General features: G+C 69.5%; 81 protein-coding genes, 1 tRNA gene and 1 pseudogene (2 of these 83 running past the window's edge). 42 read left to right on the top strand and 41 right to left on the bottom strand.

Annotated elements, in window-relative coordinates:
• Together HPY32_RS12825 and HPY32_RS12820 are read left to right on the top strand one after the other, a co-directional pair.
• On the top strand, positions 1-920 hold the 3' portion of the coding sequence (locus tag HPY32_RS12825; RefSeq protein ID WP_067581145.1) for a PEP/pyruvate-binding domain-containing protein. 469 nt of this gene lie to the left of the window's left edge; only the last 920 of its 1,389 coding nucleotides appear in the window; its start codon lies beyond the left edge, outside the window; its stop codon occupies positions 918-920.
• 158 nt (positions 921-1,078) lie between these two features.
• Positions 1,079-1,651, top strand: coding sequence for a hypothetical protein (locus HPY32_RS12820; RefSeq protein WP_156674116.1), 573 nt, complete (start codon positions 1,079-1,081; stop codon positions 1,649-1,651).
• A gap of 91 nt (positions 1,652-1,742) precedes the next feature.
• Here the strand turns inward: HPY32_RS12820 and HPY32_RS12815 are convergent, their stop codons facing one another.
• Positions 1,743-2,519, bottom strand: coding sequence for a hypothetical protein (locus HPY32_RS12815; protein ID WP_156674117.1), 777 nt, complete (start codon positions 2,517-2,519; stop codon positions 1,743-1,745).
• Positions 2,520-2,679: 160 nt separating this feature from the next.
• Positions 2,680-3,762, bottom strand: coding sequence for a LysR family transcriptional regulator (locus HPY32_RS12810; RefSeq protein WP_067581151.1), 1,083 nt, complete (start codon positions 3,760-3,762; stop codon positions 2,680-2,682).
• 136 nt (positions 3,763-3,898) lie between these two features.
• Here HPY32_RS12810 and HPY32_RS12805 point away from each other — a divergent pair, with 136 nt between their 5' ends.
• From HPY32_RS12805 to HPY32_RS12795, 3 genes are all read left to right on the top strand, one after another.
• Positions 3,899-5,005 (top strand): radical SAM protein, encoded by a 1,107-nt coding sequence (locus HPY32_RS12805; protein ID WP_082870838.1) that lies wholly within the window; start codon positions 3,899-3,901, stop codon positions 5,003-5,005.
• Between the two features lie 99 nt (positions 5,006-5,104).
• The gene (locus tag HPY32_RS12800) at positions 5,105-5,914 is read left to right on the top strand and encodes an endonuclease/exonuclease/phosphatase family protein (protein ID WP_067581153.1); all 810 of its coding nucleotides are present in this window, start codon (positions 5,105-5,107) and stop codon (positions 5,912-5,914) included.
• Between the two features lie 66 nt (positions 5,915-5,980).
• A complete protein-coding gene (locus HPY32_RS12795) occupies positions 5,981-6,475 on the top strand; it encodes an NUDIX hydrolase (protein ID WP_067581156.1) in 495 nt (164 codons plus the stop codon).
• 31 nt (positions 6,476-6,506) lie between these two features.
• On the opposite strand, the gene HPY32_RS12790 is transcribed toward HPY32_RS12795, so the two are convergent.
• Together HPY32_RS12790 and HPY32_RS12785 are read right to left on the bottom strand one after the other, a co-directional pair.
• Positions 6,507-6,743, bottom strand: a complete 237-nt coding sequence (locus HPY32_RS12790; RefSeq protein WP_067581158.1) for a hypothetical protein — start codon at positions 6,741-6,743, stop codon at positions 6,507-6,509.
• On the bottom strand, positions 6,743-6,979 hold the full coding sequence (locus HPY32_RS12785; protein WP_156674118.1) for a hypothetical protein: 237 nt from the start codon (positions 6,977-6,979) through the stop codon (positions 6,743-6,745). The genes HPY32_RS12790 and HPY32_RS12785 overlap by 1 nt, the downstream gene beginning before the upstream one ends.
• 253 nt (positions 6,980-7,232) lie before the next feature.
• Between HPY32_RS12785 and HPY32_RS12780 the strand changes: the two genes are divergently transcribed.
• From HPY32_RS12780 to HPY32_RS12770, 3 genes are read left to right on the top strand one after another with little or no spacing between them, the layout of a single operon-like run.
• Positions 7,233-8,156: a helix-turn-helix domain-containing protein gene (locus HPY32_RS12780; RefSeq protein WP_067581160.1), complete on the top strand. Its 924-nt coding sequence runs from the start codon at positions 7,233-7,235 to the stop codon at positions 8,154-8,156.
• Positions 8,153-8,371: a DUF397 domain-containing protein gene (locus tag HPY32_RS12775; protein ID WP_082870839.1), complete on the top strand. Its 219-nt coding sequence runs from the start codon at positions 8,153-8,155 to the stop codon at positions 8,369-8,371. Before HPY32_RS12780 ends, HPY32_RS12775 begins: the two co-directional genes overlap by 4 nt.
• Positions 8,368-8,586, top strand: a complete 219-nt coding sequence (locus HPY32_RS12770; RefSeq protein ID WP_067581162.1) for a DUF397 domain-containing protein — start codon at positions 8,368-8,370, stop codon at positions 8,584-8,586. The genes HPY32_RS12775 and HPY32_RS12770 overlap by 4 nt, the downstream gene beginning before the upstream one ends.
• 50 nt (positions 8,587-8,636) lie before the next feature.
• Here the strand turns inward: HPY32_RS12770 and HPY32_RS12765 are convergent, their stop codons facing one another.
• From HPY32_RS12765 to HPY32_RS12730, 8 genes are all read right to left on the bottom strand, one after another.
• Positions 8,637-10,025 (bottom strand): benzoate/H(+) symporter BenE family transporter, encoded by a 1,389-nt coding sequence (locus HPY32_RS12765; RefSeq protein ID WP_082870840.1) that lies wholly within the window; start codon positions 10,023-10,025, stop codon positions 8,637-8,639.
• Positions 10,022-10,336 carry a hypothetical protein gene (locus tag HPY32_RS44580; RefSeq protein ID WP_253949729.1) on the bottom strand — a complete coding sequence of 105 codons (315 nt, stop codon included), beginning with the start codon at positions 10,334-10,336 and terminating at the stop codon, positions 10,022-10,024. Before HPY32_RS44580 ends, HPY32_RS12765 begins: the two co-directional genes overlap by 4 nt.
• Positions 10,333-10,758 carry a DUF6917 domain-containing protein gene (locus tag HPY32_RS12755; protein ID WP_067581164.1) on the bottom strand — a complete coding sequence of 142 codons (426 nt, stop codon included), beginning with the start codon at positions 10,756-10,758 and terminating at the stop codon, positions 10,333-10,335. The genes HPY32_RS44580 and HPY32_RS12755 overlap by 4 nt, the downstream gene beginning before the upstream one ends.
• Positions 10,755-11,681 carry a Gfo/Idh/MocA family protein gene (locus HPY32_RS12750; RefSeq protein ID WP_067581166.1) on the bottom strand — a complete coding sequence of 309 codons (927 nt, stop codon included), beginning with the start codon at positions 11,679-11,681 and terminating at the stop codon, positions 10,755-10,757. The genes HPY32_RS12755 and HPY32_RS12750 overlap by 4 nt, the downstream gene beginning before the upstream one ends.
• Positions 11,678-12,823: an Ldh family oxidoreductase gene (locus HPY32_RS12745; protein WP_067581168.1), complete on the bottom strand. Its 1,146-nt coding sequence runs from the start codon at positions 12,821-12,823 to the stop codon at positions 11,678-11,680. Before HPY32_RS12745 ends, HPY32_RS12750 begins: the two co-directional genes overlap by 4 nt.
• 2 nt (positions 12,824-12,825) lie before the next feature.
• Positions 12,826-14,001 carry a M20/M25/M40 family metallo-hydrolase gene (locus HPY32_RS12740; protein ID WP_082870841.1) on the bottom strand — a complete coding sequence of 392 codons (1,176 nt, stop codon included), beginning with the start codon at positions 13,999-14,001 and terminating at the stop codon, positions 12,826-12,828.
• Positions 14,002-14,261: 260 nt separating this feature from the next.
• Positions 14,262-15,122, bottom strand: a complete 861-nt coding sequence (locus HPY32_RS12735; protein WP_197696376.1) for a sugar phosphate isomerase/epimerase family protein — start codon at positions 15,120-15,122, stop codon at positions 14,262-14,264.
• Positions 15,109-16,122 (bottom strand): Gfo/Idh/MocA family oxidoreductase, encoded by a 1,014-nt coding sequence (locus HPY32_RS12730; RefSeq protein WP_067581170.1) that lies wholly within the window; start codon positions 16,120-16,122, stop codon positions 15,109-15,111. Before HPY32_RS12730 ends, HPY32_RS12735 begins: the two co-directional genes overlap by 14 nt.
• 176 nt (positions 16,123-16,298) lie before the next feature.
• On the opposite strand from HPY32_RS12730, the gene HPY32_RS12725 reads away from it, so the two are divergent.
• Positions 16,299-17,915 carry an acyl-CoA synthetase gene (locus tag HPY32_RS12725; protein WP_171982848.1) on the top strand — a complete coding sequence of 539 codons (1,617 nt, stop codon included), beginning with the start codon at positions 16,299-16,301 and terminating at the stop codon, positions 17,913-17,915.
• Here the strand turns inward: HPY32_RS12725 and HPY32_RS12720 are convergent.
• Together HPY32_RS12720 and HPY32_RS12715 are read right to left on the bottom strand one after the other, a co-directional pair.
• On the bottom strand, positions 17,912-18,181 hold the full coding sequence (locus HPY32_RS12720) for a hypothetical protein (RefSeq protein WP_067581174.1): 270 nt from the start codon (positions 18,179-18,181) through the stop codon (positions 17,912-17,914). The genes HPY32_RS12725 and HPY32_RS12720 overlap by 4 nt on opposite strands.
• Positions 18,178-18,528 (bottom strand): hypothetical protein, encoded by a 351-nt coding sequence (locus tag HPY32_RS12715; protein ID WP_156674121.1) that lies wholly within the window; start codon positions 18,526-18,528, stop codon positions 18,178-18,180. Before HPY32_RS12715 ends, HPY32_RS12720 begins: the two co-directional genes overlap by 4 nt.
• A gap of 683 nt (positions 18,529-19,211) precedes the next feature.
• On the opposite strand from HPY32_RS12715, the gene HPY32_RS12710 reads away from it, so the two are divergent.
• From HPY32_RS12710 to HPY32_RS12700, 3 genes are all read left to right on the top strand, one after another.
• Complete coding sequence (locus tag HPY32_RS12710; RefSeq protein ID WP_156674122.1) at positions 19,212-19,358, top strand: hypothetical protein; 147 nt, start codon at positions 19,212-19,214, stop codon at positions 19,356-19,358.
• A gap of 102 nt (positions 19,359-19,460) precedes the next feature.
• Positions 19,461-20,546 (top strand): PLP-dependent cysteine synthase family protein, encoded by a 1,086-nt coding sequence (locus HPY32_RS12705; protein WP_197696377.1) that lies wholly within the window; start codon positions 19,461-19,463, stop codon positions 20,544-20,546.
• Positions 20,547-20,911: 365 nt separating this feature from the next.
• Positions 20,912-21,928 carry a ParB/RepB/Spo0J family partition protein gene (locus HPY32_RS12700; protein WP_067585279.1) on the top strand — a complete coding sequence of 339 codons (1,017 nt, stop codon included), beginning with the start codon at positions 20,912-20,914 and terminating at the stop codon, positions 21,926-21,928.
• Between the two features lie 11 nt (positions 21,929-21,939).
• Here the strand turns inward: HPY32_RS12700 and HPY32_RS12695 are convergent, their stop codons facing one another.
• Positions 21,940-22,860, bottom strand: a complete 921-nt coding sequence (locus HPY32_RS12695) for a UbiA family prenyltransferase (protein WP_253949749.1) — start codon at positions 22,858-22,860, stop codon at positions 21,940-21,942.
• Positions 22,861-23,095: 235 nt separating this feature from the next.
• Here HPY32_RS12695 and HPY32_RS12690 point away from each other — a divergent pair, with 235 nt between their 5' ends.
• The gene (locus HPY32_RS12690) at positions 23,096-23,860 is read left to right on the top strand and encodes an SDR family NAD(P)-dependent oxidoreductase (protein ID WP_067581178.1); all 765 of its coding nucleotides are present in this window, start codon (positions 23,096-23,098) and stop codon (positions 23,858-23,860) included.
• On the opposite strand, the gene HPY32_RS12685 is transcribed toward HPY32_RS12690, so the two are convergent.
• Both HPY32_RS12685 and HPY32_RS12680 read right to left on the bottom strand, forming a co-directional pair.
• A complete protein-coding gene (locus HPY32_RS12685; protein ID WP_067581180.1) occupies positions 23,831-24,514 on the bottom strand; it encodes a response regulator in 684 nt (227 codons plus the stop codon). The two genes, HPY32_RS12690 and HPY32_RS12685, sit on opposite strands and share 30 nt — an antisense overlap.
• Positions 24,511-25,605: a sensor histidine kinase gene (locus tag HPY32_RS12680; protein WP_231951433.1), complete on the bottom strand. Its 1,095-nt coding sequence runs from the start codon at positions 25,603-25,605 to the stop codon at positions 24,511-24,513. The genes HPY32_RS12685 and HPY32_RS12680 overlap by 4 nt, the downstream gene beginning before the upstream one ends.
• A 663-nt stretch (positions 25,606-26,268) precedes the next feature.
• On the opposite strand from HPY32_RS12680, the gene HPY32_RS12675 reads away from it, so the two are divergent.
• A complete protein-coding gene (locus HPY32_RS12675; RefSeq protein ID WP_067581184.1) occupies positions 26,269-27,072 on the top strand; it encodes an AfsR/SARP family transcriptional regulator in 804 nt (267 codons plus the stop codon).
• A gap of 110 nt (positions 27,073-27,182) precedes the next feature.
• Here HPY32_RS12675 and HPY32_RS12670 read toward each other — a convergent pair whose 3' ends face one another.
• The 9 genes from HPY32_RS12670 to HPY32_RS12630 form a co-directional block, all read right to left on the bottom strand.
• Positions 27,183-28,010, bottom strand: a complete 828-nt coding sequence (locus HPY32_RS12670; protein WP_067581187.1) for an LLM class F420-dependent oxidoreductase — start codon at positions 28,008-28,010, stop codon at positions 27,183-27,185.
• Positions 28,011-28,018: 8 nt separating this feature from the next.
• Complete coding sequence (locus tag HPY32_RS12665; RefSeq protein ID WP_067581189.1) at positions 28,019-28,870, bottom strand: oxidoreductase; 852 nt, start codon at positions 28,868-28,870, stop codon at positions 28,019-28,021.
• Positions 28,867-30,399 (bottom strand): MFS transporter, encoded by a 1,533-nt coding sequence (locus HPY32_RS12660; RefSeq protein ID WP_197696378.1) that lies wholly within the window; start codon positions 30,397-30,399, stop codon positions 28,867-28,869. Before HPY32_RS12660 ends, HPY32_RS12665 begins: the two co-directional genes overlap by 4 nt.
• Before the next feature lie 429 nt (positions 30,400-30,828).
• On the bottom strand, positions 30,829-32,400 hold the full coding sequence (locus tag HPY32_RS12655; RefSeq protein ID WP_067581193.1) for an FAD-dependent monooxygenase: 1,572 nt from the start codon (positions 32,398-32,400) through the stop codon (positions 30,829-30,831).
• Between the two features lie 17 nt (positions 32,401-32,417).
• A complete protein-coding gene (locus tag HPY32_RS12650) occupies positions 32,418-33,077 on the bottom strand; it encodes an HAD family hydrolase (RefSeq protein WP_197696379.1) in 660 nt (219 codons plus the stop codon).
• A gap of 70 nt (positions 33,078-33,147) precedes the next feature.
• A complete protein-coding gene (locus HPY32_RS12645; protein ID WP_067581197.1) occupies positions 33,148-34,092 on the bottom strand; it encodes an AfsA-related hotdog domain-containing protein in 945 nt (314 codons plus the stop codon).
• Between the two features lie 13 nt (positions 34,093-34,105).
• Positions 34,106-35,260 (bottom strand): beta-ketoacyl synthase N-terminal-like domain-containing protein, encoded by a 1,155-nt coding sequence (locus HPY32_RS12640; RefSeq protein WP_067581199.1) that lies wholly within the window; start codon positions 35,258-35,260, stop codon positions 34,106-34,108.
• The gene (locus HPY32_RS12635) at positions 35,257-36,486 is read right to left on the bottom strand and encodes a beta-ketoacyl-[acyl-carrier-protein] synthase family protein (protein ID WP_067581201.1); all 1,230 of its coding nucleotides are present in this window, start codon (positions 36,484-36,486) and stop codon (positions 35,257-35,259) included. Before HPY32_RS12635 ends, HPY32_RS12640 begins: the two co-directional genes overlap by 4 nt.
• Complete coding sequence (locus HPY32_RS12630) at positions 36,479-36,745, bottom strand: acyl carrier protein (protein ID WP_067581203.1); 267 nt, start codon at positions 36,743-36,745, stop codon at positions 36,479-36,481. The genes HPY32_RS12635 and HPY32_RS12630 overlap by 8 nt, the downstream gene beginning before the upstream one ends.
• A 231-nt stretch (positions 36,746-36,976) precedes the next feature.
• Between HPY32_RS12630 and HPY32_RS12625 the strand changes: the two genes are divergently transcribed.
• On the top strand, positions 36,977-38,044 hold the full coding sequence (locus HPY32_RS12625; RefSeq protein WP_067581205.1) for a 3-oxoacyl-[acyl-carrier-protein] synthase III C-terminal domain-containing protein: 1,068 nt from the start codon (positions 36,977-36,979) through the stop codon (positions 38,042-38,044).
• 1 nt (position 38,045) lies between these two features.
• The gene (locus tag HPY32_RS12620; RefSeq protein ID WP_067581207.1) at positions 38,046-38,372 is read left to right on the top strand and encodes a cupin domain-containing protein; all 327 of its coding nucleotides are present in this window, start codon (positions 38,046-38,048) and stop codon (positions 38,370-38,372) included.
• A 242-nt stretch (positions 38,373-38,614) separates the two neighbouring features.
• Here HPY32_RS12620 and HPY32_RS12615 read toward each other — a convergent pair whose 3' ends face one another.
• Positions 38,615-39,787, bottom strand: coding sequence for an epoxide hydrolase family protein (locus HPY32_RS12615; protein WP_067581209.1), 1,173 nt, complete (start codon positions 39,785-39,787; stop codon positions 38,615-38,617).
• A gap of 19 nt (positions 39,788-39,806) precedes the next feature.
• Positions 39,807-40,298, bottom strand: a complete 492-nt coding sequence (locus HPY32_RS12610; protein WP_231951434.1) for a winged helix-turn-helix transcriptional regulator — start codon at positions 40,296-40,298, stop codon at positions 39,807-39,809.
• 123 nt (positions 40,299-40,421) lie between these two features.
• Here HPY32_RS12610 and HPY32_RS12605 point away from each other — a divergent pair, with 123 nt between their 5' ends.
• The 3 genes and pseudogenes from HPY32_RS12605 to HPY32_RS12595 all read left to right on the top strand — a co-directional run bounded on the left by HPY32_RS12605 (position 40,422) and on the right by HPY32_RS12595 (position 42,423).
• Entirely contained in the window at positions 40,422-41,066 is a 645-nt protein-coding gene (locus HPY32_RS12605; protein WP_067581213.1) for a dihydrofolate reductase family protein, read from the top strand.
• Positions 41,067-41,204: 138 nt separating this feature from the next.
• A pseudogene (locus HPY32_RS12600) lies at positions 41,205-41,798 on the top strand (alpha/beta fold hydrolase); the annotation flags it as partial.
• A gap of 82 nt (positions 41,799-41,880) precedes the next feature.
• Positions 41,881-42,423, top strand: a complete 543-nt coding sequence (locus HPY32_RS12595; protein WP_197696380.1) for a GyrI-like domain-containing protein — start codon at positions 41,881-41,883, stop codon at positions 42,421-42,423.
• 146 nt (positions 42,424-42,569) lie between these two features.
• Here HPY32_RS12595 and HPY32_RS12590 read toward each other — a convergent pair whose 3' ends face one another.
• Positions 42,570-43,430: an alpha/beta fold hydrolase gene (locus HPY32_RS12590; RefSeq protein ID WP_067581217.1), complete on the bottom strand. Its 861-nt coding sequence runs from the start codon at positions 43,428-43,430 to the stop codon at positions 42,570-42,572.
• A gap of 117 nt (positions 43,431-43,547) precedes the next feature.
• Between HPY32_RS12590 and HPY32_RS12585 the strand changes: the two genes are divergently transcribed.
• Positions 43,548-44,498: a LysR family transcriptional regulator gene (locus HPY32_RS12585; RefSeq protein ID WP_067585284.1), complete on the top strand. Its 951-nt coding sequence runs from the start codon at positions 43,548-43,550 to the stop codon at positions 44,496-44,498.
• A gap of 44 nt (positions 44,499-44,542) precedes the next feature.
• Here HPY32_RS12585 and HPY32_RS12580 read toward each other — a convergent pair whose 3' ends face one another.
• The 5 genes from HPY32_RS12580 to HPY32_RS12560 form a co-directional block, all read right to left on the bottom strand.
• Positions 44,543-45,421 carry a sigma-70 family RNA polymerase sigma factor gene (locus HPY32_RS12580; protein ID WP_067581219.1) on the bottom strand — a complete coding sequence of 293 codons (879 nt, stop codon included), beginning with the start codon at positions 45,419-45,421 and terminating at the stop codon, positions 44,543-44,545.
• On the bottom strand, positions 45,418-45,810 hold the full coding sequence (locus HPY32_RS12575) for a VOC family protein (protein ID WP_067581221.1): 393 nt from the start codon (positions 45,808-45,810) through the stop codon (positions 45,418-45,420). The genes HPY32_RS12580 and HPY32_RS12575 overlap by 4 nt, the downstream gene beginning before the upstream one ends.
• 267 nt (positions 45,811-46,077) lie before the next feature.
• Positions 46,078-46,150, bottom strand: a tRNA-Arg gene (locus tag HPY32_RS12570).
• 80 nt (positions 46,151-46,230) lie between these two features.
• Positions 46,231-47,691 (bottom strand): flavin-containing monooxygenase, encoded by a 1,461-nt coding sequence (locus HPY32_RS12565; protein ID WP_067581223.1) that lies wholly within the window; start codon positions 47,689-47,691, stop codon positions 46,231-46,233.
• 86 nt (positions 47,692-47,777) lie between these two features.
• Entirely contained in the window at positions 47,778-48,917 is a 1,140-nt protein-coding gene (locus HPY32_RS12560; RefSeq protein ID WP_067581225.1) for an acyl-CoA dehydrogenase family protein, read from the bottom strand.
• A 412-nt stretch (positions 48,918-49,329) separates the two neighbouring features.
• Between HPY32_RS12560 and HPY32_RS12555 the strand changes: the two genes are divergently transcribed.
• From HPY32_RS12555 to HPY32_RS12540, 4 genes are all read left to right on the top strand, one after another.
• Positions 49,330-50,964 (top strand): long-chain fatty acid--CoA ligase, encoded by a 1,635-nt coding sequence (locus HPY32_RS12555; protein WP_067581227.1) that lies wholly within the window; start codon positions 49,330-49,332, stop codon positions 50,962-50,964.
• 40 nt (positions 50,965-51,004) lie between these two features.
• A complete protein-coding gene (locus HPY32_RS12550) occupies positions 51,005-51,475 on the top strand; it encodes a PaaI family thioesterase (protein ID WP_067581230.1) in 471 nt (156 codons plus the stop codon).
• A 323-nt stretch (positions 51,476-51,798) separates the two neighbouring features.
• The gene (locus tag HPY32_RS12545; protein WP_082871139.1) at positions 51,799-53,415 is read left to right on the top strand and encodes an acyl-CoA synthetase; all 1,617 of its coding nucleotides are present in this window, start codon (positions 51,799-51,801) and stop codon (positions 53,413-53,415) included.
• 303 nt (positions 53,416-53,718) lie between these two features.
• On the top strand, positions 53,719-54,528 hold the full coding sequence (locus HPY32_RS12540; RefSeq protein WP_231951435.1) for an SAM-dependent methyltransferase: 810 nt from the start codon (positions 53,719-53,721) through the stop codon (positions 54,526-54,528).
• Between the two features lie 452 nt (positions 54,529-54,980).
• On the opposite strand, the gene HPY32_RS12535 is transcribed toward HPY32_RS12540, so the two are convergent.
• On the bottom strand, positions 54,981-55,373 hold the full coding sequence (locus HPY32_RS12535; protein ID WP_067581234.1) for an SCO5389 family protein: 393 nt from the start codon (positions 55,371-55,373) through the stop codon (positions 54,981-54,983).
• Positions 55,374-55,430: 57 nt separating this feature from the next.
• Positions 55,431-56,474 (bottom strand): nitronate monooxygenase, encoded by a 1,044-nt coding sequence (locus HPY32_RS12530; RefSeq protein WP_171982846.1) that lies wholly within the window; start codon positions 56,472-56,474, stop codon positions 55,431-55,433.
• Between the two features lie 224 nt (positions 56,475-56,698).
• On the opposite strand from HPY32_RS12530, the gene HPY32_RS12525 reads away from it, so the two are divergent.
• The 7 genes from HPY32_RS12525 (at position 56,699) to HPY32_RS12490 (ending at position 98,981) form a co-directional block, all read left to right on the top strand.
• Positions 56,699-57,514 (top strand): M23 family metallopeptidase, encoded by an 816-nt coding sequence (locus HPY32_RS12525; RefSeq protein WP_309247521.1) that lies wholly within the window; start codon positions 56,699-56,701, stop codon positions 57,512-57,514.
• A 56-nt stretch (positions 57,515-57,570) separates the two neighbouring features.
• On the top strand, positions 57,571-58,548 hold the full coding sequence (locus HPY32_RS12520) for a helix-turn-helix transcriptional regulator (protein WP_067585291.1): 978 nt from the start codon (positions 57,571-57,573) through the stop codon (positions 58,546-58,548).
• A 457-nt stretch (positions 58,549-59,005) separates the two neighbouring features.
• Positions 59,006-66,361, top strand: a complete 7,356-nt coding sequence (locus HPY32_RS12515) for a non-ribosomal peptide synthetase (protein ID WP_067581238.1) — start codon at positions 59,006-59,008, stop codon at positions 66,359-66,361.
• A gap of 185 nt (positions 66,362-66,546) precedes the next feature.
• Entirely contained in the window at positions 66,547-78,867 is a 12,321-nt protein-coding gene (locus HPY32_RS12510) for a non-ribosomal peptide synthetase (RefSeq protein WP_231951437.1), read from the top strand.
• Positions 78,868-79,168: 301 nt separating this feature from the next.
• On the top strand, positions 79,169-96,463 hold the full coding sequence (locus HPY32_RS44575; protein WP_373686643.1) for a non-ribosomal peptide synthetase: 17,295 nt from the start codon (positions 79,169-79,171) through the stop codon (positions 96,461-96,463).
• Positions 96,464-96,593: 130 nt separating this feature from the next.
• Entirely contained in the window at positions 96,594-97,589 is a 996-nt protein-coding gene (locus tag HPY32_RS12495) for an alpha/beta hydrolase (protein ID WP_082871143.1), read from the top strand.
• 138 nt (positions 97,590-97,727) lie between these two features.
• The gene (locus tag HPY32_RS12490; RefSeq protein ID WP_067581242.1) at positions 97,728-98,981 is read left to right on the top strand and encodes an Nramp family divalent metal transporter; all 1,254 of its coding nucleotides are present in this window, start codon (positions 97,728-97,730) and stop codon (positions 98,979-98,981) included.
• A 115-nt stretch (positions 98,982-99,096) separates the two neighbouring features.
• Here the strand turns inward: HPY32_RS12490 and HPY32_RS12485 are convergent, their stop codons facing one another.
• Both HPY32_RS12485 and HPY32_RS12480 read right to left on the bottom strand, forming a co-directional pair.
• The gene (locus HPY32_RS12485; RefSeq protein WP_067581243.1) at positions 99,097-99,960 is read right to left on the bottom strand and encodes a polysaccharide deacetylase family protein; all 864 of its coding nucleotides are present in this window, start codon (positions 99,958-99,960) and stop codon (positions 99,097-99,099) included.
• 45 nt (positions 99,961-100,005) lie between these two features.
• Positions 100,006-101,523, bottom strand: a complete 1,518-nt coding sequence (locus HPY32_RS12480; protein WP_067581246.1) for an aldehyde dehydrogenase family protein — start codon at positions 101,521-101,523, stop codon at positions 100,006-100,008.
• A gap of 406 nt (positions 101,524-101,929) precedes the next feature.
• Here HPY32_RS12480 and HPY32_RS12475 point away from each other — a divergent pair, with 406 nt between their 5' ends.
• From HPY32_RS12475 to HPY32_RS12465, 3 genes are read left to right on the top strand one after another with little or no spacing between them, the layout of a single operon-like run.
• Positions 101,930-102,943 (top strand): daunorubicin/doxorubicin resistance ABC transporter ATP-binding protein DrrA, encoded by a 1,014-nt coding sequence (locus HPY32_RS12475; RefSeq protein WP_067585296.1) that lies wholly within the window; start codon positions 101,930-101,932, stop codon positions 102,941-102,943.
• Positions 102,940-103,749, top strand: coding sequence for an ABC transporter permease (locus HPY32_RS12470; RefSeq protein ID WP_171982845.1), 810 nt, complete (start codon positions 102,940-102,942; stop codon positions 103,747-103,749). The genes HPY32_RS12475 and HPY32_RS12470 overlap by 4 nt, the downstream gene beginning before the upstream one ends.
• Positions 103,746-104,615: an ABC transporter permease gene (locus HPY32_RS12465; protein WP_067581248.1), complete on the top strand. Its 870-nt coding sequence runs from the start codon at positions 103,746-103,748 to the stop codon at positions 104,613-104,615. The genes HPY32_RS12470 and HPY32_RS12465 overlap by 4 nt, the downstream gene beginning before the upstream one ends.
• A gap of 225 nt (positions 104,616-104,840) precedes the next feature.
• On the opposite strand, the gene HPY32_RS12460 is transcribed toward HPY32_RS12465, so the two are convergent.
• Positions 104,841-106,097, bottom strand: a complete 1,257-nt coding sequence (locus tag HPY32_RS12460; protein ID WP_067581250.1) for a TetR/AcrR family transcriptional regulator — start codon at positions 106,095-106,097, stop codon at positions 104,841-104,843.
• A gap of 129 nt (positions 106,098-106,226) precedes the next feature.
• On the opposite strand from HPY32_RS12460, the gene HPY32_RS12455 reads away from it, so the two are divergent.
• The 3 genes from HPY32_RS12455 to HPY32_RS12445 all read left to right on the top strand — a co-directional run bounded on the left by HPY32_RS12455 (position 106,227) and on the right by HPY32_RS12445 (position 108,918).
• Positions 106,227-107,018, top strand: coding sequence for an enoyl-CoA hydratase-related protein (locus HPY32_RS12455; RefSeq protein WP_067585300.1), 792 nt, complete (start codon positions 106,227-106,229; stop codon positions 107,016-107,018).
• Between the two features lie 65 nt (positions 107,019-107,083).
• Positions 107,084-107,857: an SDR family oxidoreductase gene (locus tag HPY32_RS12450; protein WP_067581252.1), complete on the top strand. Its 774-nt coding sequence runs from the start codon at positions 107,084-107,086 to the stop codon at positions 107,855-107,857.
• 32 nt (positions 107,858-107,889) lie between these two features.
• The gene (locus HPY32_RS12445) at positions 107,890-108,918 is read left to right on the top strand and encodes an SDR family oxidoreductase (RefSeq protein WP_082870849.1); all 1,029 of its coding nucleotides are present in this window, start codon (positions 107,890-107,892) and stop codon (positions 108,916-108,918) included.
• On the opposite strand, the gene HPY32_RS12440 is transcribed toward HPY32_RS12445, so the two are convergent.
• Positions 108,865-110,103, bottom strand: a complete 1,239-nt coding sequence (locus tag HPY32_RS12440) for a lycopene cyclase family protein (RefSeq protein WP_067581254.1) — start codon at positions 110,101-110,103, stop codon at positions 108,865-108,867. The genes HPY32_RS12445 and HPY32_RS12440 overlap by 54 nt on opposite strands.
• Positions 110,104-110,350: 247 nt before the next feature.
• On the opposite strand from HPY32_RS12440, the gene HPY32_RS12435 reads away from it, so the two are divergent.
• Positions 110,351-111,379 carry an alpha/beta hydrolase gene (locus tag HPY32_RS12435; RefSeq protein WP_082871145.1) on the top strand — a complete coding sequence of 343 codons (1,029 nt, stop codon included), beginning with the start codon at positions 110,351-110,353 and terminating at the stop codon, positions 111,377-111,379.
• The gene (locus HPY32_RS12430) at positions 111,379-112,332 is read left to right on the top strand and encodes an esterase/lipase family protein (protein ID WP_082870850.1); all 954 of its coding nucleotides are present in this window, start codon (positions 111,379-111,381) and stop codon (positions 112,330-112,332) included. The genes HPY32_RS12435 and HPY32_RS12430 overlap by 1 nt, the downstream gene beginning before the upstream one ends.
• A 7-nt stretch (positions 112,333-112,339) precedes the next feature.
• Here HPY32_RS12430 and HPY32_RS12425 read toward each other — a convergent pair whose 3' ends face one another.
• Positions 112,340-112,816: a hotdog fold domain-containing protein gene (locus HPY32_RS12425; RefSeq protein WP_067581258.1), complete on the bottom strand. Its 477-nt coding sequence runs from the start codon at positions 112,814-112,816 to the stop codon at positions 112,340-112,342.
• Positions 112,817-112,962: 146 nt separating this feature from the next.
• Here HPY32_RS12425 and HPY32_RS12420 point away from each other — a divergent pair, with 146 nt between their 5' ends.
• The 3 genes in view from HPY32_RS12420 to HPY32_RS12410 are tightly spaced (at most 33 nt apart) and all read left to right on the top strand, a layout consistent with a single transcriptional unit that may run on beyond the window.
• On the top strand, positions 112,963-114,549 hold the full coding sequence (locus tag HPY32_RS12420) for a GumC domain-containing protein (RefSeq protein WP_253949859.1): 1,587 nt from the start codon (positions 112,963-112,965) through the stop codon (positions 114,547-114,549).
• A complete protein-coding gene (locus HPY32_RS12415; RefSeq protein WP_067581262.1) occupies positions 114,546-115,010 on the top strand; it encodes a FixH family protein in 465 nt (154 codons plus the stop codon). The genes HPY32_RS12420 and HPY32_RS12415 overlap by 4 nt, the downstream gene beginning before the upstream one ends.
• Positions 115,011-115,043: 33 nt before the next feature.
• Positions 115,044-115,343 carry the 5' portion of a hypothetical protein gene (locus HPY32_RS12410; RefSeq protein WP_082870851.1) on the top strand. 867 nt of this gene lie beyond the right edge of the window, so 300 of the gene's 1,167 nt are visible here — the first part of the coding sequence; its start codon is at positions 115,044-115,046; its stop codon lies beyond the right edge, outside the window.

Below are 115,343 nucleotides of genomic sequence, written 5' to 3'. Positions count from 1 at the left end.
CCCACGACATTTCGGAGCGACTCAGCCCCGCCGTCGTCGTGCAGGCGATGGCCTTCGGCACCGGCGACCGCTCGGGCAGCGGGGTGGTATTCAGCCACGACCCACGCACCGGGCGGCGCGGCCTGCACGGGGAATACGTTGCCGCGAGCACCGGAGCCGCCCTGGTGGCCGGACAGGTGACACCCGACGGCCTGGCCCGCCTGAAACACGACTGCCCGCAGGCATACACGCTGCTCGACCGGTTCGTGGCGGAGCTGTTCGCCTGGCGTCAGGTCATGATCGAGGTCGAGTTCGTGGTCGAGCGCGGCCGACTGTGGCTGGTCCAGATGCGTGCGGCCACCGCCTCACCCGCCGCCCACAACGCGGTGACCGTAGACGCTTGGCGCACCGGCATTGTGGACCGCAATACCGCGCTGACTCGGCTGTCCCTCGACGCCCTGTGCGCGGCCCCGGAACCGCGCGCCGCCGAAGGCCACGCCCGCCTGCTGGCCACCGGCATAGCCGCCGCCGGAGGCGTGGCCACCGGCCGAATAGTCCGCGCCGCCGAAGAAGTGCTCGCCCACGCGGGAGAGCCGGTAGTCCTACTCCGCCCCACCACCGAACCGGAGGACTTCGTAGGCATGGCGAACTCGGCCGGAATCGTCACCCTGGAAGGCGGTTTCGGCTCCCACGCCGCCGTAGTGGCCCGCGAACTGGGCCGCCCCGCCGTAGTAGGCGCCCGCTTCACCGACCCCCACTGGCTCGAGAACCCCACGACCGCAACGATAACGGTCTGCGGCACAACCGGCCGAGTCTGGGAGGGCACCGTACCCACCGTCACCCCACCACCGGAATGGCCCACCGACCTCCTCGGCACCATCCCAGCCGACACCGACCGCCGCACCTACTTGGAAACCCTGACCACCTCGATACGGCCCTGATCCCCCCGTCACACACTCTTGTTCCCGCCCGTCGCACACTCCTGATCCTGCCCGTCACAGACTCCTGATCCCGCCCGTCGCACACTCCTGATCCCGGCGTGCTTTTGGCCGGGATCCACCTCCAACAGAACATGACCAGAATGACGAGAGGAGACGCGATGACCATCGAAACCAGCGTGGTAGCAATGGAAGCGCGCGTCCTGCATGCGATGCGGGTGGCAGGGTGGTTGAAGGCGGATCGGGTCGGTGCCTGGTTACCAGGCGTGCCGGGGCTCCATGACGTGCTGACGGATCTGGCCACCCGGGAGATGCTGCGGGCCATGGAAACTCCGCAGGGAACCATGTACGCAGCCACCGAAAGTGGTGTGGCGCTGGCCGATAACGCCGTGGCAGACCTGGCCGCAGCGAGCGCCGTCGGCCAACTCCTCGGCGAGTTCGAGATCGGCGACCCGCTACTGAAGGAGCGAATCACCGCATTCCAGCGCACCCGGGACGCGACGGGAGCAATGGCGGTGATCGAATTCCACAGCGGCCGTGCGGATCTGCTGCGTCGGATCGGTGCGGCAAGTGCGCTGTGGTCCGGCTACCCGGCACGGTTCGAGGCGGCGGTCCGGGCCATCGAGGACGGCGAGCTCGACCATGTGGCCTCACCTCTGATCGACAGCTATCACACGGTATGGCACCTGCTCCACCGCGACCTGCGGATCGTGGCCGACAAGCTGTTGGGGTAGAGATTCACGAAGACCTCCGATCCGGTGATTGCGCCTGTCACCCGAAGGTCTTCGCCACGTCAGCTCACTACACCGCCACCAACGGCCGTAGTCAGGAGAGGTTCGACCCGGCGACAGTGCCGGAGTTCGCGGGCGCCTCGGCCGGATCGCCGATCGGCGGCGCGGTAATACCGTTCACGGCCCCGGCGGCGGCACCGATCGCCGCGCCGACCGCCGCCGCAGGCGTGGCGACGAGCGCGCCACCCATCCCAGCACCGATCATCAGCGGCACGACCGTCCCCACCGGCAGCATCGGCGTCCCGGCCATCGCCCCGACAAAACCACCCATCACCACTCCGGCGACAACCAGCGGACTCGCCACCGCCGTGCCGACCGCCGCACCCTGCGCCGCGGTCCCCAGCGTCTGCGCGGCAATGCGATCCGAGCGCGACGGAGCGAACCCGGCCGAATCCAGCGTGCCCGCCAAGCGCGCCTCGACCTGCGCGGACGCATCATTGATCTGCGCGGCCGGTTCCGGCGGCAGCCAGGCCGGAATATCGACCTGGGTGTCGCCGAACCGAAGCTTGCCCGCGGGCGCCTCGATCGGCGCCACCGTCGCGACCTCGGCAGGATTCGGCACATGCAGCCGCCCGGCATCAACCGCGGCCAGCGGAGCAGGATCGGGAATCGCCCGCACCCCGGTGGCTGAATTCCGACTCACATGGGTGTGGGGCGCGTCCGCGCCCCGATCGCTCCCGGCCACCCCGTCCGGAGCAGCCCCGAGCCCCTGCACCACCGGCGCATCGCCCGGTTGCGCCGCCGCCGCGGCCCCGGCAGCGCCGAAGGCCGGAGCCAGCAGCACCGCCCCGGCAACAACCAACGATCCCAAGCATCGAAAATGTGAAAACGATTCCGCCGGACCGGGTTTACCCATGAGCGACCTTTCTGTTCGAACATCAACGGATGCCGAATATTCGGACCGGTGAGCAATCCGGATTGGTGGTGTAGCGGGGAGATACCGGTTGTTCCGGCGGACGAACTGTGACTGTTCAATGGGTCCGTTGACGAGTAACCGGGGCCCGGTCGGCTGACGTTCGATGATGTGCAGCCGGCCGAGTCGCGGCGAACGCTGCCCACAGGAGATTGAGGGGGTGGCTGGGGTCGTAATTGTGGCGTTCGTTCCTTCGCCCGAAGATTCCGGCGAGCAGTTGCAGGCTGGGGTGGTAGTCGGCGGTGAGAGGGACCAGACGGAGGTTGGGGCTGCCGGGGAGTCGGCCTTCGATGGTGGCTTGGGCGACGGCATGAGCGCAGACGAGTGCGCCGTGGGTGAGGCCGGATCGCAGGAGAGCGAGTCCGTAGTAGATGCTGTCGACCTCGGCGACGATGGTGAGGCGGCGGGCGAAGTCGGGACCGTACCAGCGGCGGAGGAATTCGGCGATGACGCCGACGGCGGGGGCCAGCAGCGGTATGTCGGGGAGCCGGTTCTGGGGGACGGCCTGCAGTGGGAGTTCACGAGTGGTGAGGTTCGTGATGAGGGCGAGGGGTTCGCGGTGCCATTCGATGACGTCGTAGTTGTCGTGGATGGGGTCGTTGTCGGGGGCGGCGGCGATGCTGCCGCAGACGAGGTCGACCTCTTGGGCGTCGAGGCGTTGCCAGAAATCGCGGGTGCGGGCGTGGGTAATGGTGAGTTCGATTTCGCGGCGGGTGAATTCGTCGGCGACCAGGGGCCATGCCTGGGCTAGGAAGTCGACGGTGAATTCGGTGGTGGCGATGGTGATGCTGGCACCGAGTTTGCGGCGGCGGGCGCTGATCTCGGTCAGCCAGTCGCCGAGCATGCCGCGGCAATGCGCGGCGATCTGCTCGCCGGTGGGGGTGAACAGATAGTTCTGTCCGCGGCCTTGTCGGATGCAGATCGGTTCGCCGCACATCTGGGTGAAGGCGTCGTTGAGCTTGTCGACCTGTTTGCGGACCGAGGAGTGTTCGCGGCTGAGCAGGCGCGCGGCGGCGAGCGGTGAGCCGGTCTGGTGGACGGCCAGCAGGGTGCGTAGCTGGTCGATGGTGAGGTCCAGTAGTGGTGGCGGGCAGTCGTGGATCGGGGTGGATGAGGTTGGTGTGCGCACGATTCCGGGCATCGGCACCCTTTCGAGGCTGGTTGATGTTCGCCGGGTTGTTTGGGCGGGAAGGTGGGACATTTCCCGGTGAGAGGTTCCGAATATGTTCTATCGAATCCGAACGCGGCCTGTACGGGGAAGCCGGAACATTTGGTGGATGGGAACACTCAACATCACCGGCAGCGGCCGGGCCGCGTCGTGTTATTTCCGCACCACCGTCGGTGACGGATCGCGGAAAGCGTTGGTGCAGATCGACGAACGCTGCAACTTGCACTGCGTTCATTGTTTCGTGTCGGCGACCAGGCAGGGCGCGACGATGGCCTACGACGACATCACCGGCGCGGTGATTCCCCGGCTGGCGCAGGCTCGGGTGGAGCGGGTCACGCTGACCGGCGGTGAGCCGACGATCCACCCGCGGTTCCTCGATGTGGTGCGGGCCTTCCGCAGTGCGGGCATGGGAGTGGGGGTGTGCACCAACGCGACCACTTTGAACGAGGCGGCGATCGCCGAGCTGACCGGGATCGGCGGTGTACACGTGAATGTGTCGCTGGATGGGTTCGCGCCCGAGTCGCACGGGATGTTCCGCGGCGACCGCGACTCCTTCCATATGACGATCGCGACGACGAGATCCCTTGCCCGCGCGGGCATTCTGCAAGGACTGCTGTGCACACCCAATTCGCTCGCACAGGACGAGGAATACCGGCAGCTGTGTGAATTCGCCATCGAGTGTGGTGCGGAGTACGTGCTGATGAACCCGCTCGGCTCGATGGGCCGTGGCGTGAAATCCCGGCGGAAGCTGGCCGCGACCGACGACCGCATGGCCCACATCCACGACCTGACTGCACCGTTCGCCGGTGCGGGCCTGGATGTTGTGCACATCCGATTCCCCAACACCGCCTCGCTCCCGCTGGCCGGGTGCGAGGCAGGCACGATCATCTACGTGTTCGCCCGCGGGGAGACCACGGTGTGTCCCTATCTTGTTTTTGCGGCGAAAACGCCGCAGTCCCAGCATAATCCGGCCGAATTCATCGTCGGAAACATCCTCACCGACCCCGATATCGCCGACCGCCTGGACACCTACCCGGCGGCCCGGCTACAGATGGGCACCAACTCGACCTGCGCGAGCTGCGGGGTCGCCGACGCCTGCGGGAAGGGATGCCCGGCGGCGGTGGTCGCGGCCGGACAGCGCATCGGCGCCGTGGATGCCGAGGTGTGCCCGGTCACCACCGAGGGACGGCGGCTGCTGCCGCTGACCGTCGCATGACCGTGTGATGGACGTCGACACGACCAACCGAGCATGTGAGAGCATCGCCGCCATGCTTGCCGACCACATCCTGCACCTACGTCAGCGGAGAACACCGGCATGACCGACCTGAGCGTGTTGACCCTCAATATCCAGAACCCCGCCCCGGCGCGCGCCGAACGACAGCTCGATTGGCTGGCTGGGCGGAACGAGGACGTGCTGGTGCTGACCGAGACCAGAGACAGCGCCGGATGTCGGCTGCTGGCCGAGAGGTTCACCGCGGCGGGGTATTTCGTGCACTATCCGATACCGGAGGCCGGGGACTACGGGGTCATGATCGTGAGCCGGTTGCCCGCCACCGCCGGTGATTTCGGTGCCCGGCTCGGCTACTTGCCCGCCCGCGCCGCTGCGGTCACCATCGCGGCCGTGCCGGGCCCGATCGAGATCATCGGCGCCTATGTACCGTCCCGCGACGCCAGCCCCGAGAAGACCGATCGGAAACGAAAGTGGTTGCACGCCTGCCTGACCGGGTTGTCTGCGCGCCCGCCAGAACGGACGGTGTTCGTGGGGGACCTGAATGTTCTCGAACCCGATCACCAGCCGCGGTATCGGTTCTTCGTCGAGTTCGAGTACGACTTCTATCGCCGTCTCACCGCCGACTGCGGGCTGGTCGACGCGTTCCGGGCGCTGCACCCGGAGGCGGTCGAGCATTCCTGGGTCGGGCGTACCGGCGACGGCTACCGCTACGATCACCTGCACACCAGCGCCGACCTCGCCTCGAGCCTCCTGGAGTGCGCCTACATTCATCATCCGCGCCTGGTGCGGCTCACCGATCATTCCGGGCTGTCGGCGCGGTGGTCGATCGATCCCGGACCCCGGTTGGTAACCTCCGACCCGGTCACCGTCGGCGAGCCCGACACCTTGTTCTGAGGTCGGGTCTATTGGTTCTCGCTCTGTCGGCGGCCGCGACCTGGCCACCGACACGGCGTAGGACCTATGAGTGCTACCGACACCCCTGTACTCCGGTACGGAGCGCGCGTGCTGCTGCTGGACCCCGGCGACCGGGTGTTACTGATCCACGCCATGGATCCCGACAATCCCGATCACCGGTGGTGGGAACTCCCCGGCGGCGGGCTCGCGACGAATACGGAGGCTCCGCGTGATGCCGCGCGGCGTGAGCTGGCCGAGGAGACCGGCATCGTGGTCGGCGAGATCGGAGATCACTTGTGGGACAGGGAAAGTCGGTTCGTCTACCGGGGCCGTCGGCACCATCGCCGCGACAGCGTCTACCTCGCCCGCGTCACCGACACCGCCCCGGCGCTCACACCTGAGCACACCGCGAACGAGAAGGCTGGCCTGTTGGGCTGGCACTGGTGGACCAATGCCGAGCTCACCGGCACCCGGGACAAGCTCCTGCCCGGCAACCTGGCGCGCCTGCACGCCGACCTCATCGCGGGTCGGCTCCGGCAGCCGTTGCCCCTTCGCCTCTAGCCGCTTCGACCAATCGGTCCGCGCGAATCGTTCAGGGCACCAGCCAGTTTCGTTCGTAGGGGAGGCGGGTTGTGCAGGTGGGGGAGATGTGGGGGTAGACGGTTACGGTGTCTTCGCCGTGGGTTGCGTTGAAGGAGGTTGCGAAGCGGAGGGCGGCCGAGGTGCAGGCTCGGTACCAGAGGTCGAGGCGTTCGCCCTTGATGTTGTCCCAGCGGACTCGGATCATGACGTCGGGCTCGGTGGGGTGGGGTGAGGAGGGGGAAACCATCAGGCCACCAGCTTGTTTCGGTCGATCCACCATTTCGGGCACTTCTCCTCGAGGGCGAGGCGTTCTCGGAGCGTGGCGACGCCTATCGGCAAGGGGCGGGTGCCGTGTGGGCCCTGTGCGTCGAGTGGGATGAGGCGTGGGCATGATCTTGGGAGACGCCAGCCGATCGCCATCCGGAATGTGACAACCAATCCGAGCCAGAGGGCTGCGGTCAGCAGGGTGAGTGTGGCGGTCATCGGAGGGATGACCTTGTTCGGTGTGGTGTGTGGTGAGCGTGGTGATCTATTGTCGCAGCGAACATCTCGTAGTCCTTCCGCGTGATCGGCTGGTTGTGGGAACGCGTGGAAGGGAAGCACGCGGGTCAGGGCGTCGGACGGTTTTCCGGCATTGACAGGAAATCTCCTCGTTTTCCCTGCGCGCTGGTCAAAGGCATGCAACGGTTCTTGTCGCACTCGTGAGGCTCAACTAGTCAGACGGGGGTTCATCAACATGACAGGAAAATCGACTGGCAGGCCCAAGCGAGGGCGGCCGAGGAAGGTGGTAACCAGTAGCGTGCCCAGGCGAAGACTCGGACGGTACCTGCGCGACCTTCGCGTTGAGATGGGCCTGACCATCCCGGAAGTAGCGGAGCAGGCCCAACGGAGTGCACGGACCATCTCGCGCTACGAGAAGGGGGAGTTCCCCGAGAAGATCAGGGCCGCCGAGATCCGAGAGATGTGTGCGATCCTCGGAGCCGAGGACGCGATGACCGAGGCGCTGCTCGGCCTGGCACAGCAGGCGAACGACAAGACTTGGTATCACCAGTTCGGCGAGCTGATTCCGGAGAACTTCGACATCTATATGGGTCTGGAGGCCAACGCAACGCGGATCGTGTGCTACTCGCCCGATGCTGTGATCGGCCTTCTACAGACGGAGGGCTACGCCCGCGCTCTGTTCGAAGTGGGCTACCCCGAGTCGTCGCGGGAGGAGATCGATCAGCGTGTCGAGATGCGAATGCGACGACAGCGTCTGATCACCCGCAAAAAGAACCCGGCCAAACTTGTTGTCGTGCTTGGCGAAGCGGCGCTTCACCGGATCGTCGGCAATCGCCGTGTCATGTCTGCGCAGTACAAGTACCTTGCTGACATGAGCACCCTGCCCAACGTCTCTATTCGAATCCTTCGCTCCGACGCTGGCATACCGCTCGGCCATCCGATGAGTCGGTTCGTTGTCCTAGGCTTCGAGGAAGGAAAAGGACGTGAGGTTGAGCCGCCGATCGTGTATATCGAGGGATACACGGGTGACGTTTACCTTGAGAAGAAGAACGACGTGCGTCACTATCTCGAGGCGCATGAAGCGATCTGGCGCGCCGCGTTGGATGAAGCCGAAAGTAGGGAGCTGCTTCGGCAGCTGGCAAGGGAGTGTAGAGCGTGACCGACAAGTATGACGTTGACCTATCCGATGCGCAGTGGTTCACCAGCACTCGCACCTCGGCACAAAAAGAGTGCGTGGAAGTCGCGTTCCTTGGGGACGGCTTCGTCGGAGTGCGTGACAGCAACAATCGCGCTCGTCCGGCGTTGGTCTTCACGCCTGGTGAGTGGCGCGCGTTCATCGCAGGTGCCAAGGATGGAGAGTTCGATCAGTCATGACTGACAAATACGACGTCGATCTGTCTGGCGCGCAGTGGTTCACCAGCAGCCGCACCTCGGCGGAAAAGGAGTGCGTAGAGGTCGCCTTCCTCGAGGACGGCCGTGTCGGGTTGCGTGACAGCAACAATCGCACCCGTCCAGCCTTGGTCTTCACTCCCGGTGAGTGGCGCGCGTTCATCGCGGGCGCGAAGGACGGCGAGTTCGATCAGGCGTAGTCCCAACAACATTGCGAGACACGGCCCGGCTCCTGCGAGCCGGGCCATCGCTATTTCGAGCCCACGAACCCTCGCCTCGTGACCCGCCGAGGTATCCGTGTCAGCCCGTAGACGGCGACGCCGAGCGCCAGTCCCCAGAAGGCGGAACCTATGCCCAACAAGGTGATTCCGGAGGCGGTGACCAGGAGGGTGAGCAGTGCGGGCTCGCGGTCGGCGGGGGAGGCGAGGGCGTCCGACAGGCTGCCCAATAGCGCTCCGAGCAGCGCGATTCCGGCGATTGCCATGACGAGTTCTTTGGGCAGGCCCGCGAAGACGGCGAGCAGTGCGCCGCCCGCCGTGCCGACGGTCAGGTAGCCGATCCCGCACGCCACGGCCGCGATGTAGCGTCGCCGGGGCTCGGGATGGGCCTCGGGGCCGGTGCAGATGGCGGCGGTAATGGCGGCCAGGTTGATGGCGTGACTTCCCCACGGGGCCAATACGAGTGACGCCAGTCCGGTCGCGCCGATGAGCGCGCGGTCGTCGGGGCGGTATCCGGCGGCGCGCAGTACGGCCAGACCGGGAGCGTTCTGGGAAGCCATGGTCACCACGAATAGCGGTATCGCCAGCCCCACCGCCGCGGCTAGGGTGAAATGCGGCGTCGTCCACACCGGATGCGCCAATCCCCAAGAAACATGGCCGAATTCGAGCCGTCCGCGCAGCACGGCCGCCAGCGTCCCCGCACCGAGCGCCACCACCACAGCCCAGCGCGCCGCAAACCACTTCACAATCAGATAAGCACCCAACGCCACCGCAGGCACCAGCGGTCCGATTGCCAAGGCATGGAACACATCCAGCCCGAACGAGAGCAGAATCCCCGCAAGCATGGCCGGAAACAGCGCCGCCGGAAGACGATTCATCACCCGTCCGAACCACCCGGTGATACCCAACGCCAGCGTCGCGATAGCAGCAATCACGAACGCCCCGACGCACGCCGCATACCCGTACTCGGCGAATCCCGTAGTGAGCAGCGCCGCCCCCGGCGTCGACCAGGCGGCCACAACCGGCATCCGCGCCCAGAGACTGACCACCACACAGACCACCCCGCTGCCAATGGATATAGCCCACACCCACGACGCCGTCTGCCCGGCGGTAAGCCCACCGGCCTTGGCGGCGGCGAGTACGACAACCATAGGCCCGGCGTATGAAACTGCCACAGCGACAAGGCCAGCGACGATTGCCGATAACGCGTAGATCCTCGCGCCGCCCGCTGCGCGGACGGCGCGAGGAACATTGGGGGCCTCCGCCGAGGGGGAATTGGAAGTGGTGTGTGCGCGAGGAAGGGCGGAGGTAGCCCCTGCGTGCGGAGCAGTGGTGGCGGTGTCTACGTCGGGAGGGGCGGAGGTAGCTTGTGCGCGAGGGGCATTGGGGGTGGTCGCTGCGTGGGAATCGCTAGTGCTCATGACGCGATGTCGCCATCGGCCGTCGTGATTCCGGCGTGCTTTTGGCCGGAATCTACTGATGCGCAGAAGGTTACGATGGATCCCGGCCAAAAGCGCGCCGGGATCACAGGGTTGAGCGTGCTGGGGATGACAGGGTTGAGCGTGCTGGGGATGACAGGGTTGAGCGTGCTGGGGATGACAGGGTTGAGCGTGCCGGGGATGACAGGGTTGAGCGTGCCGGGGATGACAGGATTGAGCGGGCCAGGGATCACAGGGTTGAGTGTGTCGGGATGACGGGGCGACATCACAACGCCTTTGTGCGGGCCGGTCATCGGAGGGTCCATGTGGAGTCCTGTTGGGCGAAGGTTATGGAGGAGCCGGGGCGGAGGCCGATGGTTGTGCCTGTGAGGGGGTGGGGGGTGTGGATGAGGATGTTGTAGTGGTTGGGGTAGTGGCAGCTGTCGAAGCCTAGGACGGTGCCTATTCGGATGCCGTCTATGTGGACTTCGTCGCCGCGGTCTATGACGCCGGGGGCGGTGATTTCGGCGAAGCCGAGGAAGCCTACTCGGTCTATGGGGGCGCCGGTGGCGTTGTCGGTGTGGTCGGTGGTTACCAATTCGTGGACTTCGCCGCGGCCTACGCAGCGGCTTGCGAACTCCGACACCGACATTCCGCGGTCGTCGCGGCGGTGGCGCAGGACCTTGACGATGGAGCCTGCGACGGCGAACTTCGCGCCGTCCTCGTGTGGATTCATCGTGGATCTCCGATTCGGGTGCGGGCGTACGCGTCGGTCACCAGTTGCAGGGCGGTCAGGCCGTCGCGGCCGAACTCGCCGCCGCTCTCGATCGCGAGCGCGAAATCGCCCAGGATGCCGACGTATTCGTGCCACAGCGAGCTCTTGAAGCCCTCGAACCCGGCCAGCATGTCGGCGGAAAGTACCGTGCCGTCGGCGTATTCGACCTCGACGTCCTTGCGTTCGCCGTGCGGATAGGACCAGTCCAGCAGGATCTGGGCGGTGGCTCCGCCCGGGGCCGAGCAGACGATATCCGCCTTACGGTCCACCCCGGCGGCGTCGCGCTCGATTCGTGCCTCGGCAATGGTCAACTCGGGCAGGAACATTCGCACGACGTCGATGGCATTCGGCCCGTTGTCGGCCACGCACCCGCCGCCGCACCGCTCCATATCGAGATACCACCGGTCATCGCCCACATGCTCCTCGATGAGCTCGTCGTAGTGGGTCCGCACCGCCCGCACCGGCCCGTGCCCCGCCCCGCGCCGCCGCAGCTCGAGCACATTGGTGTTGTAGCGGCGATGAAATGCGGTGAACAGCACGACATTCGCCGCCTGCGCCGTGGAGCACAGCTCGCGAGCATCGTCGATATCGGTGGCGAGCGGCTTCTCGACACATACCGGAATCCTCGCCGCGAGCGCATCGGAACACAGCCGAGCATGCGCATCATTGGGTACATTCACGATCACCGCATCCAGCGCGGCCTTGTCGAGCATGGCCCGAAAATCGGTGTAGCAGGCGAACTTTCCTTCGAACGGCGTCAAACGCTCGGGCCGCAGATCGCACACGGCAACCAACTCCGCCGCTTCGACGTGCTCGAAGGCCGCGATGTAATAGGGTGCGATAACCCCGAGCCCGACCAGGCCCGTGCGCAGTGGCTTGCTCATGCCCCCACCTCGTTCGATCCGGACACAAGCGTCGGTGGCTCGACCCCCTCGGCACTCGCCACCTTGCGTACCTCGTCCCAGAGTGCGAAATCCATTGCTACGCCGTCACTTCGGGCAGCTCGTAGCTTCTCGTCTTCCCGCAGCCCCGGATAACCCACGGGCTGCGCGGGATCGACCGGCGCGCACGCTCGCAGCGTGGCGAACATTCCGGCCGCGGCCGGTCCCATGGCCGAATCTCCGCGTGCCGCACCGGGATCGATCACCATGGCGAAATAGCCGATGTCGTCGTCGCGCCCGGTGGGTCCGCCGGAGCCCGTGTATGCCTCCGGTGCGGGACCGAGCGCAGCTCCGGAGACCAACGCCGACAGCACCTCTACCGCCAGCGCCAGGCCATAACCCTTGTATGCGCCGGTTTCCGGGCTGCCGCCCAGCCAGGTCGGGAACCCGTCGCCGCGGTCGAGGGCCGTCGGGTCGGTGAGGGGTGCGCCGGACTCGTCGACCAGCCAGCCGGATGGGATCGGGTCGCCGCGGCGGGCGGCCTGGCGGATCTTGCCGGTGGGGACCGCGGTTGTGCTCATGTCCAGGACGTAGGGTGCGGCGTCACCGGCGGGGGCGGCAATGCTCAGCGGGTTGGTGCCCAGCATGGCGTAGCGGCCGCCCGGCGGCCGGGCGATGCGCTGCGCGCCGCAGTTCGACGACAGCAGGGCGATGCGGCCGCGCAGTGCCTGCTCGCGGGTGTGGTAGCCCGCGCAGCCGAAGTGGGTTGCGTTGCGTACGAAGCACACTCCCACGCCGTAGCGTTGCGCGCGGTCGGCGGCATTGTCGAGAACCGCACTGGCGGTCCACAATCCGAGCGTGCCCGCGGCATCGATGACGGCGGCGGCGCCGCGGTCGGAGGTCACGGCGAGCTCACCGGCCGGGTCGACGCGATCATCGTCGAACAGCGGCAGATAGAGCTTGTTCAGATTGGCCAGTCCGTGCGATCCGAGCCCGGCGGCGTCGCCGTACACCAGGGCGTCGGCGGCGATGCGGGCCCGGTCGGCGGGCAGTCCGCGGCCGGTGAAGATCCGCGCGACGAAGGCGATCAGCTCGTCGTGATCGACGCGAACCTGCCCTGCGGTATCGACTTCGGAGATCTGCATACCTATCCATTCACTAGCGGCTGAGTGCGGGAATCGGGGAGGCTGGCGGCGAAGCGGCCCACCAGGGCGCTGATTCGCGCGGCGTAATCCGACAGCTCGCGCAGATCGGCGAATTCGCCTGCGGCATGGGCGCGATTGGCATCCAGGTCGCCGGGACCGTATACCACCGTGTAGGTGTCGGGCACCTCGCCCAGCCAGATTGCGTCGCAGGTGAATCCGGGCTCCTCCGACCACGGGGCCAACCCGTCGAGCAGCGCTTCGGCCCATGGATCGTTGGAATTCAGGGTCGGCAGGCCACTTTTCAGCCATTCGACGGTGACGAGGTGCCGGGCGTCGGCGGCGGTGCGGGCGTAGCCGGGGATGTCGGCGAATTCGGCGGTGAAGTCGGAGAGTGCTGCGGCACAGTACTTCTCGAGGGATTCACGCACACGCTTTCCGGTCGCCATATCACGATACGCGATGTTCATCAACAGCTCACCGTGCCCGTAGACGCGGTTGTGTAGATGCCCGGTGTGGATTCCCGCAATGCATACGCGCGCCCCGGCCGCCCACCGTGATTCGTCCCGGGCGAGCCGATGAGCCAGGTAGCCCAGCAGAACCGTCGCATTGTGCCCGGCCTCGGGATGATCATCGATGGCGTCGTCCCCGCACAGGCCGATCCGTGCCGTCATGGCGGCCGTACTGCGCGGCAACAGCCTGCCGCCGGTGGGTTCGCAGAAGACGTTGAGGCGACCCACATATCCCGCCTCCACCAGCGGCCTGGTGCCGAAAACGCCCATGGCCCCGCCCTCTTCGCCCGCGACCAGCTGCACCAGCACACCGATCCCGGCCTCCGCCGGACACCACCGGCCGAGCGCATCCCGCAGCCCGGCCAGCAGCGCCACCGCCGGACCCTTCGCATCGATGGCCCCCCGACCGGATACCCGGGTCCCGTTCACCTCGGGTACGGGCAAATCGGCAACGGTATCGAGGTGCACATTGAACATGAGCGTCCGATCCACCGAAACCCGTGGCCCCCACCGCAATACCAGACTGGGCTGACACTCCAGAAAGTCCGGGCACTCGGCAGCGGCCCGCCGCACCAGCTCCGGAACACCCTCGCGCAGCAGACAATCAGGCTCCGCAGGCGCATGCCGCTCCACCTCGAACCCGAACCTCCCCGCATGCTCAGCCACCATCCGCCCCGCCTCCCACAGCCGCGGTCCAGGCCCGTCAGGGGCCTCCAACGGCCCAGCGGTCGGCAACGCGAGCAGACCGAGCAGGAGCTCGCAATCACCCTCGGTGAAGATCCCTCCGCCTCGCTGACGCTCGGCTCCGGGAAGACGAGGTGAGGGCCGCTCGGTTCCGGGAAGACGAGGTGAGGGCTGCTCGGCTCCGGGAAGGCTAGGCACGTCGGCGGAGGTCCCGCTCGTCGTTCCGGTAGGTGTCCCGCTGGTCGTCACGACACCTCCTCCGGCAGCAGGGCCGACAGGAATTCGTCGAAATATCTTCCATAGTCGACGAATTCGGTGATGTCGGTGAGTTCGGTCATGGCCTCGTGGGGGCGGAGGGTGAGGTGGGGCTCGATGGAGAACACTCCCGTGTAGCCGTGGTCGAGTAGGAGGCGGATGCTGTCGGCTACTTGGCATTCGCCCTCGCCGGGGTGGACGTAGCGCACGCCTTCGGGGCGGTGGACGGCGTCTTTGATGTGTACGTGGTCGATCAGGTCCACCACGGTCTCGAGGTAGTCGAAATCGGGGTAGCCGTGGGCGGGGCCGTTGCCGGTGTCGAACAGGAGGCGTAGGGCGGGGGAGTCGATGGCGTGCAGGAGGTCCGCGGCGCGGCGGGGGTCGGTGCCCGCCCAGCCTGCGCAGTTCTCGTGGAGCAGGATCAGGCCGTGGTCGGCGGCGAGGGCCGTCAGCTCGCGGATGCGGCGGAGCACCTCGGCGGCCCAATCGCGTTCGGGGAGACCATCGTTGGGGTAGGACATGATTCGGATGTGGCGGCAGTTGAGGGCGGCGGCCCGCAGGGACAGCACGCGTAGTTCGGCCATGTCGTCGGCGAACGGTGCGGTTATGGGGCGGCCCCAGTTGCCGATTCGGGAATCCAGGCACACCACATCGACGCCGGAGCGTGCCAGCAGCATGGCGGCGCGGGCGAATGCGGTGTCGTCCAGGTCGGCCAGTGCGGTGCCGCCGATGCTGCGGAGCTCCAGGCGATTCCAGCCCAGCTCGGTGACCGCCTCGATCTGCCGGTTCAGCGCGGCGTGCGCCTCGTCGCCGATTCCGGCACGCGGACAAGGGATGTCAGAGCGCGACACGATGGTCCCTCCCGGCCGTCGCCTTCGCCGCGTCGAGCAGTTCGACCACCCGGCGGTGCAGGTCGAGCGGATCGGTCACCGGCCCGGCGAGACCCGCGGCCCGCCGATAGGTGTCTTCGACAAGGATTCGCAGCGCGTCGTCGGAAAACGATTCCGACGAGCGCCCGCACCCGGTGTGCATTTCCACCCGACCGCGTAAATCGTCGGCCGCTCGCGAATAATGCCCGATCATTACCCCACCCTCGAATTCCACGGTGATTCGCCGAACCCGTTCCGCAGCGGTCAGATCCGATTCGATTTCGGTCACCGCACCACCCGCGTGGGCCAGCGTCAGGCCCGCCCCACCCATATTCGCGATCACCCTGCCCTCGATCGGTGGGGTGTCGCGCAGCCACGCCGAGGTCAGCTCGGCGGCCCCGGCCAGCGCGAGCGCCACGCCGACGCTGTGCGGCGGCTCGACGTCGAAGGCGTTGGTGTGCGCGGCCGATGCGGCGGTGCGCGCCAGCCGCGGTTTGGTCTGCCGGATCGCGATGCGCCGCACCGCACCCAGCGCGCGCGAGTCCACCGCGGCCCGGATCCGCCGCGTCACACCGCTGGACAGCCAGGGTGCCACGATCGTGAGATCCAGGTCCCGCCGCCGGGCGAGCGCCAGCAGCGCCCGCGCCTGCGCGGCATCGGTGGCCAGCGGTTTCTCCACCAGGAAATGCCGGAAGCCGAGATCGGCGAGCTCGATAACCGCGTCGAGCCGCACGGTCGGCGGCGCGCACAGGTGCACGACCGTCGCGCGAGGGTCGGTGTGCCGCAGAGCCTCCCGCGGCGAGCCGAGCACGAGCAGGCCGTCGGTGTCCGGCGGCGGGATCGGGTCGTAGCCGAGGGGGTCGGCCGCGTCGAACAGCGCGCCGAGCCGGTGATCGGTGCGCGCCTGCTCGCGGATCGTGCGCAACGCGCGCAGGTGCAGGTTGCGCCCGGCGTGGCCGAGGCCGATCAGAAAAGAACGCAAAGCCAAATCCTCGAATCAATTCGGCGAGACGGAATACGAGCTCCGTCGTACCCAAATTCTCCCGAAGCGCGTTTCGCGCGCAATATACAAGGCGTGACAAGTTGTTGCTATGGCTGCGCCGCCGCCGCGCCGATTGTCTGGTAACACATTCGGCGATTACGGCGAGGAGATTCAGCATGGGTACCGCCCTCGGCCGGGCCGCGGATCTGCTGCTCGGGGTGAATGTGATGCGCAAGCGGGGACTGTTCGACCCGCTGCGCCCGGACCTGGCCCTGCGGTCCGCGCTGAGCGTCACCCGATTCGGCCCGTTCGCGGGCGTCGTCAGGCACGCCGCGCGGATCCGGCCGGGCGCGACGGCCATCGTCGACGAACGCGGCGAGATCGGCTGCGCGGAGCTGGAATCGCTGTCCAACCGGCTGGTCCGCGGCCTGGCCGCGCAGGGGCTGCGGCAGGGCGATGTGGTGGGGGTGCTGGCCCGCGATCATCGCGGCATGGTGCTGAGCCTGATCGCCACCGGCAAGCTCGGCGTGCAGGCGGTGCTGATGAACACCGGGTTCGCGAAACCGCAGCTCGCCGCCGTGGCCGCCCGCGAGAAGGTGCGGGCGCTGCTGCACGACAGCGAATTCATCGAGCTCACCAGCGCCGTCCCGGCGGACATCCCGCGCATCCTCACCTGGGTCGACGAGCGAGACGGGGTGGACCCCGCGCTCCCGACGCTGGATTCGCTGATGGCGCGGCGGTTGCCGGAACCGGTGGCCCGGCCCGCGCGGCCCGGCGGCATGATCATGCTCACCAGCGGCACCACCGGCACCCCGAAGGGCGCGCCGCGCGAGAAGACCAGCCCGTTCGCCTCCGCGCAGTTCCTGGATCGAATCCCCTTGCCGCGCAACGGAACCATGATCATGGCCGCGCCCGTGTTCCACGGCACCGGCCTGTCCCAGTTCACCCTCGGCCTGGCGCTGGGCAATCGGGTGGTGTTCCAGCAGCGCCGCTTCGACGCGGAGCGGACGCTGGCGAATGTCGCCCGGTATCAAGCGGATTCGCTGGTGCTGGTGCCGACCATGCTGCAACGCATCCTGGACCTGCCGCCCGAGACGCTGAGGCAATACGACATATCGTCGCTGCGGGTGCTGGTCGCCGCCGGATCGGCCATCGCGCCCGAACTGGTGCGGCGGACCCGGGAATACTTCGGGGACATCCTCTACAACATGTACGGGTCGACCGAGTGCACCGTGATCTCGGTCGCCGGTCCCGAGGAGCTGCGCATCGCGCCGCACACCGCGGGCCGCCCCCCGGTCGGCATCCGCCTCACCCTGCTCGACGACCACCGCCGCCCCATCACCACCCCCCACACCACCGGCACCATCTTCATCCGCAACGCCCACTCCTTCACCGCCTACACCGACGGTCGCACCAAGGAGACCGTCGACGGCATGATGTCCTCCGGCGACGTCGGCCACTTCGACGAACACGGCCTGCTCTACATCGACGGCCGCGACGACGAGATGATCGTCTCCGGCGGCGAGAACGTCTTCCCCCAGGAAGTCGAACACCTCCTCGCCGACCGCCCCGACATCCTCGAAGCCGCCGTCATCGGCGTCGACGACCACGACTACGGCAAACGCCTGCGCGCCTTCGTCGTCCCCGGCCCCGACTCCCCCCGCGACGCCCAGGAAATCAAGGACTACGTCAAAGCCAACCTCGCCCGCTACAAAGTCCCCCGCGACGTCGTCTTCCTCGACGAACTCCCCCGCAACGCCACCGGCAAACTCCTACGGAAGGACCTCGCCTAGGAGTCGGTGTGGGCCTGCAGCCACTTCTCGGCGGCGGCCATGGCCTCGTCGACCGTGAGGTGGCCGGAGCGCGGGCCGACCGTGGAATCGGTTCTGGCGCACCAGAAGCAGGTGGTCACGGTGTCGGCGCGGACGACGGCGCGGGCCGTGCCGACGGTCTTCTCCAGCCAGAATTCGCCGGGGGCGTCCATCAGCCGCCAACCATCGACCGCGTGCCCCGGCCGGATCGGGCCCCACGTGTCGCCGGATTCACCGTTACCGTTCACCGATCGCTGCCATCCTGTGCCATGACGGGTCCGAGACTGGGTACCAACCTGCGGACTTCTCGGTAGGAGATGCCGAACTTACCGATCACCGCGGCCGGGACGGTGCCGTCGCCCGGTAGCGCGCGCAGGAACAGCGCGTCGCGGTGTCGGCGCGCCGCGGCGAAGTCGGCCGTGGCGGTGATCATCGCGCGCGCGGCATCGGGATGCCGGTCGCGCAGGGCGGCGCGGGCCGTCAGCAACGCGGCATTGGCCCCGGTCAGCCGGGCCACGGCGGCGGCGATCCGGTCGTCGGGCACGCGGCACTCCGGTTGCGGGGCGGGCGGGAAGTCGGGGTCGACCGCCTGCATGCCGCGTAGTTTGGGCCTGCAGTTCCGTTCGTCGCATCCGTCGTGAATGCGAAGTAGCATGCGGCCGAACTGCTCTCGCACCGGGCCGGGATCGATGCGGCAGTACGCAAAGGGGACCTCGGGCTGCTGTGCAGCCGTGGCCTGGACAGCAGCGGTTGTTCTTCGGTCCATTGCCATGTGCAGCCCGTACTCGCAGAACCTGTTCTCTGTCGATTCGTAAAAACCCGCACGTGCCATCACGACCGCGAAGCAATCATGATGTATCGGATCGTAGTCGCCCCGCACGGTCGGCGTGAACATTTCAGGGCACCAACCGGATTCGAGACGATCCCGGTCGTGTCGCGGAATGGTGGATGCACGGCCGGATGCACGGCACGTTTGTGCGTGCAGACGTGCGAAAACGGGCGAAAGTGTCACGGCACCAGGCTCTTTCGGTCGAGAGATTTCGGTCGATGCGGGTGCTTCGGATGCAGCCTACTTCCCGTGTGTCGCGGGTGTGAAAACACCCCCGCCGGAGCGGTTCTTGTCCGATTCACTTTTTCGATAGTTGACCTACGAAACAAAAAGTCGCCGGGCGATTCTGAAAAGAGAATGCCCGGTCGCCGATAACCCAACCACCACCCGGTCCGGGCGAAACCGAAAATCCGGTCGATCGCCCAGACAGCCCACTAGGCTCCGAATCCATGAAACGAGCGATCACCATCGGCAGCCTGACCCTGGTGGTCGCGACGGTGATCGAATACGGCCGCAGCACCGGACATTCCGGCATCGCACTGGGCATCTCAGCGGCCGCAGCCGTGCTACTGCTGCATGTCGCTGTGCGGCGGTAGCGCCGGTAGCGCCGGTGATCGGGAAAGTGGGATCGCGGGTGGGTGGTGCGCGGGTAGGCTGCTTTACACGGCGGAATGGGCCGGGTGGCAAGGGAGTTCGGTGTGGGAGCGGTCCCGGGGCGATGGGCGCGGTCGGCGGTGTCGCTGCTGCGCGGGACCCGCGCGGAAGAGGCGGCGACGCCGCTGCGGCGGTTTCCGCTGCCGGGCGACTCGTCGGTCGAGTTGTTCGTCAAGGACGAGTCGGTGCATCCGACCGGGAGCCTGAAGCACCGCTTCGCCCGCAGCCTGCTCGTCGACGCGCTCGAGCGCGGGCGGATCGACGAGGGCACACCGCTGTTCGAGGCCACGAGCGGGAATCTCGCTGTGGCCGAGGCATATTTCGCCACCATGCTGGGATTGCCGTATACGGCGGTGATTCCGGAGCGGACCGCGGCGGCCAAGGCGGCGCGGATCGAGGAACAGGGCGGTCGGTGCCACCGGGTGGACCCGCCGCTGGCGGTATACGAGCACGCGGCCCGGCTGGCCCGCGAATCCGGCGGCTACCACCTCGACCACCTGCACACCCTGGCCGGGGCGGTGGACCGCGAGGGCGAATCCGACCTGGCCGCAGAGATTCTGCGGCAGTGCGAACAGATCGACCGGCCCGTCCCCACCTGGATCGTGGCCGGAGTCGGCACCGGGGCGACGTCCCGATCGATCGGCCGCCACCTGCGCGCCCACCACACCGACACCCGCTTGGCCGTGGTCGACCCGGAACACTCGGCCTACTTCGCGGGCTGGGCCACCGACACCCCCGACTACGCCACCGGAATGCCCTCGCGCATCGACGGAATCGGCCGCCCCCGCGTCGAACCCCCCTTCGACCCCGACGTGGTCGACCTCGTCATCCCGGTCCTGGACGCCACCACCGTCGCCGCCATGCGCCACCTCCACGACATCACCGGCTGGCTGGCCGGACCCTCCTCCGGCGCAACCCTTTTCGGCGCCCTCCAGCTGGTGGCCCGCATGCGCGAACACGGCGAATCCGGCACCGTCATTGCCCTGCAAGCCGATTCGGGCACCCCCTACGCCGACACCTTCTACAACGACACCTGGGTAGCCTCCCGAGGCTGGGACCTGTCCCACCCCACGGCCCTACTCCGCTACCACGCCGACACGGGCATCTGGACCCTTCCGCAGCACAGCTGAAAGCTGGCCATCCGGCGAAGGATTCGAATTGCCGTCTAATCGGACTTAATGGATATTCCGGTCTAATTACACTTGAACTGGCAAGATTGTTCGGCCGCCGACACAACTGTTACTCCGCGACACGCGGTCACCGGCGCATCGCCGGGGCGGACGTATGCCTACCCGACCTACCAGCGGACGCGCACCCGCGATGACCTGCGCTTCCGGCCGCGCAACGCCGAGCATTGTCTGTGATTTCCAACACAATTTGAATTCCGACCGGTATAGTTTCGGCATCAATGCTGAAAATAATTATCGCTAGTGCAGTGAGAACGACCGGTCGTCCACACGGTGAACCCGCGACCTTTCCACGCATGGGGGAGAGCATGATTCGTCTGTACAGCCCCGGGGGGCTGGTGCGCGCCGCCGCGGGTGCGATGCGTGAGCCGGTGACCATCGTCGACGTGCCGATCGCCGACCTGTCGCTGGCCGAGGCGCCCGCGCGGATGGGTGGGGCGAAGGCGGCGCATGTGCGGCTGTTGGCCGAGGCGGAGGCGGCGTTGCCGCCGATCGTGGTGCATCGGGAGTCCATGCAGGTGATCGATGGGGTGCATCGGTTGCGGGCGGCCGAGGTGCGGGGGGACGAGACGATCGGGGTGGTGTTCTTCGAGGGGACGGCCGCCGAGGCGTTCGTGTTGGGAGTGCGGCTGAATACCATGCATGGCCTGCCGTTGTCGCTGGCCGAGCGGAAGGCGGCGGCGCTGCGCATTCTGGTCGAGTATCCGGAGTGGTCGGATCGGGCGATTGCCGGGGTGGCGGGGCTGTCGCCCAAGACCGTGTCCGCGATTCGTCGCCGGTCGGATGTGGAATCTCCACAGTCGGCGGGGCGGATCGCCAGCAATGGCGTGCTGCACCGGTCGATCGGCCCCGAGGGGCGTCGCCGCGCCGCCGAGCTGTTCGAGGCCGATCCGGGCGCGTCGGCGCGCACGGTGGCGCTGGCGGCGGGCATCTCGGTCACCACCGCGAAGGATGTTCGAAAACGCCTGCGGGCGGGGGAGGATCCGGTGACCGCACGCGGCCGGGCCGCCGAGCCCGCACCGCCGGAGCCCGCCCGGAATGTGGTGGCGATGCTCCCGGCCTGCCGGGGCGAACCCGAACAGCTGCTGCACCAACTGCGCAAGGACCCCTCCCTGCGCTTCAGCGAGACCGGCCGGAAGGTGTTGCGCTGGCTGGAGGCCCCGTTCGGTGACGACGTCGACTGGGAATCGGTCATCGACACCCTCCCGAGCCACTGCGCCCCGGGTATCGCCGAACTCGCCCGTCGACGCTCCCACGACTGGAACCGCCTGGCCCACTTGCTCGATCGCCGCACCCGCGACGATTCGCCCGCCAGCTCCCAGTAGTTCGCGCGGCATCACAGCCCGATCAGCAGGGCGCCCAGGACCACGATGTGCACCGCGTACTGGGTGACCATGAAGGCGCGGTAGGGCTGGCGCAGGCCGGAGCGGGTGGTGGCCCGGCGACTGGTCGCGGCCAGGATGCCCACGACCGCGCCGCCGATGAGCAGGATGACCGCCGACGGCACCAGCATCGGGGCGAAAGTCAGTGCGGCGGTGAGGTATCCGGCGCCGATGAGCAGCGCGTTGACGGCGACCATGAGGCGGACCCGGGTGGCGCCCCAGACGATCACGGGGGTGCGGCGACCGCCGACCGCGTCGCCCTCCGCATCGGGAAGATCCTTGGCCAGCGCGCCGACCCCGGCCATCCACAGCGACATGGCGGCGCCGAGCACCAGAACCGACAGCCCGCCGCCGGGCCCGCCCAGCCGCCATCCGGCCGCATAGGTCAGCGCGCCCATGCCCAGCACCAGCAGTGCGGCCGTGCTGCCCCGCTGCTTGCCGTAGAACGGCGGGCCGGAATAGGCGTAGCCGCAAGCCAAATGGGCCATCAGCAGCAGCGGCAGCAATCCGGTGGGATCGACGATCGCGGCGATGGCCAGCGCCAGCGCCGCCGCCACCAGCACCCCGGCCGCGGCCACCGGAACCGGCAGCGCGCCGCGGCTGATCGGCCGGGTGGAACCGTTGGCCCGATCCTCGGCCACATCCATGACGCCGTTGAACACATAGGCCGCGACGGTGGCCAGCAACCAGGCCACCCCGGCGGCCAGCAGACGGGCGTCGAGCACCGACGCGCCCAGCGCCGCCGCGGTGCAGAAACGAATCAGAAAAATAACCTGAACCGAGAGTCGTGATTCCCGCAGAAAATCGATCGGAAGGCTCAGAATTGTGGTGATCGACGTTCTTTCGGGAGTGACTCGAGTCGGTGCAATACCCATCTGCATGTCGCATAACGTTATGGCGGTGAGAAGCTGCCGGATATTCATCATATGCGGCAGTCGGGGGGTTCGAAAGGGCATTTCGATGTATGGAAAGAAATACGCGTATACCCCGGTCGTACTACTTAAGGAGTATTCGGGTGGCTGCGCCAGCGGAATCCGGGCGGGCGCCTCGGCCGATCACCTAGTGTGAGCACACTATTCGGCATTCAGCTAGTGGCGAAGGGAGTCAGCGATGATTCGTGGCCAACACCGCGTGGCCATCGTTACCGGAGCCGGTGGCGGCATCGGAGCGGCGGTCGCGCGGAAACTGGCGGCGCGGGGATTCGCGATCGCCGCGGTCGATCTGCGGGAATCGTGGTGCGACGCGACCTTCGACGGGATCGCCGACCGCCGCGCCGGACTGCTGGCCTTCGGCGCCGATCTGCGGTTTCTGCACGAGGCCGAGGCGACCGTGCTGCGCGTCGTGGACGCGCTCGGGCCGCCTGCGGTGGTCGTGGGCGCGCCGTATCCGGGCCGACCCGACGGCGGGCCGCCGCAGCCGCGCGGCGGCGAAACCGATTGGGAGTCGGTGATTCTCACCCGGCTGCGCGCGCCGCTGTTGATCAGCCGGGCGGCCGAGCGGTACCTCACGGACTCCGGTTCCGGACGGATCGTGAACATGACGGAGACGAGCGTGTCGAACGGTCGCAGGCGCGCGGTGGACCTGATGGTCCGGGAGTGCCTGCACGCCATCACCCGGATGCTGTCGCGCGAACTCGCCCCGCGGGGCGTGCTGGTGAACACCGTTGTCGCGGAGACCGACTGCCCGAAACTGCTCGATGCCCCGGCGGGCGCGCCCCGGCCGGAATGCTGCGTCGATGCCGAGAGCGAAACGGTCTCGATGGCGGAATTCCTGGTGTCGGACACGATCGAGAACATCACCGGCCGGTTGATCGAGACCAGCCACTGCGGCCCGGCCGAGGACGACCTACCGCCAGACCCGGGCGCCCTGGACTGATCCGGCCCGCGGTCCCCCGATGAGCGAGCGCTCCATCGCGCGATTGACGGCGTCGATGCGGGAGACGGCATCCAGTTTCGTGAAGATATTGCGCAGGTGGCGTTTCACCGTGCCCTCGGTAATGCCCAGCCGCCCCGCGATCTGACGATTGCTGAGCGCCTCGGCGACCAGCGCCAGCACCTCCCGTTCGCGCATCGACAGCGTGCCCGGGTCGTCCGGCTCCTCGGCGCGGGCGCGCAGGCTGTCCGGCGACACCGACAGCGTCACCGTGCGCGGGCCCTCCACGACCGACTGCCGGATGGCCGACACCAGCGTCTGCCGCTCGGTGCCCTTGTTCAGGTAGCCGCGCACCCCCAGCGACAGCAGCTGATGCACCAGCTGCTGTTCGTCGTGCATGCTCAGCACGATGATCCGCAGCGTGGGCTGGTTGGTCAGCAGGCGGCGCACCGTCTCCGGCGGATTGCTTTCCGGCATCTCGATATCCAGCAGCAGCACGTCGGGGCGGTGCTCGGCGGCCAGCTGCACGGTGGCGGTGCCGGTGCCCGCCTGCGCCACGATCTCGAAATCGGGTTCGGACCGCAGCAGATCGCACAGCGCGTCCCGCAGCAGCGTGTGATCGTCCGCGACAAGGATGCGAATCATATTGTCGCTCATGCGATCGGGCGCTCCTGACGGATGGGGATCCAGATGGTGACGCGGGTGCCGCGGCCCGCGGTGGACTCGATGTTCACGGTGCCGCCGACCAGGTCGGTGCGTTCCTGCAGGATGAGCAGGCCGTTGCCGTGCGCGGTGGACCGGACGCCGTCGACGTCGAAACCCTTGCCGTTATCGATGATTTCGGCCTGCACCTCGTGCGGCGCGATATCGATGTGGACGACGACGTGCGCCGCCCCGGCGTGCGTATAGGAATTGCGCAGGCATTCGCGGACCATGATGAACAATTCCTCGGCGATCGCGCCGGGAATCCATTCGTCGTCCCCGCGCACCCACACCTGGATGGGGGCGCCGGACGGGCCGAGCGAGGCGGCGAAGCCGCGCAGCGCGGTCTCCAGCGAACCGGAGACGGTGGGGCGGCGCAGCTCGGAGACCAGCTCGCGGCTGCGGGCGATGGTCTCCAGCACGGCCTCCTTGGCCAGCCGCATGTGCCGGGAGACCTCCTCGCCGCCGGAGCGCTCGAGTTCCAGTTCGTAGAGCTCGATCTGGCGCAGCGCCAGGCTGACCGAGTTGCCGATGTGGTCGTGGATCTCCCGCGCCAGGCGGCGATAGCCCTGCTCGTTGATCTCCCGGACCCGTTGCAGCAGAAAGGCGTCGTAGCCGATGGAGCCGGACTCCAGCCGCAGCCCGATGCCCTGCTGCAGCGCCCGCACGGCGGCGATCAGGGCGCACTGCGGCGCGCCGGTCCGTGCCGCGCAGTCGGCGAGGGCGTCGATCGCGAGGTCGGCCAGGATGGTGCCCGCGCGGACCGAGTGGGTGAGGTGGGCGCCCTGGCGGACCCGCTCGCTGCCCAGGTCGAAGACGTCGGTGATGTGGGTGACGGTGGTGCTGCCGATCAGCAGGGTGCGGGTGCAGTCGTCCAGGATGCGCTGGGCCTGCAGTTCGCACTGCTCCCACGCCGCCGCGTTGGACGCGAGCGGGCTGGAGATCTCGTCCAGGCGGGTGCGGTATTGCGCGATGATTCCGGGAATTCGGGAGGCGAACAGATCCGCGAATCCCGTTGAAACGTCGGACGTATCGATGCAGTCCACCGTGGCTCCCCCCACTTCGTCCGGGAACGTGCTTACTTCCCTGCTCCCCGGCCTCCGCCCGGCCACCTCCGGCACGAGACCGTGAGGCACCCCGTTCCGTCCGGGCTCAGCGAGGAGCTTGATCGAATCCTACCCTGCGATTCCGACCTGCTCCACTATGGTATGACACACTAAAAGCGTTGTCGCCCGGTATGTTCCGCGTCGGAAAACGGTTCTTCGGCGAATAATCCCGAATGGTATCGATACCGGCTTCTCCGGCAAGCCTTACCTCTCTACCCCGGCCTTCCCTCTCTTGATCCCGGCCTTTCCTCTCCTGATCCCGGCCTCCCTTCTCTTGATCCCGGCCTCTCTTCTCTTGATCCCGGCGTGCTTTTGGCCGGGATCTTGCGGTGGTTCCCGGCCAAAAGCACGCCGGGAACAGAAGTCACGCCGGGAACAGAAGTCACGCCGGGAACAGAAGTCACGCCGGGAACAGAAGTCACGCCGGGAACAGAAGTGAGGATGCGCCGGGACTGGAAGAAGGTCCGCCCCTGCCTCTTTCGGCGTATCCCGTGCTCCTTAAGGCGAGAAATCCTTGTCCCCCCACTTGCCCCGTGCTGATATCGGAGTGGCGAGTTCTGTCGACTGCCGATAAACATCGCGAAATTCGAGGTTGCTCAGCTCATGGAAGAAGATACGGAAATGCTCGGCGGGAGTGGATTACGGTTCACCGTGCTCGGCCCGCTGCGGGTCGCGGCCGCCGATCGCGCCTATGCCGTGCAGGGGGTCAAGGTCAAGACGATCCTGGCGACGCTGATCGCCCGGGCGGATCGCACGGTGGGCGTGGAGGCGCTGGGCAACGAGCTGTGGGGCGCGCAGCGGCCGCGACACCCGGAGACCACCGTGCGCATGCACATCTATCACCTGCGCCAGGCGCTCACCCAGCACCTCGGCGTGCCGGGCGATTCGATCGTGCGCACCCAGTCGCCCGGCTACCGGCTCGCGGTCGACGCGGACCGCATCGATGCCGGGCGGTTCGAGGCGTGCGGCGAGCGCGGCGTGGAACTGTTGCGCCGCGGTCTCCCCGCCGAGGCCGCGGCCGTATCCCAGGCCGCCCTGCGGCTGTGGCAGGGGCCGAGCGCCCTCGCCGACGTGACGCCCGGCCCGATCCTCGGCGGCTACGTCACCCACCTCGAGGAAATGCGGCTGCGGGTGCTCGGCTGCTACACCGACGCCCTGATGGCCCTGGACCGCCACGAGGACGCGATCGCGCCCCTGCGCGAACTGGTGGCCGACCACCCGCTCAACGAGTCCTTCCACGCCCGCCTGATCGCCGCCCTCCACCGCACCGGCCGCCGCGCCGACGCCCTCCACGCCTTCCACAACCTGCGCGCGATACTCAGCGCCGAACTGGGCCTGGAACCCTCAGCGGAACTGCTTGCGTTGCACCGGGAAATCCTTCGGGACTCGCGAGTATCGTTGGTATAATGCCAAAGTCGGGCCGGGGCCTGCTGGCCCCGGCCCTCGCTCTCTTCTCCGGAATACGAAAACCGGGCCGAGGTCTTCACCTCGGCCCGGTCGTCGTCCGTCGGAACGCGCTACCCCTCCAGACGCTTGTTGCGCTCGTCGCGCCAGGCCAGGGCCTTCTTCAGTTCGTCCAGATCGTGTGGGGCCCAGAGCACGTGGGTGAACAGCGTGACGCCCGCGTCGGCGTAGGCGTCGGCGTTCTCCAGGCCCGTCCACTCCTGCGAGCGTTCGATCTCGGTGTGGTCGCGGCCGAGTGCCGCCGCGCTGTCCGCCAGCACCTTGTTCTTGTGCGCCAGGGTTTCCAGCGTGTCGAAGTAGTGCCAGATGTCGGCGTACCGGGCGACCAGCGGCAGCGTCTTCTTCTCGCCGCCACCGCCGATGAGGATCGGCATCGACCCGACCGGACGGGGATTGAGCAGGGTGAGGCGGCGCTTGATCCGCTCCAGCGCGTCCGCGAAGTTCTTCATTCGCGAAGCGACGGTGCCGAATTCGTAGCCGTACTCGCGGTAGTCCTTCTCGTACCAGCCCGCGCCCAGCCCCAGAATCAGTCGGCCGCCCGAGATATGGTCGACCGTGCGGGCCATGTCCGCCAGCAGATCCGGGTTGCGGTAGCCGACGCCGGTGACGAGCACGCCCAGCTGGATCCGCTCGGTCTGCTCCGCCCACGCCGCCAGCGTGGACCAGCATTCGAAGTTCTCCACGTCCAGCTGGTCGCCGCTGACCGAAATGCCTTCCACCGGATCGATGTTCGCGTTGTGCGGAACGTGGAAGTGGTCGTAGTTGAACAGGACGTCGGTGCCCATCTCCTCGATGCGCATGACCTTGTCCCGCACGTGCTTGTAGGTGACTCCGGGGCCGCCCTGGACGAGCTGCACACCGATCCGTACCGGCTTGTTCATCGCACTGCTCACTTCGCTTCGATGGTGGTGTAGTCCGCGGAGCGCGCGAGGGTCGCCCACGCGTCCAGCTCGGCGCGGGCCTTGTCCAGGCTCGCCCCGATGGTGTCGACGGCCTCGTTGCCCAGCGCCAGCCGCAGCGGCGGGTTGTCCGACTCCAGCACGGTCCGGATCACCCGGGCCGCCGCGACCGGGTCCCCGGCCTGCTTGCCGTCGGCATCGGCCAGCGCGGCGCACACCGGCCGGACCGTGGTCTCGTAATCGGCGATGGTGTCCTCGGCGAACTCGAGGACGCCGGGGGTGTTGAACGAGGTGCGGAACGGGCCCGGCTCGACGAGGAGCACATGGATCCCGAGCGGGGCCAGCTCCAGCGACAGCGCCTCGGACAGGCCCTCGAGGGCGAACTTGGTCGCCGAATACACGCCGACGCCCGGGAAGGAGTACCGGCCGCCCTGGCTGCTGAACTGCACGATGGCGCCGGACCGGCGCTCGCGCATGTGCGGCAGCACCGCGCGAATCAGGTTGGCCGGGCCGAACACGTGCACGTCCATCAGGTGGCGCAGCGCGGCGTCCGGGATCTCCTCGATCGCGCCGATCAGGCCTTTGCCCGCATTGTTGACCAGCACGTCGATCCGGCCGTGCCGGGCGATGGTCTCGGCGACGACGGTGTCGATGCGGGCGGTATCGGTGACGTCGAGCTGCACGGCGGTGACCGCGCCGGACGAGCTCTCGACCAGATCGGCCACCTTCTCGGTATTGCGCACGGCGGCGACCACGGTGTCACCGGCGGCCACCGCGGCCTCGGTGAGGGTGCGGCCGAATCCTGCTGCGGCTCCGGTGATGAACCAGACCTTGTTCGTCATCGACTGACTCCTTCCACTGTCATTTCCTCGGGGACAACGTTGTTTTCGATGGTTTCGGGGGTCTCGCGGGTGAGCGCGAGGATGCCGACGATGCCGAGCACCGCCAGCAGGCAGACCGACCACAGGCCGATGTGCATGGCGGAGGTGTAGGCAGAGAATGCGCCGTCGGCGGTCGCGGCGGTGACGCCGCTCGGATCACCTTGCAGCAGTTTGGTTGTCAGCGCGTCCGCCTGGCCCGCCGGAAGTGTGGCGTGCAGGCGAGCCGTGGTGACCCCGGTGATGATGGCGCCCAGGACGGCGATCGAGATCGATTCCCCGCCCAGCCGCATGGTGTTGAAGACGCCCGCGGCCATTCCGGCGCGCGAGGATTCGACGGAGGCCACCGCCGCGCCATCCAGGAAGGCAAGGGACACACCGAATCCCGCGCCGATGGCGATGAGCGGACCGGCCAGGGCGACGATGCCCAGGTGCGGCCGCAGCACGGTCAGCCAGCCCGCGCCCAGCGCGGTCAGCGCCAGCACGACGATCAGCAGGGTGCGCTGCGAGACGTGCCGCGACAGCGTGCCGACCAGCATGGGCAGCACCAGGGTCGGCCCGGTCATCAGCACCATGAGCAGCCCGGCGGACTGCGCGCTGGCCCCGTCGACCGCCATGAAGTACTGCGGCAGCACCATCAGCGGCGCCACGAACCCGAAGGCCAGCAGCACCGGCATCAGGCAGATGGCGACGAAACGGCGCTCGGTGAACAGGGAGATCTCGATGAGCGGATGATCGGTGCGCCGCTCCACCAGCACGAACGCGACCAGCAGCGCCACCGCCGCCACGCACGCGGCGATGATCAGCGGCTTGGTCCAGCCCACCGCCGGGCCCTCGATGGCGCACAGCACCAGCATGAAAAGCCCTGCGGTGAACAGGATTCCGCCGCGCCAATCGATACCGGCCGGGTGCACGTCGCGAGAATCGGGTAGCCGCAACGAGAATGCCAGCACCGGCAGCAGGATCACCGCCGCCGCAAGGAAGAACACCCGCCAGCCGCCGAGCGAGGTGACGATCACGCCCGCGATCAGCGGGCCGAACGCCAGGCCCAGCCCGATGCCGGTGCCGTACACGGCGAACGCGCGAGCGCGTGCCGCGCCCTGAAATGTGTTGGCCAGCACCGCACTTCCGCCGGTCAGCACCGCGGCCGCGCCCATTCCGGCGATGACCCGGGCCCCGACGAGCACGGTGATGTGCGGCGCCAGACCGGCGATCACCATGGCCGTGCAGAACACCGCGATCCCCGCGCTGAACATGCGCCGCCGGCCGATCATGTCGGCCAGCGATCCGGTGACCGCCATGAAGCTGGCGAAGGTGAGAAAGAAGGCGTTCACGACCCACTGCGCGGACGCCAGGCTGGTGTGCAGGTCCGCGCTGATCCCCGGGAGCGCGACACCCGCCCCGGTCGCGACGACCGGCACCAGCGATATCGCCGCACAGACCGCGGCGAGCGTTGCTCCCGGCTGCGCGGACCTACCGGTCTCCGATATCACTGCGCTGCCCTCCTTATGCATACAGAATCGAACAAAACATGCTTGCCTGTGCTGAAACGCATCTCGACCGGACGAAGAACGCGGCCGAACTCAGCGCCGCCGAAACCGCCTGCGCTGGTAAGATTTCCGATTACGGAGGGGACCTCGTCGTCCCCTCCTGTCAACAATCAAATCACCGCGTACACCCGGAATCGATTCCCCCTAGGTCGCCCCCCATACCTCCAAAGAGGTATTGCACCCACCCCCACCTGGGCACCACCGACGCCGTGAGTCCGGTGTCCCCTAAACCAACCGTCGTAAATCCGACGCGCCCTCAACTTCCATGAACCCAGCGTGCCCGATCCCTCCTCCGCCCTTCCAGGGCACGCGATGCCCACCTTGCGATTCCTGTGGTGCCGTCAGGGCGCGTAGGTGGCCGGGGCGGTGGGCTCAGCGTCCGGTGCGCAAGGTGAAATCGTCCAGGGCGGTGGTGATTCGGATTGCGTCTTCGGGGGCGAGGCGGGTGAACAGGTGGCCGTCCGGGCGGATGAGGGCGATTGTGGGCGAGCGGCCCAGGGCGGTGGATAGGGGGCCGCGGGCGGTGGGGGTGATTACCGCGGCGCGGTCGCCGACCAGGGTGCGGATCTGGGCGCAGACGCGGTCCCAGCCGAGCGGGGCGCGACGGCCGGGCCAGAGCAGGACCGTCGGGCGGTCGGTGGCCAGGGCGGGCCAGGCGGTGCCGTCGACGGTGACGCTCGGGTGCTCCGTGATCCGGGCGGCCGGACCGGTGGGGAGCGCGGGGATGCGGCGGCCGTGCCGGGCCTTGCGGTCGGCGGGGCCGCCCTGCGGATCCGCGGTCGGGTAGCGGACATTGGTCTGGGCGAGCATCGGGGCGAGGGCACGCTGGAACAGCCCGGTGCGATCGGCGGCGCGAACGGCGGTGTCGCGCAGGAGGATTGCGGATCGCGTGGAGGCGATGCCCAGCTTGGTCTGGATGGTCGTGGCCCGCACGACCGCCTCGGCGGCCGGGCGACGATCCAGGTCGTAGTCGGTCAGCGCCGACTCCGGCAGCCACCCCGCCGTGATCGCGTGCAGCCGCCAGCCCAGGGCCGCCGCATCCTGCATGCCGGTGTTCATGCCCTGCGCGGAGGCCGGGCTCATGATGTGCGCGGCATCGCCGATCAGCAGGCAGCGCCCGTACCGGAAGCGCGTGGTGGCGCGGGCGTGCACCCGGAACACCGCGCTGAATCGCATGTCGCCCACCATATTCCGGCCCGGCGCACGCTCGTCGATCACCCGCTGATAGAACTCGCGCGGCGGTTCGGTGCCCTCGGGCGCGTGCGGAATGCTGATCGCGATCCGGCTGACCTGCCCGGCCATCGGGACCAGCGCGAGGCTGCCCTCGGGGGCGTAGCAGTAGCTCAGCACGTTCGCCGGGGCATCGCCGGAGAGCACCGCGTCGGTGACGGCGAAGCTGACGTCGAACTGCATGCCGTCGAACGAGGCCCCCAGCAGCTTGCGCACCGTGGAGTGCGCGCCGTCCGCGCCGACCAGCCAGGAGGTCTCGACCTCCTCGCAAGTGCCGTCGTGGCTCTCCAGCGTCAGCCCGACCCGCTCGCCGCCCGGATTGCGAATCCCGGTCAGGCGCACGCCGCGCTCCACCTTGCCGCCCAGCTCGGTGAGCCGCGCCTCGATGATCCGTTCCGTCTCGCTCTGCGCGATCGTGACCGCGAACGGATACGGCAGATCCGGCAGCCGGTTCACCCACGCGGTACCGAGCCGACGCCGCCGCGAATAGAACGACACGCCGTCGGCCCGATGCCCGGCCTCGACCAGGCGCTCGGTGATTCCGGTGTGGTGCATCAGCTCCAGCAGCCGCGGCCAGATGACGGTGGCCCGGGAGTGGGCGGTGTGTAGGCGCACGTCGTCGACGATGCGCACCGGCGTACCGCGCTCCAGCAACTCGCAGGCCAGCAGCATGCCGACCGGGCCGGCCCCCACGATGACGATGTTCTCGGTCATGACTTTCTCCGAAGATGTCAGATATACGCGGCGACGGTGCCGGACAGCCGTGCCCAGCCCCGCGCCTCCGCGATAGCGGTGAGTTCCGGGTCGATCCCGACCACGACCGGATGCCCGACCAGCTCGAGCAGCCCGAGATCGGAGGTGTGGTCGCCGTAGCCGTGGCAGTCGGCGGCATCGATGCCGTGCGCGGCGAGAAGGTCTTGCGCGGCAGCGCGTTTCGCGGGTCCGATCATGGTGCGCAGCACCTCCCCGGTGTAGCGCCCGGCGCGGATCTCGGGCTCGGACCCGAGGAACAGATCCGCGCCGCAGTAGGTCGCGATCGGTTCCAGGCAGGCCGAGAACGAGCCGGACACCAGCACGGTGAGGGTGCCGTCGCGGCGGTGCGCGGCGAGCGCGGCCTTCACGTCCTCGTGGAAAAACCCACCGGCACACAGGCGTTCGGCGAACCACCGGCGGCCGATGGCGGCGACCTCGGCCACCTCGGCGTCGGCGAAACTGCGGTAGTACCGCCGATTGGCTTGTTCCCGAGGGATATTCGCGCCCAGCAGGGAGCGGGCATCGGTGCTCGGGTCGGCGACGACGCGCGCGACCCGCAGATAGTAGTCGTAGAAGTCGAACATCGACTTCGTCGTGATCAGGGTCTCGTCGACATCGAAGAATGCGATCGAACGCACTCCGGGCATGGTCTGCTCCTGTCGTCGGATGCGGGTGAATTACGGTGCACGGGAACGGCTTCCGGCATGCTCAGCCCAGCCGGATGTCCACCCGGGCGATCTCGCGGCCGTCCTGGGCGGCGACCATGCGGTGATCGACGGAGTCGGGCCGCGGCGCGGAGCCGATCAGGATGGGCCGGTCCAGCTCCCCGAATCGGGTGAATTCCCCGTCCAGAGACAGGATTCGAGACCCGTGCGCCTTCCCGGCGTCGGTGGCCACCAGCGCGCACTGCCGCGCCGCCTCGCTGAGCACCATGGCGGGCACGTGATCGTACGGGTGGTCGTACATGCTGCGGTTGGCGAACGTGCGCGGGCTCAGGATCGCCGCCACCGTGCCGCCGTCGACCCGCAGCTCGTCGAGGACCGAGTTGACCGGCTGCCGCCGCTGCACCAGCAGCGGGACGGTGGGCGTCCCGGTGGGCGTGGTGGCCAGCGTGTACGCGGTCGGCGGCTCGTCGCCGCGCCGATAGCGCCGCAGCGACCGGTACTGCTCGATCGGCGCGCACGCCAGATCCATGGTCAGCTCGCCCAACCGCGCACCGTCCAGCTCCAACGCCATGGCGAACCCGATGTGGCGCAACTGATTTCCGCGCACCTTGCGCTCGGTGATCGCGGCGTCGATGCGCAGCTCGCCCGGGCGCACCCCGACCAGCAGCGCGTCCGGATCGGTGACGGTCAGCGACCACGCCTTCGCGATGAGGCTGGTGTCCGAGGGCGCGCCCTCGTGCAGGTGCACCGCGCAGGTCGCCGCCTGTCGGCACGCCTCCAGAATATTCAGCGAATCATAGAAACGCAGATCGATGTGATCGCGAAAGTAGCCGTGCGACAACGGAAGTTGTGCACCGCACACGAATTCGCGGGCGCCGGTGCGGGCGTAGTCGGTGAGGAACACCTCCGACAGCGACCAGCGGTGCACCAGTGCGCGGGATACGGTGCGGTCGTAGCCGATCTCGACCGCGGTGAGTGTGCTTGTCATGATTGGTTTCCGATCAGGTCAGGTCCGGGTGGGCCACCAGCAGGCAGCCCACGGCGCCGTCGATGCCGATCCCCGTCACCAGGGCGAACAGGTCGGTGGCGGGGTGGGTCGGGTGCTGCCAGGTGGCCAGCAGCGCGGCCAGTCGCAGCGCGACGCCGACGCCGTGCGCCTCGCCGAATGTCTGGTGGGTGTGCAGGATTCGCCGGGACCCGCCGCCAAGCCCGTCGCGCACCGCGCGGCGCTCCAGCGCCGAGAAGCCGCGCCGGGACTGGGCGCCGGGCACCAGCGTGGTGACGCTGTCCGGCGAGACCTCGGCCCGGTTCAGCACCTCGCGGATCGACTCGGCCAGCCGCGAGGCCACCGCGAACGCGCCCCGACCCGGGTCCGCGCAGCGGATGTCGGAGGCCAGGATCCGGCCGAGGACGGGGCTGTCGGTCCGGCGGGAGTCGTCGGGGCGGAGCAGCCCGAAGACCGCGCAGCCCTCCGACAGCGCCGTGCCGGGCGTCAGCATCCCGGCGTGCTGCCACGCCCACGCGTACGGGGCCGACAACTCCTCCACACCACCGGCCAGGATCTGGCGGGCGTGCCCGGCCGCCATGACGGTGCGGGCGTAGTGGATGGCCTGCAGCGCGGCGAGCGAGCCACCGGACACCGTGGCGTTCACCCCCGTGAGGCCGAGCCGGATGGCGGTGTTGCCCGCGGCGGAGTTCATCATCGTGCTGGGGAACAGCCCCGCGTCGACCAGGTACGGCCGCCGCTGCTCGAAGGTGTCGCGCAGGAACGTGCCGAGCGTCCCCGTGCTACCGACCGCCGTGCCCAGCACGACGCCGGTCTCGCCCGGCTCGATGGTGGCGGCGGTGTCGCCGTAGGCCATGGCGCAGGTGGCGATCGCGAGCCGATCGCTGCGCGACAACCGGCTCAGGCCCTTGCGCCCGAGAATCGTCTCCGGCACGAAATCGGCCACCGGCAGAACGGGAATGGCGGGCCATTCCGGGTCGTGCACGGATTTGTCCACCGCGATCGGTCGGTCGCCGTCCACGAGGGCCCGGGCAATGGCGTCGAGCCCGCGCCCGGCGGGCGTGAACGCGCCGTAGGAGACGATATCGACGCTGTCTCGGGTGGATACCCCGATATCGGGTGCGTCGAGATATTCGAAAATGGTTGTCATGCCGGTACTGCTCCGAAAATCGTAATGGCATTGTTTCCGCCGAAGGCGAAACCGTGGTTCTGTGCCACCCGGACCCGCGCCGCCCGCGCCCGGCCGGGCACGTGATCGAGACCCGGGCCCAATTCCGGATCGGGGTCGGTCAGCGTCGCGGTGGGCGGCAGGAATCCGTCGCGGATGGCCGCGCAGCAGACCAGCGCGCCGAATCCCGCGGCCGCGCCCATGGTGTGGCCGAGCATCGATTTGATCGAGCTGATCGGCGGGACGTGGTCGCCGAAGACGCTGCGCACCGCCGACACCTCGGCGATGTCGTTGGCCCGGGTCCCGGTGCCGTGCGCGCTGATGTAGTCGACCTCGGCGGGCCGCACGCCCGCATGGCGCTGGGCGATGCGGATGCACTCGGCGATGGAGTCGGTGTCCGGGTTGGTCATATGCCGTGCGTCGCACCGCATTCCGTAGCCCAGCACCTCGGCGTAGATGCGCGCCCCGCGGGCCCGCGCCGAGTCCAGCCGCTCCAGCAGCAGGGCGACGCCGCCCTCGGCGGTGACGATGCCGTCGCGGTGGGTGTCGAACGGCCGCGGCACATCCTTCGCCAGCGCACCCAGCCGGTGAAAACCCGCGTGGATGGCCCGGTTCGACGCATCCGCGCCGCCGCAGACCGCGACGTCGGCCTGCCCGCCGCGGATCAGGTCGTAGGCGTAACCGATGGCGTAATTGGCTGCCGCGCAGGCGGTTCCGACGGTCAGGGCCTGACCTTCGATGCCGAGTTCGGCGGCGGCCGCGGTCGCGACCGACCCGCCGTCGGCGCGTCCGGCCAACTCGGGGCGCACGGCGTCGGCGCCGAGTTCGGCCATGGCGCCCGCGATCCGCTCCATGAGCTGCGATTCCCCGTTGGTGGTGCCGAAACAGCTCACCGCCCGCGCGAATGGCAGTGTGTCCGTGTCGAATCCGGCGTCGGTGGCCGCCAGCCGCGCGGCGGTGGCGGCGAACAGCGCCGTCCGCCCCCAGTCCCGCGGCGCGAGCCGCCGCAGGTGCCGCTCCGGCGCGAAATCACGGACCTCACCGGCGAGTTCGTGATCGAATCCGGTCACATCGAACTGCTCGGCCCGTCCGATACCGCTGCGCCCCTCCCGAATTCCCGCCAGCAGGGGCGCCGCGCCGGGCCCGAACGCGCTGATCGCGCCGAGCCCGGTGACGACGACCCGCGGGAGATCCCCCACGTCAGGCATTGACGACCTCATGACGATGCGCCGCGACCAGTGCGTAGGCCTGTGGCAGATTGTCCATCTCCACCTCGTCCTCGTTCGGGACCTTCACGCCGAGGAATTTCTCGAAGCGGGAGAACATCTCGATGACCTGCAGCGAATCGGCGTCGAAATCGTCGATGAAGCTGCTCTCGTCGGTGAGTTCGGTTTCGTCGATATCCAGCACGGCCGCAACGATTTTCCGCACCTGGGCGTGCAGATCCGCTGCTGTCGACTCGTTCATGGTGACCTCCTCGATGGAATTTCCGTCCCTCGATCAAAGCCCCGATCAACCCGCCCGGCAATTCGTCCAATGGGCGTATCCATGTCCGGAAAGTAGTATCCGCACTTTCTGATCAGCGGGTTTCCGCGGCCGCCGGACGTATTTTTACCGGCGATTTATCTCGCTTTTATGAAATCGTTCGAGCATGGCTTTTCATGTCCCCGACGGAAAGGCGGTAGGACCGTGCGAACAATGGTTCCGATAGGAATTGTGGCGGCGCAGCTGCGGCTGCCGGACGGCCGCGCCACGATCGCCGAGGCCCTCGCGGGCGGGCGGCTGCGGGCCCGCGACGCCCAGGATCTCGGGCACGACGAGGTGCCCGTCTCCGACGGTGAGTCGCCGCCCGAGCTGGCGGTGGCCGCGGCCCGGACGGCGGTGGAGGTCGGCCGGATCGACCCGCTCGATATCGACCTGATCTGCCACGCGTGGATGTACTACCAGGGTCACGACATGTGGTCGCCCGCGCACTACGTCGCCGGTGAGCTCGGCGCGCGCAACACCATGCCGGTGGGTATCCAGCAGATGTGCAACGGCGGCTCGGCCGCGCTGGAGCTGGCGGCGGCCCGGCTGTCGTTCGAACATCTCGTCGGCAGCCCGCTGGTCCCCGGGCCGAACGGCCGTGCGGTCGGCCGACTCGCGCTGGTGACGACGGGGGACCGGTTCGACGGACCCGGCTTCGACCGGTGGCGCAGCGACTACGGGGTGGCCTACGGCGATGCGGGAACCGCTGTGCTGCTTCGGGTTCCGGCCGCGCCGGAGGATCCGCTGCTGCTGCGCGCCATCGCCACCGTGGCGGCGCCGGAGCTCGAGCTCATGCATCGCGGGGACGATCCGTTCGGCGCCGCCGCGCGTACCGTGCGCGAGGTGGTGGACATGCGCGCCACCAAACGGGTGTACCTGAAGGCGCACGGCAGCGAGGCGTTCGTGGACGCCAACCGGGCGGCGATCCGGCGGGTGGTGGCGACCGCGCTGGCCGATTCCGGCCTGGCCGCGAACGATTCGCGGCTGCGCTACGCCCTGCTGCCCCGGTTCGGCCGAAAGACGTTGGACGGCTCGTGGTTTCCGATGCTGACCGATGCGCTGACCGCGGAGCTGGTCGATATCGGCAGGGACACCGGGCATCTCGGTGCGGGCGATGCCACCGCCAGTGTCGCCGACCTGCTCACCGACTACAAGCTCGCGCCCGGCGAGGCGGCCCTGGTGTTCAGCGCGGGCGCCGGTTTCACTTGGTCCTGCGTGGTCGTCCAGGCGCCGTACTGAGATGCCGGACGAATCCCGCACCGGTGACGGCGATTTCGACCGCGACGGCGCCACCGTTCTCCTCGATCGGGACGGCATCCGATGCTGGCTGGAGCGAGTCCCACCCGACACCTCCGGCCTGCCCCGCGGCGGTCATCCCGCCATCTCGATCGTCATCTCCGGTGGCCCGGTGGAACTCCTCGACGACCGCGACCGGACAATCCGCCGCGGCACGCTCCTGTCCGGGCAGATGATCTACGACTGCCTCCGGGAACCGTCCGTTCGCCATCGCCTGCACAACCTTTCCGACCGGCCTCTGCTTCTCATGACCATCGCCCTGCCCAACTGAGTCGGCACCCATCCGGCCGGGAGGCCGCGCCGAAGACCATATGTCCTCGGCTCGGTTGAAGGGAGATTCGGAAGTAATGGGTCAGTTCGGTGGAATACTGAATGTCGTCACCAGTCTTATGAACGATCTCAATGGCATCCTCGCGGCCATCATGAACATGGGGATGCCGTCATGACCCTGGCGATGTAGACGAAATACGATGCCTCGGTGCGTATGTCGCGATCGGTGCGCCGAGGCATCCGTCAGACCGCGGCCGCGCGGTAGGGCCGGAAGAAGGCGCGCAGTTCCTCCGCATACAGTTCCGGCTCCTCGAACGGCGCGAAGTGTCCGCCGCGGGCGGGCTCGGTCACGCGCACGGTATTCGCCATGCGGCCCAGCCAGGTTCGCGGCGGCAGCATGATATCGCCGGGGAACAACGCGAAGCCGGACGGCACCTCGACCCGGCGGGCGTGCTGCGCGGGCGGGATCGCGGCATTCGCGTGGTACATGCGCATGGACGAGCCGATCGTCTCGGTGAGCCAGTAGATCGTGACGTTCGTCAGGATCTCGTCCTTGGTGAAACTGCGCTCGAGGTCTCCGCCGCAGTCGCTCCACGCCCGCAGCTTCTCCACGATCCACGCGGCCAGCCCGACCGGAGAATCGGTGAGACCGAATGCCGCGGTCTGCGGTTTGGTGCGATGCACGGCGGCGTAGGCTCCCTCGGTGGCGCCCCACGTCGCCGCATCATCGAGCCAGGCGCGCTCCTCCGGCGTGAGATCCGCTCGGTCGCCGGTGAATACGGGCAGGCCCGCGTCGGTGCGATGGACGGCCACCACCCGATCGGCATGATCCAGCCCGAGATAGCGGCTCACATGACTACCGTGGTCGCCGCCCGCCGCGCCGAACCGCGAATAACCGAGGGCGGACATGAGTTCGGCCCACAGGTCGGCCACCGCGATCGCGTCCAGCGGCGCCCCGGTGGGGCGATCGGAGTACCCGAAGCCCGGCATGTCCGGCACGACCACATCGAACGCGTCGGCGGGATCGGCGCCGTGCGCTCCCGGATCTGCCAGCAGCGGAACAACTTTCGAATAGCGCCAGAACGAGTCCGGCCACCCGTGCCCGAGCACCAGCGGCAGCACCGGCCCGGTCGGCGCGACGGCGCGTGCGTGCACGAAGTGTATCCCCAACCCGCCCACCGAGATTCGGAACCGGGGGAGCCGGTACAGCGCCTCCTCCTGTGCCCGCCAATCGAACTCGTGCCCCCAATAGTCGACCAGCTCGCGCAGATACTCCAGATCCGCCCCGAGCGACCATCCGGCGCCCCGCGGCGCATCCGGCCAGCGCGTGGCGCGCAGCCGCGCCCGGAGATCGTCGAGCGCCGCGGCGGCGGCCCGCTCGGCGAACGGCTCGGGGCGGGGCAGGTCGTCCGGCATGGGGCCATCCTACCTGCGGTTATGGCTGACCGGTTGCCCCGCAGCGCATTCGGTGACGGGCTCGGCTGTCCGCGGCCTCGTAGGCGGCGGTCAGTTCCGCGAGCACCCCATCGGCGGGCGCCGGTACTCCATCCAGGTGGGTGGCCCGAAGTTCGGCTATGAACCGCTCCCACAGCGGGGGACCACCGGCGGCCAGCAGCTCGGCGCGCACGGTCAGCTCCGGCGTCGTGTCCAGCCACCGCGCGCCCCACGCGCCCAGTTGGGCCAGCACCGGGACGAGCTGGATCGACGCCTCGGTCAGGTGGTAGTGGACCTTCTGCCGGTGGCTCGGATCGTCGTCGCGGGTGAGCAGCCCCGCGTCGACCAGCTTCACGAGCCGGGCGGCCAGGATGTTCGACGCGATGCCCTCCAGGGACCCGGCCAGCAGCTCACGAAAGTGGGTGTGGCCACCGAACATGATGTCGCGCAACACGATCAGGCTCCATCGATCCCCGAGCAGCTCGATCGTCATATTGATCGGACACCCCGACCTACCCGGTGTCACCGGAAGCTTGTCATGAGCAACTGGTTGCGCCATGAGATCAGTCTAGCTAGATTGAATACCGATTGCAGATTGCAATCGGAAAGGATCTCCATGGCACAGATGGTCCGCATCCACTGCTTCACCGTGTCCAGCGACGGCTACGGCTCCGGTGAGGGTCAGAGCCGCGAACGCCCGTTCGGCCACGCCGACCCGGCCGACCTGCTGTCCTGGGCGGGCGCCACCGCCCACTGGGTGGGCCGCACCGACCCCGGCGGCTCCTACGGCCTCGACGACTTCATCACCCGCGACTGGTCCGCCAATATCGGCGCGGAAATCATGGGCCGCAACAAGTTCGGCCCTCAGCGCGGCCCCTGGGAGAACCACGACTGGCAGGGCTGGTGGGGCGCCGAACCCCCCTTCCGCACCCCGGTTTTCGTCCTCACCCACCACGTGCGCCCCTCGTTCACCCTCGGCGCCACCACATTCCATTTCCTCGACACCACCCCCGAACAGGCCCTGGCCCAGGCGTTCACCGCCGCCGAAGGCAAGGACGTCCGCATCGGCGGCGGCGTCCACACGGTCCGAGAATTCCTCGCCGCCGACCTGATCGACACCATGCACATCGCGGTCGCACCGGTAGAACTGGGCGGCGGCGAAAGACTGTGGACCACACCGGACGAACTGACCGACCGCTACCACCTGGAGAAGATCCCGAGCCCGAGCGGAGTGGTCCACCATTTCTTCTGGCGCCGGTAACGGGACGAAATCTAGAATCCGACAGGTGATGCCCTGGTGACCCGGTTGCACGTGCGAGAGTGGGGCCGCGGCGACCGGGTGGCACTACTGATCCACGGCCTCTCGGCGAGCTCGCGCACATGATGGCAGGTCGGCCCCGCACTGGCCGCCCACGGATATCGCGTCCTGGCGCCCGATCTAACCGGCCACGGCCGCAGCCCAAGGGGCAGGTACAGCCGTGAGCGCTGGGCCGACGATTTACTGGCCATGGCCCCGAACGGCATAGAACTGGCAATAGGCCACTCACTCGGCGCCGTACTCCTGGCCATGATCGTCGAGCACCTACATCCCCAGCGCGCAATCTACGAGGACCCGGCCTGGCACCCGAGCACCACAGCCGGATGGGGCTCGGTGCTACCCCCGATGCGGGCGGTGAAAAACCTGACCGCCGCAGACCTCCGAGCAGCCTTCCCATCGTGGACCGACAGCTCCATACAGGCTCGCCTAGCCGAGTTGGCCGACTGGGACCCCGACACAACATCGTTGAACTACCGCGAAACCGCCTACGTCCCGGTACGCCCCTTGGTGCCCTCCCTGATCCTACGAGCAGACCCGAGCACATTACTCCCCACCCACCGCGCCAACGAGTACCGCACATCCGGCTTCGAACTCCGCACCATCCCCCGAACCGGCCACTTCATACATTTCGACGATTTCGACGGATTTTTCGAAGGGGTGAGGGGGTGGGTATGACGCTCGCGAAGCTGTCAGCGATGAATTCCGAGTGGCTGTGTCGTCTGTACTGCGGAAGGTTCCTGCGACAGTGAGGAAAGCCGTGGTCGATCACATCGCTGGCGCTCAGGCGGCCGACCCTGTTCTGCTCGAGGTCGCCGAGGTGGGGACGGCGGTCGTTCGGGGCACGGTTCCGCTGTCCGGGCTGCGGGACTTCTTCGACGCATCGTTTCGTGTGTTGCCGGAGGTGGTCGCCGCGCAGGAGGCGGTGATCGGCGGACCCGCGTTCTGCCTGTACCGGGGGATCTCCGGCGAATCGATCGACCTCGAGGTGGGTTTCGTCGTCGACCGGGCCGTGCGACCGGAGCGTGGCGTCGTCACCGGTGCTCTGCCCGCGGGCCTGGTCGCCCGGGTCGTCCATATCGGTGGCTTCGACGGTTTGAGCCTGGCATGGGATCGTTTGCAGTCTTGGATCGGCAAGCAGGGCCGCGCGGCCGGGCCGGTGCGATGGGAGGTCTACCACACGCGCCCGGCCCCGGATATGGATCCCACAGACCTGCGCACCGAACTGAACTGGCTCGTTGGCCCGGCTGAGCCGCCGGACGTGGCCGCCCCTGCCGTCGGAGATGGCTTGTCCGGCAGATGATGTCGATGCCCTTCCAGGCGGGTACGTATCACCGCTGGGGAGCCGTCGCTTCGGCGAGAGGTCGAGCGCGAATTCTGGCGTGAGACAGGTGAGGGCGGCCACCTGCATGACCGTGACGCCGAACAGCTGAACGAAGGCACCGATCGTCATCGGGTCAATGCGATCGTGGTGAGCATCGTCGCCAGTTCGGCGGGCCGGGTGACGAATGGTGAGTGGCCGCCCGGCAGTGAATGCACCCGGATCGGGTTGTCCGGCACCAGTTGATCGGCTTCCGAGATCATCAGGTCCTGTGTCGCGGGCGGCAGGGCGAGGTCCTCGGTCAACCTGATGTAGGAGCGCGGGAGCCGACCCCAGCGCTCGGCCGAAACCGGAACCGGCGTAATGAAGTTCGAGAACGGGTGATCCGGGTGCAGGAACTGCCGCCAGGAGTTCGGGGCGGTCGCGGGAAGGTCGTTGCGGAATGCTCGCCGGATGACATCGATGACGGCGGGATCGGGGGACAGCGGATTGATCCGGATCGCACCGAGTTCGGCCGGGTCGCCGACCGGTGGAATCTGGACCGCATCGGAATTCTCCTCGGCCGCAATGTAATCGGCGAATCGGGGCCTGCCCGCGGGGACGAATGCGGATAGATACACCAGGTGGTCGAGGAGTTCCGGGGCCTGCTCCGCGGCGGCCGATGCCGCCGAACCACCGGCGCTGTGGGCGAGCAGAACCACATTCCGGTACCGCGTGCGGACACCGGCCAGCGCCTCGAGCACGGCATCGGTGGTGTGCCGCATCGTGATACCGCTCAGCGCCGACCTCTCGCTGGCGAGCCCGGGCTGACCGGGCTGGAGGTATCCGCTGGGAATCGGTGCGCCGAGCCCACTTCCGGGCAGGTCGATGGCGATGCTGGCGAGGCCGTGGCAGGCCAGCGCGCGCTGCGTCGACGTCCAATGCGCTGCGCAGTGCCAGGCGCCGTGCACGAGGAGGACAACGGTCTCGGACGAGGTCGAGCGATTCACGTGGAGCCCTTCTGGGTAAAGGTCAACGGCCTCACCAGGTCACACCCGCGCTCCGGCGTCATCCACCGTCATATCTGACGAATGTGCTTGCGATACTTCGTATGTATCGTCGAACCGGTGGAAGCTCGTCATCTTCGCTACGCGCTCGCGCTCGCCGAGCACCAGCATTTCGGCCGCGCCGCAGCATCTTTGGGCATTGCGCAGCCGCCGCTGTCGGCCCAGATCGCCGCTTTGGAGCGGGAGATCGGCGAGCGGCTGTTCGACCGCACCCCGCGGGGCGTCTTCCCCACCGCCGCCGGGGAAGCGTTCCTCGCCCGGGCGCGCGCCGCGCTCGCGGAGATGAGCCGCGCCCGGATCGACGCGGGCCGGGCGGCGCGCGGGGAGACCGGGCGGCTGCGGATCGGGTTCATCGGCTCCGCGCTGCTCGACCCGCTGCCGGGAGTGCTCGGCCGGTTCCGCCGAACCCATCCCGAAGTCCGGCTCACGCTGCAAGAACTCGACAGTCCCACTGCCGCGGCCGCCCTGCTTGCGGGCGACCTGGATGTCGCCGTCGGGCGGGGCAGCCCCCGCGGCGCCGGAGCGGAGGACCTGGTCACGGTGCCGATCGGCGCGGACCACCTGATTGCCGTGGTCGCACTGGCACATCCGTTCGCCGGACGCCCATCCGTCGCCGCCGAGCAGCTGTCCCGGGAACCGCTCATTCTCAGCGCGGACGCGGCGAGTTCCTACCTGAGCTCGCTGTTCGACCCGGAAGTGCTGGCCGCCGCCGCGCTGGCGCGCGACATCCACACCATTGCCGGGCTCGCCGCATGCTCCGCCGGGGTCGGCCTCGGCCCCGCCCGAATGCGACTGATCACCCGCAACGACATCCGGTTCTGCGACGTCACCCCCCGATTCCGGCTGCCGGACCTGCAAATGTCCTTCCGCGTGACCGATTCCTCCCCGGTCCTCGCGGCATTCCTGTCGGTGATCCGCCAGAACTGCGCGGACGTCGGCACCCGCCTCGACGCCCTGCTCGCCCGGCACCCGGCCGCCACCGAGCGGCAACCGACACTCGGCGTGTCGTAATCGGCACTGTGACGCCACCCTGTCATCCCAGCGTGCACACCTCGTCATCCCGGCGTGCTTTTGGCCGGGGCCGACAGCGGGATCGAGGCGAGTTTGGCAGGGTCGATGACGATGTGGATCGCGCTGATCCGGCCCCCGGTGACCGTGAAGGCGATGACGGAGCGTGGCGTTCCGTCGGGGCGCCAGGACATGTAGCCGGGAAGGCCGTTGACCAGAACGGGTCGGCGGCGGGTGATCTCGCTCGAGAAGCGACGGGCGCCCGCGGCGACCTCGGTGGCACCGAGGGTGACGACCACGCCGTCGGGGGTGTCGACGGTGAGCTTCACGTTCGGGTCGAGGACGCGCAGCAGCGCCTCGAAGTCGCCGTCGAGGGCGGCGGCTTGGAAGGCTTGCACCACCTCACGATGCGCACGGCTCGCGCCCGCTGACCGATCCGCGGCCTGGATCTTGCGGCGGGCGCGACTGCCGATCATCTTCGTGGCATCGACGGATTTGCCCAGAATCCGGCCGATTTCGTGGAACGGGACCGCGAACATGTCGTGCAGGACGAACGCCAGACGCTCGCTCGGGGTGAGCGAATCGAGCACGACGAGCAGTGCGAGGCCGATCGAATCAGCGAGCGCCACTTGATTGTCCGGAGTAAGGCCATCGTCGGATGTCACTATGAAGTCCGAAATCTCCTGTCCATAGGATGTTTCGGGCCGGGCTTGGCGGGAGCGCAAGACGTCCAGGCTGATTCGGCCGACCACGGTGGTCAGCCAGCCCGCCAGATTGGCGATGGTCGCCGCGTCCTGCCGGACGAGGCGCAGCCAAGCTTCCTGAACCACATCCTCGGCGTCGGCATGCGAGCCCAGCACGCGGTACGCGACGGCGCGCAGCCGATCGCGCTGGGCTTCGAACGCCTCGGAGAGGTGGTCGCTCACGGCTTCGGCGGCTGACGCAGCGCGATCCGATTACCGTCCGGATCCCTCGCCTCGATACGAACCCCGAACGGATAGTCCTCGGGTTCGGACTGTACGAAGGTGACACCGCGCTGGCGCAGAACCTCGAAATCCTTTCGTATATCGTCGGATTCGAGGATAAGCGGACCGGGCATCGCGCGCTGGCCCACACCGATCGGTTGTCCCGCGCCCGCCGCATGCGACCACAGAATGATCTGCACGGAGCTATCGGGAACTCCGACGGTGAGAAAACGCCCGTCGGGCCCCCGATAGTCGATCCGCTTCTCCAGACCGAGCCCCCCGGTATAAAACTCGAGCGCCCGGTCCTGATCGGTGACATAGATCGTCACATACGTGATGTCGGTCAGCATCCTGTTGCCCATCTACTCGTCGGTACGACAACCGTTCGTATTCGGCCATCACACCTATGACGAGCCCCGCCGGGAAACGGTAACAGGACCCACATCGAGCAGACCCGCCACACAGCCGCCCACCTCTGCGGCCGCAATCAGGAGATGCTGGTCTGGGAAACCGCCGAACAGACCATCTCCGACAAGGCCGACCTGGAATTCGAATTCGGTTACAGGCAACGCCCACCTGCGCATACGCTGAATTCGGCGCTCGCTGGTTATCTCGAGTGCCCCCGGCAGGATTCGAACCTGCGGCCTACCCTTTAGGAGAGGGTTGCTCTATCCCCTGAGCTACGGAGGCGGGCCGGTGCTGTCGCACCGGGCTCGTGCGGAGTTTACCCGGTCGCGGGGCGATCGGTGGCATCGTGGGGTAGGGGCAGGTCAGGCGGGGTGAGGGGTGGAGTCGGTGTAGTCCGTGGGGCGGAAGCGGCGGGTTTTCCAGCGGAACAGGGCCGTGGCGCCGGGCCAGTTGTTGGTGATGCGGCCCGAGGGGTTGCGGTACCAGCTCGAGCAGAGGTTCCAGGGGGTTTTGCGGAGGCGGGGCTGGAGCCAGTCGTCCCAGGACTGTTCGATGTCGGGGCGGGCGGACAGGTGGCGGCCGGGGTGGGCGGAGAGGTAGCGGATGGCCTGGTGGATGTAGCGGGCCTGCGATTCCAGCATGTAGATGATGGAGCCGGAGCCGACGTTGGTGTTCGGGCCGTACATCAGGAACAGGTTGGGGAAGCCGGGGACCGACATACCGAGGTAGGCGCGGGCGCCCTCGGCGGACCATTCGTCGGAGAGCTTGCGGCCGCCGAGGCCGTAGATGTTCATCGGCGCCAGGAACTCGGTGCCCTTGAACCCGGTGCCGTAGATGATCACGTCGGCCTCGTGCTCGACGCCGTCGCGGGTGCGCAGGCCGGTGGGGGTGATCGCCTCGATGGCGGTGGTCTCCACGGTCACGTTCGGCTGGGCCAGCGCGGGGAAGTAGTCGTTGGAGAACAGGCCGCGCTTGCAGCCCGCCGCGTAGTCGGGGGTGAGCTTGCGGCGCAGCTCCGGATCCGGAACCTGTCGGTCGCGATGGCGATCGGCGAGGGCGATCACCGGGGTCTTGATCGCCGGGATGTCGGTGAGCGCCAGCGCCAGCACCTCGAAAAGGCTCCAGATGGCGAACCTTTCGGCCAATCGGCTCGGCGGGAAGTATTTGAACAGCGCGTGATGCGTTGGGCTGTACCGCGTGTCGAACTTCGGCAGCACCCACGCGGCCGACCGCTGGAACAGCGTCAGCTGCGCCGCCTGCCGCTGAATCTCCGGAATGTATTGGATCGCACTGGCTCCGGTGCCGATGCACGCCACCCGTTTGCCGGACAGATCCACGCCGTGGTCCCACTGCGCGGAGTGGAACGCGGGCCCGGCGAAGGTATCGATACCGGGAATCGCCGGGAGCGCGGGCCGCGACAGCTGGCCCACCGCCGGAATCAGCACGTCGGCGGTGAGCGTCTCGCCGTCGGCCGTGCGCACCTGCCACACCCCGCGTCGCTCGTCGAATTCGGCGTCGGTGACCTCGGTGCCGAATCGGATCTTCTCCGGCAGCCGGTACTTCTCGGCCACGCCCCGCATATAGGCGTGGATGTCGCGCTGCTCCGAAAACCGCCGGGGCCAATCGGATTTCGGCTCGAACGACCACGAGTACAGCGGCGACGGCACATCGCAGGCCGCGCCCGGGTAAGTGTTCTCCCGCCACACCCCGCCCAGGTCGTCGGCCTTCTCCACGATCGTGAAGGACTCGATCCCGGCCCGCCGCAGTTGCAGGGCCATGCCCAGCCCCGCGAACCCGGCGCCGATGATGAGGATGCGACTCATACCGCCAGCGTATGCCCGCGACCTCGCATTACGAAGAGATCACCGGACACCGAATCCATATTTCCGGCCACGATCCGGCCCGGGCGTCACCCCGCCAGGCCGCGCGCGATCACCAGCCGCTGGATCTGATTGGTGCCCTCGAAGATCTGCATCACCTTGGCCTCGCGCATGTACCGCTCCACCGGGAAGTCCTGGGTGTAGCCGTACCCGCCGAACACCTGCACCGCGTCGGTGGTGACCTTCATGGCCGCGTCCGTCGCGACCAGCTTGGCCACGCTGGCCTGGCGGGAGTAGGACAGCCCGGCGTCGCGGCGGCGGGCGGCGTCCAGATAGGTGGCGCGGGCGGAGTCCACGGCCGCGGCCATGTCGGCCAGCACGAACCCCAGGCCCTGATGGTCGATGACGCGGCGGCCGAACGCCTCTCGTTCCCGGGCGTAGGCGACCGCGTCGTCGAGCGCCCGCTGCGCCAGACCCGTTGCCACCGCGGCGATTCCGAGCCGCCCGGAGTCGAGCGCGCTGAACGCGATCGAAAGGCCCTGTCCGGCTTCGCCGATCAACCGATCGCCGGGCACGAACGCGTCGTCGTAGGCGGCCGTGGTGGTGGGCACCGCGCGCAGGCCCATCTTCTCCTCCGGCTTGCCGAAGGACAGGCCCGCGGTGTCGGCGGGCACCAGGAAGCAGGAGATCCCGCGCGAGCCCTCGCCGGTGCGGGCGAACAGGGTGTAGAAATCGGCCTTGCCGCCGCCCGTGATCCACGCCTTGGACCCGGTGATCCGGTAGCCGTCCTCGACCGCGACGGCCCGGCAGCGCACGGCGGCCGCATCGGAGCCCGCGTGCGGCTCGGACAGGCTGTAGGCCCCGATCAGGTTGCCGGACAACAGATCCGGCAGCCAGCGTTGCTGCTGCTCGGCGGTGCCGAACGCGAACAGCGGATGGCAGGACAGGCCGTGCACGCTCACCGCCACCGCGACCGCCGCCCACCGGCTCGCGATCTCCTCGAGCACCTGCAGATACACCTCGTACGGCTGCGCGCCGCCGCCGAACTCCTCCGGATACGGCAGGCTCAGCAGTCCCGCCGCGCCCAGCGCCCGGAACGCCTCGGCCGGATAGGTCTCGTGCTTCTCGTACTCGACGACGTTCGGCTCCAGCACCTTGTCCGCGATCTCGCGCGTCAGCTCGATCAGATCCCGGGACTCGGGGGTGGGCAGCAGGCGTTCGACGGGCATGATCGTCCTTCCGCAGGTGGTCGAGATTCACAGTACGTCAACGGTTCACCGGGGTTCCGGTCCGTGTTTGCGCCGGTTTGTCCGTTCGACTGGACAGCCCAGCGATCGGGTACCTAGTATTTCTTGCTATAAATGTTCTTTAAATAGCCTGTCTCGGTGTGGGTTTGGCGATTTCGGTGACGCCGCAGGGGGTGTTGCCGCGCGTCGGCCCACAGCCGAGGCGGATGCCGGCCGGTTGCTTGACGTCGGGCGCAACCGGACGGCGCCGGCGGCTGCGCGTGGTGGGGGTGGGGCCCCTGCGCGCAGCCGTCCGGTTTTCCCCGGCTTTTCGCAGGACCGGCCCCGATGGTCGGATTCCGCTATCCTCGCGGCAGGTGTGGCCTCGTTCACCGGCGAAGGAGTGGCGGTTCGAATGTTCAGCACGATGCAGGACGAGCAGCTGTCGCTGGCGACGCTGCTGCGGTACGCGGCGACGTTCCAGGGTGACAGCACGGTGTCCACATGGACGGGCGACGGCGTGCGCACGATGACCTATCGGGAGGTGGGCGCGCAGGCCGCGCGATTGGCCAATGCGTTGCGGGGCTTGGGAATCGGCGAGGGCGACCGGGTCGGCACCTTCATGTGGAACAACAACGAGCACATGGTGGCCTACGCCGGTGTGCCCGCCATGGGGGCCGTGCTGCACGCGCTCAATATCCGGCTGTTCCCCGAGCAGGTGATCTACGTCGCCAACCATGCCGAGGACCAGGTCGTGCTCGTCGACGGCTCGCTGGTACCGATGTTCGCCCAGTATCTGCCGAAGCTGCGGACCGTCCGGCACGTGATCGTCGCCAACGGCGACCCCGCGAGCCTGACCGCGCCCGACGGGGTGCAGGTGCACTCGTACACCGAACTGCTTGCCGGGCAACCGGACACGTTCGACTTCCCGGTGATCGACGAGCGTTCGGCCGCGGGCATGTGTTACACCTCCGGCACCACCGGCGACCCGAAGGGCGTCGTCTACTCCCATCGCTCCAACTGGCTGCACGCCATGCAGGTGATCTCGCCCAACGGCATGGGCTTCACCGAGGCCGACACCATCCTGGCGATCGTGCCGCTGTTCCACGCCAACGCCTGGGGCATCCCGTACGCGGCGCTGATGTCGGGCACGAATGTGCTGATGCCGGACCGGTTCCTGCAACCGGGGCCGCTGCTGGAGATGATGGCCGCGACCCGGCCCACCTTCGCCGCCGCGGTGCCCACCATCTGGGGCGGCGTGCTGGCCGGGCTGGAGGCGCATCCGCAGGACATCGGCCACCTGCGGACCGTCGTGGTCGGCGGGTCCGCGGTGCCGCCGTCGATGATGCACGCCTTCCAGGACAAGCACGGGGTGCGGCTGCTGCACGCCTGGGGCATGACCGAGACCTCGCCGCTGGGCAGCGTCTCGCACGCGCCGAAAAACGTGGCGGGCGAGGAGGAATGGGCCTACCGCTATACGCAGGGCCGGTTCCCGGCGGGTGTGCGGGCCCGGCTGGTCGGCGACGACGGCGCCGTGCTGCCCAACGACGGCGAGGCACTGGGGGAGGTGGAGGTCCGGGGGCCGTGGATCACCGGCTCCTATTATTCGCCCGACGGGCCGGTGGTCGACACGGAGAAGTTCGACGACGGGTGGCTGCGCACCGGTGACGTGGGCAAGATCAGCCCCAACGGCTATCTCACCCTGGTCGATCGCTCCAAGGACGTGATCAAGTCCGGCGGCGAGTGGATCTCGTCGGTCGATCTGGAGAACGCCATCATGGGGCATCCGGCCATCGCCGAGGCCGCCGTCATCGGTGTGCCCGACGAGAAGTGGGACGAGCGGCCGCTGGTGGCGGTGGTGTTCAAGGAGGGTGCGCGCGTCGAGCCCGCGGACCTGCGCGCCTACCTGGCCGACAAGTTCGCCAAGTGGCAGTTGCCCGAGCACTGGGCCTTCGTCGAGGAAATCCCCAAGACCAGCGTGGGCAAGTTCGACAAGAAGCGGCTGCGGGCGCGGTATGCGGACGGGGAGTTGACGGTGGTGACGCTGTAGCACTATTGGCTAAGTGCCAACAGTCCCGTACCGTGGCGGCATGACCGAGACGAACGGCGACGCTCCGGCGTTCGCGGATGTGCTGAACGGGGCGCTGGAGCTCACGATTCCGATCGCGCACACCATGGGCGTGCGGGCGGTGGACGTGCGTCCCGGCTTCGCCGAGACCACCGTCCCGATCGAGGGCAACGGCAACCACTTCGGCGTCATGTACGCGGGCGTCCTGTTCACCGTCGCCGAAATCCTCGGCGGCGCAATCCCCCTCGCCACCTTCGACACCGCCAAGTTCTACCCCCTGGTCAAAGACCTCCAGATCTTCTTCCGCAAACCCGCCAAAACCGATGTCCGAGCCCGAGCCTCCCTCACCCCGGAGGAGATCACCCGCATCACCACTGAAGCCGAACAAAACGGAAAAGCCGAGTTCACCCTGACCGCCACGGTCACCGACACCAACGACGTAGTCGTCGCGGAAACCCGCGGGCTATACCAATTACGCGCCCACGGACGGTAGTTCGCCGAACGCCCGCCCCCGTCGGCCCGGCACCTGCCCAGCCTCTCTGCGCACCTACCCGCTAAGTGCACCGCCATCTCGGTGCGCTTACCTGTGGTCTCGGTGCGCTTACCTGTGGTCTCGGTGCGCTTACCTGTCGTCCCGGTGCTCTTCCCCGTCGTCCCGGTGCTCTTCCCCGGCATACCGGTGCTCTTCCCCCGTCATCTCGATGCTCTTACCCCGTCATCCCGGCATGCTTTTGGCCGGGATCCCCGGCGCAACACACCGGCGGCGGGTTACGGTGAAGTTGCCCTGTGTTCTTGTGCGGCAAGGAGGTTCGGTTCGTGACCGTGGCGTTGCTCCGTTCCCTCGGGTCCCGGGCGTGGGCGGAGCTGGAGTATTTGCGGCTGTGTGCGGACAGCGGGCTGATCGGGATGGACTCGCCGCTCACCCTGCTCGCCACCGGCTCCACGCTGCTGCGGTACGGGACTATCCCTGCGGCGCTGCGGCTTTCGGCCGCGCGCTACGGCGACCGCACAGCGCTCGTCGACGAACTCGGCGAGCTGAGCTTCCGCGACCTCGACCTGCGCTCCAACCGGCTGGCCAATCAGTGGCGGCGGCGCGGGCTGCGGCCGGGCGAGGGCGTGGCCATCCTGGCGCGCAACCACCGCGGCCTGCTCGACGCCGTCTTCGCCGCCGCCAAGTGCGGCGCGCGAATCATTCTGCTGAATACCGATTTCGCCGGTCCGCAGCTGCGCGACGTCGCCACCCGCGAGGGCACCGACCTGCTGGTATACGACGAGGAGTACGAGGGCATCCTCGGCGACCTGAGCCCGCGCCGCGGCGCGTACCGGGCCTGGACCGACTCCCGGCACACCAGCAGTCTCGAATCCCTCATCGCCGCAGGCTCTTCCGCGACCCCGCCCGCGCCCGGCGGCACCGCCAAGGTGGTGCTGCTCACCAGCGGCACCACCGGCACGCCGAAGGGCGCGCCCCGGCCGGAGCCGCGCTCGCTGGAACCGCTGGGCGCGCTGCTGAGCCGGGTGCCCTTCCGCGCCCGCGAGGTCACCGCCTGCCCCGCGCCGCTGTTCCACACCCTCGGCTTCGCCATGTCGATGCTGGCGATCGCGCTGGGGTCGACGCTGGTGATTCGCCGCCGCTTCGATCCGCGCCAGCTGCTCGACGATATGGATCGGCACGGCGCCTCCACCGTGATCGCGGTGCCCGTCATGCTGTCCCGCGTGGTCGAACTCGGCGATCAGGCCCTGACCGGCCGCGACCTGTCCGCGCTGCGCATCGTGTTCGTGGCCGGGTCGCAGCTCGGCGCCGATCTGTGCCGCCGGGTGACCGCGATGTTCGGCCCGGTGGTTTACAACCTGTACGGCTCCACCGAGGTCGCCTACGCCACCATCGCCACCCCGGCCGATCTCGCCGCGGAGCCCGGCTGCGTGGGCACCCCGGTGCTCGGCACGGTGGTGCGGATTCTCGACGACAACGGCGCCGAGGTTCCGCGCGGCGTCACCGGCCGGATATTCGTCGGGAACGCGTTCCAATTCGAGGGCTATACCGGCGGCGGTACCCGCGAGCGCGTCCGCGGCCTGATGTCCTCCGGCGACGTCGGCCATTTCGATTCCGCCGGAAGGCTTTTCATCGACGGCCGGGACGACGACATGATCGTTTCGGGCGGGGAGAACGTATTTCCCGGTGAGGTCGAAGAACTTCTCAACGCGCACAAGGGAGTTCGCGAGGCCGCGGTGATCGGCGTGCCCGACGACGAATTCGGCGCTCGGCTCAAGGCTTTCGTCGTGCGCGGCGACGGCGGGCTGACCGCCGATGAGATCCGGACGCATGTGCGTGCCAACCTTGCGCGATACAAGGTGCCGGGTGAGGTAGTGTTCGTCGAGGAGCTGCCACGCAACCCCACGGGCAAGGTTCTCAAACGCCTTCTGCAAGAGCTCTGAGCGGTCAACGCCGCTGCGCACAGCGGGATTTGGCGGAAATATCCCAACCGGAAGGAATATGCAGAAAACTTCCGGTGACCGGCTTTCGCACGTGCTGACTGCAAGGTTTTCCCAAAGAAAATCGGGATTGTTGGAGCGTCGATTCTGCGCGTGCCGAAGGATCGCTGGAATATGCTGTGGGGGTAGTTCGGAGAGCGTCGCCGTGAGCGGGCGGCTCGGTGGTGGCGTACGGATTCGGGTTCTTTGCGCGACTACCGTAGAGAGGGATGCACCATGTCGGATCGCGGCCGTGCCGCTTCGTCCTTGCCGACCACCATTGATGTCACCGTGCCACACGAAGCGCGGGTCTATGACTACTGGCTCGGCGGACGGGACAACTATCCGGCCGACCGCGCGCTCGGCGACGAGGTCGCCGCCCACGTTCCCGGCATCCGGACCATGGCCCGGGCGAATCGGGCATTCCTGGGTCGCGCGGTCCGCTTCATCGTTCAGGAGCTCGGCGTCACCCAGTTCCTGGATATCGGGACCGGTATCCCGACGGCGAACAACACGCACGAGGTCGCGCAGGACGCCGACCCCACCGCGCGGGTCGTCTATGTCGACAAGGATCCGATCGTGCTGGCGCACGCTCGCGCGCTGATGGGCAGCACGCCCGAGGGCCGTACCGCGTTCATCCACGCCGACCTGGCCGATCCGGACTCGATCATCGACTCTCCGACCCTCGCCGACACCCTGGACTTCGACCGGCCGATCGCGTTGATGATGGTCTCGGTCCTCATGTACTTCCGCGACGACGAGCAGTTGCACGGGATCGTGCGCCGCCTACTCGCCGCGATGCCGTCCCGGAGCTGCCTCGCGATCACCCATCCCGGCGCGGAATTCGACCCGCACGCCATGTCCCAGGTGGTCGCGGCCGCCGCCCGAGCCAACATCTTCTTCTGCGCGCGCGACCGCGCCGGCACCGAAAAGCTGTTCGCCGGAACCACCCTCGTGGACCCCGGCGTAGTCCCGGTCCTCAGCTGGCACCCCGACTACGGCGAACTCGTCATCGGCGGCGGCCACCCCGACCCCGAAGCCGCCTGGTACTGGGCAGGCATCGGCCGCAAACCCTGACCCCGGCGAAAAGCATGCCGGGGTGACGAGTGGGGCGCGCCCGGGTGTTCAGTGGGGCGCGCCGGGGTGTTCAGTGAGGTGCGCCAGGACGATCAGTAGAGGGCGCCGGGGTGGCTGATGGGCGGCCGAAATGATCGGCTGTGACGCGCTGAAACGACGTGTAGCACGCTGGTCATGGCCAGTAGGTGCGCCGGGGTGATCAGTGGGTGCGCGCTGGGCGGCGAGCGGTCGCGCATCGAGGCGGCCGGTGGGGCTCCGGGACGGAGAGCGAGTGTGCGCCAAGGAGAGCAGTGGGCGCACGCAGAGATGGCGAGCGAGTGTGCCTCGTACGGAGGGGTGGCGCGCGTCGACATTGGTGTAGGAGCATGCCGACGGTACGGGTTGGCCGGGATGCGCATCCCCGGGCGCGGGTCGGCGCAAGCGGCAGGGTGGGCGCTTGCGCCGGGGGTGCGTCAGCAGTTGCGGAGTTCGGGGCTCTGGTTGAGGAGTTGGGCGCGGGTGGAGATGAAGGTGGTGTAGGTGTCGTTGCCTACGGACGACAGGGGGAACGCGGCCACTCGGTGGCAGTTCTGGAAGGCGAGTTTGATGCCGAAATGCCGTTCCAGGCCACCGCGAATGGCGTCGGACGCCATGGCGCGCAGCAGTTGGCCGCGGGCCACCTCGTCGGGCGGGGCCACCTGGTTGTCCGCGAACTCGGCTGTGCCGGAGCGCAGATCGGCTGCCACCCGGCTGACCACCTCGTAGGCGTACGGCAGTGAGTTGCGAACGCACTCGACGAAATCGTCGTCGCTGACCTCACCGCGTTCGGCGCGCTCTAGCAGTGCGGTTGGGACATCCAGTGACATGACGCTCTCCTCTACGGATGGCGGATGATGTCACATGATTCTAACCGAAAATCGTTGTCAACAATCCTGGATTCTGCGCGAAACCGCCAGCTTCAGAGCGGATTTCGTGTCGGCGGACAAGATCCGGACCAGCTCGCCCGCCGGTAGCTCGGTGGCCAGGACGTGGGCTTGACCGGCCCACAGGTTCACCGCGTCCGGGTTGCCCTCCGCGCGCGCGGCCGCCCGCAACGGGCTGGTGGCGTAATGGATTTCGGGGTAGGCGGCCGGGGCGTCGGGATGGTCGAGGATGAATCGGTTACGCAGCCCGCGCGCCCGGCGCCCGCTGAAGGCGCGCGTCAGCATGGTCGGGACGTCGATGGGCAGGGCGTCGCGGTGCACGGCCGCGGTGCCGGCCTCGGCGCAGCGCAGGAAGGCCGTACCGAGTTGCGCCGCAGCGGCTCCGGCGGCGAGCACGGCGGCAATGGCTGCGCCCGTGGCGATTCCGCCCGCGGCCACCACCGGGCGGTCCGTGGCGGCGGTGAGCAACTGCAGCAGCGCCAGGGTGGTCAGCGGGTCGGCGGCGTCGTCCTCCGGCCGGTCGATGAAGGTGCCCCGGTGCCCACCGGCCTCCGCGCCCTGGGCCACCAGCACATCCGCGCCCGCCTCGGCCGCGATGCGCGCCTCGCCCACCGAGGTGACCGTCACCCATACCTCCGAGCCCGCGGCGTGCAGGCGCGCCACCTCGTCGGCGGACGGACAGCCGAAGGTCACCGACACCACCGCCACCGGCGAGTCGGTCAGCAGCGCCAGCTTGGCCGCCCAGTCGTCATCGTCGAATCGCGCGGTGCCGAGCGGGAATTCGCGCTCCACCTCGGCCAGGTAGTCGGCGAAATGCTCCGGCGGGGTCGGCGCGCCCGGGGCGAAGAGGTTCACGCCGAACGGCGCGGAGGTCAGCTCCCGGGTGCGGGCGATCCGCTCGCCGAGGGCGTCGGCCTTCAGATATCCGGCCGCGAGGAAGCCGAGCCCGCCCGCGTCCGACACGGCCGCGGTGAGCTCGGGGGTGGAGGGACCGCCGGCCATCGGCGCCAGCACGATGGGGGTCCGCAAGTCGTCGAGGATCACCCTTCCAGTCTCGCTCAGGTCACACCGGGATGTCCGTGTGACCCCGCTCTCCAGCTGGCCTTTCTCCGGAGAAGGTTGCGAAAAGATCACGACGGAGTACTGTTTTCGTCACAGCAGTTGCCGAATCGTTACCTAATTGAAGGTTTCCCCGGCAGCCGCCCACAAGTTGATCGACGCTAGGACGACCCTTGCCGCAGCACCGTGAAACCTCGAGTTCCATATCTGTGAAGGACCTGCTCGGTGAAGGTGTTGCCGGCCGTGCGACCCGGCATCGGGCCCAGCCGTGCACCGGCGACCGAGTGCGCCTGGCCGCGAGCGCGGCGGTCGCCACCGGCGCGCTGATCGGCACCGCGGCCCAGATCGCCAATGCCGCACCACTGTTGCCGCTCGGCCACGGCGACAACGGTCCCGATACCGCGCAGCTGCGCCCGGTCGCGGTGGAGAAGAGCGAGGCCGAGCAGCCCGCCCCCGCGCCCGCCGAAAACCCCGCTCCCGCACCGCAGGCCGCGCCCATCGCCGCGTCGGCGCCCGCGCCGTTCGGGCTGCAGAACCTGCCGCCGGAGGTCGCCGGTCCGCTGGCCCAGGCCGAGCAGGTCATCAAGGGCCTGCAGCAGCAGGCCACGCCGCCGCCCGCGGCGGTCCGCCCGGTCGACGGCGTGGTGACCTCCGGATTCGGGTCCCGCTGGGGCGCTTTCCATTACGGTGTCGACTTCGCCGATCCCATCGGCGCGCCCATTCATTCAGTGGAGAACGGCACGGTCATCCAGGCCGGGCCCGCGTCCGGTTTCGGGCTGTGGGTGCGGGTGCGCAACGACGACGGCACCACCGCCGTCTACGGCCACGTCAACGACATCCTGGTGCACGAGGGCGCGCGGGTGAACGCGGGCGATGTCATCGCCACCGTCGGTAACCGCGGCGATTCCACCGGTCCGCACCTGCACATGGAGATCTGGGATCCCAACGGCCACAAGATGGATCCGGCCCCCTATATGGCGAGTAAGGGCGTCGTTCTCTCCCAGCAGCAGTGGGGCCCGCAGTAACGTCGGGGGCCGGGAGCCGGGCGCGGGTGCGCCCGGTGGTGCTGGGGGGTGGTGGTGTGACGGGTTTGCACGAACTGTTCGATTCCGATTCTCTGCACGGACGCATGTACGCGGTCCTGGTGCAACATCCACGCTCCGGTGTCGCCGAGCTCTCGGCGGCCCTGAATTGTCCGGTCGAGGTCACCGAGGCCGTGCTGGAGACGCTGTGCGAGTTACAGGCCGCGGTCCGGCTCGAGATCGACGGCGCGATCGTCTGGGACGCGCATGCCCCGGAGGCGTTGTCGGAGGCCGAATCCCGGCGTCGCCAGGCCGAGACCGCGCGCATGCACGCCGCCGCCGCGCAGCTCGGCGAGACGTTCCGCTCGGTGCGGCGCTCGCCCCGCGGTGACGGCACCCTGGTGCCGATGTACGAAACCCGGGAGCTGGTCGCCGAATTCGAGGACCTGCAGCGGACCGCGCGCAATACCGTGCGGCTGATCGAGCGCGGGCCCTACGTGGTCGACGCCGAGCGGGCCGAGCGGCTGTTCGAGCTGAAGTCGGCGCGCATCGAGTCGGGCGTGCGCTATCAGACGCTGTATCAGGACACCATTTATCAGGATCCGGACCGGTTGCGCTACGCCCTGGCCACCAATGCCGCTGGCGCGCTGGCCCGCACGCTGCCCGACCCGCCGCTGAAGGTGCTCATCGTCGACGGCGAACGGGCCAGTCTGATGCTGCACCACGACGAGCGGCGCGGCGATCCGATGGGCCTGCGCATCGGCCCCTCCCCGCTGCTGGACACGCTCACCCGCACCTTCGACGTGCTCTGGTCGCTGGCCGCACCCATCTCGGTCAACCCCGGCGAGCCCCTCGACGAACGCGACCGCGCCATCCTCACCCTCATGGGCCTCGGCGCCACCGACGACACCATCGCCCGCCGCCTCGGCATGTCCCGCCGCACGGTAGTCCGCCGCACCGCCAGCCTCCTCGAACGCCTCGGCGCGAGCACGCGTTTCCAGGCGGGGGTGCAGGCTATTCGGCGGGGGTGGTTGTAGGTCCTCGCGCCGCCCGTTGGGCGGACGGCGCGAGGAACAGGGGTGCGGCGTCTTCGTTGTCCTGGTGTCCTTCTCCTTCTTCTCGCTGGCGTGCGTCTTCCGCGTTCCGGGTGTTCGGCTTCCTTCTCCTCGGCGTGCGTCTTCCTTCTTCCTGGTGTGCGGCTTCCATGTTCCCGGCGTGCTCCTCCCAGGTGCGCGGCTTCCTTGTTCCCGGCGTGCTCCTCCCAGGTGTGCGGCTTTCTTGTTCCCGGCGTGCTTTTGGCCGGGACTTGTGACCCGCCTCACTGGATTCGGGGAAAGGCGCAACATGGGGGCACCCTTCTACCGATGAGTACAGGGAGCTCGGGCGGTGACGGCCGGGTGGGGGACACCTATATGATTGCTCGGACCGTGCGCGGGGGGCCGAACCGTGTTCGGGCGTGCGGAACTGCTGGACGCGAGAGGTGAATGCACTCGAATGGATACTGCCCGCCGATCCGCTCGTGGAAGTCGTCGCCGCCGGTCGGGTAGCCCGCTCTTCGGACAGCTGCTCACTGCCGCGGTGGAGTCCGCGGCCGACTCGGTGGCGATCCGGTTCAATCCGACCGGTGACCCGGCCGACGCGCGTGAACTCACCTATCGCGAACTCGACGAGGCGTCGTCTCGCCTGGCGCGCGAGCTGATCGAGCGCGGCGTCGGCGCGGGAGACGTGGTCGGCGTCGGCATTTCCCGATCCATCGAATCGGTGCTGTCGGTGTGGGCGATCGCCAAGACCGGCGCGGCCTATGTGCCGGTGGACCCGACCTACCCGCCCGAGCGGATCGCGCACATCGTCTCCGACTCCGGCGCGGTGCTGGGCCTGACCACCGCCGCGCATCGCGGCGCGCTCGGCACCGGCACCTCCTGGCTGGAACTCGACGATCCGGTGATCGGCGACCGGATCGCGGCGCGGCCCTCGCATCCGATCTCCTATACCGACCGGGTGCGGCCGCTCACCGAGCAGCATCCGGCCTACGTCATCTACACCTCCGGCTCCACCGGCAGGCCCAAGGGCGTGGTGGTCACCCACACCGGCCTGGGCGCGCTGGTGGTGGCCGAGCGCGAGCACTACGGGGTGGGGGAGGACTCGCGGGTCCTGCACGTGTGCTCCCCGAACTTCGACGTCTCGGTGCTGGAACTGCTGCTGACCTTCTCCTCGGGCGCGACGCTGGTGGTGTCGCCCCCGCAGGTGTTCGGCGGCTTCGAGCTGGCCGATCTGCTGCGGCGCGAACGGGTTTCGCACATGCTCATCACCCCCGGCGCGCTGGAGTCGGTGGACCCGACCGGCCTGGACGACCTGGAGGCGGTCGTCGTCGCGGGCGACAAGTTCGGACCGGAGCTGGTCGGCCGCTGGGCGCGCGAGGATCGGTTGTTCTACAACGGGTACGGCCCCACCGAGGCGACCATCCTGGCCACCTCCAGCGCGCCGATCTCCGCGGGCGACCCCGTCACCATCGGCACCCCGGTCGCGGGAGTCGGTGCGTTCGTTCTGGATTCGCGGCTGCGGCCGGTCCCCGCGGGCGTGATCGGCGAGCTGTATCTGTCGGGACCGGCGCTGGCGCAGGGCTATCTGGGTCGGCCGGGCCTGACCTCGGAGCGGTTCGTGGCCAGCCCCTTCGGCGAGGTGGCGGGCGGCTCCGGCGGCGGCGCGCGCCTGTATCGCACCGGTGATCTGGTGCGCCGCAACGAATCCGACGGCAGCATCGAATACCTGGGCCGCTCCGACTTCCAGGTGAAGATCCGCGGCTTCCGCATCGAGCTGGGCGAGATCGACAACGCGCTGACCGCGCATCCGGACATCGACTACGCGGCCACCATCGGCCGCACCCTGCCCTCGGGCGCGACCGCGCTGGTGGCCTACGTGCTGCCGCGCCCCGGAACCACCACCGACACCGGCGATCTCGCGGCCTTCCTCGGGGAATCCCTGCCCGCCTACATGATTCCGGCCGCGTTCGTGGTCCTCGACGAGATCCCGCTGACCCCGGTCGGCAAGCTGGACCGGGCCCGGCTGCCCGAACCCACCTTCGCGGCACGGGAATTCCGCGCGCCGTCCACCCCGGTGGAGGAGATCGTCGCCGAGGTGTTCGCGGCGCTGCTGGTGCCCGGTACCGACGACAACCCGGGCCGGGTCGGGGCCGACGACGACTTCTTCGAGCTGGGCGGCAATTCGCTGCTCGCGGCGCAGGCCGCCGCCCGCATCGGTTCCGCGCTGGGACTGCGGGTTCCGGTGCAGTTGTTGTTCGAGGCGTCCACCGTGGCGATGCTCGCCGAGCGGGTGGAGCGGCACGCGGGCTCGGCGTCCGGGCAGCAGCTGCGGCCGATGCCGCGCCCCGAGCGCATCCCGCTGTCGTATGCGCAGCAGCGGATGTGGTTCCTCAATCGGTTCGATCCGGCCAGCGCCGTCAACAACATTCCGGTCGCGGTGCGGCTGACCGGCCGCCTCGATCTGGACGCGTTGCGCGCCGCGGTACGGGATCTGGTGGAGCGGCACGAGGTGCTGCGCACCATCTACCCGGACCTGGACGGCGAGGGCTATCAGCTGGTGCTGTCCGCCTCGGACGAGCGTGCGCTGCAGGAGATTCCGGTGATCGACGCCGCGGAGTCCGAGATTGCGGCGCTGGTGGCCGAGACCGTCGTGGGCGGCTTCGACGTGACTGCGGCCCCGCCGGTGCGGCTGCGCGTGATCCGGCTCGGCGAGACCGAGCACGTGCTGGTGTGCGTGGTGCACCACATCACCGGCGACGGTTTCTCGATGGGCCCGCTGACCCGCGACCTGATGACCGCCTACCTGGACCGGATGCGCGGCGGACAGCCCGAGTGGGCGCCGCTGGCGGTGCAGTACGCCGACTACGCGCTGTGGCAACGCGAAACGCTGGGCGCCGAGGACGATCCGGAATCGGTGCTGGCCCAGCAGATCTCGTTCTGGCGTGAGCAGCTGGCCGGACTGCCGGAGCAACTGGACCTGCCCGCCGACAACCCGCGCCCGGCCGTCGCCTCCGCGCAGGGCGCGACCGTCGCCTTCGAGATCGACTCCGGCGTGCACGCGGCGCTCAATCGCCTTGCGCACGGCCACAATTCGACGCTGTTCATGGTGGTGCACGCGGCGCTGGCGGTGCTGCTGGCCCGATTGTCGGGCACCCGGGACATCGCGATCGGCACGCCGGTGGCGGGTCGCGGCGAGGCCGAACTCGACGATCTGATCGGCATGTTCGTCAATACCCTGGTGTTGCGCACCGACATCGATCCGGCCGCCACCTTCGACGAACTGCTGCGCGAGGTGCGCGCCACCGACGTGGCGGCCTTCGGGCACGCCGATGTGCCGTTCGAGCGGCTGGTGGAGCTGCTGGATCCGGTGCGGTCGGCGTCCCGGCATCCGCTGTTCCAGGTCATGCTGACCTTCCAGAACCTGGCCCAGACCCACCTGGAGCTGCCCGGGCTCGCGGTGTCGGGGGTCGACCTGACCGTGCCGCTGGCCAAGTTCGACCTGCAGCTGGCGATGGTGGAGCGCATCGACGAACACGGTGTGCCGCAGGGCGTTTCGGCGGCGTTCAGCTACGCCACCGACCTGTTCGACGAGGCGACGGTGGCGGACTTCGCCGACCGCTTCCGGCGCATCCTGCGCGCGGTGGCCGCCGATTCCGGCGCCGTGGTCGGCGACCTCGATGTGCTGGCGCCCGGCGAGCGCGAACTGGTGCTGCACGAATGGAATTCGCCCGGCGCCCCGGTGCCGCCGGTCACGCTGGTGGATCTCGTTGCCGCGCAGGCCGGTCGGCGACCGGACGCGGTGGCGGTGCGGTTCGGCGACAGCGCGCTCACCTTCGGCGAGCTGCAGCGGCGCGCCAATCGGGTGGCGCGGGCGCTGATCGCGCACGGCGCGGGCCCGGAAAAGCTGGTGGCCGTGGCGGTTCCGCGCACCGAGGAGCTGCCGGTGGCGCTGCTCGCGGTGCTGGTGGCCGGTGCCGGGTATCTGCCCATCGACACCGCCTACCCGGCGCAGCGGCTGGAGTTCATGCTCGGCGACGCCGCCCCGGCCTGCGTGCTGACCACGACCGAACTGCGAGACCAGCTGCCCGAGAACACCCTTCCGGTCGTCCTGCTGGAGGAGACCGGCGGCTGGGCCGACACCACGGTGACCGACGCCGATCGGGCCGTGCCGCTGCGGCCGCACAACCTGGCCTATGTCATCTACACCTCCGGCTCCACCGGTGTGCCCAAGGGCGTGGGCGTCTCGCATCGCAATGTGCTGGAGCTGTTCGCGAACACCCAGCTGCTGTTCGAGTTCGACGAGACCGACGTGTGGACGATGTTCCACTCCTTCGCCTTCGACTTCTCGGTGTGGGAGCTGTGGTGCGCGCTGGCCAACGGCGGCGCCGTGGTGGTCGTCGACCACCTCACCTCCCGATCGCCGGAACTGTTCCGCGAGTTGCTGATTCGCGACCAGGTCACGGTGCTCAACCAGACCCCGTCCGCGTTCTATCAGCTGGCCGAGGCCGACCGGGCCGCGCAGGCGACGGACGCGGGCAAGTTCGCGCTGCGCTACGTCGTCTTCGGCGGCGAGGCACTGGATCTGCGTCAGCTGCAACGCTGGTACGAGCGGCACGCCTCGGACGCGCCGCAGCTGGTGAACATGTACGGCATCACCGAGACGACCGTGCACGTGTCGTTCCTGGCGCTGGACGAGCGGCTGGTCGAGACGCCCGCGAGCGTCATCGGCCGGGCGCTGCCGGGCCTCGAGACCTATGTGCTCGACGACCGCGTGCATCCCGCGCCGGTCGGCGTGGCCGGGGAGATGTACGTGGCGGGCGCGCAGCTGTCCCGCGGCTACCTGGGGCGCCCGGGCCTGACCGCGACCCGCTTCGTGGCCAACCCCTTCGGGGCGCCCGGCTCGCGCATGTACCGCTCCGGCGACGTCGGGCGCTGGGCCGGATTCGGCGGCGAGGCCAACCTCGAGTACGCCGGGCGCAGCGATCAGCAGGTGCAGTTGCGCGGCTTCCGCATCGAGCTCGGCGAGATCGAGGCGGCGCTGCTGCAGTGCGCCGGGGTCAGCCAGGCCGTCGTGCTGGTGCGCGCCGACGAGCACGCGGGCGACCGGCTGGTGGGTTACGTTGTCGCCGAATCGGATTCGGAGCTGGACGGGGTCGCGCTGCGCGCCCGGGTGGGCGAATTCCTCACCGGCTACATGGTTCCCGACGCCGTCGTGGTGCTGGACGCGCTGCCGCTCACCCCGAACGGCAAGCTGGACCGCAAGGCGCTGCCCGCGCCGGAGTTCGTGAGCACCACCGTGTTCCGCGCCCCGCGCACCCCGATCGAGCAGGCCGTGGCCGATGTGTTCGGCGGGCTGCTGGGCGCGGGCGAGGTGGGCCTGGACGACGACTTCTTCGCCCGCGGCGGCAATTCGCTGCTCGCCACCCGCGCGGTGGCGCGCATCAACGAGGCGCTGGACGCGAATGTCGCGGTGCGCGAACTGTTCGAGGCGTCCACCGTCGCCGCGCTCGCGGCCCGGATCGTGCCGGGCGCGGCGGCCGGTGCGGTGCGGCCCCGGCTGCAGCCCGCGCCGCGCGGCGGCCGGGTGCCGCTGTCGCTGGCGCAGCAGCGCATGTGGGTGATCAACCAGCTCGACCCCGAATCGCCCTCCTACAACATCCCGTTGGCGATCCGGCTCACCGGCGCGCTCGACGTTCCCGCGCTGCGGCGGGCGGTGACCGACGTGCTGGAGCGGCACGAGGTGCTGCGCACCCGGTACCCGGCCAGCGGCCCGGGCGGCCTGCCGTATCAGGAGATCCTGTCGGCCTCCGAGGCGCTGCCCGGCGGGCTGCCGGTGGAGACCACCACCGATCCGATCGGCCGCATTACGGCGCTGATGTCCACCGGATTCGATGTGACGCAGCAGGTTCCGGTGCGGGCGCTGCTGTTGGATGGTGGCGAGGACTACCTGCTGGCGCTGGTGGTGCATCACATCGCCGGTGATGGTGCGTCCATGGCGCCGCTCGCGCGGGATCTGGTGACCGCCTATGTCGCGCGCACCGAGGGCAATGAGCCGGGCTGGGCGCCGCTGGAGGTGCAGTACGCCGACTTCGCGGTCTGGCAGCGCACCGCCATCGGCACCGACGAGGACGAGAGCTCCGTCGCCGCACGGCAATTGACGTTCTGGCGCGAGCAGCTGGCCGGGCTGTCGGCGACCGCGCCGGTGCCCCTGGATCATCCGCGTCCGGCGGCGCCGTCGATGCGCGGCGAATCGGTCGGCTTCCTGGTTCCCGCCGCGGTGCACGAGGGCCTGATGCGCATTGCGCGCGACCATAATTCGTCGCTGTTCATGGTGGTGCACGCGGCGCTGGCCGCGCTGCTGGCGCGCCAGTCGGGCACCGCCGACATCGCGATCGGCACGCCCATCGCGGGCCGCGGCGAGCGCGCGCTGGACGATCTGGTCGGCATGTTCGTCAACACGCTGGCGCTGCGGACCGGGGTCAGCACCTCCGACACCTTCGACGCGCTGGTCGAAAAGGCCCGGGAGACCGACCTTTCCGCGTTCGCCAACTCCGACATCCCGTTCGAGCGGGTGGCCGAGGTGGTGGCTCCGGGCCGGTCCGGCGCGCAGAGCCTGTTCCAGGTGGTGCTGTCGTTCCAGAACACCGAGCAGCCCACGCTGGAGCTGCCGGGGCTGACCATGTCGGCGCTGGACACCGAGTCGGTGGCCGCGAAGTTCGATCTGCAGGTGACCGTCGAACCGCGCCACGACCTGGACGGTTCGCCCGCCGACCTGGTGACCGTATTCACCTATGCGGCAGACCTTTTCGACGAGTCGACCGTGCGGGCGCTGGGCCGCCGCTTCGAGCGGATCCTCACCGCCGTGGCCGCCGATCCGCAGGTGCTGATCGGCGCGATCGACCTGCTCGACGGGCAGGAGCAGCCGCGCGCCGAGACCGAGGCCGCGCAGACCACCGAGACCACCTCGACGATCGGCACCGCGCTGCCGCAGGCGCTGGCCGCCGCCGTCGAGGACGATCCCGACGGTCCCGCACTGGCTTTCGGCGAGGACGCGGTGTCCTATCAGGAACTCGACGCGCGATCCTCGCGCCTGGCCCGGGTGCTGATCGGCCGGGGTTGCGGTCCGGGGGTGGGTGTCGCGATCCGGCTCGAGCGCGGCATCGACGCCGCGGTCGCCGTCTGGGCGGTGCTGAAGGCCGGTGCGGCGGTGGTGCCGATGCCCGAGAACGCCTCGCTCCCCGCGGGTCTGGAGGTCAAGATGGGGCTGGCGGTGACGGCGACGCGCACGCACGCCGAGCCCGCCGGCATCGACTGGCTGGTGCTCGACGACGCGGGCGTGGTCGCCGAGGTCGCGCGGGAGTCGGCGCGGCCGGTCACCTACGCCAACCGCACCCGCGCGCTGCGCGGCGTCGATCCGGCGTACGTCACCGTGGCGACCACCCTCGGCTACGACGCGCTGGCCGCGGCGGTGGATCGGGTGCGTTCGCGCACCGAGCTGACCTTCGAATCCCGCAGCTACCGGCAGGGTCCCGCGGATGCGCCCGCGGCGCTGCTCGAGGTGGTCGCGACCGGTGCGGCCGGTGCGTCGCTGGTGCTGCCGGAGGCTCCCACCACCGAGGCGCTGGCCGACGAATGGGTGACGCACCTGTTCACCGATCGCGCCGGGCTGGATCGGCTGGATCCGGAACCGCTCGAGGATCTGCGGGCCGTCGTGCTCGATTCCGGTCCCGCGCCGGAGTCCGGATTCGGGGCCGCGGAGGCGGTCGTGATCGTCGACGAAACGCTGCTTCGAGATAGCCGACTGCTCTGAAAAGGTTCGTGACCCTGATCTCAGGGGCGTGCATAACCTGCAGGGATGCGGTATTGGCTTCGGCAAGGCAAGATCTGTGGGGTTCAGCTCAGGTACGGAGAAGGTTGCAACTCGATGGTTGGCGGATTTCGGGACTGCCGCAGTAGGAATGCCCACAGTCGCCGGATCCTCGGTGGGTGGTGCGCGTGACGCGCCCTGCCCGCCAGCGTCCGACCCGTGCTCGCCGCACCCGCGTCACCACGCTGCCGCGCCTGCTGATGACGGCGGTGGAGGCGAATCCGGACGGCACCGCGATCGTCTTCGCCGACGCCACAGCGACATTGGCGACGCTGCGCTACGCGGAGCTCGACGAACGCTCAACGCGCTTGGCGCGGTTGCTGATCCAGCGCGGCATCGGCCCGGAGGACCTGGTCGCCATCGGTATTCCGCGCTCGGTGGACTCGGTGGTCGCGCTCTGGGCGGTCGCCAAGACCGGCGCGGGATTCGTCCCGGTCGACCCGAATTATCCGGCCGATCGGGTGGCGCACATGGTCACCGATTCCGGTGTGGCGCTGGGCCTGACGGTGTCGGCCGTGCGCGACCGGCTGCCGGGTGGGGTGGAGTGGCTGGTGCTCGACGGCGGCGTCCGCGCCGGGCTGGAGCAGTGCTCGGCCGAGCCGGTGACGGGCGAGGATCGGCTGCGTCCGCTGCGGGCCGAGCATCCGGCGTATGTGATCTACACGTCCGGCTCCACGGGGAAGCCGAAGGGCGTGGTCGTCAGCCAGGCCGGGCTGTCGAGCTTCTGCGACGAGCAGCGGGAGCGGTACCGGGTCGGAAGTGAGTCGCGGACACTGCATTTCGCGTCGCCGTCGTTCGACGCGTCGGTGCTGGAGCTGCTGCTGGCGGTGGGCGGCGGGGCCACGATGGTGGTGGCCGCGCCGTCGGTGTACGGCGGCGACGAGCTGGCCGCGCTGCTGCGCCGGGAGGCGGTGACGCACGCGTTCATCACCCCCGCCGCCCTGGCCTCGGTGGATCCGGTGGGGCTGGACGCGCTGCGCGTGGTGGTGGTCGGTGGCGAGGCGTGCCCGCCGGAGTTGTTGCGCCGCTGGGTCGTTCCGATCGGAAGCGACGGCCGGGTCCGGGAGTTCTTCAACGCCTACGGGCCGACCGAGACCTCCATGGTGACCAATATCAGCGCGCCGCTGGTGCCGGGCGAGCTGATCACCATCGGCGGGCCGATTCGCGCGATCACCGAATACGTGCTGGACGACCGGCTTTCGCCGGTGCCGCACGGCGCGGTGGGCGAGCTGTACATCGCCGGTGCGCAATTGGCGCGCGGCTATCACGAGCGGCCGTCGCTGACCGCATCCCGGTTTGTCGCGAACCCGTTCGGGGACTCCGGGTCTCGCCTGTATCGGACCGGTGATCTGGTGCGGTGGACGGCGAACGATGAGCTGGACTATGTGGGCCGCAATGATTTCCAGGTGAAGATCCGGGGTTTCCGGATCGAGCTGGGGGAGATCGACGCGGTGCTGGGTGGGTACGGGTCCGTCGACTTCGCGGTCACCGTGGGGCACCGGCTCGACAGCGGGGCAACCATTCTGGTGGCGTACGTGCATGCCGCGGCCGGGACCGTGGATACCGCGGGGCTGCTCGATTTCGCCGGTCACAGCCTGCCCGCGCACATGGTGCCCACGACGGTCATGGTGCTGGACGAGATTCCGCTGACCCCGGTCGGCAAGGTGGACCGTGCCGCGTTGCCCGCGCCGGTGCTGCAGGCCAAGGAGTTTCGCGCCCCCAGCGGACGGGCCGAGGAATTGGTGGCGGCGGTCTTCGCCGATCTGCTGCACAGCACCGCGGCCATCGGCGCGGACGACGACTTCTTCGAGCTGGGCGGCAACTCGCTTATCGCCACCCAGGTCGCCGCCCGGCTGGGCGCGGAGATCGGGGCCCGGGTGCCCGCCCGGCTGGTGTTCGAGGCGCCGACCGTGGCCGGTCTGGCCGTGGGCATCGCGGCGCTGGTCGGCACCGGGCACCGGCTGCCGCTGGCGCCCATGCCGCGGCCCGACCGCATACCGCTCTCGCCCGCGCAGCAGCGGATGTGGTTCCTCAACCGGTTCGATACGGCCTCGGCCGCCAACAATATTCCCTTCGCCATCCGGCTGACCGGCACGCTGGACATCGAGGCGCTGCAGGCCGCGGTCGCCGACGTGGTCGAGCGGCACGAGACGCTGCGCACCGTCTATCCGGCGATCGACGGCACCGGCTACCAGCTGGTGCTGCCGCCCGAGCGGGCGATCCCGGACCTGGCGCCGAAACCCGTTGCCGCCGTGGAGCTCCCGGACTGGCTGACGGCCTTCGCGCTGGCCGGGTTCGATGTCGCCGCCGAGGTGCCGCTGCGCGTCGCCCTGCTCGAAACCGATTCCGGCGCACCGGGTGACAGCGCCGCCGAACATGTGCTCGCGATCGTGATCCATCACATCGCGGCCGACGGCACCTCGGTCGCGCCGCTGGTGCGCGACCTCATGGGCGCCTACATCGCCCGGTGCGGCGGGGCCGCGCCCGCGTGGCCGCCGCTGCCGGTGCAGTACGCGGACTACACGCTGTGGCAGCGTGCGGTATTGGGTGACGAGGCCGATCCGGAGTCGGTGGCGGCGGCCCAGATCGCCTACTGGCGTGCGGCATTGGCGGGCCTGCCCGATCGGCTGGAGCTGCCGTCGGATCGGCCGCGGCCGCCGGTGGCCTCGGGTCGCGGCGGCGACTTCGCGTTCGAGGTCGACGCCGAGATCCATGCCCGGCTGCTGGAATTGGCGCAGCGGACCGGCGCCTCGCTGTTCATGGTGGTGCACGCGGCCCTCGCGGTGCTGCTGGCGCGATTGTCGGCCACCGACGATATCGCCATCGGCACCCCGGTCGCCGGGCGCGGCGAGCGCGAACTCGACGATTTGGTCGGCATGTTCGTCAATACCCTGGTGCTGCGGACCCGGGTCGACGCCGGGGCGTCGTTCCTGGATCTGCTCGCCGCCGCGAAAGACACGGACCTGGGCGCGTTCTCGCACGCCGAGCTGCCGTTCGAGCGGCTGGTCGAGGTGCTGGATCCGGTGCGGTCGCAGGCGCATCATCCGTTGTTTCAGGTGGCGTTGTTCTTTCAGAATATGGACAAGCCGCGGTTGGAGTTGCCGGGTTTGGTGGCCGATGCCGTCGAGTTCGATGGTGCGGTAGCGAAATTCGATTTGCAGTTGACCGTGGTGCCGCGTGCGGAGGGCGGGTTCTCGGCGCTGTTCACCTACGCCGCGGACCTGTTCGACGAGGCCACGGTGGCCGAGTTCGCCGACCGGCTGACCCGTACCCTGGCCGCGGTCGCCGATGCGCCGGAACTCCCGGTCGGCGCGATCGACCTGCTGTCGGCCACCGAGCGGCGGCGAATCCTGCACGGCTGGAACGACACCCGGTATCCGGTGCCGCCGGGGCTGCTGCTCGACGGGTACCGGCGGGCGGCCGCCGCCACCCCGGACGCCGTGGCGGTGACCTACGAGGGCGCGGCGCTGACCTACGCCGAATTCGATGCGCGCGTCAATCGCCTGGCGCGGCTGCTGATTTCCTACGGCGTCGGCCCGGAGTCCCTGGTGGGCCTGGCCGTTCGGCGGTCGCTGGATCTCGTCGTGGGCATGTACGCGATCGTCACGGCCGGTGGCGCGTACGTGCCGCTCGACCCGGATCACCCGGACGAGCGGATCGCGCACATCCTCGACACCGCACGGCCGGTGTGCATCCTGACCACCTCCCGCGATGCGTCGGATATGGCCGCGCTGTCCTCGGACCTGTGGACGGTGCTGCCCATGGATCGGCTGAAGTCGGCGCTGTCGTCCGCGCCGGTGAGCGATGCCGACCGCCTCGCGCCGCTGCGGCCGCAGCATCCGGCCTACGTCATCTTCACCTCCGGATCGACCGGACGGCCCAAGGGCGTGGCGGTCTCGCATGCCGCCATTCACAACCAGATGGAGTGGATGCTCGCCGAGTATCCGCTGGGCCCCGGCGATGTATATCTGCAGAAGACGGCGACCACGTTCGACGTGTCGCTGTGGGGTTATTTCCTGCCGCTGCGGGCAGGCGCCCGCCTGGTGGTGAGCACGCACGACGGGCATCGCGATCCGCGCTATGTCGCGGAAACCATTGCGGCGCAGGGGGTGACGGTCACCGACTTCGTGCCGTCCATGCTCACCGTCTTCGCCGCGCACCTGACCGCGGGCTCCTGCCCGACGCTGCGGGACATCTTCGTCATCGGCGAGGCGCTGCCGCCGGAGACGGTGGCGGCCGTGCGCGCGGTAACGGACGCCCGGGTGCACAACCTGTACGGGCCGACCGAGGCGGCCGTCTCGGTGACGTATTGGCCTGCGCGGGAAGAGGGTCGGTCGTCGGTGCCGATCGGGTTGCCGCAGTGGAACACCCGGGTGTATGTGCTCGACGGCCGGTTGCAGCCGGTGCCCGCCGGGGTGCCGGGCGAGTTGTACCTGGCCGGTGCGCAATTGGCGCGCGGGTATGTGGGGCGGCCGGATCTGACGGCGGATCGGTTCGTGGCCGATGCGTTCACGCCCGGTTCCCGCATGTACCGCACCGGTGATCTGGTGGTGTGGCGGGATGCCGAGGGGGAGTTGCCGCCTCGGTTGGAGTATTTGGGCCGCACCGATTTTCAGGTGAAGTTCCGGGGTCAGCGCATCGAGCTCGGCGAGATCGAGACCGCGTTGCTGGCCGAGCCCGCGGTGAGCCAGGCGGTCGCGCTGGTGGCGTCGTCGGCCCTGGGTGATCAGCTCGTCGCGTATGTGGTGCCGCTGCCCGGGGAGCGGATCGAGCAGACCGAGCTGCTGGCCGCCATCGGTAAAGTGCTGCCCGCCTATATGATTCCGGCCGCGATCGTGGCCCTGGACGCGTTCCCGCTCAATGCCAGCGGCAAGCTCGATCGGCGGGCGCTGCCCGAACCGGTCTTCGCCGCGCGCGAATTCCGTGCCGCGGCAACACCGGTCGAGGAGATCGTGGCCGGGGTCTTCGCGGATGTGCTGGGGCTGGAGCGGGTCGGCGCGGACGACGACTTCTTCGCGCTCGGCGGTAATTCGCTGGTCGCGACCCAGGTGGTGGCGCGGCTGGGCGCGGTGCTGGACGCCCGCATCCCGGTCCGGACGCTGTTCGAGACGCCGACCGTGAGCGCGCTGGCCGCGGTGGTGGAGTCGCAGGCGCACGGCCGCCGCACCGTCGAACTCGGCGCTCTCGCGCGGCCGGACCGGCTGCCGCTGTCGCTGGCGCAGCAACGCATGTGGTTCCTCAACCGCTTCGATCAGGACGGCGTCGGGCTGGATCGCGGTACAGATGCGGGACGGGACGGCGTCGGCTCGGCCGCCTACAACCTGCCGTTCGCCTTGCGGCTGAGCGGTGAGCTGGATGTGGCCGCGCTGTCGGCGGCCCTCGGCGACGTGCTGGTGCGGCACGAGGTGCTGCGCACCGTGTACCCGGAGACCCCGGACGGCCCGGTGCAGGTGATCCTGCCCGCCGCCGCGCAACACGACGCGATATTCGCTGTGCCCGAGCCGATCTCGGCGGCCGAGGTGGCCACGGTCGTGTACGGGCTGGCCGCGACGCCGTTCGATGTGACCACCGAGGTGCCGCTGCGGGTGCGGCTGTTCGAGATCGCCGACGCGCCGGGTGCGCGGGCGGAGTATGTGCTCGCGGTGGTCGTGCATCACATTGCGGCGGACGGATCCTCGATGGGGCCGCTGGTGCGCGATGTGATGACCGCCTACGCGGCCCGCCTCGGCGGTGTCGCATCGAGCTGGGCGCCGCTGCGGGTGCAGTACGCCGACTACGCGCTGTGGCAGCGCGCGGTGCTGGGTGACGAGTCCGACGCGGATTCTATTGCCGCCCAGCAGATCGCCTACTGGCGGCGGGAACTGGCCGGGTTGCCGGATCTGCTGGAGCTGCCCACGGATCGGCCGCGGCCCGCGGTGGCGTCGCTCGCGGGTGGCCGGGTGCCGTTCCGCGTGGACGCGGAAACCCATGCGGGACTGACGGAACTCGCCCGCACCCATGGTGCGACGTTGTTCATGGTTGTGCATACGGCGTTGGCGGTGTTGTTGGCTCGGTTGTCGGGGTCGGATGATGTTGCTGTTGGTACGCCGGTTGCGGGTCGTGGTGAGGCTGAGCTTGATGATTTGATCGGTATGTTCGTGAATACGGTGGTGTTCCGGACGCGGTTGGATCGGGGGGAGGGTTTTTCGGATCTGTTGGTGCGGCAGCGGGAAACGGATCTTCAGGCGTTCGCGCATGCGGATATTCCGTTCGAGCGGCTGGTGGAGGTGCTCAATCCGCTGCGTTCTACCGCGCATCATCCGTTGTTCCAGGTGGGTTTGTCGTTCCAGAATCTGGCGCGGACCGCGTTGGAGTTGCCGGGTTTGAGCGTGGCGGGTGTGGATGCGGATTTGGATGTGTCCCAGTTCGATTTGCATCTGATTGTGGCCGACAGCTATGACGAGGATGGTTCGGCAGCCGGTATCGGTGGTTTCTTCACTTATGCCACCGACCTTTTCGACGCCGACACCGTCGCAGGTTTCGCCGAGCGGCTGTCGCGGATTCTGAGCGCCGTTGTCGTCAAGGCGGAGCTGCCGGTCGGCGATATCGATATCCTCGGCCGCGCCGAGCATCACGATGTGGTGATCCGCCCGAATATCACCGGCTACCCGCTGGATTCGGCGGTGGTGCGAGGTGGCGGCGAGCCGACGCTGGATGCCCTGCTGTGCGCGACCGTCGCGGCGACGGCCCATGCGGTGGCACTGGTCGCCGACGAGGGCGGCTCGGAACTCCGCTCGCTCACCTACCGCGAGCTCGACGCCCGCGTGAATCACCTGGCGCACCACCTGATCTCGCTCGGCGTGGGCCCGGAGGCGCGGGTGGCCTTGGCCTTCCGCCGCTCGGTGGACCTCGTGGTCGCCATGTACGCCGTGGTCCGCGCGGGCGGCGCCTACGTGCCACTGGACCCGGACCAGCCCGCCGAACGCACCGGGTACATCCTGGAGACGGCCGCGCCGGTGTGCGTGCTGACCAATGCCGCAACGGGATTCGAGACCGACGCTGCGCCAGTGGTGCGGATCGATGAATTCGAGTTCGGAATCACTGGGGAGGTGCGGATCACAGACGCGGAACGCCTTGCGCCACTGCGCCCGGAGCATATCGCCTATGTGATCTTCACCTCCGGCTCGACCGGCCGCCCCAAGGGTGTAGCCGTGCCGCATGCGGCGATTGTCAACCAATTGCTGTGGAAGACAGCGGAATTCGGCTTGGGTACCGAGGATGCGGTGCTGTTGAAGACGGCCGCGACCTTCGACCTGTCGGTGTGGGAGTTCTGGTCGGCCGCCGTCTCCGGTGGCCGCCTGGTGATCGCCTCGCCCGACGGGCATCGCGACCCGGCCTACCTGAACGACCTGATGGACCGCACCGGCGTGACGACCCTGCACGCGGTGCCGTCCATGCTCGACGCCCTGCTGACCCAGCGCACCGATTCCAGCCTCGCCGCCCTGCGCCGGGTCCTGGCCATCGGCGAGGCCCTGCCCGCCGCCCTGGCCCAGCGGGTGCGCGCCGCCCTCCCGGCCGCGGCCCTGCACAACCTGTACGGCCCGACCGAAACCGCGGTCTCGATCACCGACCACCGCGTCACCGCCGCCGACACCGTCTCGGTTCCGATCGGCACCCCCGAGTGGAACAACCAGACCTATGTCTTGGACCCCCGCCTGAACCCGGTCCCCACCGGCGTCCCCGGCGAGCTCTACCTCTCCGGCTCCCAACTGGCCCGGGGCTACTTCGCGCGACCCGGGCTGACCGCGGAGCGCTTCGTCCCGAATCCCTTCGGGGTCTCCGGTTCTCGCATGTATCGCACCGGCGATCTCGTGGTTTGGAATGCCAACGGGGAGTTGGAATATCGGGGTCGCACCGACTTCCAGGTGAAGATCCGCGGCTTCCGCATCGAGCTGGGCGAGATCGAGTCCGCCCTCCTCGCCCTGCCGGACATCGCGCAGGCCGCCGTCCTGGCCAAGTCGGACGCCCGCACCGGTGACCGCCTGGTGGCCTACCTGGTGGGCACGGATGTGGATGTGGCACAGGTGAAGTCCGCGTTGTCGACGGCCCTCCCGTCCTACATGGTCCCCGCGACCTTCGTCGTGCTCGACGCCCTGCCCTTGACCGTCAACGGCAAACTCGACCGAAATGCCCTGCCGGAGCCCGAATTCGAGGCCGCCGCCTTCCGCGCGCCGACGACACCGATCGAGGAGATCGTCGCGAACACCTTCGCCGAGGTGCTCGGTGTGCAGCGGGTGGGTGCGGACGACGACTTCTTCGAGATCGGTGGGAATTCGCTGCTGGCCACCCAGGTAGCCGCCCGGATCGGGGCGGCGCTCCAGGCGCGGGTATCGGTGCGGAGCCTCTTCGAAGCGCCGACGGTCGCGGCGCTGGCGCTGGCGGTCGAGAAGAGGGCGGGCGATGTGGGTCGGCCGCCGCTGGTGGCGGGGCCGCGCCCGGATGCCGTGCCGCTGTCGTTCGCGCAGCAGCGCATGTGGGTGCTGAACCAATTCGATACGGCCGCCGCCGTGTACAACATTCCGGTCGCGATTCGCCTGTCGGGCAACCTGAACGAGGTCGCGTTGACGCGGGCCGTGGCCGATCTGGTGGCGCGGCACGAGGTGCTGCGCACCACCTATCCGCTCACCGCCACCGGCCCGGTGCAGCTGGTGCATCCGGCCCGCGAGGTCGAGGCGGAGCTGTCGCCGATACCGGTCGATCCCGATCGGGTGGCCGCCGAGGTCGCCGCGGTGGTTACCGCCGGTTTCGATGTGACCGTCGATATTCCGTTCCGCGCCAGGCTGTTCCGGCTCGCACCCACCGAGCACGTGCTGGTGTTCGTGGCCCATCACATCAGTTCCGACGGCTGGTCGATGGGCCCGCTGACGCGGGATCTCATGCTGGCCTACGTCGCCCGCACGGGTGATGAGGCGCCCGCGTGGGCTCCGCTGCCGGTGCAGTACGCCGACTTCGCGCTGTGGCAGCGGAAGGCTTTGGGCTCCGAGGACGATGCGGACTCGGTGCTGTCGCGGCAGATCGCCTTCTGGCGGCGGGAATTGGCGGCGCTGCCGGAACAGCTGGATCTCCCGGCCGACCGTCCGCGCCCGGCGGTCGCGACCAATCGCGGCGCGACGGTGGAATTCGAGATCGATGCCGAGCTGCACGCGGCGCTGAACCGCCTTGCCCGCGACCATCATTCGACGCTGTTCATGGTGCTGCACGCCGCCCTCGCGGTGCTGCTGGCCCGATTGTCGGGCACCCGCGATATCGCGATCGGCACGCCGGTGGCGGGTCGCGGCGAGGCCGAACTCGACGATCTGATCGGCATGTTCGTCAATACCCTGGTGTTGCGCACCGACATCGATCCGGGCGGCACGGTGGGTGAGCTGCTGCGCGCGGTGCGGCGCACCGACGTGGCCGCCTTCGCGCAGGCGGATGTGCCGTTCGAGCGGCTGGTCGAGCTGCTGGATCCGGTGCGGTCGGCGGCGCGGCATCCGCTGTTCCAGGTCATGCTGACCTTCCAGAACCTGGCCACCGGCGAGCTGCGGCTGCCGGATCTGACGGTGACGGGCCTGGACACGGGCGCGCCCCCGGCGAAATTCGATCTCCAGCTCACCGTGGCCGAGCTGACCGGCGGCGACGGTGCGGCACAGGGCATCTCGGCCGTGTTCGGCTACGCCACCGACCTGTTCGACGAGGCCACCGTGCGCGGCTTCGCCGACCGGTTCCGGCGCATCCTGCTGGCCCTGACCGAGCCCGATGCGGTCGTCGGCGATATCGAGCTGCTGACGAGCGCGGAACGCGAAGCGGCGCTGCGGGAATGGAACGCGCCGCTGGCCGAAGCGCGGCCCGCGACCGCCGCGACCCTGGTCGACCTGCTGGACGAGCAGGCCGGCCGCCGCCCGTCCGCCGTCGCGATCCGCGCCGAGTCGGGCACCCTGACCGTCGGCGAGCTCGACCGGCGCGCCAATCGCCTGGCCCGCGCCCTCATCGCTCGCGGTGTGGGACCGGAATCGCTGGTGGCCGTGGCGGTTCCGCGCACCGGGGAGCTTCCGGTCGCCCTGCTCGCCGTGCTGAAGACGGGCGCCGGTTACCTGCCCATCGATACCGCCTATCCGGTGCAGCGGCTGGAATTTCTGCTCACCGACGCCGCCCCGGCCTGCATCCTCACCACCGTCGAGGCCCGGGAATCGCTGCCGGGCAGCGATATTCCGGTAGTGCTGCTCGACGCGGCGGCCGGATTCGACGATGCCCCCGTGACCGATCGCGACCGGCGTGCGCCGCTGCGTCCCGATCATCTCGCCTACGTCATCTACACCTCCGGTTCGACCGGTGTGCCCAAGGGCGTCGGCGTCGAGCACCGGAATGTGGTGCGGCTGCTGGCGAATGCGCAGCCGCTGTTCGGTTTCGACGAGACCGATGTGTGGACGATGTTCCACTCCTTCGCCTTCGACTTCTCGGTGTGGGAGCTGTGGGGGGCGCTCGCCTACGGCGGCAGCGTGGTCGTGGTCGACTACGCGACCTCGCGATCACCGGAACAATTCCGGGAGTTGCTGATTCGCGAGCGGGTGACGGTGCTCAACCAGACACCGTCGGCGTTCTACCAGCTGATCGCGGCCGACCGCGCCGCCTCGACCGGCGAATTCGCCCTGCGGCACATCGTCTTCGGTGGCGAGGCGCTGGACCCGCGCCGCCTCGCCGCCTGGTACGAGCGCGGCCACCGGGCCCGCCTGGTGAACATGTACGGCATCACCGAGACAACGGTGCACGTATCGTTCCTGCCCCTCGACGAGCACTCCGCCGACACCCCGGCCAGCATCATCGGCCGCCCCCTCCCGGGCCTGTCGACCTACGTACTCGACGCCCGCCTCCACCCGGCCCCGAACCGAGTACCGGGCGAAATGTACATCGCAGGCGACCAACTCTCCCGCGGCTACCTCGGCCGCCCCGCCCTCACCGCCACCCGCTTCATCGCCAACCCCTTCGGCCCCCCCGGCTCACGTCTGTACCGCTCCGGCGACGTGGGCCTGTGGCGCGAGATGCAGCTGGAATACGCGGGGCGTAGTGATCAGCAGGTGCAGTTGCGGGGGTTTCGGATCGAGCTCGGGGAGATCGAGGCAGCTTTGCTGCGGTGCGTCGGGGTCGGCCAAGCGGCGGTTGTTGTCCGCAGGGACGAGGTTGTCGGGGATCGGCTGGTGGGATACGTAGTCGGCGAGCGTGATGCCGTCATCGATCCGGTTGGGCTTCGGGGGGAGGTTGGGGGATTCCTTACCGGGTACATGGTTCCCGATGCGATTGTGGTGCTCGGGGAGTTGCCGTTGACGCCGAATGGGAAGTTGGATCGGCGGGGGTTGCCGGTGCCGGAGTTCGTGAGTGACAAGGCGTTTCGGGCGCCGGGGACGGGGACCGAGCGGGTTGTCGCGGGGGTGTTCGCGGAGTTGCTCCGCATCGAGGTGGATGGTGTCGGGGCGGATGACGACTTCTTCTCGCGTGGTGGGAACTCGCTGCTGGCTACCCGGGCGGTGGCGCGGTTGCGGGAGGTCGGTGGGGTGCGGGTCGAGGTGCCGTGGTTCTTCACCGATGCCAGCGTGAGTGGGTTGGCGCGGCGGATCGATGCCGAGGCGGATGTGCCGGGCGGCGGGCTGGATTCGGCGTTCGACGTGCTGTTGCCGCTGCGGGCGGGCACCGGCGACCCGGTGTTCTGTATCCACCCGATGTACGGGCTGGCCTGGGCGTACGCCGGGCTGGCGCAGTATCTGCCGCAGCCGCTGTGGGGCCTGCAATCTCCGGCGCTGACCTCGGACTACGTTCCGGAGTCGCTGCGGGACATGGCGATTCGCTACGTCGCGGAGATCCGGCGGGTGCGGCCACGGGGGCCGTATCGCCTGCTCGGCTGGTCGCTGGGCGGTGTGCTGGCCCACGCGATCGCCACCGAGCTGCAGGCCGCGGGCGAGCGGGTCGAGCTGCTCGCCATTCTGGACGGGTACCCGCGCCTGGATGTCGCCGACTTCCACACCACGCTGCGCGGCGCGCTGGCCGAACTCGGCGTCGGCCCGGACGTGCTGCCCGCGGGCGATCTGCGCGAGCTGAGCGACGAGGCGCTGGCCGCCCTGCACGCCACCATCCCCGCCGACCTCGTCTCCCTGACCCCCGAGCAGGTGCGGCGGATCTATCGCGGCGCGGTGCGATCGGCCGAACTGGTGGCCGAGCACCGGCCCGATGTGTTCCACGGCACCGTCGAATTCTTCCGCGCGGCATGTGATCCGGACAACATCGCGCGCGGACTCGCGGCGTCGGACTGGCGTCCGTACGTCGACGGCGAGATCATCGACCGGCCGGTGGCGACCACCCACGAGCAATTGGCGGGTCCGGACGGCCTGATCGAGATCGGGCCCGCCCTGGCCCGGATGCTGGACCCCGACCAGGGCTGACCGGCACCGAGGCGATTGATGGCCCCAACGGGTGATCGATCGGCCTCGGTACCGGACAATAGGTTGGTTCCGGGCCGGGTCGACCCCGGCCGGGACGTCTGTGCAGCCGTAACGCACGCGACGGCCGCGCTCGATTGATGAAGGGTGGCGCTGCGAAGGCGCTGGAAGCGACAACAGGCAAGGGTGAGAAACACGTGGTACGGCAGGACCCGGTTGTGGAAGCGATGACAGCATGACCCGCCCGGCCCGCGTACGCCCCGCCCGAACCCGCAGAGCGCGCGTCACCACCCTGCCGCAGCTGCTGTCCACCGCCGTCGAGGCCGATCCGACCGGAATCGCCGTCGTCTTCGCCGACGCGCACACCACCCTCGCCGAACTCACCTACGCCGAACTCGACGAACTGTCGACCCGGCTGGCCCGGCTGCTGATCACCCGCGGCATCGGCCCGGAGAACCTGGTCGCGATCGGCATCCCGCGATCGCTGGACTCGGTGATCGCGGTGTGGGCCGTCGCCAAGACGGGCGCGGGATTCGTGCCGGTGGACCCGAACTATCCGGCCGAGCGGGTGGCGCACATGGTCGCCGACTCCGGCGCGGTGGTGGGCCTGACCGTCGGCGCGGCCCGCGCCTCGCTGCCCGACGCGGTGGAATGGCTGACCATCGATTCCCCCGATTTCACCGTGCGGCTGGACCGCTTCCCCGCCGACCCGGTCACCTACGCCGACCGGCTGCGCCCGCTGCGCGGCGAGCACCCGGCCTACGTCATCTACACCTCCGGCTCGACCGGCACACCGAAGGGCGTCGTCGTCACCCAGGCCGGGCTGTCCGGCTTCTGCGACGAGCAGCGCGACCGGTACCGCGTCGGAAGTGATTCGCGCACATTACATTTCGCGTCCCCGTCATTCGACGCCTCGGTGCTCGAGCTATTGCTGGCGGTGGGCGGCGCGGCGACCATGGTGGTGGCCGCGCCGTCGGTGTACGGCGGCGACGAACTGGCCGCGCTGCTCGCCCGCGAGGAGGTCACGCACGCGTTCGTGACCCCGGCCGCGCTGGCGTCGGTGGATCCGCAGGGCCTGGACGAGCTGCGCGTGGTGGTCTCCGGCGGCGAGGCGTGCCCGCCGGAACTGGTGCGGCGCTGGGTGCTTCCGGTCGCCGAGGGCACCCGCGAGTTCTTCAACGGCTACGGGCCGACCGAGACCACCATCATGACCAATATCAGCGCGCCGCTGGCGCCGGGGGAGACGGTCACCGTCGGCGGGCCGATCCGCGGCATCACCGAATACGTGCTGAACGAACGCCTCGAACCGGTCCCCAACGGTGTCGTCGGCGAGTTGTACATCACCGGTGCGCAATTGGCGCGCGGCTATCACGAGCGGCCGTCTCTGACCGCGTCCCGGTTCGTCGCGAACCCGTTCGGGGGCGACGGATCCCGGCTGTATCGCACCGGCGACCTGGTGCGCTGGACGGCCAACGATGAGCTGGAGTACCTGGGCCGCAATGATTTCCAGGTGAAGATCCGGGGTTTCCGGATCGAGCTGGGCGAGATCGACGCGGTACTGGCGAGGCACGAGTCCGTCGATTTCGCGGTGACCGTCGGTCACGATCAGGACAGTGGCGCAACGATTCTGGTCTCCTACGTGCATGCCGCGGCCGGGACCGTGGATACCACACAGCTGCTCGACTTCGCCGGTCGCAGCCTGCCCGCGCACATGGTGCCCACGACGGTCATGGTGTTGGACGAGATTCCGCTGACCCCGGTCGGCAAGCTGGATCGCGCCGCGCTGCCCGCACCGGTGCTGCAGGCCAAGCAGTTTCGCGCGCCCGCCGGTCCGCTGGAGGAGACGGTCGCCAGCGTCTACACCGAATTGCTCGGCCTCACCGCACCGATCGGGGCCGACGACGACTTCTTCGAACTGGGCGGCAACTCCCTGATCGCCACCCGGGTCGCCGCGCGGCTCGGCGCGCACATCTGTGCCCACGTCCCCGCCCGGCTGCTGTTCGAGGCGTCGACCGTGGCGGAACTGGCCGACCGGCTGGAGCCGATCAAGGGCGAGGGCGGCCGCCTGCCGCTGACGCCCATGCCGCGCCCGGACCACATTCCGCTGTCGCTGGCGCAGCGGCGCATGTGGTTCCTCAACCAGTTCGATCCGGACTCCGCCGCCGACAACATCCCGTTCGCCATCCGGCTCAGCGGCCACCTGAACGTGGCGGCGCTGCAGGCCGCGATCGCCGACGTCATCGCCCGGCACGAGACCCTGCGCACCGTCTACCCGGCGGTCGACGGCACCGGCTACCAGGTGGTGCTGCCGCCCGAGCAGGCCGTCCCGGACCTCGCGCCGAAACCCTTGGCCGACCACGAGATCGCCGACTGGCTCGACGGATTCGTGCGCACCGGCTTCGATGTCGCCGCCGAGGTGCCGCTGCGCATCGGGGTGGCGGAGCTGTCCGCCGACGACCACATCGTGGCCGTGGTCGTGCACCACATCGCCGCCGACGGCGCCTCGATCGCGCCGTTCATGCGAGATCTGCTGGTGGCCTTCCTCGCCCGCCGCAACAACGCCTCGCCCGCCTGGCTGCCGCTGCCGGTGCAGTACGCCGATTACGCGCTGTGGCAGCGCGCGGTGCTGGGCGAGGAGGCCGACCCGAAGTCGGTGGCGGCGGCCCAGATCGCCTACTGGCGTGCGGCATTGGCGGGTCTGCCCGATCGGCTGGACCTCCCGGCCGACCGGCCGCGGCCCGCGCTCGCCTCGGGCCGCGGCGCCGAGTACGCCTTCGCGGTCGACGCCGAATTGCACGGGCGGCTCGACGAACTCGCCCACCGCACCGGCACCTCGCTGTTCATGGTGGTGCACGCGGCCTTCGCGGTGCTGCTGGCGCGGTTGTCGGGCACCGACGACATCGCCGTCGGCACACCGGTCGCCGGGCGCGGCGATCGCGAACTCGACGGCCTGATCGGCATGTTCGTCAACACCCTGGTGCTGCGCACCCGCATCGATCCCGCCGCGACCTTCACCGATCTGCTCGCCCAGGTGAAAGAGACCGATCTGGGCGCATTCTCGAATACCGAGCTGCCGTTCGAGCGGCTGGTCGAGCTGCTGGACCCGGTGCGGTCGCAGGCGCATCATCCGTTGTTCCAGGTGGCGTTGTTCTTTCAGAATATGGACAAGCCGCGGTTGGAGTTGCCGGGTTTGGTGGCCGATGCCGTCGAGTTCGATGGTGCGGTAGCGAAATTCGATTTGCAGTTGACCGTGGTGCCGCGTGCGGAGGGCGGGTTCTCGGCGCTGTTCACCTACGCCATGGACCTGTTCGACGAGGCGACCGTGGCGGGCTTCGCCGACCGCCTGGTGCGGGTGCTGGACGCGGTCGCCGCCGAGCCCGAGGGTCCGGTCGGCGACATCGAGCTGCTGCACGCCGACGAGCGGGAGCGAATCCTCTACGCCTGGAACGACACTCGCTACCCGATCGAACCGGAACTGCTGCTGGACGGATTCCGGCGCGCGGTCGAGCTGTATCCGCATCGCACCGCCCTCGTCTACGAGGGCACCGCACTGACCTACGACGAATTCGACGCGCGGGTGAATCAGCTGGCGCGGCTGCTGATCTCGCGCGGGGTCGGCCCGGAGTCGCTGGTGGGCCTGGCGATTCGGCGCTCGCTGGACCTCGTGGTCGGCATGTACGCGGTGGTGGCGGCCGGTGGCGCGTACGTGCCGCTGGACCCGGACCACCCGGTCGAGCGGATCGCGCACATCCTCGACACCGCGCGGCCGGTCTGCGTGGTCACCACCGTCGCCGATGCGGTGGCGCTGCCGGTCGATACGCCCGTTCTGCGGCTGGACACCATGGACCTCGGCGCCTTCGACCCGAGCCCGATCCGGCCCGGGGAACTGCTGCGCCCGCTGCGTGCCGAGCATCCGGCCTACGTCATCTTCACCTCCGGATCCACCGGCCGCCCCAAGGGTGTCGCGGTCTCGCACGCGGCCATCCACAACCAGATCACCTGGATGCTGGCCGCCTATCCGCTGGGCACCGACGACGTGTACCTGCAGAAGACCGCGACGACCTTCGATGTGTCGCTGTGGGGTTATTTCATGCCGCTGCGGACCGGCGCGGCCCTCGTCGTCGCCACCCACGACGGCCACCGCGATCCGGCCTACGTCGCGGAAACCATTGCCGCGCACGATGTCACAGTCACCGACTTCGTGCCGTCGATGCTCACCGTCTTCGCTGCGCACACCGAGCCCGGCGCCTGCCCGAGCCTGCAGGACGTCTTCGTGATCGGTGAGGCGCTGCCGCCGGAGACCGTCGATGCGCTGCACCGGATCTCCGACGCCCGGGTGCACAACCTGTACGGGCCGACCGAGGCCGCGGTCTCGGTGACCTACTGGCCCGCGCGCGGCGCCGATCGGCCGTCGGTGCCGATCGGGTTGCCGCAGTGGAACACTCGGGCCTACGTGCTGGACGCCCGGCTGCGGCCGGTACCCGCCGGGGTGCCGGGCGAGCTGTATCTGGCCGGTGATCAGTTGGCGCGGGGATACGTGCGCCGACCGGATCTGACGGCGGATCGGTTCGTGGCCGATGCCTTCACGCCCGGTGCGCGCATGTACCGCACCGGCGACCTGGTGCTGTGGCGCGAGGCGGCGGGGGAGCTGCCGCCTCGGCTGGAGTACCTGGGCCGCACCGATTTTCAGGTGAAGTTCCGGGGCCAGCGCATCGAGCTCGGCGAGATCGAGGCGGCGTTGCGCGCGCATCCGTCGGTGAGCCAGGCCGTCGCCCTGGTGGCCGATTCCCCGCTCGGCGATCAGCTGGTGGCGTACGCGGTGCCCACGCCGGGCCGGGAGATCGAGGCCGACCGGCTGCGCACCACCATCGCGGAAAGCCTGCCCGCCTACATGATTCCGGCCGCCATCGTGGCGCTGGACGCCCTGCCGCTCAATGCCAGCGGCAAGCTCGACCGCAGGGCGCTGCCCGAACCCGTCTTCGCCGCACGCGAATTCCGCGCCCCCGCCACGCCGATCGAGGAGATCGTGGCCGAGATCTTCGGCGCGGTGCTCGGGGTGGAGCGGGTCGGCGCGGACGACGACTTCTTCGCCCTCGGCGGCAATTCACTGGTCGCCACCCAGGTGGTGGCCCGCCTCGGCGCCGCCATCGGCGGCCGGGTCCCGGTGCGCGCCCTGTTCGAAACCCCCACCGTCGCAGCGCTGGCCGCGGCGACCGAATCCCAGGCGCACGGCAGCCGCGACGCCCGGCTGGGCGCGATCACGCGGCCCGACCGGCTCCCGCTGTCGCTCGCGCAGCAGCGCATGTGGTTCCTCAACCGCTTCGACCAGGATGACGCAGACGATCCGGATCGCGGTACAGATGCGGGACGGGATGGCGCAGACGGTGGGAACGGCGCGGGCATCGGGTCGGCCGCCTACAACCTGCCGTTCGCGCTGCGGTTGACCGGCAGCCTGGATGTCGAATCGCTGGCCGCGGCCCTCGACGATGTGGTGACCCGGCACGAGGTGCTGCGCACCATTTATCCCGACCTGCCCGAGGGGCCGGTGCAGGAGGTGCTGCCCGCGGACACCCGGCTGGGTATTGCGCCGGAACGGATTCCGACCGCCGAGGTCGAGGCCGCCGTCTACGCGCTGGCCGCGACGCCGTTCGATGTGACCACCGAGGTGCCGCTGCGGGTGCGGCTGTTCGAGATCGCCGATCTGGCACCGGGTTCCCGGCGCGAGTACGTGCTCGCGGTGGTCGTGCATCACATTGCGGCGGACGGGTCCTCGATGGGGCCGCTGGTGCGCGACGTGATGACCGCCTATGCCGCGCGGACCTCCGGCGAGGCCCCGGCCTGGGCGCCGCTGCCGGTCCAGTACGCCGACTACGCGCTGTGGCAGCGCGCGGTGCTGGGTGACGAGTCGGATACGGGATCCATTGCGGCGCAGCAGATCGCGTACTGGCGGGAAGAACTCGCGGGGCTGCCCGATGTGCTGGAGCTGCCCGCGGATCGGCCGCGACCGGCCGTCGCGACGCTGGCCGGGGCCCGGGTCGAGGTGCGCATCGATGCCGAAACCCATGCCGGGCTGGTCGATCTCGCGCATGCGCACGGTGCGACGTTGTTCATGGTTGTGCATACGGCGTTGGCGGTGTTGTTGGCTCGGTTGTCGGGGTCGGATGATGTTGCTGTTGGTACGCCGGTTGCGGGTCGTGGTGAGGCTGAGCTTGATGATTTGATCGGTATGTTCGTGAATACGGTGGTGTTCCGGACGCGGTTGGATCGGGGGGAGGGTTTTTCGGATCTGTTGGTGCGGCAGCGGGAAACGGATCTTCAGGCGTTCGCGCATGCGGATATTCCGTTCGAGCGGCTGGTGGAGGTGCTCAATCCGCTGCGTTCTACCGCGCATCATCCGTTGTTCCAGGTGGGTTTGTCGTTCCAGAATCTGGCGCGGACCGCGTTGGAGTTGCCGGGTTTGAGCGTGGCGGGTGTGGATGCGGATTTGGATGTGTCCCAGTTCGATTTGCATCTGATTGTGGCCGACAGCTATGACGAGGATGGTTCGGCAGCCGGTATCGGCGGCTTCTTTACTTATGCCACCGACCTTTTCGACGCCGAAACGGTCGAAGCCTTCACCGACCGATTCGCGCGGCTGCTGACCGAGATCGTCGCCGACGCCACCGTCCCGGTCGGTGATATCGAGATCCTCGCCGCCGACGAACGCGACCGGGTCCTCATCGAACGCAACGACACCGCGCACCCGGTCGAACCGGCCACCCTGGCCTCGCTGCTCGACGCGACGGTATCGGCATCCCCCGAAGCCATTGCGCTCGTGGCCGATTGGCCCGCGAGCACGGCCGGACCGCTGGAGCTGAGCTACGCCGATCTCGATGCCCGGGTGAATCGCCTGGCGCGGCACCTGGTCTCGCTCGGGGTGGGACCGGAATCGCGGGTGGCCCTGGCCTTCCGGCGCTCGGTGGATCTGATTGTCGCCATGTACGCGGTGGTGCAGGCCGGTGGCGCGTACGTGCCGGTCGACCCGGACCAGCCCGCGGAGCGCGTCGCCTACATCCTCGCCGCCGCCGACCCGGTGTGCGTGCTGACCACCTCCACCGTCGCCCCGGCCGAGGTGTCGGCCGAGACGCGGGATTGGCGCGGCCGCACCGAATCCGTGTCCGCCCTCGTCGCCGCGGCCGGGGTCAGCTTCGATACCGCCGCGCCCGTGGAGCGGATCGACGCCCTCGACCTTGCCGGGTACTCCGACGCGCCGCTGACCGACGCGGAACGCCTTGCGCCGCTGCGCCCGGAGCACACCGCGTACGTGATCTTCACGTCCGGGTCGACCGGCCGACCCAAGGGTGTGGCCGTGCCGCACGCGGCGGTCGTCAACCAATTGCTGTGGAAGACGGCGGAATTCGGGCTCGGTGCGGACGATGCGGTGCTGTTGAAGACGGCCGCCACGTTCGACCTGTCGGTGTGGGAGTTCTGGTCGGCCGCCGTCTGCGGTGGCCGCCTGGTGATCGCCGCGCCCGAGGGCCACCGCGATCCCGCCTACCTGGACGAGCTCATCGCCCGCGCGAATGTCACCACCCTGCACGTGGTTCCGTCGATGCTGGACGCCCTGCTGGCCGCCGACGCCGTCTCCGGCCTCGCCGCCCTGCGCCGCGTCCTGGCCATCGGCGAGGCCCTGCCGGGCGCCCTGGCCACCCGCTTCCGCGCCGCCTGCCCGGACGTGCCCCTGTTCAATCTGTACGGCCCGACCGAGGCCGCGGTCTCGATCACCACTCACGAGGTCACCGCCGCCGACACCGGCTCCGTCCCGATCGGCAAGCCGGAGTGGAACAGCCAGGTGTACGTCCTGGACTCCCGCCTGCGCCCCGTCCCCGACGGCGTCACAGGCGAGCTGTATCTGGCTGGTGACCAACTGGCCCGAGGCTACTTCGCCCGCCCCGACCTGACGGCGGATCGGTTCGTGGCCAACCCCTTCGCCTCCGGCGCAGGGGACATTGGGGGAGCTGGCGCAGGGGTCGATGGGGGAGCTGGCGCAAGGGCTGACGGGGAAGCTGGCGCGGGGGCGGTGGGCTCCCGCATGTACCGTACCGGCGACTTGGTTGCCTGGAATGCCAATGGCGAGTTGGAATATCGTGGCCGCACCGACTTCCAAGTGAAGATTCGTGGCTTCCGTATCGAGTTGGGCGAGGTCGAGGCGGCGCTGTTGGCGTTGCCGGAGATTGCGCAGGCCGCGGTGGTGGCGAAGTCGGATGCCCGCACGGGTGATCGTCTGGTCGCCTACCTGGTTCCGGCGGGTAACGAGACTCTTGCTGTCTCCGAGCGAGATTCGGCTATTTCTCGCCACGACGCGGATTCCTCTACTTCTCGCGCCTCCTCCTCGTTTTCTCGCCCCGACGCGTCGTCTCGTGTTCCTCGCGCCGACGCCTCGTCTCGTGTTCCTCGCGCCGACGCCTCGTCCCGTCTTCCTCGCGCCGTCCGCGCAGCGGGCGGCGCGAGGATCGACATCGCCCACATCAAATCCGCCCTCGCCGCCACCCTCCCCTCCTACATGGTCCCCGCGGCCTTCGTCACCCTCGACGCCCTGCCGCTCAACGCCAACGGCAAGCTCGACCGCAGGGCCCTGCCCGACCCCGAGGTCGAGACCGCGCGCTACCGGGCCCCGGCCACCCCGGTCGAGGAGATCATCGCCACCACCTTCGCCGACGTCCTCGGCATCGACCGGATCGGCGTCGACGACGACTTCTTCGCGCTCGGCGGCAACTCGCTGCTGGCCACCCGGATCGTCGCGAGAGCCGGTGCGGCGCTGGGCATCCGGATTCCGGTGCGGATGCTGTTCGAGGCGCCGACGGTGGCCGCCCTGGCGACGAAGGTGGAGCGCGGCAGCGGCGAACGCCTGCGCACCCCGCTGATCGCGGGACCGCGCCCCGAACGCATTCCGCTGTCGTTCGCGCAGCAGCGCATGTGGTTCCTCAACCAATTCGACACGGCCGCTTCGGTGTACAACATCCCGGCCGCCATCCGGCTCTCCGGCGCGCTGGACGCGGCGGCGCTGCAACAGGCCGTCGCGGATCTGGTGGCGCGGCACGAGATTCTGCGCACCATCTACCCCGAGGCCGCGCCCGCGGCCGACGGTCTCACCTCGGGCCCTGTGCAGCAGGTGCTTTCGGTATCCGAGGTGCCCACCGATCTCGCCCCGATCCAGCTCGGTGAGGAACGGGTCGCCCACGAGGTGCACCAGCTGGTCGCCACCGGCTTCGACGTCACCACCGAGATCCCGTTCCGGATCCGGCTGTTCCGGATCACGCCCACCGAGCACGTGCTGGTCTTCGTCGCCCACCACATCGCCGCCGACGGCTGGTCGATGGGCCCGCTGAGCCGGGATCTCATGCTGGCGTACGCGGCCCGCTCCGGCGGGGAGGCACCGGCGTGGGCGCCGCTGCCCATCCAGTACGCGGACTTCGCCCTATGGCAGCGCGCCGTTCTCGGCGACGAGAACGACCCGGCATCGCTCGCGGGCGCGCAATTGGCCTATTGGACAAGCGAACTCGCCGATCTGCCGGACGAGCTGACGCTGCCCTCGGACCGCCCGCGCCCGCCCGCGCAGTCCTTCGCCGGTGGCACCGTCGAATTCGGTGTCGACGCCGAGGTGCACGCCGCGCTCACCCGCCTGGCCCGCGGCAACAACGCGACGCTGTTCATGGTCGTGCACGCCGCGCTCGCGATCCTGCTGGCGCGGCTGTCCGGCACCGAGAACATCGCCATCGGCACCCCGGCCGCGGGCCGTGGCGAGGCCGAACTCGACGATCTCATCGGCATGTTCGTCAATACGCTGGTGCTGCGCAGCCGCGTCGCGCCCGACCTCGGCTTCACCGATCTGCTCGCGGCCACCCGGGACACCGACCTGCGCGCCTTCGCGCACTCCGACATCCCGTTCGAGCGCCTGGTGGAGGCGCTGGATCCGCCGCGGTCCGCGGCCCGGCACCCGCTGTTCCAGGTGGCGCTGTCGTTCGAGAACCTCGCGCCCACCACCTTCGAACTGCCCGGCCTGAGCTTCACCGCGCTCGATCCGGCCGCGGCCGCCGCCAAGTTCGACCTGCTGCTCACGCTGCGCGAGCAGCGCGCCGAGGACGGTGCGGAGGCTGGTCTGGCCGCCGAATTCACCTATGCCCGCGACCTTTTCGACGCCGCCACGGTGGAGTCGTTCGGCCGTCGGTTCCGCCGCATCCTGGCCGCGGTCGCCGCCGACGCCAGCATCCCGGTCGGTGACCTGGAGATCCTGGACGACTCCGAACGCGCCGATCTGGTGCGCCGCAGGGGCGCTGCCGCGGTGCCGCCGCGCACGCTGCCGGACCTGATGGAGGCGGCCGTCGACGCCAATCCGGACGGCGCCGCCGTGGTCTTCCGGGGCCGCAGCTTCAGCTACGACCAGCTCGACACCGCGTCCTCGAAGCTGGCGCGGCGCCTGATCGAGCTCGGCGCGGGCCCGGACGTGCTGGTGGCCGTGGCGATTCCGCGCTCGGTGGAGGCCGTGGTCGCGGTGTGGTCGGTCGCCAAGACCGGGGCCGCGTTCGTGCCCGTCGATCCCACCTATCCGGCCGAGCGCATCGCGCACATGGTGTCGGATTCCCGTGCGGCACTGGGTGTTACGGTGCGGTCCGCACTCGCCCAGCTGCCGGAGGTGGTCGGCGGCTGGATCGTGCTCGACGACCCGGACTTCGCCGCCGGCGTCGACTACCAGGCCGGTGAGCCGGTCCTCGACATCGAGCGGCGGCACCCGATCCGGCCCGAGAACGCCGCCTACGTGATCTACACCTCCGGATCCACCGGCCTGCCCAAGGGCGTGGTCGTCACCCACGCGGGCCTGGCCAACTTCTGCGCCGAACAGACCGAACGCTATGGCCTCGACGGTGATTCGCGGGCCCTGGCCTTCGCCTCGCCCTCGTTCGACGCCTCGGTGCTGGAACTGCTGCTCGCCCTGGGCGCGGGCGGCGCGCTGGTGCTGGCGCCGACCGGTACCTACGGCGGCGACGAGCTGACCGAACTGATCGCGCGCGAGCGGGTCACCCACGCGTTCCTGACGCCGTCGGTGCTGGCCTCGCTGGATCCGGCCGCGTTGACGGAGATGAAGGTGATCGTCGCGGGCGGCGAGGCCGTCCCGGCGGACCTGGTCGCGAAATGGGGTGGCGCGGCCGACGATTCGGGCCGCCGCCTGCACAACGGCTACGGCCCCACCGAGACCACCATCATGACCAATATCAGCGATCCGCTGCACCCGGGCGATCCGGTCACCATCGGTGGCCCGATCCGCGGCATGCGAGCGCTGGTGCTGGATTCCCGGCTGCGCCCGGTCCCGGAAGGCGTTGCGGGCGAACTGTACCTGAGCGGCATCCAACTGGCCCGCGGCTACCACGCCCGCCCCGGCCTCACCGCCACCCGCTTCATTGCCAACCCCTTCGCCTTCGGCTCAGGGAACGAAGGAGCCGCAGCAGGGGACGGAGAAGTCACGGCAGGGGATAGAGGAGTTGCCACAGGGGGCGCGGGGATCGCGGATGGTTCGCGGCTGTATCGGACCGGGGATATTGTGCGGTGGCGGCGGGGGGAGGCGGTGCTGGAGTATTTGGGGCGCAATGACTTTCAGGTTAAGGTGCGGGGGTTTCGGATCGAGTTGGGGGAGATCGATGCCGTGCTCAGCGGGCGGGACGATATCGACTTCGCGGTTACGGTGGGGCGGGAAACCGGTGGCGGGGCAACGATGCTCGTGTCTTATGTGCGGCCTGCGCCGGGGACGGCGCCCGATCCCGGTGCTGTGACCGCGGATCTGGCTCGGGTGTTGCCGGAGCATATGGTGCCCGCCGCCGTGGTGGTGCTGTCCGAGATTCCACTGACGCCCGTCGGCAAGCTGGATCGCCGGGCGCTGCCGGAACCGGTGCTGGAGACCGTCGCCTACCGCGCCCCGCAGACGCACGCCGAACAGGTTGTGGCCGAGGTGATCTCGGAGGTTCTGGGTGTGGAGGGGGTTGGGCTGGACGACGACTTCTTCGCCCTCGGCGGGGACAGCATCGTGTCCATCCAGGTGGTCTCCCGGGCCCGGGCGCGGGGCGTGCACTTCGCGCCGCGCGACGTGTTCCAGGCCCGCACCGTGGCCGCCCTCGCCGCGGCCGCGACCGTCGAGGAACCGGGTGCGCCCGCCGAACCGCAGACCGGCCCGCTGCCGCTGCCGCCGATGGCGGTGCGCCTGCTGCAGATCGATCCGGCGGGCCGCGACCACCGCGCGATCGCGCTGGACATCCCGGCCGACTGCGCCCCCGAGCGGGTGCGCGAGGCCGCGCAGGCCGTGCTCGACCGGCATCCCATGCTGTCGGCCCGGCTCGAAACCGCCGGTCTCCCGGTCGATCCCGCCGAGGCGGGCACCCAGATCCTGCCCGTCGTCGCGCCGGACGCGACCGGACCGGCCGACTGGCCCGACGCCGGATACGGGCCGACCGACGCCGCGCGCCTGGTGCTGCCGCAGACCCCCGCCGAGGCGGTGGTGCGGCGGTTCGCCGCCGGCGCCGAGGCGGCCGACCTCGCCGTGCGGGCCCTGAGCGCCGACCTGGATCCCGCGGCCGGGCGCAATATCGGCTTCGGCCTGATCGCGGCCGGTGTGCCGGACCTCGACGGCGACGCCCCGGCCAGCCTGGTCGTGGTCGCCACCGCCCTGGTCGTGGACGACCTGTCCTGGCGGATCGTCGCCGACGAACTGTCGGCGGCCTGGTCCGGCGGGCACGCGCTCGCCGGTGCGGCCGACGGCGGACCCGCCGGGGTGACCCGCGCGCTGGCCGCCCGGGCCGCGGACCCGGCCACCCTCGACGAATTGGCCAGCTGGCAGCGCGCGCTGGTCGCGGTGCCCGCCGAATCGCCCATCGACACCGTGGATCTCACCACCCGCGGCCGGGTGTCGCTGGTGATCACCGCCGAGGGCGCGGCCGCGGTGGACGCGGCGGCCGCCGCCTATCGCGCCGAGATCGACGACGTGCTGCTGGCCGCGCTCGCGCTGGCCCTGGAGCCGAAGCTGCGCGGCGAGGCCGCCGACCTCATCGGCTCGGTGGTCCAGCTGCCCGCCGACGGCCGCGCGGCGGCCGGACCCGAATCCGACGGCACCGTCGGCGGATTCACCGCCACCTACCCGCTGGTGCTCGGGCTCGACGACATCGACGTCGACGAGGCCCTGATCGGCGGCCCCGCGGCCGGTCGCGCCATCGCCCAGATGAAGGAGCTGCGCCGCGCGGTGCCCGATTCCGGCGTCGGCTACGGCCTGCTGCGCTACCTGAATCCGCGGACCGCGCCACACCTGGCCGCACTGGCCCACGGCCGCACCGCATTCCGCTACCGCGACCTGCGCCCGGCCCGCGCCTACCCGCAGACCCCGGCCGCGGACCTGTACCTGGACCTGACCGTCGACGCCACCGCCGACGGCCTGCTGGCCCGATTCGACTACGCCGCCGCGATATTGACCGTGCAGCAGGTGAAAGAGCTTGCCGGGCAGTGGGTCCGGGCGCTGGGCGGCCTGGCCGAGCACGGCACCCGGCCGGAGTCGGGCGGCTTCACCCCGTCCGACTTCCCGCTGCTGACGCTGTCGCAGGCCGATGTCGACCGCTTCCACGCGCAGTACCCGGCCCTGTCCGACGTGTGGCCGGTGACGCCGCTGCAGTCGGGCATGCTGTTCCACGCGCTGCTCGCCGAGAGCTCGGTCGACGTCTACACCACCCAGTTCACCCTCGACCTGAGCGGCGCGGTGAACGTGCGGCGGCTGCACGAGGCGGCGCAGGCGGTGCTCGACCGGCACGACAACCTGCGCGCCGCCTTCGCCACCGACGCGGCGGGCGATCCGGTGCAGCTGGTGCTCGACGGGGTCGAGGTGCCGTGGCGCACAGCCGATCTGGCGCAGCTCGAGCCCGAGCGGGCGCGGGCGGAACTGGCGCGCCTGGAGGCCGCCGACTACGCCGAGCGATTCGACATGCACACCGCGCCGCTGCTGCGGTTCACGTTGATCCGCACCGCGCCGGAGTCCTACCGGCTGCTGGTGACCAGCCACCACATCCTCATCGACGGCTGGTCCATGCCGCTGCTGATGCAGGACCTGCTGCTGCTGTACGCGTTCGGCCCGTACTCGCCCGAGCTGCCGCGGGTCCGCTCCTACGGCGACTACCTGGCCTGGCTGGCCGAACAGGATCGCGACGCCGCGCGGCGGGCGTGGCGGGCGGCGCTGTCCGGGTTCACCGAGCCGACGCCGCTGGCCCCGGTCGATCCGGGCCGCGAGATCTCCGCCGGTGTCGGCGAGGTCGGCTTCGAGCTGTCGCCGTCGGACACCACCGACCTGAGCCGGCTGGCCGCCCGCCTGGGCGTCACGGTGAACACGGTGGTGCAGGCGGCGTGGGGTCTGCTCCTCGGCCGCACCGTGGACCGCGACGATGTGGTGTTCGGCGCCACCGTGTCCGGGCGACCGCCGCGGCTGCCCGGCGTGGAAACCATGGTGGGCCTGTTCCTCAACGCCGTTCCGGTGCGAGTTCGCCTGGGCGCCACCGATACTCTCGCCGGGGTGCTGCGGCGGCTGCAGGCCGAGCAGGCCGACCTGCTCGACGTGCATTACTTGGGCCTGAGCGAGATTCAGGAAACCGTCGGCGTGGACGGGCTTTTCGACTCGCTGGTGGTGTTCGAGTCGTTCCCGGTCGACCGCGACGGCCTGGACCGGGCGAGCGCGATCGATGGCATGCACGTCACCGGCGTGGGCTCGGTCAACGGCACGCACTACCCGGTCACCGTGATGGTGGTGCTGGACACCCGGCTGCGGGTCTCGCTGAAATACCTGCGCGACGTGTTCGACGCACCGGCCGCGCGGGCGCTGTCCGAGCGGCTGTCGGCGCTGATCCGGCGCTTCGCCACCACCCCGCAGGCCCGCGTCACCGAGGTCGACGCGCTGCTGCCCGGCGAGCGCGCCGCGCTGGCCGCCCGCAACGCCACCGACGTCCCGGAACTGCTGGACGACGCCACGCTGCTCACCCTGTTCGACGCGCAGGTGGCCCGCACCCCGCAGGCCCCGGCGCTGCACTTCGGCGACACCACGCTCACCTACCTCGAGCTCGACTCCCGCTCCCGCGCGCTGGCGGCCACGCTCGCCGAGCGTGGTGTGCGGCCGGAATCGCTGGTGGCGGTGGCCATCCGGCGCTCGGTCGAGCTGGTCGTCGCGATCTACGCGGTGCTGCGGGCGGGCGGCGGCTACCTGCCCGTCGACCCGGAGCACCCGGCCGAGCGCAACGAATCGGTGCTGGCGAACGCCGGGCCGGTGCTGGTGCTGACCACCACCCGCGACGGCTTCGAAACCGATTCCGGCACACCGGTTGTCGCGATCGACGAGCTGCCGGAACCCGTGGCGGGGCGCGCGGCGGAGTTCCCGCCGGTGCTGCCGGACACCGTCGCCTACGTCATCCACACCTCCGGCTCCACCGGCCGTCCCAAGGGCGTGGTGATCATGCATCGGCAGCTGGCCAACCAGTTCCGCTGGGCGCAGCGCAGCCACCCGCACGACACCGGCGACGTGGTGCTGCACAAGACGCCGATCACCTTCGACATCTCCACCTGGGAGCTGTTGTGGCCCTTGCACACCGGCGCCTCGATCGTGATCGCGGAGCCGGACGGGCACCGCGACCCGGCGTATCTGTCCCGGGTGATCGAGGAGAAGTCGGTCACCACCGTGCATTTCGTGCCGTCGATGCTGGACGCGTTCCTGGACCCGGCCGTCAATGCGGCGGTGGCACAGGGATATTCGTCGCTGCGCCGGATCTTCGCGGCCGGTGAGGCGCTGTCCGCCGAGACCGCCGCCGCCTGTGCGGCCCACCTGGACCGCACCGAGCTGGTGAACTGGTACGGCCCGGCCGAGGCCACGGTCGTCACCGCGCATCCCGCGAATTCCGCCGGGAGCGCGGCGATTCCGATCGGCACCCCGGTCGCCAACACCCGGGTGTTCGTGCTCGACCGCCAGCTGCGGCCGGTGCCGCCGGGCGCGCCCGGCGAACTGTATGTCGCGGGCGTGCAGCTGGCGCGCGGCTACCTCGGCGCCGCCGCCCTGACCGCGGAACGCTTCGTCGCGCATCCGAACGGCGAACGGGTCTACCGCACCGGCGACATCGTGCGCTGGACCGCCGCCGCCGACGGCACCGCGGCGCTGGAATACCTGGGCCGCAGCGACTTCCAGGTCAAGCTGCGCGGCCAGCGCATCGAGCTCGGCGAGATCGAGGCCGCGCTCACCGCCGCCGCCGAGGTGCGCCACGCCGTGGTCACGCTGGCGCGCGCCGACTCCGGCGACCGCCTGGTCGGCTATGTCGTGCCCGCGCCGGGCGCCACCATCGACGCGGCGGCCCTGCTCGCGCGCACCCGGGAATCGTTGCCCGCCTATATGGTTCCGGCCACCGTCGTGACGCTCGCCGAGCTGCCGCTGAACGCCAACGGCAAACTGGACCGGGCGGCGCTGCCGGTGCCGCGGCTGTCCGGGCGCGAATACCGAGCGCCGCAAACCCCGCTGGAGCAGACCGTCGCCGACGTCTTCGCCGAGGTGCTCGGCGTCGACCGGGCGGGGCGCGACGACGACTTCTTCGACCTGGGCGGTAATTCGCTGATCGCCACCCGGGCGGTCGGCCGCCTGCGCGAGGTCACCGGCGCCGAGGTGCGGGTGCAGTGGTTCTTCACCGGATCCACCGTCGCGGCGCTGACCCGGCGCATCGCCGCCGCCCTGGACGCGGGCCACGACTACGACCCGCACTCCGACGCGGCCCTCGCGGTGCTGCTGCCGATCCGGGCCGAGGGCGAGCTGCCCCCGCTGTTCTGCCTGCACCCGATGTACGGGCTGGCGTGGACCTACTCGGGCCTGGCGCGCTACGTCGAGGACCGCCCGATCCTGGGTCTGCAGTCGCCCGCGCTGTCGGAGGACGGGTACCTGCCGGAGTCGTTGGCGGACATGGCCGCTCGCTATGTCGCCGAGATCCGCGCGGTGCAGCCGCACGGCCCCTACCACCTGCTCGGCTGGTCGCTGGGCGGCGTGCTGGCGCACGCGGTGGCCACCGCCCTGCAGGCCGACGGCGAGACCGTCGAGCTGCTGGCCATGCTCGACAGCCACCCCGACATCGATGTCACCGACTTCCGGACGGCCATCCGCGAGGCGCTGGCCGAGATCGGGATCGGCGCCGAGGCCCTGGTCGGCGACGGCGATATCCACGACCTCAGCGACGCCGCGGTGGCCGCCCTGCACGCCACCATCCCGGCCGACCTGGCCGTGCTCACCCCGGACCGGGTGCGGCGCATCTACCGCAGCGCCGTCCGCTCGGCCGAGCTGATCGCCGAGCACCGGCCCGGCGTGTACCGCGGGCGGCTGGACTACTTCAGCGCGCTGGGCCACGAGACCGCCGCCGAGTCCTGGCGGGAGGCCGTGGACGGGGAGATCGCCGATCATCCGGTGCCGGTGCGCCACGACCTGATGACCTCGCCGGAAGCGCTGGCCGACCTCGGCCCCCGCCTGGCGCGGCGGTTGTCGGACGGGGTCGCGAAGACCCCGGAGGAGACAGATCCGGCATGATGGGCCGGTTGCCACGGAACGAAATCGAGAGCAGATAGCGAAGGTGTGAATAGTGATTCGTCGACACTTCCGGCGTAACGGCCTGCGGGCCGCGGCGGTCATCGCGGCCACGGGAGTCCTCACCGGCGTCGTGGCCGGGATCGGTGCGACCAGTGCGTCGGCCGAGGACCCGATCATCGCCGCGAAGAGCCTGCTCGCCGATCCGAAGTCGCCCGACGGGTCCCACATCACCAAGGCGACCTACCGCGACGATCGCAATATCCGGCTGTACGTGTACTCGGCGGCCATGGACAAGACCTACCCGGTCGACGTGCAGCGTCCCGCCGACGCCTCGGTGCCGCGCCCGACGCTGTACCTGCTCAACGGCGCGGGCGGCGGTCAGGACGACGCCTCGTGGCAGAAGAAGACCGACATCGTCAACGGCTTCCTCGGCGACAAGAACGTCAACGTGGTCCAGCCCGTCGGCGGCAAGTGGAGCTACTACACGGACTGGATCAAAGACGATCCGGAACTGGGCCGCAACAAGTGGAAGACCTTCTTCACCGAGGAGCTGCCGCCGCTGATCGACGGCGCGCTGGGCACCAACGGCGTCAATGCCATTGCGGGCCTGTCCACTTCGGGCACCACCGTGCTGAACCTGCCGATCGCCAAGCCCGGCCTGTACAAGGCGGTCGCCGCCTACTCCGGCTGCGCGCAGACCTCCGACCCGGTCGGCCGTGAGTTCGTCAAGCTGACCGTCAACACCTGGGGCGGCGGCGATGTCGAGAACATGTACGGCCCCGACGGCGCGCCCGCCTGGTCGGAGAACGATCCGTTGCTGCACGCCGACAAGCTGCGTGACCTGGATCTCTACATCTCCACCGGCAACGGCCTGCCCGGCCAGTACGACACCCTCAACGGCCCCTACGCGCTGCCCGGCGCCTACGGCCTGGGCAACCAGATGCTGATCGGCGGCGTGATCGAGGCAGGCACCAACTACTGCACCCACAACCTGAAGACGAAGCTGGACTCCCTGGGCATCCCCGCGACCTACAACTTCCGCAACTCGGGCACCCACTCCTGGGGCTACTGGCGCGACGACTTCATGAACTCCTGGCCGGTCCTCGCCCACGGCCTGGGTCTGTAGGGGCTTCCCTTCCCGCACGCACAATTGATTCCCGTCGCCCCGATCGCGTCAGCGGTCGGGGCGACGGGCTTCCGCAAGCGAGCCAAATAACAAACGGAAGGTCTAAACAAAAAGTTCGGCAACCCGTAAACTCGTCCCATGAGCACCACCCTGACCGTCCCGCCGTCTCGTCTGCGGCGGGTCCGATCGACCGCGCTGCTGCTCGGCCCCGCCTTCGTGGCGAGCATCGCCTACGTCGATCCCGGCAATGTCGCCTCCAATGTGAGCGCGGGCGCCCAGTACGGCTATCTGCTGGTGTGGGTGATCGTGCTGGCGAACGCCATGGCCGCGCTGGTGCAGTTCCTGTCGGCGAAACTCGGCCTGGTCACCGGCCGCTCGCTGCCGGAGGTGGTGCGCGAGCGCGCGAATCGTCCGGTGCGGCTCGCCTATTGGGCACAGGCCGAGCTGGCCGCGATGGCCACCGATCTCGCCGAGGTGGTGGGCGGCGCGATCGCGCTGCAATTGCTGTTCGGCCTGCCGCTGCTGCTCGGCGGTGCGATCACCGGGCTGGTGTCGATGCTGCTGCTGGTGGTGCAGAACCGGCGCGGGCAGCAGCCGTTCGAACGGATGATCATCGGGCTGCTGGCGGTGATCTCCATCGGATTCGTGGCGAGCCTGGTCGTGTCGCCGCCCCCGGTGCCGAGCACGCTCGCCGGGCTGCTGCCGCGCTTCGACGGGACCCGGTCGGTGATGCTGGCCGCCGCGATGATCGGCGCGACCGTGATGCCGCACGTGATCTACCTGCACTCGGGCATGGCCCGGGATCGGCACGGGCACCCGGAGCCCGGTCCGGCGCGGGCGCGGCTGCTGCGCGCGAATCGCTGGGATGTCGGCATCGCCATGGTGATCGCCGGGACGGTGAACCTGTCGATGCTGCTGATGGCCGCGCACACCTTCGGCGGCCGCGACGACGTGAACACGATTCAGGACGCCTACCACGCGGTGCACACTGCGCTGGGCGCCGGAGCCGCGCTGCTGCTGGCGGTCGGCCTGCTGGCCTCGGGGCTGGCGTCGACCTCGGTCGGCGCGTACGCGGGCGCGATGATCATGGACGGTCTGCTGCGCCGCCGCATTCCGCTGCTGCTGCGCCGCGTCGTCACGCTGATTCCGGCGCTGGCGATCCTGGCCGTCGGCATCGATCCCACCCGGGCGCTGATCGTCTCGCAGGTGGTGCTGTCGTTCGGCATTCCGTTCGCGCTGATCCCGCTGGTGCGCTTCACCAGCGACCGCACGCTGATGGGCGTCGACCTCAACCACCGCGTGACGACCGCGCTGGCCTGGGTGATCGCCGCCGTCATCACCGCCCTCAACCTGTTGCTGATCTACCTCACGGTCACCGGTCGCGGCAGCTGAACCGCCGCAACCGGATTCGGGGATCGGTGCGCCCGCGGTCGGGCCCCGGCCGCACCGATCCCCCCTTGGTCCCGGGGCCGACTCACCTTGGTCCCGGCATGCTTTTGGCCGGGACCTACCCCCGAAACCGCGAAGCAATCTCATCGCTCGTCGTCACCCACACCCCCGGATGCCCGGTGACATACCGCAGCGCCTCGTCCAGATACCTGGCCCGGAATGCCTGCCCGATCACGAACGGGTGCAGGGCCAATGCCATGACGCGCCCGCTGTCGTCGGCCTCGGCGTCGGCGCAGAGCTGGTCCACCTGGTCGATGACCATCCGCACGAAATCCGGCCCGGTGTGGCCCCTGGTGATGAAGGAGAGGATGTCGTTGAGCTCCACCGAGTACGGAACGCTGAGCATGCCGGGCACATTCAGCCGGTAGGGCTGGTCGTCGTTGGTCCAGTCGAGCACGTACTCGAGGCCCAGTTCGGCCAGCAGCCGCGGGGTGTCGAAGGTTTCGGTGAGGCCGGGGCCCATCCAGCCGCGCGGGCGCTGCCCGGTGGTCTGCTCGATGGTGGTGACGATGTCGCGCAGGGCGGCGCGCTCCTGGTCGACCGACAGCCCGGTGTGCAGGTGGCTGTTGCTGCTGCCGTGCGCCAGCCACGCCCAGCCGCGCTCCCGCCCGGCCGCGATGATCTGCGGATACCGTTCGCCCACATCGGAATTCAGCAGCGCGCTGGCGCGAATGCCGTACCTGTCCAGGATCTCGACGATCCGCCAGATGCCGACCCGCGGGCCGTAGTCGCGCCACCCGTAGTTCAGCGAGTCGGGCGTGAGCGACGTGGTGCCCGGATAGGTGGCCGTGCCCGGCAGATCGACATAGAAATGCTCGATGTTCAGGCCGACGTAGAAGGCGACCCGCTTACCGTCCGGCCAGTGGATCGGCTGCCGCTCGGTGATGGGGGAGTAGTCGAAAAGCTTCAGGTCCGTGCTCATGCCCTCATGCTGGACCCTCACACCAATGTCAGGTTCAACCCGGAATCACCCGTGCCGCATGCGGAAAATGGCCTTGGCCAGGCGCAGGTGCCGCGGATGTCGTTCGAATGTCGACAGGTTCACCGGGGCGCGGTAGCGCTTCTGGGCGATGGCCAGGGTGCGGCTGAATTCGCGCAGGCCCGCCTCGCCGTGCGTGTGGCCCTGCCCGTACTCGCCGACGCCGCCGAACGGCATGGCGGGCATGCCCGCGTAGGCCATGGACGAATTGATGGTCACCACACCGGTTCTCATGCGCTCGGCGAGTTCGGGCACGGTGCGCACGTCACGGGTGAACACCACCACCGCCAGGCCGTGATCGGTGGCGTTGATGCGGTCGACGGCCTCGTCCATGCTCGCCACCCGGTTCACGATCAGCACCGGGCCGACCGCCTCGCCGGTGATCGCCAGGCTCTCCTCGGGCACGTCGGTGAGCACGATGGGCTCGATATACGGCTCGCGGATCGACTCCAGCCCGCCGACCACCGCCTGCCCGCCGCGCGCGATCGCATCCTTGACCTGTCGCCGCACGACGTCGACCTGGGACTCCTGGATCATCGGCCCGTAGGACGCCTTGCGGTCCCCGCCCGGACGCAGCCGGCGCGCCTGGGCCACAACCCTTTCCAGGAACGGCTGATACACCGACTCGGCCACGTACACGCGCTGGATCCCGGCCGGGCTCTGGCCCGCATTGGACATGGCGCCGAACACCGCGGCCTCGGCGGCGTCGTCGAGCTTGGCGTCGACCTGCACCACCATGGCGCCCTTGCCCGCCCGCTCGACCACCACCGGCGTCAGCGTCTGCGCGCACAGCGAAATGACCTCGCGCGCACCGGCGTCCGAGCCCGCGTAGGCGATCTTGTCCACCCGGGACCGGCACAGCGCGGCCCCGGTGCTGCTGTCGCCGGTAACCACCTGCAGGACAGGCTGGTTCGGGGCCAGCCGCCGCCAGCTCTCGGCCAGCCATACGCCGACGCCGGGGGTGAGCTCACTGGGCTTGAACACCACCGTGTTTCCGGCCGCCATCGCGTACGCGATCGACCCCATCGGGGTGAACACCGGATTGTTCCAGGGGCCGAGCACGCCCACCACGCCCAGCGGCAGATAACCCACCGAGGCGCGCTGATTGCGGGTCAGCCAGGTGGAGCCCAGCCGCCGCCGTCCCAGGGCCCGTTCGGCATTGCGGGCCGCCCAGTCCAGATTCTCCACCGCCAGCATCACCTCGATGGCGGCGTCGACCTCCGGCTTGCCGGTCTCCGAGCACACGGTATCGACCAGATCCCCGGCCTGCCGGGCGATGCTGCGCTTCCAGTCCAGCAGCCACCGCCGACGCCCGGCGAATCCGATTGCCGTCCACCATTTCTCGGCCGAGCGCGCGCCGCGCACGGTGCGGGTCAGCTCGACGGTGCCCATCACCGCGTAGTCGCCCACGGCCTCGGCGGTCCGCGGATCATAGGACGTCAGGACTTTGGACCGGCTCGATCCTCCCGGGAGCGCTGCCGTATTCGGCTGCGCGGACTCGGCCATGGTCACCCTCTCGTGGCGAATGCCCCGGCAACTGGTCGCCCCGGCTCGACCGTTGCTGCCGCAGACAGGTGAGTGCGTGTTCTCTTCCCCTGCCCGCCAGACTATGGGCGACGCGGGGCGTCGGACAAGAAACGGTCACGTTTGACAGACCGCCCGGTCCGTGTGCGGACCAGCGGCGATCCGGACTCGGACCGCTCGGTACGCTGAAATGTGAGTAACGCCACAACTATTCGCGCCCCCGGATGGGTAAAAGCCGCACCGCGATCGCGGCCGACCCCGAGCGGGTGCGGTCCGCCCGCACGTCCAACCAGTAACATCGCGGCCGGTGGAACGGATCACCAACCGGGATGCGCGCACAGGCGAACCGGGCAATCCGGTCGTCGCCCCGGCCGATAGTGGAGAGTTGATGCCGAGCTTGGACAACGCAGAATCGCACGACCCCGGTTCGAATACCGCCGAGCCCGCGGTCCGGGTGTCGGACGTCCGCAAGTCCTTCGGCGACGTGCACGCGTTGCGGGGCATCAGCTTCACCGCCGAACGCGCCTCGGTGCTGGGCATTCTCGGCCCGAACGGCGCGGGCAAGACCACCATGGTCAAGATCCTGTCCACGCTGCTGCGCCCGGACTCGGGCACCGCCGTGGTCGCCGGGCACGATGTGCTGGCCGACCCGGCCGGGGTGCGCCGCGCGATCATGATGACCGGACAGTACGCCGCCCTGGACGAGAATCTGTCCGGCCGCGAGAACCTGGAGCTGTTCGGCCGGTTGATGGGCCTGAGCAAGAGGGCCGCCCGGCAGCGCGCGGACACCCTGCTCGAGGAGTTCGATCTGGTCGGCGCGGGCAAGCGCGCGGTGCGGCACTACTCCGGCGGCATGCGCCGGCGGGTCGACATCGCCTGCGGCCTGGTGGTGCGCCCGGAGGTGGTCTTCCTCGACGAGCCCACCACCGGCCTGGACCCGCGCAGCCGCCAGGGCGTGTGGGATCTGGTCACCGCGCTCAAGCAGCAGGGCATCACGGTCCTGCTGACCACGCAGTACCTCGAGGAGGCCGACGTCCTCAGCGACAACATCATCGTGATCGACCGGGGCACCGTGATCGCCGAGGGCACCGCCGACGAACTCAAGGAGAAGACCGGCGGCAGCTACTGCGAGGTGGTGCCGCTGGATCCGACGCTGCTGCGGCGGGCCGCGGACGCGCTCGGCGACCTGGTGCCCCACGCGGTGCTCGAGGAGATCGAGGGCGCGAACACGGCGGGGACGGACCGGATCTCGATCCCCGCGCCCGACGGCGCGAGCACGCTGGCCGAGGCGGTCCGGCGGCTGGACGCGGCCGGGGTCGACCTGGCCGATATCGCGCTGCGGCGGCCGTCGCTCGACGACGTATTCCTCTCCATCACCGGGCATTCGGGCGGTCAGCAGTGAGCGTTCCCACCGCCGCGCCGACCCGCCTGTTCGCCGCACTGCCCGCCGCGCGGCTGTCCGGCTTCGCGCAGTGGCGGGCGCTGACCGGTCGCATCGTGCGCACCATGGCCACCAAGGGCGAGCTGATCGTCGCGATGATCACGCCGCTGGTGTTCACCCTCGGGTTCTATCTGCCGCTGCGATTCGTGATGCGGATCAACGGAATCGACTACGCCCAGTTCGTCATGCCGATCATCGTGCTGCAGACCATGTCGTTCACCATGATGTCGAATGCGCAGATCGCGGCCTTCGAGGCGATGACCGGGCTGAACACCCGGATGCAGACCATGCCGATCGGCACGCTGGTGCCGCTGGCCTCGCGCATCTGTGCCGGGCTGGTGCGGTCGGTGACCTCGCTGGCCGCGGCGATCGTCTTCGGCCACGTCATCGGCTTCCGGTTCATCGCCGGATTCGGGCAGGCGGTGCTGTTCTGCGTGTTCTCGCTGGCGGTCGGCACGGTGCTGGCGCTCGGCGCGGACGCGCTGGGCTGCCTCACCAAAAGCCCGGAGTCGCTGAGCCAGGCGCTGACGCTGCCCACGCTGATCTTCGGCATGCTGTCGTGCGGCTTCGTTCCGGAAACAGGCTTCCCGCACTGGATTCAGCCGTTCGTGCGCAATCAGCCGATCTCGCAGTTCTCCTTCGCCCTGCGGGACATGGCTCAGGGCGGGGTGAGCTGGCATGTGCTGTGGGTGCCGCTGGTGTGGTTGATCGGGCTGGCGTCGGTCTTCGCGCCGGTGGCGGTCTGGGCGAGCGTGAGGCGGTCATGAGTTCCGTTGCAGCCATCAGCGATTGCGAGCCCGACGTGGACGCCCTGCGCTGGGACACGCCGCTACCGGTCGTCGAGCCGCGTTCGGAGCGGGCGGTGTCGACCTGGTTGCGGCACAGCCTGATCCAGTGCAGGCGGCTGCTGCTGGTGTGGGCGCGCGACCCCGCGACCACCATCCAGACCCTGATCTATCCCGCGCTGACGCTGCTGATGTTCCGTGTGGTGCTGGGTGATTCGATCACCAAGGCCGCCGGATTCCCCAGCGTGTACGGCACGGTGCCGCTGATCACCCTGGTCGCGGCGATGTCCGGGGCGGTGGTCAGCGCGCTCGGCTTCAAGACCGAGAAGTCCACCGGCCTACTCGGCCGGTTCTGGACCATGCCGATCCACCGGGCCGCCGGGCTCACCGGGCGACTGCTGGCCGAGGCGGTCCGGGTCCTGGTGACCACGCTGTTCGTCATCGGCGTCGGGGTGTGCCTGGGCTTTCGTTTCTGGAACGGGCCGCTGGCCTCGCTGGCCGTGATCGGCATCCCGGTGCTGTTCGGGGTGGGCTTCGCGGTTCTGGTGACCGCGCTGGCGACGATCTCCGAGGGCGTGATGCTGGTGAATATCATCGGCATCATCAACACCCTGCTGATGTTCTTCAACTCCGGCTTCGTCCCCACCTGGCTCTACCCGATGTGGTTGCAGAAGACGGTCGAGAACCAGCCGATGAGCTGCGCCATCGACGCCATGCGCGGCCTCGCCTTCGACGGCCCGATCGCCACGCCGCTACTGAAGACCCTCGCGTGGTCCATCGGCATGGTCGTGGTGTGCGGCGTGCCCGCCGTGCGCGGTTACCGACGGGCGGCGGAGAACAGCGGCTAGCGCACCGTCACGATCCCGGCGTACTTCCCTCATGGCTTCGGCGTGCTTCCCTCATGGCCTCGGCGTGCTTCCCTCATGATCCCGGCATGCTCCCCTCACGATCCCGGCGTGCTCCCCTCACGATCGCGGGCGTGCTCCCCTATGATCCCGGCGTGCTTTTGGCCGGGATCCTCCGCAAGATTCCGGCCAAAAGCACGCCGGAATCACTCGTGAAGCACGCTGGAATCACTCGTGCGCAGGTGGTCCGACCGCGGCGTCGGGCGAATCCGGGCCCAGGAGAACGGCTTTCATCAGCGCGTGCAGGCGGGCGAGGCTTTCCGGGCGGGTGTCGAAGCGCATGCCGCGGCCCGCGTCGATCACCTGGGCGATGGCGGCGTGGACGCGGAAGCGGGCCTCGGCGGGGTCGCCGTCGAGCAGGTGGGCCCACTCGAGCACGTTCTGGCGCTGGATCGAGCGCAGCTTGTGCTGTTCGGCCGCGGGCAGATTCGAGAATTCGGCGAAGTAGACCGGCAGGATCTCCGGCATCGCGAAGGTGAGCCGGGCGAACCGGTCGGCAATGCGCAGCGCGGCATCGTCGCGGCTGGTCGCCTCCGACAGGGCCTCGGCATTCGCGATGGCCAGCCGCTCGCCGGTGCGATGGAACGCCGCCGCCAGCAGGTCGGACTTGCTGGTGAAGTACCGGTACACGCTGGAGGCGTTGATGCCCACCGCCGCGCCGATCTCCTCGATGCTGGACTCGTGATAGCCCTGGCGGCCGAAGATCCGGATGGCCTCGGTGAGCAGCTGTTCGCGCTTGGAACTGAGCGGCAGCCCGCGCACCGCCGACCGGGTGGCGGGTTCGGTTGGCGCGGGAGGCAGCTCGGTGCGCACGATCGACCAGCAGATGTCCTGTAGCAGGTCGGTCAGGCGGGCGGTGGACAGCGCGGTGCGGTGCGCGGTGACGCTGCCGATCGCGCCCAGCGCGCCGGTCGCCAACAGCTGGATGTCGCCGTGCTCGGTCTCCGGCCGCAGCGCCGCCAGCGCGCCCTCGACCGTCTCGTGCAGCCCGGCGTAGATCACCCGGATCCGGCCGCGGTCCTCCGGCTCCAGATAGCGTCGCTCCCAGCGGTACAGCCCGCCCTCGCGGCGCACCTCGATGGTGTGCTCGGCGAGCGCGCGCAGCAGCGTGGTGAGCCGTGATTCGGGATCCGATCGCGGATCGTCGGCCCCCCGCGCGACATCGAGCAGCTGCTGGGCTCCGCTCTCGGCGGCCGCGACGAGCAGCGCGTACTTGTTGGTGAAGTGTCGGTACAGCGCCGGTCCGGAGATGCCGACCTCGGCCGCGATCTCGTCCACGCCGACCGGGTGATAGCCGCGTTCGCTGAACGCCCGGGCCGCCACCCGCACGATCTGCGCCTTGCGGTTCTTCGGCCGCCGGCGGACGGTCTGCGTGCTGTCCGGTCGCGCGGACGCGAGCCCGATCTCGCTGCGATCGGCGACCATACACCTCTCCTTCGATTCCGGGCCGTCGTTGTTGACAGTGCCGGACAAGTCAACCTAAGTTAACCACAATTCGCAAAGTTAACCGTGATTCTGGAGCCGTCGGCGACGACGGCGGGCTGGGAGAAGGCCATGACCGAGAGCTCCGCGCCGGGTTTCCGCACCGATCGCGACGGGCGGGTGCTGCGCATCACCCTGACCAATCCCCAGCGCAAGAACGCCGTCGGCTACGACACGATGGCCGCGCTGGGCGACACCTTCCTGGCCGCGGCGCAGGACCGCGCGGTGCGCGCGATCGTGCTCACCGGGGAGGGCGGCGACTTCTGCACCGGCGCGGATCTGTCGGCCGCCCCGGCCGAGGCGCAGCGCGGCATCACCCCCGAGATGACCATGGACGTGGCCAATCGCCTGGTGCGCGCGATCATCGACGTGCCGGTCCCGGTGGTGGCGCGGGTGCGTGGCGCGGCGGCCGGGGTCGGGGTGGCACTGGCCCTGGCCGCCGACCTCACCTACGCCGCCGACGACTCCTATCTGCTGCTGGCCTTCATCAATATCGGCCTGATGCCGGACGGCGGCGCGGCCGCGCTGGTCGCCGCGGCCGCCGGTCGGCCGCTGGCCGCCGAGATGGCGCTGCTGGGCGAGCGACTGCCCGCCCCCACCGCCGCGGCCCACGGCCTGTTCACCGCGGTGCTGCCCGCCGCCGAACTCGACGCCCGCGTCGACGCCGTCGCCGCCAAACTGGCGCAGGGCCCCCGCCGCGCCCTCGAACTCACCAAGCGCGCCCTCAACCACGCCACCCTCACCTCCCTCGACACCACCCTGGCCGCCGAAAAGGCAGGACAGGTCGAACTCCTGCGCTCCCCGGACTTCGCCGAGGGCGCCTTGGCCATGCTCACCAAGCGCAGAGCTGTGTTCACGGACTGATGTCACGCTTGCCGAGGCTGCGTCGTCGACATGGTGGATGGAACGAGACGACAGGAGTCGGAGCTATGCGAATCGCAGTGATCGGGGCGAGTGGGCGGATCGGTGGCGCTGTTGCCGGGGTGCTGAGGGGGCGTGGGCATGAGGTGGTCGAGCTGACTCGGGCCGCCGGGGTGGACGCGTATTCCGGTGCGGGACTGGGCGATGCGCTGGCCGGGGTGGCGGTGGTCGTGGACGCGAGCAATGCGCCGAGCACGGAAACCGCCGTGGTGACCGACTTCTTCCGCACCGTGGCGCGAAATGTGCAGCGGGAGGCGGCTTCCGCGGGCGTGCGGCGGATCGTGGTGGTGTCGATCGTCGGCATCGACGGTCTCACCGCGGGCCACTACGCCGGGAAGCTCGCGCACGAGGGGGCCTACCGGGAGGGCCCGGTTCCGGTGCGCATCGTGCGCGCCACCCAGTTCCACGAATTCGCCGAGATGATGCTCGAGTGGACCACCCGGGGCGATACCGCCGACGTCCCGGCCATGCCGACCCGGCTGGTCGCGGCCCGGGCGGTCGCCGAGAAGCTGGCCGATATCGCCGTCGCCGACGCGGCCCCGGACCTGGTCGAGATCGCGGGGCCCGAGGAACAGAACCTCGCCGACGCGGCGGCGAAACTGGCTGCGCGGCGCGGGAATCCGGCGCACGTGCGGGGCGTCGAGGACGCCGCGGACCCGAACTGGCCGCTGGTCGCCGCCGGGGTGCTGCGGGGTGGAGCCACGGCGATCGTCGCCGGGCCGACCTTCGACGAATGGCTCGATCGGCACTACCCCGCGAACACGACGCAATCAGCCTACTGAGGGTGCGGTCTGTGGCGCGATAGTCTGGCGGCATGGCTTACCTGGTTACCGGCGCAACCGGGTGGATCGGTCGATACTTGATTCCGGAGTTGCTGAAGCGTAGCGGTGAGGTGTGCGTGCTGGTGCGGCCCGGGGCCGACTCGGCGTACCGCTTCGATCGCTGCGCCGGGGATTGGGCCGGTGGCGACCGGGTGCGCCCGGTGCGCGGCGACCTGAGCCGGGACGGACTCGACCTCGACCCGGAATGGATTGCGGCGCACCGCGGTTCGATCGAGCACGTCATCCATCTCGCCGCGGGCTACGACGCCGACGGCGCCGGCGAGGGCACCCGGCGCGTCGTCGATGTCGCCGAGCGGCTGGAAGCCGGTGTGCTGCACCATGTCTCGACGGTGGAGGTGGCCGGAGCCGCGGCGGGCCCGTTCACCGAGGACATGTTCGACATCGGGCAGGTGCTGCTCACGCCCCGGCAGCGCGCGGCCTTCGCCGCCGAGCGCGTGATCCGGGAGCGGTGCGGGGTGCCGTGGCGGATCTACCGCCCCTCGATCGTGATCGGGCACTCGCGCACCGGCGAGATCGACCGGATCGGCGGGCCGTACCATTTCTTCCGGCTGCTGCGGATGGCCGCGCAACTGCCACGCATCCTGCCGATCGTGGTGCCGAAACTCGGTGAGACCAATATGGTTCCGGTCGATTTCGTGACCCGCGCGCTGGACCACATCGCGCACCTGCCCGCCCCGGCGGGCACCACCTACCACCTGGTCGACCCGCGGCGGCAGACCGTGGCCGAGGTGCTGAACCTGTTCGCCGACGAGGCCGGGGCCCCGCATCTGGTGGAGGTCATGCCCAAGCAGACCCTCGACATGCTGCGCGGGCTGCCCGGTGTCGGCTGGGTGCTGCCGCGGCTCGGGGTGCCGCTGGATGTGCTGGAGCACAGCGAATTCGGGTGCTGGTTCGACCGCCGCAACACCACCGCCGCGCTGGCCGGCACCGACATCCGGGTGCCGCCGTTAGCCGCCTACGCCCCGATCGTCTGGAAGTACTGGATCGAGAACTGGGTCTGAGTCGACGGCGGCCGGGCCGTATTCGTAACCCACCCAACGGTTTCGGTTCCGCATCCCGACCAGATCGAAGCGCCAGTGGAACGGCCGGGTGCGGGAGACGGTCATGACCAGCACCGCGCCCAGGGCCGCGTAGTCGTCGTGGGCCGACAGCAGGGCGCGCTGGTGCCGCGGCGAGGCGTCGAAGAAGGCGTCGAACATGGTCACCGCCTGCGCGGTGGTCAGCCGCCCCAGGCCGTAGAGCCCGCGCGTGCGCATCCAGTACACCAGCCGCGCCTGCCACGGCCACAGCACCCGCACCGGATCCAGCCCCGCGCGCACCGCGTCGAGCGCGGGGTCCACCAGCGACAACGAGTCGGCGACGCTGTACCCCGTGCACGGATGGATCATGCCGCCGCGGGAGCCGAACGGAATCGCCTCGCCGGGTCGGCGGGTCAGCGGTCCGGGCGGCGGCTGATCCAGCGGATAGTGCGCGGCCTCGTGGGTCTCGTTACCGCGTAACCGAATCCCGTGGGCGGCAAGCCGATTCAGCGTGCGGCGGCGCAGTTCGCGCTGGGGCATGCCGCCGCGCAGCCCCAGGCTGGTCTCCTCGAAGATGACCCGTCCGTCGCCCAGCGGCACCGCGTACAGGAACGACGGCGGCGCGCCCGGCCCCGCCCCGTTCTCGGGCCGCCAGTCCAGCAGCAGCCCCTCACCCTCGGTGACCATCGGCGCGGCCAGGTCGGCGTCGACGAAGATGCCGTGCGCGCTGGCGGTGCGGCGCGGGCCGGGGGAGGGCAGCCCGCGCGTGTCGAAGACGGTGTCCGCGATGATCGTCGTCCCGTCGTGCAGTTCGACGCGATGCGCGCGCACCGTCGTCGCCCGCCCGCTCAGCACGGTCGCGCCGTCCAGCGCGAGCGCCTCGAACAGCCCGGATTTCGACAGCACGCAGTAGGGGCGCTCGATCCGGCGGGCGGTGGTGGTCCACACCGTCGGCGCCGCGATCCGCGCCCCGATCGCGCGCTCCGGCACCCACGCCGGAAGCTCGTCCGCCCAGCACGAATAGGTCGGCAGCCACGGCTGCTCCGGTCGCGGATCGATCGCCACCACCGCGAATCCCGCCCGCACGGCCCGGTGCGCCAGCGCCCGCCCGGTGGGCCCGAGCCCCACCACGCACAGATCCGCTCGCCGGACACGCTGAGCACTCATATGTGTCATTGAATCAGGGATTATTCGTAATTCGGAACGACCGACCGCGAGTTCGCCCCCGGCGTGGCAGGCCCGGCCGCCCGGATTCGGTCGTATCCATCGGCCGAATTCGGTGTGATGTTACGCCCCGAAAAATCTTGTCCCAGCAAATTCCGTCGTGAATTCCATTGGGCGCGTTCATAACCTGAGTCGGTGGGTGCCGAGTGGCACTCCGGTACGAGTGTGGGCACGCCCGGGAGATGTGGACATGACGAAGGCTCGGTACGGGCGTCGGCGCGCACGCGCCGCATGGGTAGGGGTGCTGGCCGCGCTGTTGGCGGCCGGTGGATCGCTGGTGGCGCCCGCCATCGGGCATGCCGAGGGGCCGGATTCGGCGATCGTCGATGTCAAGACCGACGATCCGCGCCATCAGACGCTGACCGTGCACTCGGCGGCGATGGCCGCCGACATCCCGGTCGAGGTGCAGCGTGCCGCCGATCAGAGCGTGCCGCGGCCGGTGCTGTATCTGCTGCTCGGGGCGGGCGGCGGCATCGACGGCGCCACCTGGGGCACCAGAACCGATGCGCTGGAATTCCTTTCGGACAAGAACGTGAACGTGGTCACGCCGATCGGCGGCCCGTTCAGCTACTACACCGACTGGGAGCGCGACGACGCCCGGCTCGGCCGCAACCAGTGGCGCACCTTCCTCACACAGGAGCTGCCGCCGCTGCTCGACAAGTATCTGAATGCCAACGGCCGCAACGGTATCGCCGGATACTCGATGTCGGCGACCACCACGCTGGCGCTGGCCGCGACCACCCCCGGGCTGTACCAGGCGGTGGGCTCCTACAGCGGCTGCGCGCAGACCAGCGACCCGATCGGCCACGAGTTCGTCCGGCTCACCGTCGAGGAGTGGGGCCTGGCGAACGTGCAGAACATGTGGGGCCCGCCCGGCGACCCGAACTGGGTGCGCAACGACCCGTATGTGCAGGCGGAGGGCCTGCGCGGCAAGGCGATCTACATCTCCAACGGCAGCGGCCTGCCCGGCCCCTACGACGTGTACGGCGGCAAGTACTCGCTGCCCGGACCGTGGCTGTTCGCGAACCAACTGGTGCTGGGCGGCCTGATCGAGGCCGGTACCGACTATTGCGCCCACAACATGCGCACGCGCCTGGACAGCCTCGGCATCCCCGCCACCTACAACTTCCGCCCCACCGGCACGCACTCCTGGGGCTACTGGGAGGACGACCTGAAGGACTCCTGGCCGGTGCTCGCCGCGGGTTTGGGGGTTCGGTAGTGCGTGCGAACACGACCGGCCGCCTGCGGGTTTCGGGGCGGCTGCGGGCGGGCGTGCTCGCGGTGTCCGCGCTGGTCGCGATGCTGACCGGCGGGCCGACGGCGGCCGCGCGGCCGGTGGAGGTGCCCGCCATCGCGGGCGCGAACGATTTCGCCTGCCGCCCGGCCGCGGACCGGCCCGACCCGGTGGTGCTGGTGCACGGCTCGGGAACCGATGCGGTGCGCAGCTTCTCGACCCTGGCGCCGGTGCTGCGCGCCCAGGGCTACTGCGTCTTCGCCGCGAATCTGGGCCGGGCCCCGATCCTGGCGGCCGGGGTCAGCGGCACCACCAACGCCGGGTGGCCCGGCCTGGGCCCGATCGGCGCGGCCCTGTCCGGCCAGGAGATCTACGGGGTGGCCGATATCGCGGTCTCGGCCACCGAACTCGCCGCCTTCGTGGCCACCGTGCAGGCGGCCACCGGCGCGCAACACGTCGCGCTGGTGGGGCATTCGACCGGCGGCACCGTGATCCGGCAGTTCCTGCGGGCGCATCCGGGCATCGCCACCACCGTCGTCACGCTCGGAACCCCGTATCGCGGTTCGACCTTCGCGGGCCTGCCCCGCAAGTATCCGGACCTGGCCGCGATCGGGCTCGACGGCCCGCGCATCGCCGCCCAGGTGTTCGGCGCGGCCGGGGCCGAGCAGGGCCCCGGCTCGCCGACGCTGGCCCGGCTCAACGCGGACGGTGAGACCGCGCCCGGCGTCCGCTACACCGCGATCGCCAGCCACGACGACGAGGTCATCACCCCGCCCGACACGGCCCTGCTGTCCGCCCCGGACGCCACCCACCGCGATGTCTGGGTGCAGGACGGCTGCGCCGGACGCCGCGTCGACCACAGTTACCTACTGGCCGACCGGCATTCGATGGATCTGGTCTCCGCGGCCCTGGCCGACGCCCCGTTCCCGGTCTGCTGAGCGTCCGCTACTTCGGCGTGATCCAGGTGGTGATCTCCGCGTGCACGACCTCCAGGCCGTTGCGGTCGTAGATCGAGATGGGGACGGTCAGGTCGCGGCCCTCGGTGATCGCGGCGAAGTCGGGGATCTGCGCCAGCTTCGCGACCGCGCGCAGCCCCGACTCGGCCTTGGCCAGGTACTGCACGTTCATCGCCTTCGGAATCCAGCGGTGGGTGGTGGGCACGGTCGCCTCGTTGAGCATGCCCATCGCCACCTCGGCCAGATTGCAGGCCGCGATGGCGTGGAAGGTGCCCAGATGATTGTGGATGCCGAACCACTTCGGCGCGGTCACCTCGCACAGGCCCGGTTCCAGCCGCACCACGCTCGGCAGCACCGTGCCGAAGTACGGCACCCGGGCGACCATGCCCAGCGAGAACAGCGCATGTCCGAGCCGGTTGTCGGGCAGCTTCTTCCAGCCGCGGTAGGTGGCGGTCTCCTTCGTCATAGCCGTATCTTACTTCGGAGTAAGTTCTGGGTCACCCCGATGTGTCGATACGGGTCGCCACCGACTCCGCATCACTCGCGTGGGGGACACGAGATCACCACGCAGTGTGATGAATTCGGCATCGGATCATTCCTACGATGGCATCCGTGACCGCTGCCCGCCGCGCCCGCCTCTCGCTCGCGGCCGGTCTGTGTCTCCTGTTCGCCCTGGCCGGATTCGCGCCCGCCCGTGCCGACGCACCCTCGGCCGGGGGCGACGTGTCCATCGCGCAAACCCTCGGCGCCCGTGAGCTGACGGTCGTGCTGCGCCGGGTCACCTCGGTGCCCGGCCCGCTGCGGGTCGAGGTGGTCACCCACGCCGGAACCCCGGCCGGGCGGCTGACCCTCGCCGCGATACCGGTCGGCGCGTCCTCGGCGCCGAAGACGCCCGCCGCGGGCGCGCCCACCTCCCAGGGCGGCCTCGACCTCGGCGCCGCCCCGGGCATGTATTCGGCCACCCTGACTGTCGACCGGGCCGGGCCGTGGGAGCTGGCCGTCGGCGACGGCGCCCGGGTGGCCCGCATTCTCTTCGTGGTGCCCACCCAGCCCACCTCGCCGCCGGAGCGGCTGGTGTACGGCGGCTTCCTGGCCGCGGGACTGCTGCTGCCGGTCTCGGTCGTGGTCGCGCTGCGGGCCCGGCGCACCGCGTGGGCGCTGCTGCCGGTCGGTGGCGTGGTCGCGGGCATCGCCGTCGCCGTCACCGGGGCCGTGCTGTCCGCCTCGCTCCCGCTGCCGCCGCAGCCCGGCATCCAGCTCGACCCCAGCGTCGACAATGTCACCCACCCGTACGCGCTGGGGCAGCCGCTGGTCTCCGACTTCTCCCGCCCACCGGTCATGCTCACCGTCGGCGCCGCGCCGCTCACCGCCGGGCAACCCGGCGACCTCGGCCTCGACCTGGCCGACGCCGCCACCGGCGCCCCCGTCGACGACCTGCTGATCCACGACAGCGCGCTCATCCACCTGCTCGTGATCGGCCCCACCGGCACACTGCACCATCTGCACCCCATCCGCACCGCGCCGGGCCGCTACCAGGTGCACCTGGTGCCGCCCGCGCCCGGCCACTACGCACTGTCCGCGGAGCTGGCCCGCCGCGGCGGTGGCGTGCAGATGGTGCGCGCGGCAACGGGTTTCACGGTCGCGCCGGGCGCGGCACCCACCCCGCCGCCGGACACCCCGCTCCGCCCCGGCGGCCCCGCGGCCTCCGCCACCCTCGGCGGCACGCCCGTCACCGTGACCGCCACCGCCGCCCGCGCCGGTGCGCCCACCACCCTCACCGCCACGTTCGGCGACGCCGCCGACCTCCAGCCCTGGCTGGGCATGGTCGGCCACATGGTCGTGGCCGGGCCGCTGCCCGACACCCCCGATATCGGTGCGGCCGTGCAGAATTCGCCGGTCTGGGGGCACGCCCACTCGATGGGCGGCTCGGCCATGGCCGACATGGGCGACATGCCCCGGATGAGCATGGCCGACATGCCGGGCGTGCACCACGACTCCGGCGGCGCCATGCTCATGCTGCCCGTCAACGGCGACAGCGCCCCCGACGAGACGGTCGCCGCCTACGGCCCGAATGTGCCGTTCACCTATACCTTTCCGGCACCCGGCCGGTATCGGATCTGGATCCAGGCCGAGCGACACTACACCGTGCTGACCATTCCGATCGTGCTCGACGTCGCCGCACCGGAGCCGCCGCAATGACCACCGCAGCCGAAATCCCCGTACCCGCAACCGAATCCGCTGTCGGACGCGGTCGGCGGCTGCTCTGGCCGGGCATCGTGATCGCCGTCCTCGCGCTGCTCGGCCTGGTCGTCTGGCTGGCCTGGCCCGCCGCACCGGGCGCGCAGGTGCTCCACACCGGTACCGACCGCCACGTGGTCACCGTGACGGTGCACAACGTCCGCGTCGGCACCTCCGATATCGATGTCGCCGTCGACGATCGCTCGGGAAATCCGGTGCCGCGGGCCGTGATCCGGGTCGACGCCATCGAACCGCGCATGGGCTACGCCGCCCAGCCGGTCCCGGCCACGCCCACCGCCCCCGGCCGCTATCGCGCCGCCGCGGTGCCGTTCATGATGACCGGCCCGTGGCAGCTCGGCCTGTCGATCGCGACCCCCGACGGCACCGACCAGCTCACCCTGCCGCTCTGGATCGGCGGCTGATCCGCACCGCGACCACAGGAAGGAATCGCCCGCATGAGTACCTCGATACCGTTCGACGCCGCGGCCGGAAGAACAGCGACGGCGGCGCCCGCGACCTCGGTCGCGGTCTCCGACGCGTCCGGCACCGCGGCCCGCGCCGGGGCCTGGGTCGTGCTGCTCGGCACCCTGATCACCACCATCGGCACCAGCTGGGATATCCAGTGGCACAACGAGGTCGGGCCCGACACCTTCTTCACCCTCCCGCATCTGTTCCTCTACTCCGGGAGCGCGATCGCCGGGTTCGCCAGCCTCGCCATGGTGCTGCTCGCCACGTCCGCTCAGCGCGCCGGGCGA

Source organism: Nocardia terpenica (assembly GCF_013186535.1).
GTDB lineage: Bacteria > Actinomycetota > Actinomycetes > Mycobacteriales > Mycobacteriaceae > Nocardia > Nocardia terpenica.
This window is presented reverse-complemented; position numbering and strand designations above follow the sequence as displayed.

Bases quoted from the DNA above. Each gene is read 5' to 3' on its own strand.
- HPY32_RS12630 (WP_067581203.1), bottom strand. From the start codon at position 36,745: ATGAACGAGTCGACAGCAGCGGATCTGCACGCCCAGGTGCGGAAAATC.
- HPY32_RS12560 (WP_067581225.1), bottom strand. From the start codon at position 48,917: ATGCCCGTCGAACGCCTGCTGCCCACCCCCGAGTCCCGGGATCTGATC.
- HPY32_RS12765 (WP_082870840.1), bottom strand. From the start codon at position 10,025: ATGAGCACTAGCGATTCCCACGCAGCGACCACCCCCAATGCCCCTCGC.
- HPY32_RS12555 (WP_067581227.1), top strand. From the start codon at position 49,330: ATGTTCAGCACGATGCAGGACGAGCAGCTGTCGCTGGCGACGCTGCTG.
- HPY32_RS12490 (WP_067581242.1), top strand. From the start codon at position 97,728: ATGAGCACCACCCTGACCGTCCCGCCGTCTCGTCTGCGGCGGGTCCGA.
- HPY32_RS12640 (WP_067581199.1), bottom strand. From the start codon at position 35,260: ATGACAACCATTTTCGAATATCTCGACGCACCCGATATCGGGGTATCC.
- HPY32_RS12755 (WP_067581164.1), bottom strand. From the start codon at position 10,758: ATGAATCCACACGAGGACGGCGCGAAGTTCGCCGTCGCAGGCTCCATC.
- HPY32_RS12475 (WP_067585296.1), top strand. From the start codon at position 101,930: ATGCCGAGCTTGGACAACGCAGAATCGCACGACCCCGGTTCGAATACC.
- HPY32_RS12675 (WP_067581184.1), top strand. From the start codon at position 26,269: ATGGAAGAAGATACGGAAATGCTCGGCGGGAGTGGATTACGGTTCACC.
- HPY32_RS12415 (WP_067581262.1), top strand. From the start codon at position 114,546: ATGACCACCGCAGCCGAAATCCCCGTACCCGCAACCGAATCCGCTGTC.
- HPY32_RS12795 (WP_067581156.1), top strand. From the start codon at position 5,981: ATGAGTGCTACCGACACCCCTGTACTCCGGTACGGAGCGCGCGTGCTG.
- HPY32_RS12575 (WP_067581221.1), bottom strand. From the start codon at position 45,810: ATGCTGACCGACATCACGTATGTGACGATCTATGTCACCGATCAGGAC.
- HPY32_RS12685 (WP_067581180.1), bottom strand. From the start codon at position 24,514: ATGAGCGACAATATGATTCGCATCCTTGTCGCGGACGATCACACGCTG.
- HPY32_RS12480 (WP_067581246.1), bottom strand. From the start codon at position 101,523: ATGGCCGAGTCCGCGCAGCCGAATACGGCAGCGCTCCCGGGAGGATCG.
- HPY32_RS12700 (WP_067585279.1), top strand. From the start codon at position 20,912: ATGATTCGTCTGTACAGCCCCGGGGGGCTGGTGCGCGCCGCCGCGGGT.
- HPY32_RS12615 (WP_067581209.1), bottom strand. From the start codon at position 39,787: ATGCCGGACGACCTGCCCCGCCCCGAGCCGTTCGCCGAGCGGGCCGCC.
- HPY32_RS12465 (WP_067581248.1), top strand. From the start codon at position 103,746: ATGAGTTCCGTTGCAGCCATCAGCGATTGCGAGCCCGACGTGGACGCC.
- HPY32_RS12635 (WP_067581201.1), bottom strand. From the start codon at position 36,486: ATGCCTGACGTGGGGGATCTCCCGCGGGTCGTCGTCACCGGGCTCGGC.
- HPY32_RS12665 (WP_067581189.1), bottom strand. From the start codon at position 28,870: ATGACGAACAAGGTCTGGTTCATCACCGGAGCCGCAGCAGGATTCGGC.
- HPY32_RS12655 (WP_067581193.1), bottom strand. From the start codon at position 32,400: ATGACCGAGAACATCGTCATCGTGGGGGCCGGCCCGGTCGGCATGCTG.
- HPY32_RS12805 (WP_082870838.1), top strand. From the start codon at position 3,899: ATGGGAACACTCAACATCACCGGCAGCGGCCGGGCCGCGTCGTGTTAT.
- HPY32_RS12515 (WP_067581238.1), top strand. From the start codon at position 59,006: ATGGATACTGCCCGCCGATCCGCTCGTGGAAGTCGTCGCCGCCGGTCG.
- HPY32_RS12780 (WP_067581160.1), top strand. From the start codon at position 7,233: ATGACAGGAAAATCGACTGGCAGGCCCAAGCGAGGGCGGCCGAGGAAG.
- HPY32_RS12810 (WP_067581151.1), bottom strand. From the start codon at position 3,762: ATGCCCGGAATCGTGCGCACACCAACCTCATCCACCCCGATCCACGAC.
- HPY32_RS12445 (WP_082870849.1), top strand. From the start codon at position 107,890: ATGGCTTACCTGGTTACCGGCGCAACCGGGTGGATCGGTCGATACTTG.
- HPY32_RS12620 (WP_067581207.1), top strand. From the start codon at position 38,046: ATGCCGGACGAATCCCGCACCGGTGACGGCGATTTCGACCGCGACGGC.
- HPY32_RS12450 (WP_067581252.1), top strand. From the start codon at position 107,084: ATGCGAATCGCAGTGATCGGGGCGAGTGGGCGGATCGGTGGCGCTGTT.
- HPY32_RS12460 (WP_067581250.1), bottom strand. From the start codon at position 106,097: ATGGTCGCCGATCGCAGCGAGATCGGGCTCGCGTCCGCGCGACCGGAC.
- HPY32_RS12710 (WP_156674122.1), top strand. From the start codon at position 19,212: ATGAAACGAGCGATCACCATCGGCAGCCTGACCCTGGTGGTCGCGACG.
- HPY32_RS12605 (WP_067581213.1), top strand. From the start codon at position 40,422: ATGGCACAGATGGTCCGCATCCACTGCTTCACCGTGTCCAGCGACGGC.
- HPY32_RS12690 (WP_067581178.1), top strand. From the start codon at position 23,096: ATGATTCGTGGCCAACACCGCGTGGCCATCGTTACCGGAGCCGGTGGC.
- HPY32_RS12800 (WP_067581153.1), top strand. From the start codon at position 5,105: ATGACCGACCTGAGCGTGTTGACCCTCAATATCCAGAACCCCGCCCCG.
- HPY32_RS12610 (WP_231951434.1), bottom strand. From the start codon at position 40,298: ATGACGATCGAGCTGCTCGGGGATCGATGGAGCCTGATCGTGTTGCGC.
- HPY32_RS12565 (WP_067581223.1), bottom strand. From the start codon at position 47,691: ATGAGTCGCATCCTCATCATCGGCGCCGGGTTCGCGGGGCTGGGCATG.
- HPY32_RS12625 (WP_067581205.1), top strand. From the start codon at position 36,977: ATGGTTCCGATAGGAATTGTGGCGGCGCAGCTGCGGCTGCCGGACGGC.
- HPY32_RS12725 (WP_171982848.1), top strand. From the start codon at position 16,299: ATGGGTACCGCCCTCGGCCGGGCCGCGGATCTGCTGCTCGGGGTGAAT.
- HPY32_RS12790 (WP_067581158.1), bottom strand. From the start codon at position 6,743: ATGGTTTCCCCCTCCTCACCCCACCCCACCGAGCCCGACGTCATGATC.
- HPY32_RS12820 (WP_156674116.1), top strand. From the start codon at position 1,079: ATGACCATCGAAACCAGCGTGGTAGCAATGGAAGCGCGCGTCCTGCAT.
- HPY32_RS12550 (WP_067581230.1), top strand. From the start codon at position 51,005: ATGACCGAGACGAACGGCGACGCTCCGGCGTTCGCGGATGTGCTGAAC.
- HPY32_RS12785 (WP_156674118.1), bottom strand. From the start codon at position 6,979: ATGACCGCCACACTCACCCTGCTGACCGCAGCCCTCTGGCTCGGATTG.
- HPY32_RS12745 (WP_067581168.1), bottom strand. From the start codon at position 12,823: ATGCAGATCTCCGAAGTCGATACCGCAGGGCAGGTTCGCGTCGATCAC.
- HPY32_RS12645 (WP_067581197.1), bottom strand. From the start codon at position 34,092: ATGACAAGCACACTCACCGCGGTCGAGATCGGCTACGACCGCACCGTA.
- HPY32_RS44580 (WP_253949729.1), bottom strand. From the start codon at position 10,336: ATGACCGGCCCGCACAAAGGCGTTGTGATGTCGCCCCGTCATCCCGAC.
- HPY32_RS12435 (WP_082871145.1), top strand. From the start codon at position 110,351: ATGACGAAGGCTCGGTACGGGCGTCGGCGCGCACGCGCCGCATGGGTA.
- HPY32_RS12535 (WP_067581234.1), bottom strand. From the start codon at position 55,373: ATGTCACTGGATGTCCCAACCGCACTGCTAGAGCGCGCCGAACGCGGT.
- HPY32_RS12750 (WP_067581166.1), bottom strand. From the start codon at position 11,681: ATGAGCAAGCCACTGCGCACGGGCCTGGTCGGGCTCGGGGTTATCGCA.
- HPY32_RS12695 (WP_253949749.1), bottom strand. From the start codon at position 22,860: ATGGGTATTGCACCGACTCGAGTCACTCCCGAAAGAACGTCGATCACC.
- HPY32_RS12670 (WP_067581187.1), bottom strand. From the start codon at position 28,010: ATGAACAAGCCGGTACGGATCGGTGTGCAGCTCGTCCAGGGCGGCCCC.
- HPY32_RS12770 (WP_067581162.1), top strand. From the start codon at position 8,368: ATGACTGACAAATACGACGTCGATCTGTCTGGCGCGCAGTGGTTCACC.
- HPY32_RS12455 (WP_067585300.1), top strand. From the start codon at position 106,227: ATGACCGAGAGCTCCGCGCCGGGTTTCCGCACCGATCGCGACGGGCGG.
- HPY32_RS12440 (WP_067581254.1), bottom strand. From the start codon at position 110,103: ATGAGTGCTCAGCGTGTCCGGCGAGCGGATCTGTGCGTGGTGGGGCTC.
- HPY32_RS12425 (WP_067581258.1), bottom strand. From the start codon at position 112,816: ATGACGAAGGAGACCGCCACCTACCGCGGCTGGAAGAAGCTGCCCGAC.
- HPY32_RS12485 (WP_067581243.1), bottom strand. From the start codon at position 99,960: ATGAGCACGGACCTGAAGCTTTTCGACTACTCCCCCATCACCGAGCGG.
- HPY32_RS12715 (WP_156674121.1), bottom strand. From the start codon at position 18,528: ATGCAGGCGGTCGACCCCGACTTCCCGCCCGCCCCGCAACCGGAGTGC.
- HPY32_RS12740 (WP_082870841.1), bottom strand. From the start codon at position 14,001: ATGGTGGCTGAGCATGCGGGGAGGTTCGGGTTCGAGGTGGAGCGGCAT.